Annotated in this window: 108 protein-coding genes (2 of these 108 running past the window's edge); 47 read left to right on the plus strand and 61 right to left on the minus strand. The window is 65.4% G+C overall.

Annotated elements, in window-relative coordinates; translation table 11 throughout:
* On the minus strand, positions 1 to 1,159 hold the 5' portion of the coding sequence (locus EDD25_RS08290; RefSeq protein WP_134172853.1) for a thiolase family protein. The gene continues 26 nt to the left of window position 1, outside the view; only the first 1,159 of its 1,185 coding nucleotides appear in the window; the start codon lies at positions 1,157 to 1,159; its stop codon lies beyond the left edge, outside the window.
* 264 nt (positions 1,160 to 1,423) lie between these two features.
* Between EDD25_RS08290 and EDD25_RS08295 the strand changes: the two genes are divergently transcribed.
* Positions 1,424 to 2,011, plus strand: a complete 588-nt coding sequence (locus EDD25_RS08295; protein ID WP_134172854.1) for a hypothetical protein — start codon at positions 1,424 to 1,426, stop codon at positions 2,009 to 2,011.
* Between the two features lie 56 nt (positions 2,012 to 2,067).
* Here the strand turns inward: EDD25_RS08295 and EDD25_RS17950 are convergent, their stop codons facing one another.
* From EDD25_RS17950 to EDD25_RS08310, 5 genes are all read right to left on the minus strand, one after another.
* On the minus strand, positions 2,068 to 2,331 hold the full coding sequence (locus EDD25_RS17950) for a hypothetical protein (protein WP_241986598.1): 264 nt from the start codon (positions 2,329 to 2,331) through the stop codon (positions 2,068 to 2,070).
* Complete coding sequence (locus EDD25_RS17955) at positions 2,280 to 2,714, minus strand: amidohydrolase family protein (protein WP_243834553.1); 435 nt, start codon at positions 2,712 to 2,714, stop codon at positions 2,280 to 2,282. Before EDD25_RS17955 ends, EDD25_RS17950 begins: the two co-directional genes overlap by 52 nt.
* Before the next feature lie 9 nt (positions 2,715 to 2,723).
* A complete protein-coding gene (locus tag EDD25_RS17960; protein ID WP_198418906.1) occupies positions 2,724 to 3,218 on the minus strand; it encodes an amidohydrolase family protein in 495 nt (164 codons plus the stop codon).
* A gap of 167 nt (positions 3,219 to 3,385) precedes the next feature.
* Entirely contained in the window at positions 3,386 to 4,282 is an 897-nt protein-coding gene (locus EDD25_RS08305) for a DUF2891 family protein (RefSeq protein ID WP_241986596.1), read from the minus strand.
* A gap of 186 nt (positions 4,283 to 4,468) precedes the next feature.
* Positions 4,469 to 4,756 carry a helix-turn-helix transcriptional regulator gene (locus EDD25_RS08310; protein WP_134172855.1) on the minus strand — a complete coding sequence of 96 codons (288 nt, stop codon included), beginning with the start codon at positions 4,754 to 4,756 and terminating at the stop codon, positions 4,469 to 4,471.
* Between the two features lie 109 nt (positions 4,757 to 4,865).
* On the opposite strand from EDD25_RS08310, the gene EDD25_RS08315 reads away from it, so the two are divergent.
* Genes EDD25_RS08315 through EDD25_RS08330 form a run of 4 tightly spaced genes read left to right on the plus strand, consistent with a single transcriptional unit; the run spans position 4,866 to position 9,986 of the window.
* Positions 4,866 to 6,410: a proton-conducting transporter transmembrane domain-containing protein gene (locus EDD25_RS08315; RefSeq protein ID WP_134172856.1), complete on the plus strand. Its 1,545-nt coding sequence runs from the start codon at positions 4,866 to 4,868 to the stop codon at positions 6,408 to 6,410.
* Positions 6,407 to 8,830 (plus strand): DUF2309 domain-containing protein, encoded by a 2,424-nt coding sequence (locus EDD25_RS08320; RefSeq protein ID WP_134172857.1) that lies wholly within the window; start codon positions 6,407 to 6,409, stop codon positions 8,828 to 8,830. The genes EDD25_RS08315 and EDD25_RS08320 overlap by 4 nt, the downstream gene beginning before the upstream one ends.
* Before the next feature lie 2 nt (positions 8,831 to 8,832).
* Positions 8,833 to 9,150 (plus strand): P-II family nitrogen regulator, encoded by a 318-nt coding sequence (locus EDD25_RS08325; RefSeq protein WP_134172858.1) that lies wholly within the window; start codon positions 8,833 to 8,835, stop codon positions 9,148 to 9,150.
* Positions 9,147 to 9,986 carry a DUF6671 family protein gene (locus EDD25_RS08330; RefSeq protein ID WP_134172859.1) on the plus strand — a complete coding sequence of 280 codons (840 nt, stop codon included), beginning with the start codon at positions 9,147 to 9,149 and terminating at the stop codon, positions 9,984 to 9,986. Before EDD25_RS08325 ends, EDD25_RS08330 begins: the two co-directional genes overlap by 4 nt.
* A gap of 103 nt (positions 9,987 to 10,089) precedes the next feature.
* On the opposite strand, the gene EDD25_RS08335 is transcribed toward EDD25_RS08330, so the two are convergent.
* Positions 10,090 to 12,279, minus strand: a complete 2,190-nt coding sequence (locus EDD25_RS08335; RefSeq protein ID WP_134172860.1) for a DEAD/DEAH box helicase — start codon at positions 12,277 to 12,279, stop codon at positions 10,090 to 10,092.
* 259 nt (positions 12,280 to 12,538) lie between these two features.
* Between EDD25_RS08335 and EDD25_RS08340 the strand changes: the two genes are divergently transcribed.
* Together EDD25_RS08340 and EDD25_RS08345 are read left to right on the plus strand one after the other, a co-directional pair.
* Positions 12,539 to 12,997 (plus strand): GNAT family N-acetyltransferase, encoded by a 459-nt coding sequence (locus EDD25_RS08340; RefSeq protein WP_134172861.1) that lies wholly within the window; start codon positions 12,539 to 12,541, stop codon positions 12,995 to 12,997.
* Between the two features lie 92 nt (positions 12,998 to 13,089).
* Positions 13,090 to 14,088, plus strand: a complete 999-nt coding sequence (locus tag EDD25_RS08345; RefSeq protein ID WP_166671245.1) for an alpha/beta hydrolase — start codon at positions 13,090 to 13,092, stop codon at positions 14,086 to 14,088.
* 155 nt (positions 14,089 to 14,243) lie between these two features.
* Here EDD25_RS08345 and EDD25_RS08350 read toward each other — a convergent pair whose 3' ends face one another.
* The 3 genes from EDD25_RS08350 to EDD25_RS08360 form a co-directional block, all read right to left on the minus strand.
* On the minus strand, positions 14,244 to 15,026 hold the full coding sequence (locus tag EDD25_RS08350; RefSeq protein WP_241986594.1) for a LuxR family transcriptional regulator: 783 nt from the start codon (positions 15,024 to 15,026) through the stop codon (positions 14,244 to 14,246).
* A gap of 53 nt (positions 15,027 to 15,079) precedes the next feature.
* The gene (locus tag EDD25_RS08355; RefSeq protein WP_241986592.1) at positions 15,080 to 15,241 is read right to left on the minus strand and encodes a tautomerase family protein; all 162 of its coding nucleotides are present in this window, start codon (positions 15,239 to 15,241) and stop codon (positions 15,080 to 15,082) included.
* Positions 15,242 to 15,627: 386 nt separating this feature from the next.
* Complete coding sequence (locus EDD25_RS08360) at positions 15,628 to 16,002, minus strand: TetR/AcrR family transcriptional regulator C-terminal domain-containing protein (RefSeq protein ID WP_166671246.1); 375 nt, start codon at positions 16,000 to 16,002, stop codon at positions 15,628 to 15,630.
* Between the two features lie 67 nt (positions 16,003 to 16,069).
* On the opposite strand from EDD25_RS08360, the gene EDD25_RS08365 reads away from it, so the two are divergent.
* Positions 16,070 to 16,234, plus strand: a complete 165-nt coding sequence (locus EDD25_RS08365; RefSeq protein WP_134172864.1) for a recombinase family protein — start codon at positions 16,070 to 16,072, stop codon at positions 16,232 to 16,234.
* A gap of 98 nt (positions 16,235 to 16,332) precedes the next feature.
* Here EDD25_RS08365 and EDD25_RS17755 read toward each other — a convergent pair whose 3' ends face one another.
* Positions 16,333 to 16,578 carry a D-arabinono-1,4-lactone oxidase gene (locus tag EDD25_RS17755; protein ID WP_241986591.1) on the minus strand — a complete coding sequence of 82 codons (246 nt, stop codon included), beginning with the start codon at positions 16,576 to 16,578 and terminating at the stop codon, positions 16,333 to 16,335.
* 493 nt (positions 16,579 to 17,071) lie between these two features.
* Entirely contained in the window at positions 17,072 to 17,902 is an 831-nt protein-coding gene (locus EDD25_RS08375) for an IclR family transcriptional regulator (RefSeq protein WP_134175300.1), read from the minus strand.
* A 91-nt stretch (positions 17,903 to 17,993) separates the two neighbouring features.
* Between EDD25_RS08375 and hutH the strand changes: the two genes are divergently transcribed.
* On the plus strand, positions 17,994 to 19,577 hold the full coding sequence (hutH, locus tag EDD25_RS08380) for a histidine ammonia-lyase (RefSeq protein ID WP_134172865.1): 1,584 nt from the start codon (positions 17,994 to 17,996) through the stop codon (positions 19,575 to 19,577).
* A gap of 611 nt (positions 19,578 to 20,188) precedes the next feature.
* On the plus strand, positions 20,189 to 21,448 hold the full coding sequence (locus tag EDD25_RS08385; protein ID WP_134172866.1) for a M23 family metallopeptidase: 1,260 nt from the start codon (positions 20,189 to 20,191) through the stop codon (positions 21,446 to 21,448).
* Here the strand turns inward: EDD25_RS08385 and EDD25_RS08390 are convergent.
* Positions 21,445 to 21,942 carry an NUDIX hydrolase gene (locus EDD25_RS08390; protein ID WP_134172867.1) on the minus strand — a complete coding sequence of 166 codons (498 nt, stop codon included), beginning with the start codon at positions 21,940 to 21,942 and terminating at the stop codon, positions 21,445 to 21,447. The two genes, EDD25_RS08385 and EDD25_RS08390, sit on opposite strands and share 4 nt — an antisense overlap.
* Before the next feature lie 156 nt (positions 21,943 to 22,098).
* Positions 22,099 to 23,565 (minus strand): MocR-like transcription factor YczR, encoded by a 1,467-nt coding sequence (gene yczR, locus EDD25_RS08395; RefSeq protein ID WP_134172868.1) that lies wholly within the window; start codon positions 23,563 to 23,565, stop codon positions 22,099 to 22,101.
* Between the two features lie 63 nt (positions 23,566 to 23,628).
* Between yczR and yczE the strand changes: the two genes are divergently transcribed.
* Positions 23,629 to 24,252, plus strand: a complete 624-nt coding sequence (gene yczE, locus EDD25_RS08400; protein WP_134172869.1) for a membrane protein YczE — start codon at positions 23,629 to 23,631, stop codon at positions 24,250 to 24,252.
* Positions 24,253 to 24,359: 107 nt separating this feature from the next.
* Here the strand turns inward: yczE and EDD25_RS08405 are convergent, their stop codons facing one another.
* On the minus strand, positions 24,360 to 25,514 hold the full coding sequence (locus tag EDD25_RS08405; RefSeq protein ID WP_241986587.1) for a M20/M25/M40 family metallo-hydrolase: 1,155 nt from the start codon (positions 25,512 to 25,514) through the stop codon (positions 24,360 to 24,362).
* Between the two features lie 77 nt (positions 25,515 to 25,591).
* Between EDD25_RS08405 and EDD25_RS08410 the strand changes: the two genes are divergently transcribed.
* From EDD25_RS08410 to EDD25_RS08420, 3 genes are all read left to right on the plus strand, one after another.
* Entirely contained in the window at positions 25,592 to 26,431 is an 840-nt protein-coding gene (locus tag EDD25_RS08410; protein WP_134172871.1) for a CPBP family intramembrane glutamic endopeptidase, read from the plus strand.
* Between the two features lie 154 nt (positions 26,432 to 26,585).
* Positions 26,586 to 27,488 carry a DUF4097 domain-containing protein gene (locus tag EDD25_RS08415; protein ID WP_241986585.1) on the plus strand — a complete coding sequence of 301 codons (903 nt, stop codon included), beginning with the start codon at positions 26,586 to 26,588 and terminating at the stop codon, positions 27,486 to 27,488.
* Positions 27,485 to 28,189: a PadR family transcriptional regulator gene (locus EDD25_RS08420; RefSeq protein WP_134172872.1), complete on the plus strand. Its 705-nt coding sequence runs from the start codon at positions 27,485 to 27,487 to the stop codon at positions 28,187 to 28,189. The genes EDD25_RS08415 and EDD25_RS08420 overlap by 4 nt, the downstream gene beginning before the upstream one ends.
* A gap of 163 nt (positions 28,190 to 28,352) precedes the next feature.
* Here the strand turns inward: EDD25_RS08420 and EDD25_RS08425 are convergent, their stop codons facing one another.
* The gene (locus EDD25_RS08425; protein ID WP_134172873.1) at positions 28,353 to 28,613 is read right to left on the minus strand and encodes a hypothetical protein; all 261 of its coding nucleotides are present in this window, start codon (positions 28,611 to 28,613) and stop codon (positions 28,353 to 28,355) included.
* A gap of 170 nt (positions 28,614 to 28,783) precedes the next feature.
* Between EDD25_RS08425 and EDD25_RS08430 the strand changes: the two genes are divergently transcribed.
* Together EDD25_RS08430 and EDD25_RS08435 are read left to right on the plus strand one after the other, a co-directional pair.
* Complete coding sequence (locus EDD25_RS08430; protein WP_134172874.1) at positions 28,784 to 30,919, plus strand: APC family permease; 2,136 nt, start codon at positions 28,784 to 28,786, stop codon at positions 30,917 to 30,919.
* Between the two features lie 626 nt (positions 30,920 to 31,545).
* A complete protein-coding gene (locus EDD25_RS08435) occupies positions 31,546 to 31,806 on the plus strand; it encodes a DUF3073 domain-containing protein (RefSeq protein ID WP_134172875.1) in 261 nt (86 codons plus the stop codon).
* A 123-nt stretch (positions 31,807 to 31,929) separates the two neighbouring features.
* Here the strand turns inward: EDD25_RS08435 and purM are convergent, their stop codons facing one another.
* Genes purM through EDD25_RS17760 form a run of 3 tightly spaced genes read right to left on the minus strand, consistent with a single transcriptional unit; the run spans position 31,930 to position 35,057 of the window.
* A complete protein-coding gene (gene purM / locus EDD25_RS08440; protein WP_134172876.1) occupies positions 31,930 to 33,033 on the minus strand; it encodes a phosphoribosylformylglycinamidine cyclo-ligase in 1,104 nt (367 codons plus the stop codon).
* Positions 33,030 to 34,619 carry an amidophosphoribosyltransferase gene (gene purF / locus EDD25_RS08445; RefSeq protein WP_134172877.1) on the minus strand — a complete coding sequence of 530 codons (1,590 nt, stop codon included), beginning with the start codon at positions 34,617 to 34,619 and terminating at the stop codon, positions 33,030 to 33,032. The genes purM and purF overlap by 4 nt, the downstream gene beginning before the upstream one ends.
* A 12-nt stretch (positions 34,620 to 34,631) precedes the next feature.
* The gene (locus tag EDD25_RS17760; RefSeq protein WP_175183025.1) at positions 34,632 to 35,057 is read right to left on the minus strand and encodes a hypothetical protein; all 426 of its coding nucleotides are present in this window, start codon (positions 35,055 to 35,057) and stop codon (positions 34,632 to 34,634) included.
* A 30-nt stretch (positions 35,058 to 35,087) separates the two neighbouring features.
* Here EDD25_RS17760 and EDD25_RS08455 point away from each other — a divergent pair, with 30 nt between their 5' ends.
* Positions 35,088 to 36,005: a ribokinase gene (locus EDD25_RS08455; RefSeq protein ID WP_134172878.1), complete on the plus strand. Its 918-nt coding sequence runs from the start codon at positions 35,088 to 35,090 to the stop codon at positions 36,003 to 36,005.
* 140 nt (positions 36,006 to 36,145) lie between these two features.
* Here EDD25_RS08455 and EDD25_RS08460 read toward each other — a convergent pair whose 3' ends face one another.
* The 3 genes from EDD25_RS08460 to EDD25_RS08470 all read right to left on the minus strand — a co-directional run bounded on the left by EDD25_RS08460 (position 36,146) and on the right by EDD25_RS08470 (position 38,967).
* Positions 36,146 to 36,511, minus strand: a complete 366-nt coding sequence (locus EDD25_RS08460) for a sterol carrier family protein (protein ID WP_134172879.1) — start codon at positions 36,509 to 36,511, stop codon at positions 36,146 to 36,148.
* A gap of 162 nt (positions 36,512 to 36,673) precedes the next feature.
* Positions 36,674 to 38,128 carry a phytoene desaturase family protein gene (locus tag EDD25_RS08465; protein ID WP_175183024.1) on the minus strand — a complete coding sequence of 485 codons (1,455 nt, stop codon included), beginning with the start codon at positions 38,126 to 38,128 and terminating at the stop codon, positions 36,674 to 36,676.
* Positions 38,125 to 38,967 carry a UbiA family prenyltransferase gene (locus EDD25_RS08470; RefSeq protein WP_134172880.1) on the minus strand — a complete coding sequence of 281 codons (843 nt, stop codon included), beginning with the start codon at positions 38,965 to 38,967 and terminating at the stop codon, positions 38,125 to 38,127. Before EDD25_RS08470 ends, EDD25_RS08465 begins: the two co-directional genes overlap by 4 nt.
* A 389-nt stretch (positions 38,968 to 39,356) precedes the next feature.
* On the opposite strand from EDD25_RS08470, the gene purD reads away from it, so the two are divergent.
* The gene (gene purD / locus EDD25_RS08475; RefSeq protein ID WP_134172881.1) at positions 39,357 to 40,622 is read left to right on the plus strand and encodes a phosphoribosylamine--glycine ligase; all 1,266 of its coding nucleotides are present in this window, start codon (positions 39,357 to 39,359) and stop codon (positions 40,620 to 40,622) included.
* A 169-nt stretch (positions 40,623 to 40,791) separates the two neighbouring features.
* Here purD and EDD25_RS08480 read toward each other — a convergent pair whose 3' ends face one another.
* Positions 40,792 to 42,309, minus strand: coding sequence for a carboxyl transferase domain-containing protein (locus EDD25_RS08480; protein WP_134172882.1), 1,518 nt, complete (start codon positions 42,307 to 42,309; stop codon positions 40,792 to 40,794).
* A 115-nt stretch (positions 42,310 to 42,424) separates the two neighbouring features.
* Here EDD25_RS08480 and EDD25_RS08485 point away from each other — a divergent pair, with 115 nt between their 5' ends.
* Both EDD25_RS08485 and EDD25_RS08490 read left to right on the plus strand, forming a co-directional pair.
* A complete protein-coding gene (locus EDD25_RS08485) occupies positions 42,425 to 43,375 on the plus strand; it encodes a phosphoribosylaminoimidazolesuccinocarboxamide synthase (RefSeq protein ID WP_241986581.1) in 951 nt (316 codons plus the stop codon).
* 187 nt (positions 43,376 to 43,562) lie between these two features.
* Complete coding sequence (locus EDD25_RS08490; protein WP_134172884.1) at positions 43,563 to 43,940, plus strand: VOC family protein; 378 nt, start codon at positions 43,563 to 43,565, stop codon at positions 43,938 to 43,940.
* 49 nt (positions 43,941 to 43,989) lie between these two features.
* Here EDD25_RS08490 and mmsB read toward each other — a convergent pair whose 3' ends face one another.
* Together mmsB and EDD25_RS08500 are read right to left on the minus strand one after the other, a co-directional pair.
* Positions 43,990 to 44,895 (minus strand): 3-hydroxyisobutyrate dehydrogenase, encoded by a 906-nt coding sequence (mmsB, locus tag EDD25_RS08495; protein WP_134172885.1) that lies wholly within the window; start codon positions 44,893 to 44,895, stop codon positions 43,990 to 43,992.
* A 117-nt stretch (positions 44,896 to 45,012) separates the two neighbouring features.
* On the minus strand, positions 45,013 to 45,717 hold the full coding sequence (locus EDD25_RS08500; protein ID WP_166671247.1) for a TetR/AcrR family transcriptional regulator: 705 nt from the start codon (positions 45,715 to 45,717) through the stop codon (positions 45,013 to 45,015).
* Positions 45,718 to 45,878: 161 nt separating this feature from the next.
* On the opposite strand from EDD25_RS08500, the gene kynA reads away from it, so the two are divergent.
* The 10 genes from kynA (at position 45,879) to EDD25_RS08550 (ending at position 53,117) form a co-directional block, all read left to right on the plus strand.
* Entirely contained in the window at positions 45,879 to 46,733 is an 855-nt protein-coding gene (gene kynA, locus EDD25_RS08505; protein ID WP_134172887.1) for a tryptophan 2,3-dioxygenase, read from the plus strand.
* 25 nt (positions 46,734 to 46,758) lie between these two features.
* The gene (locus EDD25_RS08510) at positions 46,759 to 47,691 is read left to right on the plus strand and encodes an amidohydrolase family protein (protein WP_134172888.1); all 933 of its coding nucleotides are present in this window, start codon (positions 46,759 to 46,761) and stop codon (positions 47,689 to 47,691) included.
* The gene (locus tag EDD25_RS08515; protein ID WP_134172889.1) at positions 47,675 to 48,967 is read left to right on the plus strand and encodes a kynureninase; all 1,293 of its coding nucleotides are present in this window, start codon (positions 47,675 to 47,677) and stop codon (positions 48,965 to 48,967) included. Before EDD25_RS08510 ends, EDD25_RS08515 begins: the two co-directional genes overlap by 17 nt.
* A gap of 55 nt (positions 48,968 to 49,022) precedes the next feature.
* Complete coding sequence (gene purS, locus EDD25_RS08520) at positions 49,023 to 49,280, plus strand: phosphoribosylformylglycinamidine synthase subunit PurS (RefSeq protein ID WP_134172890.1); 258 nt, start codon at positions 49,023 to 49,025, stop codon at positions 49,278 to 49,280.
* Entirely contained in the window at positions 49,280 to 49,978 is a 699-nt protein-coding gene (purQ, locus tag EDD25_RS08525) for a phosphoribosylformylglycinamidine synthase subunit PurQ (RefSeq protein ID WP_134172891.1), read from the plus strand. Before purS ends, purQ begins: the two co-directional genes overlap by 1 nt.
* A 90-nt stretch (positions 49,979 to 50,068) precedes the next feature.
* On the plus strand, positions 50,069 to 50,482 hold the full coding sequence (panD, locus tag EDD25_RS08530) for an aspartate 1-decarboxylase (protein WP_134172892.1): 414 nt from the start codon (positions 50,069 to 50,071) through the stop codon (positions 50,480 to 50,482).
* A 124-nt stretch (positions 50,483 to 50,606) separates the two neighbouring features.
* Positions 50,607 to 51,068: a DUF3817 domain-containing protein gene (locus EDD25_RS08535; RefSeq protein WP_134172893.1), complete on the plus strand. Its 462-nt coding sequence runs from the start codon at positions 50,607 to 50,609 to the stop codon at positions 51,066 to 51,068.
* A gap of 214 nt (positions 51,069 to 51,282) precedes the next feature.
* Positions 51,283 to 51,591: a rhodanese-like domain-containing protein gene (locus EDD25_RS08540; RefSeq protein WP_134172894.1), complete on the plus strand. Its 309-nt coding sequence runs from the start codon at positions 51,283 to 51,285 to the stop codon at positions 51,589 to 51,591.
* A 156-nt stretch (positions 51,592 to 51,747) separates the two neighbouring features.
* Complete coding sequence (locus EDD25_RS08545) at positions 51,748 to 52,356, plus strand: rhodanese-like domain-containing protein (protein ID WP_134172895.1); 609 nt, start codon at positions 51,748 to 51,750, stop codon at positions 52,354 to 52,356.
* Positions 52,353 to 53,117: a sulfite exporter TauE/SafE family protein gene (locus tag EDD25_RS08550; RefSeq protein WP_134172896.1), complete on the plus strand. Its 765-nt coding sequence runs from the start codon at positions 52,353 to 52,355 to the stop codon at positions 53,115 to 53,117. Before EDD25_RS08545 ends, EDD25_RS08550 begins: the two co-directional genes overlap by 4 nt.
* A gap of 64 nt (positions 53,118 to 53,181) precedes the next feature.
* Here EDD25_RS08550 and EDD25_RS08555 read toward each other — a convergent pair whose 3' ends face one another.
* On the minus strand, positions 53,182 to 54,594 hold the full coding sequence (locus tag EDD25_RS08555; protein WP_134172897.1) for an MBL fold metallo-hydrolase: 1,413 nt from the start codon (positions 54,592 to 54,594) through the stop codon (positions 53,182 to 53,184).
* A 342-nt stretch (positions 54,595 to 54,936) separates the two neighbouring features.
* Positions 54,937 to 55,866, minus strand: coding sequence for an aldo/keto reductase (locus EDD25_RS08560; protein ID WP_134172898.1), 930 nt, complete (start codon positions 55,864 to 55,866; stop codon positions 54,937 to 54,939).
* Positions 55,867 to 56,194: 328 nt separating this feature from the next.
* Here EDD25_RS08560 and EDD25_RS08565 point away from each other — a divergent pair, with 328 nt between their 5' ends.
* Positions 56,195 to 57,784, plus strand: a complete 1,590-nt coding sequence (locus EDD25_RS08565; RefSeq protein ID WP_134172899.1) for an AMP-binding protein — start codon at positions 56,195 to 56,197, stop codon at positions 57,782 to 57,784.
* A gap of 57 nt (positions 57,785 to 57,841) precedes the next feature.
* The gene (gene purL, locus EDD25_RS08570) at positions 57,842 to 60,148 is read left to right on the plus strand and encodes a phosphoribosylformylglycinamidine synthase subunit PurL (protein WP_134172900.1); all 2,307 of its coding nucleotides are present in this window, start codon (positions 57,842 to 57,844) and stop codon (positions 60,146 to 60,148) included.
* Positions 60,149 to 60,185: 37 nt separating this feature from the next.
* Here the strand turns inward: purL and EDD25_RS08575 are convergent, their stop codons facing one another.
* From EDD25_RS08575 to EDD25_RS08590, 4 genes are read right to left on the minus strand one after another with little or no spacing between them, the layout of a single operon-like run.
* Positions 60,186 to 61,127 carry an endonuclease/exonuclease/phosphatase family protein gene (locus EDD25_RS08575; protein ID WP_134172901.1) on the minus strand — a complete coding sequence of 314 codons (942 nt, stop codon included), beginning with the start codon at positions 61,125 to 61,127 and terminating at the stop codon, positions 60,186 to 60,188.
* Between the two features lie 51 nt (positions 61,128 to 61,178).
* Complete coding sequence (locus EDD25_RS08580) at positions 61,179 to 62,102, minus strand: SDR family NAD(P)-dependent oxidoreductase (RefSeq protein WP_134172902.1); 924 nt, start codon at positions 62,100 to 62,102, stop codon at positions 61,179 to 61,181.
* Complete coding sequence (locus EDD25_RS08585) at positions 62,099 to 62,440, minus strand: chorismate mutase (RefSeq protein ID WP_134172903.1); 342 nt, start codon at positions 62,438 to 62,440, stop codon at positions 62,099 to 62,101. Before EDD25_RS08585 ends, EDD25_RS08580 begins: the two co-directional genes overlap by 4 nt.
* A 58-nt stretch (positions 62,441 to 62,498) precedes the next feature.
* Positions 62,499 to 63,461 carry a DMT family transporter gene (locus tag EDD25_RS08590; RefSeq protein ID WP_241986578.1) on the minus strand — a complete coding sequence of 321 codons (963 nt, stop codon included), beginning with the start codon at positions 63,459 to 63,461 and terminating at the stop codon, positions 62,499 to 62,501.
* Positions 63,462 to 63,508: 47 nt separating this feature from the next.
* Between EDD25_RS08590 and EDD25_RS08595 the strand changes: the two genes are divergently transcribed.
* Positions 63,509 to 64,069: a GNAT family N-acetyltransferase gene (locus tag EDD25_RS08595; protein WP_134172904.1), complete on the plus strand. Its 561-nt coding sequence runs from the start codon at positions 63,509 to 63,511 to the stop codon at positions 64,067 to 64,069.
* 51 nt (positions 64,070 to 64,120) lie between these two features.
* On the opposite strand, the gene EDD25_RS08600 is transcribed toward EDD25_RS08595, so the two are convergent.
* The 6 genes from EDD25_RS08600 to EDD25_RS08625 all read right to left on the minus strand — a co-directional run bounded on the left by EDD25_RS08600 (position 64,121) and on the right by EDD25_RS08625 (position 69,391).
* Positions 64,121 to 64,777, minus strand: coding sequence for a GNAT family N-acetyltransferase (locus EDD25_RS08600; protein WP_134172905.1), 657 nt, complete (start codon positions 64,775 to 64,777; stop codon positions 64,121 to 64,123).
* A gap of 85 nt (positions 64,778 to 64,862) precedes the next feature.
* Complete coding sequence (locus EDD25_RS08605; protein ID WP_134172906.1) at positions 64,863 to 66,149, minus strand: adenylosuccinate synthase; 1,287 nt, start codon at positions 66,147 to 66,149, stop codon at positions 64,863 to 64,865.
* 2 nt (positions 66,150 to 66,151) lie between these two features.
* On the minus strand, positions 66,152 to 66,655 hold the full coding sequence (locus EDD25_RS08610; RefSeq protein WP_422386807.1) for a DUF3151 domain-containing protein: 504 nt from the start codon (positions 66,653 to 66,655) through the stop codon (positions 66,152 to 66,154).
* A 180-nt stretch (positions 66,656 to 66,835) separates the two neighbouring features.
* Complete coding sequence (locus tag EDD25_RS08615; RefSeq protein WP_134172908.1) at positions 66,836 to 67,978, minus strand: baeRF2 domain-containing protein; 1,143 nt, start codon at positions 67,976 to 67,978, stop codon at positions 66,836 to 66,838.
* A gap of 118 nt (positions 67,979 to 68,096) precedes the next feature.
* Entirely contained in the window at positions 68,097 to 68,471 is a 375-nt protein-coding gene (locus tag EDD25_RS08620) for a hypothetical protein (protein ID WP_134172909.1), read from the minus strand.
* 287 nt (positions 68,472 to 68,758) lie between these two features.
* Entirely contained in the window at positions 68,759 to 69,391 is a 633-nt protein-coding gene (locus EDD25_RS08625; RefSeq protein ID WP_134172910.1) for an RNA methyltransferase, read from the minus strand.
* A gap of 69 nt (positions 69,392 to 69,460) precedes the next feature.
* Here EDD25_RS08625 and EDD25_RS08630 point away from each other — a divergent pair, with 69 nt between their 5' ends.
* From EDD25_RS08630 to EDD25_RS08645, 4 genes are all read left to right on the plus strand, one after another.
* Positions 69,461 to 70,726: an Nramp family divalent metal transporter gene (locus EDD25_RS08630; protein ID WP_134172911.1), complete on the plus strand. Its 1,266-nt coding sequence runs from the start codon at positions 69,461 to 69,463 to the stop codon at positions 70,724 to 70,726.
* A gap of 25 nt (positions 70,727 to 70,751) precedes the next feature.
* On the plus strand, positions 70,752 to 71,414 hold the full coding sequence (locus EDD25_RS08635) for a metal-dependent transcriptional regulator (RefSeq protein WP_134172912.1): 663 nt from the start codon (positions 70,752 to 70,754) through the stop codon (positions 71,412 to 71,414).
* A 30-nt stretch (positions 71,415 to 71,444) separates the two neighbouring features.
* Entirely contained in the window at positions 71,445 to 72,245 is an 801-nt protein-coding gene (locus tag EDD25_RS08640) for an HAD-IIA family hydrolase (protein WP_134172913.1), read from the plus strand.
* Between the two features lie 74 nt (positions 72,246 to 72,319).
* Positions 72,320 to 72,973: an IMPACT family protein gene (locus EDD25_RS08645; RefSeq protein WP_134172914.1), complete on the plus strand. Its 654-nt coding sequence runs from the start codon at positions 72,320 to 72,322 to the stop codon at positions 72,971 to 72,973.
* A 649-nt stretch (positions 72,974 to 73,622) separates the two neighbouring features.
* On the opposite strand, the gene EDD25_RS08650 is transcribed toward EDD25_RS08645, so the two are convergent.
* From EDD25_RS08650 to EDD25_RS08675, 6 genes are all read right to left on the minus strand, one after another.
* Complete coding sequence (locus EDD25_RS08650; protein WP_134172915.1) at positions 73,623 to 75,089, minus strand: IS1182 family transposase; 1,467 nt, start codon at positions 75,087 to 75,089, stop codon at positions 73,623 to 73,625.
* Between the two features lie 424 nt (positions 75,090 to 75,513).
* Complete coding sequence (locus EDD25_RS08655; RefSeq protein ID WP_134172916.1) at positions 75,514 to 76,917, minus strand: NAD-dependent succinate-semialdehyde dehydrogenase; 1,404 nt, start codon at positions 76,915 to 76,917, stop codon at positions 75,514 to 75,516.
* A gap of 53 nt (positions 76,918 to 76,970) precedes the next feature.
* Positions 76,971 to 78,227 (minus strand): M20 family metallo-hydrolase, encoded by a 1,257-nt coding sequence (locus tag EDD25_RS08660; RefSeq protein ID WP_134172917.1) that lies wholly within the window; start codon positions 78,225 to 78,227, stop codon positions 76,971 to 76,973.
* A gap of 18 nt (positions 78,228 to 78,245) precedes the next feature.
* Positions 78,246 to 79,841 carry an amidohydrolase gene (locus tag EDD25_RS08665; protein WP_134172918.1) on the minus strand — a complete coding sequence of 532 codons (1,596 nt, stop codon included), beginning with the start codon at positions 79,839 to 79,841 and terminating at the stop codon, positions 78,246 to 78,248.
* A gap of 68 nt (positions 79,842 to 79,909) precedes the next feature.
* On the minus strand, positions 79,910 to 81,547 hold the full coding sequence (locus EDD25_RS08670; protein WP_134172919.1) for a thiamine pyrophosphate-dependent enzyme: 1,638 nt from the start codon (positions 81,545 to 81,547) through the stop codon (positions 79,910 to 79,912).
* 34 nt (positions 81,548 to 81,581) lie between these two features.
* On the minus strand, positions 81,582 to 82,913 hold the full coding sequence (locus tag EDD25_RS08675) for an MFS transporter (RefSeq protein WP_134172920.1): 1,332 nt from the start codon (positions 82,911 to 82,913) through the stop codon (positions 81,582 to 81,584).
* 167 nt (positions 82,914 to 83,080) lie between these two features.
* Here EDD25_RS08675 and EDD25_RS08680 point away from each other — a divergent pair, with 167 nt between their 5' ends.
* Positions 83,081 to 84,265 (plus strand): PucR family transcriptional regulator, encoded by a 1,185-nt coding sequence (locus EDD25_RS08680; protein ID WP_134172921.1) that lies wholly within the window; start codon positions 83,081 to 83,083, stop codon positions 84,263 to 84,265.
* A gap of 248 nt (positions 84,266 to 84,513) precedes the next feature.
* On the opposite strand, the gene EDD25_RS08685 is transcribed toward EDD25_RS08680, so the two are convergent.
* From EDD25_RS08685 to EDD25_RS17965, 5 genes are all read right to left on the minus strand, one after another.
* Positions 84,514 to 85,128 (minus strand): RraA family protein, encoded by a 615-nt coding sequence (locus tag EDD25_RS08685; protein WP_134172922.1) that lies wholly within the window; start codon positions 85,126 to 85,128, stop codon positions 84,514 to 84,516.
* 39 nt (positions 85,129 to 85,167) lie between these two features.
* Positions 85,168 to 86,547: a TRAP transporter large permease gene (locus tag EDD25_RS08690; protein ID WP_134172923.1), complete on the minus strand. Its 1,380-nt coding sequence runs from the start codon at positions 86,545 to 86,547 to the stop codon at positions 85,168 to 85,170.
* Between the two features lie 12 nt (positions 86,548 to 86,559).
* Positions 86,560 to 87,114: a TRAP transporter small permease subunit gene (locus EDD25_RS08695; RefSeq protein ID WP_134172924.1), complete on the minus strand. Its 555-nt coding sequence runs from the start codon at positions 87,112 to 87,114 to the stop codon at positions 86,560 to 86,562.
* A gap of 39 nt (positions 87,115 to 87,153) precedes the next feature.
* Positions 87,154 to 88,266 carry a C4-dicarboxylate TRAP transporter substrate-binding protein gene (locus EDD25_RS08700; protein ID WP_134172925.1) on the minus strand — a complete coding sequence of 371 codons (1,113 nt, stop codon included), beginning with the start codon at positions 88,264 to 88,266 and terminating at the stop codon, positions 87,154 to 87,156.
* Between the two features lie 691 nt (positions 88,267 to 88,957).
* Positions 88,958 to 89,137 (minus strand): hypothetical protein, encoded by a 180-nt coding sequence (locus EDD25_RS17965; RefSeq protein ID WP_241986547.1) that lies wholly within the window; start codon positions 89,135 to 89,137, stop codon positions 88,958 to 88,960.
* A gap of 52 nt (positions 89,138 to 89,189) precedes the next feature.
* On the opposite strand from EDD25_RS17965, the gene EDD25_RS18365 reads away from it, so the two are divergent.
* Both EDD25_RS18365 and EDD25_RS08710 read left to right on the plus strand, forming a co-directional pair.
* On the plus strand, positions 89,190 to 89,420 hold the full coding sequence (locus tag EDD25_RS18365; protein WP_424948538.1) for a thiamine pyrophosphate-binding protein: 231 nt from the start codon (positions 89,190 to 89,192) through the stop codon (positions 89,418 to 89,420).
* A gap of 28 nt (positions 89,421 to 89,448) precedes the next feature.
* Complete coding sequence (locus EDD25_RS08710; RefSeq protein ID WP_134172926.1) at positions 89,449 to 91,134, plus strand: thiamine pyrophosphate-binding protein; 1,686 nt, start codon at positions 89,449 to 89,451, stop codon at positions 91,132 to 91,134.
* 759 nt (positions 91,135 to 91,893) lie between these two features.
* Here the strand turns inward: EDD25_RS08710 and EDD25_RS08715 are convergent.
* The 4 genes from EDD25_RS08715 to EDD25_RS18190 all read right to left on the minus strand — a co-directional run bounded on the left by EDD25_RS08715 (position 91,894) and on the right by EDD25_RS18190 (position 95,576).
* On the minus strand, positions 91,894 to 92,907 hold the full coding sequence (locus tag EDD25_RS08715) for a TerC family protein (RefSeq protein ID WP_134172927.1): 1,014 nt from the start codon (positions 92,905 to 92,907) through the stop codon (positions 91,894 to 91,896).
* 383 nt (positions 92,908 to 93,290) lie between these two features.
* Positions 93,291 to 94,733 carry a hypothetical protein gene (locus EDD25_RS18185; RefSeq protein ID WP_134172928.1) on the minus strand — a complete coding sequence of 481 codons (1,443 nt, stop codon included), beginning with the start codon at positions 94,731 to 94,733 and terminating at the stop codon, positions 93,291 to 93,293.
* Positions 94,733 to 95,281: an orotate phosphoribosyltransferase gene (gene pyrE, locus EDD25_RS08725; RefSeq protein ID WP_134172929.1), complete on the minus strand. Its 549-nt coding sequence runs from the start codon at positions 95,279 to 95,281 to the stop codon at positions 94,733 to 94,735. The genes EDD25_RS18185 and pyrE overlap by 1 nt, the downstream gene beginning before the upstream one ends.
* 172 nt (positions 95,282 to 95,453) lie before the next feature.
* Positions 95,454 to 95,576, minus strand: a complete 123-nt coding sequence (locus EDD25_RS18190; RefSeq protein WP_277871698.1) for a hypothetical protein — start codon at positions 95,574 to 95,576, stop codon at positions 95,454 to 95,456.
* Between the two features lie 134 nt (positions 95,577 to 95,710).
* Between EDD25_RS18190 and EDD25_RS08730 the strand changes: the two genes are divergently transcribed.
* Positions 95,711 to 96,634, plus strand: coding sequence for a LysR family transcriptional regulator (locus EDD25_RS08730; protein ID WP_134172930.1), 924 nt, complete (start codon positions 95,711 to 95,713; stop codon positions 96,632 to 96,634).
* 292 nt (positions 96,635 to 96,926) lie between these two features.
* Here EDD25_RS08730 and EDD25_RS08735 read toward each other — a convergent pair whose 3' ends face one another.
* From EDD25_RS08735 to EDD25_RS08775, 9 genes are all read right to left on the minus strand, one after another.
* Entirely contained in the window at positions 96,927 to 98,444 is a 1,518-nt protein-coding gene (locus tag EDD25_RS08735) for a CoA-acylating methylmalonate-semialdehyde dehydrogenase (RefSeq protein ID WP_134172931.1), read from the minus strand.
* 30 nt (positions 98,445 to 98,474) lie between these two features.
* A complete protein-coding gene (locus tag EDD25_RS08740; protein ID WP_175183018.1) occupies positions 98,475 to 99,812 on the minus strand; it encodes an aspartate aminotransferase family protein in 1,338 nt (445 codons plus the stop codon).
* 126 nt (positions 99,813 to 99,938) lie between these two features.
* Positions 99,939 to 101,090 (minus strand): ABC transporter substrate-binding protein, encoded by a 1,152-nt coding sequence (locus EDD25_RS08745; RefSeq protein WP_134172932.1) that lies wholly within the window; start codon positions 101,088 to 101,090, stop codon positions 99,939 to 99,941.
* Positions 101,091 to 101,177: 87 nt separating this feature from the next.
* Positions 101,178 to 101,945: an ABC transporter permease gene (locus EDD25_RS08750; protein ID WP_134172933.1), complete on the minus strand. Its 768-nt coding sequence runs from the start codon at positions 101,943 to 101,945 to the stop codon at positions 101,178 to 101,180.
* The gene (locus EDD25_RS08755) at positions 101,942 to 102,802 is read right to left on the minus strand and encodes an ABC transporter ATP-binding protein (RefSeq protein WP_134172934.1); all 861 of its coding nucleotides are present in this window, start codon (positions 102,800 to 102,802) and stop codon (positions 101,942 to 101,944) included. Before EDD25_RS08755 ends, EDD25_RS08750 begins: the two co-directional genes overlap by 4 nt.
* Positions 102,799 to 103,710, minus strand: a complete 912-nt coding sequence (locus tag EDD25_RS08760) for an ABC transporter permease (protein ID WP_134172935.1) — start codon at positions 103,708 to 103,710, stop codon at positions 102,799 to 102,801. Before EDD25_RS08760 ends, EDD25_RS08755 begins: the two co-directional genes overlap by 4 nt.
* A gap of 25 nt (positions 103,711 to 103,735) precedes the next feature.
* Entirely contained in the window at positions 103,736 to 104,752 is a 1,017-nt protein-coding gene (locus EDD25_RS08765) for a TIGR03842 family LLM class F420-dependent oxidoreductase (RefSeq protein ID WP_134172936.1), read from the minus strand.
* Positions 104,753 to 104,806: 54 nt separating this feature from the next.
* Positions 104,807 to 106,225: a dihydropyrimidinase gene (gene hydA / locus EDD25_RS08770; RefSeq protein ID WP_134172937.1), complete on the minus strand. Its 1,419-nt coding sequence runs from the start codon at positions 106,223 to 106,225 to the stop codon at positions 104,807 to 104,809.
* 93 nt (positions 106,226 to 106,318) lie between these two features.
* Positions 106,319 to 107,182 carry a nitrilase-related carbon-nitrogen hydrolase gene (locus EDD25_RS08775; RefSeq protein ID WP_134172938.1) on the minus strand — a complete coding sequence of 288 codons (864 nt, stop codon included), beginning with the start codon at positions 107,180 to 107,182 and terminating at the stop codon, positions 106,319 to 106,321.
* A 215-nt stretch (positions 107,183 to 107,397) separates the two neighbouring features.
* On the opposite strand from EDD25_RS08775, the gene EDD25_RS08780 reads away from it, so the two are divergent.
* From EDD25_RS08780 to EDD25_RS08810, 6 genes are all read left to right on the plus strand, one after another.
* A complete protein-coding gene (locus EDD25_RS08780) occupies positions 107,398 to 108,756 on the plus strand; it encodes an aminotransferase class I/II-fold pyridoxal phosphate-dependent enzyme (RefSeq protein WP_175183017.1) in 1,359 nt (452 codons plus the stop codon).
* 206 nt (positions 108,757 to 108,962) lie between these two features.
* Positions 108,963 to 109,973, plus strand: coding sequence for a putative F420-0 ABC transporter substrate-binding protein (locus tag EDD25_RS08785; RefSeq protein WP_241986542.1), 1,011 nt, complete (start codon positions 108,963 to 108,965; stop codon positions 109,971 to 109,973).
* Positions 109,974 to 110,012: 39 nt separating this feature from the next.
* Complete coding sequence (locus EDD25_RS08790) at positions 110,013 to 111,032, plus strand: putative F420-0 ABC transporter permease subunit (protein WP_134172940.1); 1,020 nt, start codon at positions 110,013 to 110,015, stop codon at positions 111,030 to 111,032.
* Positions 111,023 to 111,868 carry an ABC transporter ATP-binding protein gene (locus tag EDD25_RS08795; RefSeq protein ID WP_134172941.1) on the plus strand — a complete coding sequence of 282 codons (846 nt, stop codon included), beginning with the start codon at positions 111,023 to 111,025 and terminating at the stop codon, positions 111,866 to 111,868. Before EDD25_RS08790 ends, EDD25_RS08795 begins: the two co-directional genes overlap by 10 nt.
* Entirely contained in the window at positions 111,865 to 112,860 is a 996-nt protein-coding gene (gene cofD / locus EDD25_RS08800; RefSeq protein WP_134172942.1) for a 2-phospho-L-lactate transferase, read from the plus strand. Before EDD25_RS08795 ends, cofD begins: the two co-directional genes overlap by 4 nt.
* Before the next feature lie 494 nt (positions 112,861 to 113,354).
* Positions 113,355 to 113,669, plus strand: partial view of a hypothetical protein gene (locus tag EDD25_RS08810; RefSeq protein WP_134172943.1) — the 5' portion only. Its footprint extends 228 nt past the window's final position; the window shows 315 of its 543 coding nt (coding positions 1-315); its start codon is at positions 113,355 to 113,357; its stop codon lies beyond the right edge, outside the window.

The following is a 113,669-nucleotide window of genomic DNA, read 5'->3' on the forward strand; positions in this document are numbered from 1 at the left end:
AGCCCTGGCCGACGCCCACACACATCGTGGCGAGGCCGTGCTGGGCATTTTCACGTTCCATGCGGCCGAGCAGGGTCACAACAAGTCGTGCTCCGCTCGAACCCAGGGGGTGGCCGAGGGCGATCGCTCCGCCATCGCGGTTGACGATCGACTGGTCAAGGCCCAGACGGCGGATGCTGGCCAGCGACTGGGTGGCGAAGGCCTCGTTGAGCTCGATGGCGCCAAGGTCGGCAATGCCCAGCCCGCTGCGATCCAGCACCTTGCGGGTGGCGGCGACCGGTCCAAGGCCCATGATTTCGGGGGCGAGGCCCACGCTCGCGCCGAAGACGATGCGGGCGCGCGGTACGAGGCCGTAGCGTTTGACGGCCTCGCCACTCGCCACAACCACCGCGGAGGCTCCGTCGTTGAGCGAGCTCGCGTTGCCGGCGGTGACCACTGATCCGCCCGAGACGATGGGCCGCAGCTTCGCGAGCCCCTCCAGCGTCGTGTCCCGTCGCGGTCCCTCATCGACAAGCACCACGCCGGCCTTCGTCGGAACGCCGACGATTTCGTCGACGAAGTGCCCGGCATCGATCGCGGCGGCGGCGCGCTGCTGGCTCTGCAGGGCGAAGGCATCCGCTTCGTCGCGGGTGATGCCGTCGAGGCGGGCCACCTCTTCGGCGGTTTCGCTCATGGAAAAGGTGGCCTTGTCGCGGGCCGCGAGGCGCGGGTTGACGAAGCGCCACCCGATGGACGTGTCGAACTGCGGCCCCGGCTTGGCCCAGGGGCGTTCCGGTTTGCCCTGCACCCAGGGTGCACGAGTCATGGATTCGACGCCACCGGCGACGATGAGGTCGGCATCTCCGGACCGAATGGCCTGGGCGGCCATCGTGATCGCGGAGAGGCCAGAGGCGCACAGTCGGTTCACGGTGATTCCGGGGATCTCGTCGGGCAGGCCCGCGAGAAGGGCGGCCATGCGCGCCACATTTCGGTTGTCTTCACCGGCCTGCGTGGCGGCACCGAAGATGATGTCGTCGATCCGCGCCGGGTCGATGCCCGCGCGGCGCACCGCTTCGGCGACAACGATCGCGGCGAGATCGTCGGGGCGAACACTGGAAAGCACTCCGCCGTAGCGACCGACGGGCGTGCGTGCTCCTCCAACGAGGTAGGCCTCTGCCATGGTTTCTCCTGACGACGGTGTCTGCGTGGATGCTGCGGTGAACGCGATGAATTAGTAACCGACCGTTCGGAAAGTAATTCTGGCAGATAGATGGCCGCGCGGCAACCTGTTTCTGCTGCAAGCACCATAGTTGGCGAGCCATTGACAGTCTCATGCTCTAGGACATAATCGGAGTAGCTGAACACCTTTCTGCCGAATGGAGTGTCGGATGTCTCTCCCTGTGGTGCTGCCAGCGCCAGCATCCACTACTGAAAGAGGACTGCCGTGAACACTGCCACCGAGTCGCTGACCGGGGTGATCGGAATAGACGGGCACGACGGAACGGGCAAGACCACGATCGCTCGCGCTGCCGCCCACGCGCTGAACGCCTCTTACCAACGGCCGTTCGGCGGCGAACGCGGGTCACTTCTGGCCAGGGCCGCTGATGCCGGCGACAGCGACGGGGTACTGCGAATCGGGGAAGCTGCGATAGCGGCGGCGATTTCGCGTGCCGGTCCGGTGCGTCCCCTTGTGGTGGAGCGCTCGTGGCTGACCGTGGGTTCGCTGGTGTCTGACGAGGAATTCTATGAACGCTGGCAGCTGTGGATACCGACAATCCTGTGTTGGGCCGACCTGCCAACGACCCTCGAACGCCTGGGCATGTGCGCAGAACCGACGGAATCCATGGAGCGGCACCGGCACTACGTTGACCGCTACCGCTGCATGGCCGAGGACCGCGGCTGCGTCATCGTCGACACCTCCAACGCGACCGACGACGAGGCGATCGCTGAGGTGGTGCGCGCTGCTCGACGCCTGCTCCGCTGGGCATCAGTCCCGTCGATGCAGTCCGGACGCGCCGGAGACATCCAATAACCGACACCGGGGGCTCTGACCAAAGATTTCGGGTGAGAGCTTTGCGAAAGAACGTCTCAGCCAGCAGCCTGGACCGGGAACTGGTTTCGGCCGTCTTTGCAGATGCGCTCGATCATGCGGGGAAGATCGTTGAGTTGGCCGACCGAGTTCAACGTTCCGTTCAGAACGACGTCGGCGACGGACGTCGGCGCGAGGCGTCCCACCGATCCCACAGGAGTGATGAGCTCACCGGCGATCGACGTGGTCGCGGCCAGCACCTGCTTGAGGCTCATGCCAACGCCGGCCAGCAGGGTGAGTTCCTGCAGGTTCTCGCCGTGCACGCCGACACCGGAATCGGTGCCCATGGCGCTACGGCCCCCGCGCTCACGGCCCGCGCAATGGATTCCCGGTGAACGCCGATGACCCGATGCGCCTTGTCGATGACGGCCGGTGAGAGGCCGCTGTTTCCGGTGGCCGCCTTACGAATCACGCCCTGGGGCGCCGCGAGAGTCGGTACGAGGTCCGCGTTCTTCTCGAGAAACAGGTCAATCGCTTCGTCGTCGAGGTAGATGCCGTGCTCGATTGTACGCACGCCCATTCGCAGCGCGTTCGTGATTCCGGCCGTGCCCTGAGCGTGCGCCATGACGTACTTCCCCTGGGCCTGGGCCTGGGCCTGGGCCTGGGTGAATTGTGAGTGTCCCGGGTCGTCAGTCGGCGACAACACTCCGCCGGTTTAACTGATCTTGATCTGGTCGGCCCTGGACCGCAGCATCCGTCTGGTTGCCTTGCGCACCTCGCCGACCCCGTCGGCGATGCCGCTCGGTCGACCGGGGTGCGAGCTCATGGTTGGGGAGACGACCCCGGATGGGTGCCAGAAGTCGGTATGGCCACCGGTCTGCGACATGATGCTGATGGCCAGACGCAAACGTGGGCCCTTGATCAGCCCGGAGTCGACGGCGACCTTGGTATCCAGATCAGCGCCTCCGGCATCACGCGCCGAGGTGATTCCGGCACGCAAGGTGGCCTCAAGGTTACGAACCGACTTATGGAGCTGCAGGGAAAACGGCTCGGTGAACGCCTGAAGTGAGCCCAGGTTCGACGTGGTCGCGTGAATGTGCAGGTCGATCATTCCGGGCAGAACCGTCTGGCCCGTGCAATCCACGACCGTCGCGCTCGCGAATTTCGCCGGCGCACCGACGTTCGGGCCCACGTTCGGGCCCACGGCCACGATCAGGTCGTCAGTGAAGACAACATCGGTCGACTGCGGCAGAAAGCGCCCGCCATCAAAGACGTGGGCATTCGTGAAAACCGTTCAGGGTGCAGACATAATCACTTTTCGTTGGGTGGCGACGCAACGTGTGCGGCCGCGAGACGGTTGGTGGCAACGAGGGCGTCTCAGGCAAAGGTTGCCAGCCAGTGCGACGACATGAAATCGGGTGCAACGGCGGCGGCGAGACCGGCGCGCAACAGCGGCTCGAGTGCCGTTCGCAGCGTGGACGCGCCTTCTGAACGGATGCCTGCATCCCAGCCCCCTGCGCCCTCAAGCGCTGCGAGAATGCGCGCGATCTGCCCTGCGCGTGACAGGTTCAGGCCGTGCAGGTGCACGAAATAACCGTCGCTCTCGTCGGTCACCCGAACAGGTTTGAGGATGCGCGAGTCGGCGGCCAGACCGGGCAGGAACGCGGTGAACCAGTCGGCGAACTCGTGCGGACCGAGGACGCGGCGCACGGGCCACTCGGCGGTAGCCGTCCATGCCACCACGAGGTCGGCGACCACGTCGACGAGGGGGTCAAGGGCGTGGCCCCACGCGCGAATCCGGGCATCCGTTGACTCGGCGCACACAGTCGCGAGCCGCAGCAGCCAGGCCCAGCCGTACGGCCGCTCCCAGCTGGGGTTTGAGCGCAGATACTCGGCTTCGACCAGCAGCTTCTCTGGCATGAGGGTGGCGGCGAGCGCGGCGCGGATTGCGGCATCACGGTCGGCGGACACGCCGTGCTCGAGCAGCGTGACCCCGAGATAGTGCATGTGCACGCAGGAATGCCAGTCGAAGGATGTGAAGAAGGCGAGGTGAATCTCGTGCGGAAGAGGCCGGTCCTCGGCGCTCCGGGTGGTGTGATGCGCCGAGTGCGGGAACGGGCGGGCCAGGTTGTCGAGCACGATGTCGGCATAGCGCGGCGCCATGGCGGCCAACTGGGCAACCGCATCGAACGCCACCCACGGCGCACGTGTGGCGGCTGCCGCACTCGGCAGAGCGTGATGCCCCGGCGCCTTCGCCTTCGGCCTGTCGGTCATGGTCCCCGATCCTGATCTGCCTTCGCTCGTTGCGTGCCTTGCGGCTTAAAACACAATCGGGACGGGAAGCATCCGCTGGCCCCATCGCACGACGCAGGGCAAAGAAGGGGCGCCGAGTCAGAAGCGGCAACGGCCGGCGCCGTTCGCAGATCCTCACGCGACCGCTTCGATCACGCGGCAGCGCGATCAGCTCTGCGGCGTGCGGGGTGAGAAAGCGGTCAGGAGTTCACCGATGCGGTGGTCGCTGTCGAGGGGGTGCCGCAGGGGCATGGCGGTGTTCAGGAGATAGCTGTTGCGGCGGCCCTCGCGCACGCGCTCAAGGTATCCGGCCTCTTCTAGTTCGGTGACAATGCGTTGCGCGGCGCGCTCCGTGACCCCCACCATTTCCGCGATATCGCGCAGTCGAGTGTTCGGGTTCTTGGACACGCAGAGCAGAACGTGGGCGTGATTGGTCAGAAATGTCCAGTGCGCCATGCACCGATCCTACTAGTGATGGCAGGAAGTATCTCCAAACGCTTCTCCTGAATTACATTACGTGCTATCGTTTTCTTGTTTTCGTTGACAGGTTATTAAGGAGTCCCCAATGGTCGAAACGGCGCTAGTGGCGTGCATACTGACAGCCCTGCTGCTGGCGATAATCAGCGGAGCCGTGGTGGGGCGTTGGTCGGCGGATGGGGCGGCCCGATGGGCCGCCTCCCTCGCACTCATCGGGTGGGTTGCGTCGATCTGGCTCATTCTTCTCCGCCTGACAGCGCCCGCTGCTCCGACCGGAGACGTGCTGATGGTGTGGCCAGGTGCGCTGATCGTGGACGGGTTGTCGCTCCTGATGCTGGTCTTTGTGTTGGGATTGAGCGCGCTGATCCAGTTCTTCGCCGTGCGTTACCTTCGCGGGGATACCCGACAGGTGTGGTTTGTCGTCACCGTCAATCTTGTGACGGCGTTCACCGCTCTGATGGTGTGCACCACCACGGTCCTTGGCTTCGCGATCGCCTGGGTGGCGGCAGGTGCAAGTCTGATCGCGTTGCTGGCCACCTATCCGCACCTGTCTCAGGCCCGTGATGGGGTGCGCCGAACCGCCGTGCGATTTCTGATCGGCGATCTTCCTTTCGTCGTGGCCGTGACGGCGCTCATGGTTGCGGCCGGCGGGGACGTGCCCCTCACCGATCTTGGTGAAAGGCTGGCCGAGTTACCGGCTTCTCTTGCCACGGTGGTTGCAATCCTGTTGGTGATACCGGCGCTCGCACGATCCAGTCAGGTGCCGTTCCACGGTTGGCTGCCGGCGACGCTGGCCGCCCCAACCCCGGTGTCCGCGCTGATGCACGCCGGGGTTGTCAACGCTGGCGCGATCCTGATACTGCGCTTCTCGCCCGCGATCGGCGAATCCGTTGCGGCGATGACAGTACTTTTCTCCGCGGGGGCACTGACATTGGGGTATGCGTCTGCGGTTCGGTTGATCAAACCGGATGTGAAGGGTCGCCTCGTTTTCTCCACCATGGCGCAGATGGGCTTCATGATGCTCGCTTGCGGCATGGGAGCATTCGCTGCCGCTGTGTTCCATCTCATCGCCCACGGACTCTTCAAATCCGCCCTGTTCCTCGGTGCTGGATCCGGTGTGGAAAGAGAGGCCACCCAGCGGTCGTGGCCGACCCGTCTGGTCACCCGCTGGCCCCAGGCAGCTGCATCCCTCGCGCTGGCAGTGGTTGTACCGATCGGGTCGATTGTCGCGGCCCGCTTTCTCCTCGGTATCGAGCTGTCGCCTGCGAGTCAGGCACTCCAACTGTTCGTCGTCTTCACCGCCGCAGTGGCTCTCGGAACCACGCTCTGGACGCACTTTTCGGCCAGCACGGCTCTCGTCGGGAGCAGCGCAATCATCGGGTTGACCTTCGGATACACCGCTCTCATCAACGCATTCGATACTGCCCTGAAATTCGCACCGGTACCTGCTGCGGTAAACGCGTGGTGGCTGCTCGTCCCGGGTGCCGCACTTTTCGCACTCCCGCTGCTGCGGCGGTTCCCGTCAGGCAACCGTGTCAGCCACCGTCTCTATGCCCTCACCCTCGCCGCCGGGACCCCGATCGCGGGTCCGCAGCGGCAACCGAATGCTGTTCCTGAAGGAGCCTTGTCATGAACCTCGAGATTAGGGCGGCAGTGGCCCGCGCCACCCGCACAGTCATCCCGCAATGGCCGCTGTCGTCGTTCATCGCGGTCAACCCATTGGGCGCGCACGAATTCGAAGATTTCGACCGGGTCGCGACCACTCGACCACGGAAGGCGTTCCTGGCCGACTATGAAACCGGGCGAATCACCGACCGTGATCTGACGACGGCGGTCCTGCAGCGTGTCCCCGAATTGACCGGCGCGGGAAACGTTGCCCTCGGCAACCGAGTGTGGACGGCGGCCGAACTTGTGGCGGCTGAACTGGTTCACGCCGACCATCATGGGATGGCGCCCTCGACGACAACTGAGCCTGACATCGTGGATGAGCTCGTGTCGAAATGGATTGCCGCCTACCTCGACCCGCACCCACTGTGGGAGATGCCAAACCGCCATCAGGGTCTGTGGGCGGCATGGACGGCCATGGGCTGCTACGACCCCCACCTCTCTGGAACGGCACAACGACGGCTCCGCGACCTGCCACACACCGCCGACGAGGGGCTCGCACACGCGCTCACGATGCTGGGGGTACACGGAAGCCAGACTGAGGCGGTTCTTCAGCGGGAAGCGCAACGACTGCCCGGATGGCTTGCACACATCAAGTGGCGGAGCGACCACGTCGGGGATATCGACGTGACCTCGTATCTGGCCATCCGCACCACTCTGAGGTGGGCGCTCGGCCTGCCCGCACCAGATGAGACAGCCACTCACCTGCCTGAATCGGCCACCGTGTGGGAGCGAGCCGCGTCGATCATCTCGATACTGTCGGAGTCTCCCGCATCGCCCGACACGCTCGCCCATGTGGCCCGCATTCTGGGTCTGCATCCCCCGCAGTTTCACGCATTCACGTGGCAGAACGCCTATGAAGATCACTATCGGCGGCAGCTCCTGGCCTCGCTATCCACAACAGCCAGCGGTCCCGCCGATCCAAGGTCACAGGTGGTGATGTGCATCGATGTGCGGTCGGAGGGTATGCGCCGCCACCTCGAAGCCGATCCCTCAATCGAGACCTACGGTTTTGCCGGATTCTTCGGAGTGCCGATCCGCTTTGCCCGTTACCAGGCCAGGGGCAGCATCGACGCCGTTCCCGCACTCCTTGCTGCTCGCCATATGGTGACCGAGGCCACGACCGACCTGCATCTCGCTCGGCGTCGTACGAGTGCGCTTCGGCTTCGGGATGCTTTCGCTGCCGGAGTGCATGCCGGTGAGACGGTCCCGGCGGCACCCTTTGCGCTGGCCGAGACGCTCGGCTGGTTCCTCGGGGCAGGCACTTTGCTTCGTACACTCTGGCCCAGCAGCACCCACACCGTGAAACGGCTCCGCCGACACACAACACCCACCATCTCCACACACGTGACCATCGCGGATGCCTTCACCCTCGACGAGCGGGTCGCTTTTGCCGAGACGGGCATTCGCATGATGGGCCTGGATCGCTTCGCCCCGCTCATCATTCTGGCCGGCCACGGGTCGACCAGCACCAACAATCTGTACCAGTCCGCGCTGGACTGCGGAGCCTGCGGTGGAAACCCGGGAGCCGCCAATGCCAGAGCTGCGGCCGCGATCTTCAACGACCCCGACGTACGCCGCCTTCTTGCTCACCGGGGACTCTCGATCCCGGACACAAGCTTCTTCGTGGCAGCAGAACACAACACCATGTCCGATCGCATCGACATATTTGATCACCATCTGATTCCCCGGAGCCACACGGTTGCCGTCAGCGATTTCCTGCACGCCCAAACAACGGCTTCCAATCTGCTCGTGGCCGAGCGATCAACACAACTTCCCGGCGCGACAGGACACTCCACCGCACGTGTGCGCCAACGCGCGCACGACTGGGCGGAGGTGTATCCGGAGCTCGGTCTCGCCGGCAATTCGGCCATGATCATCGGTCCCCGCGAGATGACGCGGGGAGTCGATCTCAAGCGACGCGTCTTCTTGCACTCCTACCGACCGGAATGTGACCTCGACGGTTCGGCACTGGAAACGATCATGACAGCTCCCTTGGTTGTCGCCCAATGGATCAATCACCAGTACTACTTCTCCACCGTCGACCAGAACCGCTGGGGGGCCGGCACGAAGACCCTCCACAACGCGATCGGAACGATCGGCGTGCTTTCCGGTCACACGGGCGACCTCCAGTCCGGCCTGCCGCTTCAGTCGGTGGCCATCGGCACCACGGGCCTGCACGAACTTATGCGGCTGAGCGTACTCATTCAGGCACCCCTTGACCGAATCGGCACCATCATCTCGCGCAACCAGGTTCTTCGGCACCTTTTCGACAACAACTGGATCACCCTTACCGCGCGCAACGACCAGAACAGCCCGTGGCGCCGGTACAGCACCTACGGGTGGTTCCCTGAGCCGCACCTCGACCCAACCACTCAAGGAGAGTAACCATGGAATCACTCACAAAAATGACGCGCATCGAGATCGTGATCCCGGGTCGCGACGCAGCGCCGGTAAGGGAACTCATCACCTCTGCCGGAGCCACCGGCTACACGGCGGTCTCCGGTGTCTCTGGGCTCGGGCACCACGGAGCCCACTCGGGCGTTTTGCTGTTCAACGAGTACGACATGCTCACCATGCTCATCACGGTGCTGCCACCGGAAAAAGCACCGGCGCTCATCGACGCCGTCCGCCACCTCCTCGAGGGTGGCCACGGAGTCATGTTTGTCGCGGAAACCTATGTCAGCAGACCCGAGTACTTCGTATGAGCACCCTCCCATACGCGGGCGCAAGGGTTGCGTTCGCCACCATGCACGGCAAAGAGCAACTCGCCCAGGGCCCGTTTTACGACACTCTGGGCGCCGGTGTGGTCGCACCCACGGGCCTGGATACTGATCAGTTCGGCACTTTCTCCGGAGAGATTGTCCGCACCCTCAGCCCTCGAGCCGCCGCGCAGGTGAAAGCACGGCTCGGCATGCACCTGGCCGACACCCCGTACGGACTCGCCTCGGAGGGCAGCTTCAGCTCCGGCCTCGGATTTCTGGTCGAACACCACGAGGTGCTGCTCTTCATTGACGAGATTCGCGGGCTCGAACTGGTCGAAGCCACCATCGCCACTTCCCCGCTGCCGCCCGCGAGACCGATAGCAACCGTCGATGCCGCACTCACATATGCAACGGCAATCGGATATCCCGCACAGGGCCTGATTCTTCGCGGCGGCGCGGCAGGCGAGATCATCCACAAGAACCTCAACTCGCTCGAGGCTCTACGAAGCGCAATGAGCCAGCTGCTCCTCCACACACCTGGCCGCCCCATCGTCATCTCGCCCGACTACCGAGCACATCGCTGCGCCTCTCGAGCTGCGGTCATCATCACACTCGCCGAGAACATGGCCAGGCGGCTTGCCACCCCCTGCGCACGCTGTCACACACCGGGTTTCGGACAGGTCGGCATCGAACGCGGTTTGCCCTGCTCTGACTGCGGCGAGCCCACCCGCGTCATCGCCGCCGATATCTTCGGCTGCGGAAACTGCCCTCACACCCTTCGCACCGCCCGTGCGAGCCGGGTCGCCGCACCTCAGTGGTGCGACTCCTGCAACCCGTAATCGGTCGGCGCTCGGCGCCAACGGAAACCCACAGCATCCACTTTTAAACCGAAGAAGGGGCACCCACCAGACGGTGGATGCCCCTTCTCAGGTGAAGCAGATGCTAGATGCTGGCGAGCTCACGCACAGCCTGGTCGCCGGGGCCGGCAGACGTGTAGCTGGCGTCGATCTCTGCACGGTCGAGCAGCTCGTCCATGCGACGCTTGCGCTGCTTGGGGATGAGCGTCACGACGGTTCCCGTTTTGCCCGCACGGCCGGTGCGGCCGGAACGGTGGAGGTAGGTCTTGTACTCGTCGGGAGCATCGGCCTGGATGACCAGGTCGATGTCGTCAACGTGGATTCCGCGAGCCGCGACATCCGTTGCAACCAGAACGTTGACACGTCCGCTGGTGAGCATCTGGAGGTTGCGGGTACGACGAGCCTGGTTGAGGTCACCGTGAAGGCTCGTGGCCTTCACGCCGACGTCTTCAAGCTGGTCGGCGAGCTGCTCGGCATACGCACGGGTGCGGCTGAAGATGAGCGTCTTGCCGTCGCGGTTGACGAGCTCTTGGATGATGCGGCTCTTGTCGCGGTGCTCGATGACGAGCACGCGGTGGTCGATCGTGGAGGAAGCCTGGTCTTCACCGGCGACTTCGTGCACGGCCGGGTTGGTCAGGAATTCCTTGACCAGCGAGGCAACGCCCTTGTCGAGGGTTGCGGAGAAGAGCAGCTTCTGGCCGCCGGCCTTGGTCGCGCGGAGGATTCGCTGGACGGGCTCGAGGAACCCGAGGTCGCACATGTAGTCGGCCTCGTCAAGAACGGTGATGACAACCTCGGAGAGGTCGAGGCGACCCTGCTCCATGAGGTCCTCGATACGACCGGCGGTGCCCACGATGATGTCCACGCCGCGCTGGAGGGCGCTGACCTGACGGTACTGGGGAACGCCTCCATAGATCTGGGTGGTGAAGAGTCCGACGCTGCGGGCGATGGGCTGCACGGTGCGGTCAATCTGCAGCGCGAGCTCGCGGGTGGGGGCCAGGATGAGCGCGCGCGGCTTGCGGGCGTGCTTGCGGTCCTTGGCTCCGTTGTTCTCCATGAGCTTCTCCACGAGGGGAGCAGCGAAGGCGATGGTCTTGCCGGATCCGGTCTTGCCACGGCCGAGAACGTCTCGCCCGGAGAGGACGTCGGGAATGGTTGCGGCCTGGATGGGGAACGGCGCCGGAGCGCCGAGGGTAGCGAGCTCGCGAACGATGTTCTCGCCGAGGCCCAGGTCGCCGAACGTTACGCCGACAACATCGGATGCCGTCGTGGCGGTGGCTTCGAGACGCTCAAGTACCACGTCGTCGCCGCCGGCGAAGCTGGGCTTCACGCCGTTGTCGGAGCGCTTCGGGTAGAACGTGCTGTCGCCACCCTCGCCGCGGGCCGGACGGTCGTTGCGGTCAAAGTTGCGGGGAGCGCGCTCGGCGCGGTCGCCGGTGGACGGACGCTCGCTGCGAGCAGGACGGTCATTGTTGTAGGCCGGGCGGTCCGTGCGAGGAGCGCGGTCGCCATAGGACGGACGCTCGCTGCGAGCAGGGCGCTCGCTGTTGCGGTCGTTGTTGTACGACGGGCGGTCGTTGCCGTACGACGGGCGGTCCGTACGAGGAGCGCGGTCGCCATAGGACGGACGCTCGCTGCGAGCAGGACGCTCGCTGTTGCGGTCGTTGTTGTACGACGGGCGGTCCGTACGAGGAGCGCGGTCGCCATAGGACGGACGCTCGCTGCGAGCAGGACGCTCGCTGTTGCGGTCGTTGTTGTACGACGGGCGGTCGTTGCCGTACGAGGGACGGTCGTTGCCGTACGAGGGACGGTCGCCACGGGGAGCGCGGTCGTTGTACGACGGGCGGTCTCCGCCGCGAGCAGGACGCTCGCTGTTGCGGTCGTTGTTGTACGACGGGCGGTCGTTGCCGTACGAGGGACGGTCGCCACGGGGAGCGCGGTCGTTGTACGACGGGCGGTCTCCGCCGCGAGCAGGACGCTCGCTGTTGCGGTCGTTGTTGTAGGCAGGACGCTCTGAGCGCTGGCCGGTGGCCGGGCGGTCGTTGCGTGCACCATAAGAGGGACGGTCGCCGTAGCTGCCGCGATCGCTCGCCGGACGCTCGGCTGCACGGGATGCGCGCTCATCGGCGTTCCAGCGCTGCTTCTTGGGCGCGCCCTCGTCAGCCTTGAATCCGCGGTGTCCGGGGCTTTTGCTGCCCTGGTTGTTTGATCCGCCACGGTTGGGGCCGCTCTTGGCGGCGTATTTCGGATCGTAATTGTTCTTGCTCTGGGGCATAGAAATGTTCCTGGGTTGTGTTCAGTACATGGCAGAACAACGTCGCACATGCGACGTAACTGAGAACCCGGGCAGTCTATGGCCGGGGCCGTTCACATACAGTGATTTTTCACCAGCGGATTACTGGGAAACCGGCCCAACTTGACTTACAAACCCATCCACGCACAGCGCAGTGTCAAGAGCCGACCTACCTACGTTACCTGATGGGCACGCAAATGTCACGCTAAGATGCGAGTCCATTCTGATCTACCCTGATCTCATGCCCGCCCTCATCGCCATCGAGCCGCCCCGCCAGAGTGACGTGGAGGCCTTGCTTCGGCTCAGTTCCGAGTTCACCCTCGCCCTCTATCCGGCCGAGAACAACTACCTGCTCGGCCTCGCCGAGCTTGAGCGCGCCGGGGTCTGCGTCTATGTGGCCCGCGCCGAAGACGGTACCGCCCTCGGCATCGCCGCGACCGTCCCCCTCGAAGCCGACACTCTTGAGCTCAAGCGCATGTTCGTGCATCCGGCCGCGCGTGGTCTGGGTCTGGCCAGCCAACTGCTTGGCCGCATCGAAGCGGATGCCGCCAGCCGCGGTATCCGCGAACTGCGGCTCGAAACGGGGTCGCGTCATGACGCGGCGCTCTCCTTCTACCGGCGTCTCGGCTACGCCCGGATCGCCGCGTTCGGACCCTATGTTGGCGACGAGCTCAGCGTGTGCTTCGCCAAGGCGTTGTAGGCGTCCTCCCCCCGAAGCCGTCCCGGCAGATGCGAAGCAAAACGTTCTATCCTCAGAGCTGCCCCAATTCCCCTCTTCTGCTCGGAGCACTCGTGACCACCGGCCGCCGCCCTTCTCTATCCGGTTTGCGCCACATCCGTCCCCTCAGCGTTGTGGTCGCAGCGGTGCTCGCCGTGGGGGCAACGGCCGTGCTCGTGGGCCTGGACAGTGGCGAGCGGCACCCGGGCACGAGCGAGGCCACCGAACCCGTGATCGGGATTCGCACGTTTGACGTTCCGCGGGGTATCACGGTGACCGAGGACGTCGTCTACGACGTCGAGCCGAACGGAACGCCGCTCACACTCGACGTGTGCACTCCCCCAACGAATGCTCTACCGACCGGTTCTCCCAATCTCAGGCCTGCCGTGGTGTCGATTCACGGTGGCAGCTGGACCCGAGGTGACAAGTCCAGCGACGACTGGCGCGTCGTATGCGAATGGCTCGCGTCGGAGGGATTCGTCGCGTATTCACTCGACTACCGGCTGACCCCGGCGGCCCCCTTCCCCGCCGCCATCGACGACATCTCCCATGCCGTGGAGTGGATCCGCGACACCGACAACGCCGCACGTTTCGGCATCGATCCGGCGCGCATCGGCGCCTTCGGCGGTTCGGCGGGCGGCAACCTCGCCGCCCTTCTCGGCACGCAGGGTGAGGGCTCGCTCACCATGGGATCGCGTGTGGCCGCGGTGGCGGAGCTCTCCGGCCCCAGCGACCTGCGTGGGGCGTCTATGACAGATGATGGCGCGTCAGAGCGGCTGCAGAAGCTCGCGAAACGCTACCTCGACTGCACCAACCTCGACGACTGCCCCCGTACGACACCAGCGTCCCCCGTGGCGCAGCTCGACGCGAGCGATCCGCCGATGTTTATCGGAAATTCCGAGAAGGAATTCGTGCCGCTCAAGCAGGCCACCCGGTTCGCCGACGAGCTCGAACGCCTCGGGATCCCGTACGAACTCGTCTCCCGCCCGGGTTCCGTGCACTCGATCGGGTTCCTCGACGCCGATATGCGCACGCGCGTGGCCGCGTTCCTGCACGCCAGCATGGGTTTCTAGCTCCTCTACCCGCTCACGCAGCGGGCAGGCAGCCGCGCCAGCATCGGCTACTCGATCTCCCCCCGCAACGCGAGGACGCGGACATGCAACCGGGGCTTTGTCCTTTTTGGTCGAGCGGGCGCGTGGGCGCGTGGGCGGGGTCCATGAACGCGTCTTTAGAGCAGCCCAGCCTGGATGGCGTACGACGCGGCACCCGTGCGGGAGGTCTGGCCGAGCTTGGTAAGGATGTTGGCGACGTGTCGGTGCACCGTGTGCTCGCTGAGAACGAGCGACACCGCGATCTCTGGGTTGCTCAATCCTTGGGATACCAACCGCAACACCTCGCGCTCCCTGGCGGAGAGTCCACCAACGGCTGGCTCGCCAGCAGCTTTGGCGAGCCGCCGCGCATGCGCTAAATCATCACTCGCCGACAGACCGGACAAAACCTCCGTTGCGAGCGCGAGATGACGCTGGGCGGCGACTTTGTCACCCGTCGCGAGAAGCGCCTCCGCGAGGAAAAGCCGCGTGTGCGCTTCGTCAAATCGCAGCCCCGCGGCGTTGAACAGTCGCACCGCCTCGTTCAGCAAGGGAACTGCAGCGGCTGGTGGTGCCAGAAGAGCGTCAGCGGCGGATGCGGAGGCCATCAGCGAATCGGTGCGCGTTAACGCTGCTGTTAGACGGAGCTCGTCCGCGAGCAGTTGCGCTTGCTCTACCTCGCCTGCGGCCCGCGCGACGACTACCGCGAGGTAAAGCACGTCTGCGCGAAGAACGCGGCTATTCTGCGGCAGCCAATCCAACAGGCCCCGGATAGCCGTCCAGGCGCTCGCATAGTCGCCGCTGGCCAGGTGTATCCGAGCGCGCCCGGCGATCGCCGATGGGTGGAACTCAGCCTGTGCGAAGAGAAACTCCGCCTCATCGAACCGACCTTGGCGGCGGCGTAACTCTCCCAGCTGCACCACCGCCTCAAGCCGGGAGGTACGGTGTGACCCCGAGAGCCGCTCGAGCGCTCCGGTCAGTTCGCGCTCAGCCTCGCGCCACGACCCGCGCGCCACGTGACAGCACGCATGTTCTCGCCCTCGATTCCCACCAAGGCGTCGGTGAGGTTCCGAATGATTTCCTGTTTCTGGTCGTCGCTGAAGACATTTTCAATGACCTTGACCTGAATAAACGGCATTGTGATCTCCTTGTGTAGGGGCTCCACGCGTTGCGGAGCGGCTACAACAGCTCTCGGCTCCGCAGCAGATCCGCGCCTCGGCAGGACAGGCCATCTCTGCCTCGCGGGTCGCTGGCCCGATCGGGTTACAGTCATAAGATCCTCTGCGTTTGTTCTGATCCACGACAACGGCGTGAAGGCCTGTGGCGCAGAAAAGTATCAATTGACTGCACTCGGTCACCATCCGCTTCGTGGTGGTCGTTCTAGAGACGCCCCGCGTTGTCGGTGAGAGTCAGGGTGCGAGCCAGATCAACTTCGCAGGCGCCTCCGGGGAATGCCGCGCGAGACAACAGCACGGCGTCGAGGGTCGCGCTCCAGAATGTCCGCACCTCGCGCGCGACCTCAGGCTACGTCGACCAGCCGTTCCGCGCGGTTCGATCGCGAATGAATCGCTCTGACCCCGCGAATAGCAGATCGAGATTGCGCTCAACGGAATCGCTCGCATCGTGAGAATCTCCGGCGACACCCAGCGCGGAGACGGCCTTGGGAAGCGAGGGCATGAGCAATGCAGTACGGGCGAGCAGCGCCCGGAACGCCGTTACGGTCTTCGCGCGCGACGCAGCAGTACGCAGCCTTGCGGTATCGCGCAGGAGCAGAGCAAACGCCGCGTCGATGAAAAGGGCATCTTTCGACCCGAAATGATGAGTGATCTGGTTCGGATAGACCCCGGCAGCGGCAGCGGCAGCGGCCACGGCCACGGCCACGGCCACGGCCACGCTCACATCATGACGAGAAGATCGGATAAATAGCTCCGAGGCTGCATCGCGGATTCGCGCGGATCCGGAACTGATGGTCGATTTCGCGCAAGGGCTTCGCGACCGCGGCGCGCGCCTTCGCGTATTGAACCTCGGCGGTGGAGACGTCGACGCATCGACCCCGATGGGGTCGATGCTGTTCATAATCATGGCTGCACCGGCGCAGATGGAACACGACATCAAGCAGGTGGATCGTTGACTTCATCAGCAAGCGCCGTGATGCGCACGTCGGGCGACAGTACATTTAGTTCGGGGCGGACTGGCCTGCCCCGTTGGGAGCCGCTTGTTGGGTCTTCCTCACGGGGCCCCGAGAGTTCTCTCGAGGAAAGAGTTCCAGAACTTCCCTTCCTGGTCGTAGTGTCTCCGCACGTCTTTGAAATCGGTGAGGCGGGGGAACCGCTGGCCGATGACGTCAGCGCCGTAATGGAAGAGTCTGCCCCAGTGCTGCCGCGGCGCGAACGGTGCCAGTGCCTCCTCGATCACGGGCAGCAGGGCCGCCACTTGCGCGGGGTGCTTGGCCCAGGTGAACCCGATACACAACACGTCCCGTTCGTAGGCCGGGCTGAGCCACAATGAATCGGCCGCTGCTGTGCGGATCTCGGCGATCAGCAGGTGCGGGGAAATCTGCGCCCCCTAGCGTTCCTAGCGCCTCCAACGCCTGCACGCCGTGTTCACGGCTGACGTAGTACTCGCTCTGCAGCTCATCACCGCCGTTGGAGGGCTGCCGGTCCAGTCGGAAGTGCGGCATCCGTTCCGACCAACAGTCGCTGGGTCCAGGATCGCTTCGGCGCTGTAGGTGAGGTTTCCCGCCCGATTCAAGTGTGTGGTCGACACGACGATCCTCTCGATGGACTGAACACTCGCTGGACAAGCGAGGCCGGCACTGACACCAGCTGTCGGTCAAGCGTATGGCGCGTCGGAGCGCCTCGGGTGCGCTCCCGCCCTTCCCCGCCCCTTAAATCGGTGGCCGCTACGGTAAGCGGCGTAGCGGCCAGCGAAACCGGGCGCGACGGCTCCGTGGGGGCGGCGCGGGCCGTTAGGCGACGCGACCGCGGATGCGGCGGGAGAGCTCGGTCGCGGTACCGGCGAGCTGCGCGGCGAGCGCGGGCCACTCCGCCTCGGCAACGTCGTTCCGGGAGAATGTCACGGCAATGGCGGCCGCCGGCCAACCCGCATGGTCACGCACAACCACGGCAACGGAGGCGATCCCCGGCGTGATCTCGCCGTCCTCCTGGGCAAATCCCCGCGTTCGCACCTGATCGAGCAGCCGACGCAGCTCGCCTGCCGTGCGGGGACCCTGCCCGTCTCTGGTCGAAAACGCCGCAGCATTCGGAAACAACGCGCGCAACTGCGCGGCCGGGAGCGCCGCGAGCATCGCCCGGCCACTCGCGGTCAGGTGACTCGGCAGACGCACGCCCACGTCCGACACGAGCGAGGGGCGTCGTGGCGCGCGCTCCTCCACCAGATAGATCACGTCGCGCCCGTGCAGCACCACGAGGTGCGCACTCTCCCCCAGGCGGTCCACGAGCTGCGCAACCAGCGGTCGTCCCAGGCGCGAGAGCGGTTGCTGCCGGGAGAACCCGCTGCTGAGCTCGAACGCGGCAACCCCGAGCCCGTATCGTCGCTCCTCGGGCAGGTGCACGACGAAGCCGCGCTCCGCCAGCACGGCGAGCAGCTGGTACACCGTGGAGCGGGGCAGGTTGAGTGCGGTGGCAATGGCGCTGGCCGCGACCGGTCCCCGCAGCGTGGCGAGGTGCGAGAGGATGCGCAGCGCACTGTCGGCCGCCGGAACCTTGGGGTGAGCGGGCGAGCGGATGCCTCGCGCGTCGGACGCCGGAACCGTCGGGCGTGCGGCGCTCGCCTCCATGTCGACTCCCGCCGTGAACATGTCCGGTATCCCGGACTGTTCCGACAGTAGCAGCACCCGCGACACCGCAAAAGGGTGTGGAATCGTAAGCATGACCCACGCCCCCGCCTCCGTTAAAGTCCCCTCCTCCATACCCCCGGCATCCGTTCTTGTCGGCGCCGGAGCGGTGTCGTTTGAGGGTGTCGTGGCGGTCGCGAGGCACGGATCGCTGATCCACCTCGACCCGGCGGCGCTTGAGGGTGTGGCCGCCACGCGGCTCATCATCGACAACCTCGCGAGCGACGCGAACCCGCACTACGGCATTTCCACGGGTTTCGGCGCCCTGGCCACGACGTTTATCACCTCAGACCGCCGCGCCCAACTACAGGCGAGCCTCGTGCGTTCGCATGCCGCGGGAAGCGGCCCGGAGGTGGAGCGCGAGGTCGTGCGTGCCCTCATGTTGTTGCGCCTCTCGACCCTCATGACCGGCCGCACGGGCGTGAAGCCCCAGACCATTGAGGTCTACGCGGCCCTGCTCAACGCCGGCATCACGCCCGTCGTGCGCGAGTATGGCTCGCTCGGCTGCTCCGGCGACCTCGCACCCCTCGCCCACTGTGCCCTCGCGGTCATGGGCGAGGGCGCAGTTCGCGACGCGGCCGGCACGCCCATGAGTGCCGGGGTGGCTCTTGCCGCCGCCGGCATCACACCGGTCGTGCTCGCCGAGAAGGAGGGCCTCGCCCTCATCAACGGCACCGATGGCATGCTCGGCATGCTCGTACTCGCCCTCGACGACCTCTCCATGCTGATGCAGACCGCCGACATTGCCGCCGCCATGAGCATCGAGGCGCTCCTCGGAACGGATGCGACCTTCGCCGCCGACCTGCACGCCCTGCGGCCCCAACTCGGCCAGGCCGTGAGCGCCACGAACCTGCGCGCGCTGCTCGCTGGTTCCCCGCTGCTCGCAAGCCACTCCGGTCCAGAGGACCCCACCGTGCAAGACGCCTATTCCCTGCGCTGCGCACCCCAGGTGCACGGTGCAGCCCGCGACACCGCCGACCACGCGGCCCGAGTGGCCGAACGAGAGCTCGCGAGCGCCGTCGACAACCCCGTCGTCACGCTCGACGGCCGTATCGAATCCAACGGCAACTTTCACGGTGCCCCCGTGGCCTACGTGCTCGACTTTCTCGCGATTGCCTCGGCCGACGTGGCGAGCATGAGCGAACGCCGCACCGACCGCCACCTCGACGCCAACCGCAACAAGGGACTGCCGCCGTTTCTCGCGCACGAGGTGGGTGTTGACTCGGGGCTCATGATCGCGCAGTACACGTCCGCCGGAATCGTCTCGGAGCTCAAGCGCCTCGCCGCCCCGGCGTCGGTCGATTCCATCCCCTCCTCCGCCATGCAGGAGGACCACGTGTCCATGGGCTGGCACGCCGCCCGCAAGCTGCGCCGCTCTCTCGACGGCCTCGGCCGCGTCCTCGCGATCGAGATCATGACCGCCGCCCGCTCGCTCGACCTGCGCGCCCCGCTGCAGCCCGGTGCCGCGACGGATGCCGTACGCCTGGCCGTGCGCACCGTGGCCGACGGCCCCGGCCACGATCGCTTTCTATCGCCGGAGATCGAGGGTGTTGTCGCACTCGTTCAGACCGGTGCGGTGCGGGATGCCGCCACGGCGATCGTGGGCGATCTGGGGTAGACACAGGCGTGTTCCTGACGTCCTTGTAGCTCACGGAGCGGCGTGGCATACTGGCGCCGCGTCGACGTCAAAGTTCACTGGTGGCCTGTTGCGGGTCATGTGCTGCGCGTGGAATCGGCGTCCAAGGGTGACCTAGTGAAATGACCTCAAAGTTGAGATTTCGCCGAATTCCTGTTGCTGAGGCCCGCTCCCGGTGCCTGGCCGTTGCGACCGCATCGGCCCTCACTCTCGCCCTTGTTGTGTTCGCTGCCCCCCAGGGTACGCTCGCGACCGAGGGGGATGAGCCCGCCTCGCCCCCCGGCACCTCGCCGAGCACCCCGACTCCGGCGACTTCAGCCCCTCACACCCCCGTACCGAGTGAACTCGGTTCCCCGCCGAGCCTCGGTCCATCCGAGCCCGTCGCGAGCCTGAACACGAGCTCGGCGCCTCCTCCCTCGGAACCCACCGGAGCGCCGCAACCCACGCCGGCCCCCACCACTGAACCGGCAGCAGTACCGGAAGCAGAGCCGGCAGCGGCACCGGCACCGGCAGCGGAGCCCGTCGCATCGCCCGCAAGCACGCCGACACCAGTTTCAACGCCCCCGACCACTGCGGATCCGGTCCCGCCGAGCATGCCGACCCCCGCCCCTGAACCGGGAGCACAGCCGTCCACCGCCCCGGCCCCGGCAACACAACCCCCACCCACACAGCCCCCGGCGGCGCAAGCCCCAGCGGCGCAGCCCCCGGCCATCCCCGAGGGTGACGGCATCCCCGTTTTTCGGCTCAGCACACCCACCGCGGCCGCGCAGCAAACCGCCGCCGCACGGGTTGCCGCACGGGTTGCCGCTCAATCGGCGCGTGCCGCCTCCGCGGAACGCGCGGCCGCCCAGCGGGCCGTTGCGCGAGCATCCGCCCAGGGCGCCGTGACGTCTGCCCTCACCGCCAGGGATACCGCCGCAAGGAGCCTCGCCTCGGCACAAGCGACCCTGGCCGCTCTCACAAGCCGCGCCGATAATCTGCAGGCACTTGCCGATTCGGCCGCTACCAAGGCCGCCCATTCTCGGCGACTACTCACGGGCCTCGTGCTCGAACTCGGCCGGCAACGGGCGGGAACGGCATCGGTCGATGCCCTGCTCACCTCGGGCGACAACCTGCTCTCCGCGCTGGGGTCCATTGACCGTTTGTCCCAGCTCACCGGCAGTATCGATGCCGTTCGGGAACGCTCCGAGAACGACGCCGCCCACAAGCAATCCTTCCTCGACCAGATGATCACCGCTCGCGACGCGGCCGCGCTCGTTCCCATCGCCGCCCGCCAGGCGGACCTCGACGCGGCCCAAATCGCCCTTGATGCCGCCACAGCAGCTCTCGCCGAACTCGACGTCGCCGCTGCGAGCCCGGCCCGGTCCAACACCACGGTCATCGAAGCATGGTCAGCCCCGGCGTTGCTCTCTGTCCTGGACACCGGCCAGCTCAGCACCCAAAGGTGGGCCCTCCCCACCGTCGGCGGCATCACCGACGTCTTCGGCCCCCGACCGACGCGCCCGCTGCCCACCGTGGGCGACTTTCATCGCGGCACCGACATCGGCGCAGCGTGTGGCGCCACCGTGCACGCTGCGACCTCTGGGGTCGTCTCGTCCGTCGGCCCGCTCGGCACCTACGGCAACTGGATCGTCATCGATCACGGCGCGGGACTTCAGACCGGTTACGCCCACCTCGCCACCGGTGAATTGCTCGTCTCCGTGGGCGACAGCGTGGCCGCCGGCGAGGTCATCGCCGACGTGGGCCGAACGGGTGCCGCCACGGGGTGCCACCTGCACGTTGAGGTGCGCGTCGACGGCCTGCGCGTTGATCCGCAGCCGTTCCTCGCCGCGCGCGGCGTGAGACTGGGCTAGACGAGCTCGGGAAGATCCACCGGCAGACGCTGGGTGAAGAGTGCCGGGCCAAACGATTCCGCGGCCGAGCGGATGCGTCGAGTGAAGCTGTCGTTCATGGGCGGAAGCTCAGCGAGGGGCCACCAGGCCGCCTCGAGGTTCTCCCCATCGGCCGGGGCGGGGTCGCCGTTGAGCCAGTTGCAGGCGAAGACCAGGTCAAGATATTGGGCTTCGTCCCCGTTGGAGTAGGTGATCGCGTCAAGCACATGCGCCCACACCAGGCGCACCGCCTTGACCACAACGTCGGCCTCTTCGAGCACTTCGCGCACGGCGGCGTCGGCCGGTTCCTCGCCGGGATCAATGATCCCGGTCACCGGCGACCACTCCCCCGTGTCGGCGCGACGCACCAGCAGCACGTCATCGCCGCGCAGTACGACGGCAGTGACGCCGGTCAACCACAGCGGTGCATGGCCAATTTGCTCTCGCAGGTCGAGAACGAAGTCGGGAGTAGTCATTCTTCGAGCCTAACCACCACACCCGAGAGTGGGCCGAATTCCTCAGAACTGGGGCGGATCCGCCCGTCGGGCGCCGTGTTCGTTGTTGGATCTGCTCATTGCGGGTGTGGCCGATCTGGCCACAGCTCCATTGAGCGTCCTCACGGATGGGCGAGGCTAAACGACCTCAGCGAGGGAGCCGCTTCCGCTGGAGGAGATCGGATGCCGCGCCAGCGACGCCCAGGCCAGCGCGAGTGCGTCCACGGCGCGGTCGGTGTCGTCGACGGAGTGCATGAACGGGATGCGCATGAATCGCTCAAAGGCCCCGTCGATACCGAAGATCGGGCCGGCCGGCACGATCAGCCCGTGGTTACGGGCGGCGAGTGCCAGCTGCGAACTCACCGGGCTGCCAAGATTCACCCACGCCGTGATGCCACCGTCAACATGCGGTATATGCCAGTCAGGGAATGTTTCGGCGAGGCGGCTCTCGAGGTGATCCCGGCCCGCACGAAGCTGTTCGGCGCGGACGGACAGGATGCCCGGCATGTCAGCGAGCAGGCGGGAGACAATGAGCTGCTCGAGAAGGGGTGTGCCGAGATCGCTTGCGCTCCGTGCCGACACGAGCTTGCGGATGAGCGCGGGCTCGGCCCGTATCCAGCCGATGCGGATCCCGCCCCACACGGACTTGCCGACGGACCCGATGCTCACGACCGCGCCCTGGTCCCTGGCATCGACGCAGGCCGCAAACGGCGCGAACTCACCCGCCCTGTCGATGCTGAGTTCCGCGATTGTCTCGTCGGCAATGAGGACTGTGCCGCTACGAGCGGCCGCCGCGATCACCCGTTCTCGCTGAAGCACCGGCATGCTCTCGCCGGTGGGATTGTGGAAGTCGGGCATGAGGTAACCGAGCGCGGGACTGCTGCGCTGCAGGGTCTGCAGAAGCGCGATCTCGTCCCAGCCGCGGGCGGGGGCATCCGCTGCCGGGCCCCCGGCAGAGACGTTCACGCCCACGAGTCGCGCTCCGGCGGACCGAAGGGCCTCGGCGGCGTGCGGGTAGGTGGGGTTTTCGATCAGGGCTCGGTCTCCGCGGCTCAGGAGTACCCGGCTGAGCAGGGAGATGGCGTGCTGGGCACCGATGGTGACCATGATCTGCTCGGGGGTGGTGGGTACACCCCGCGCGGCGTAGCGGTCGGCGATGGCGGCGCGCAGCTCGGGCAGTCCCACCGGGTCGAAACCCGAGTCACCGAGGTGCCGGGGCAGTTCCGCGGCCGCGTGCCGGGCGGCATCCGCCAGGCCGGGCAGGGCAGGCATCGTTGCCTTGCTGAAGTCGAGGACGCCGTCGCTTGCGGCCGGCGTGACACCGGGGATTGCGGAAGGCAGCCGGGTCACGCTGCCGGAGCCACGCACGCTGTGCAGGTAACCGGCCTCGCGGAGCTGCCGGTAGGCGGCCGCCACCGTGGTGCGACTCACGGCCAGGCGTGTGCTCAGGTCCCGTTCGGCGGGCAGGCGGCTGTCAGTGGCAATGCGCCCGTCAAGCGTGAGCAGGCGGATGCGTTCGCTCAGCGACACGTAGGCGCTCGCCCCTCCCCGCCACTGTCCAAGCAACGTTTCGAGGGTTCGCGCACTGATCTGGTTCTCCACCATAAGGCCACTATACGAAGATTGGACTCTTGATAACAGGGCGGTTATGCAATTGGATTGACTTTCATGACCCGGAGATTGACCCAGCTGTTTATTGGCCTGTTCCTGTACGGAATCGGCATTGCGTTGATCGTGCGCGGCGCAATTGGCGTGGCCCCCTGGGACGTGTTGACCCAGGGCGTCGACGCCCACACCCACCTCGGTTTCGGGACCATCACCATTCTGATCAGTGCGGTGGTGCTCGTGCTCTGGATCCCCATTCGGCAGAAGCCCGGCGTCGGCACGCTCTTCAACGCCGTACTCGTGGGGCCGTCCGCCGACGTGGGACTACTGCTCATCCCCGAAGGTCTCGATCTCTGGGTGCGGGTGCTGCTCTTCGCTGCCGGCCTGCTGCTCGTTGCCGTGGCGACCGGCCTGTACATTGGCGCGCACTTCGGTCCCGGCCCGCGTGATGGCTTGATGACCGGCCTGCACCAGCGCACGGGCTGGCGAATCTGGGTCGTGCGTACCGGCATCGAGGTGACCGTGCTCGGGATCGGCTGGGTGCTCGGCGGTGACGTGGGAGTGGGAACCGTGCTGTTCGCGGTGCTCATCGGCCCGCTGTGCCAGGTCACGATTCCCCTCTTCGCGATCAAGCGGCCCACGCCGGGCCCGTCGCCCGTTGTCGAGCCGACCGTGAGTGTCCGCTAGCCGTTGCCCGGCGAACGGCGGTTAGCCGGGTCGGAGGCTGCGCCCGGCGTGGATCAGCATCGTGTCGCGCACCCTGCGGCTCGTCGTGTGCGCCTCCGCGCGGTCGGTCAGCGGCAGAAGTCTGCGATTGTGCCCTCGAGTATGTCGGCGAGGTCGACAACGGATGCCGCATCCACCCATTCCGTGTCGGCATGCAGTCCGTCACCGGTCGCGCCGAAGACCACACAGGGAATGCCGGCCTCGAGCACGAGGCCCGCGTCGGTCCAGAACGGTTCGCCGCGGGTGGCGGGCTCCCGCCCGAGCGTTCGAGTCGCGTTCTGGGTCAGCGCCCGCAGAATCGGACATTCCACCTCCGCCTCGAAGGCACCGCGCGCCACGAGGCGGGTGAGGTCGAAGCGAAACCCACTCACCCGGCCGGCGAGGTCGGTGAAGAGCTCACGCAGCTCGGCCTCCACGTCATTCGGGGACTCGCCGGGCAGCATCCGTCGCTCGAGGGTGAGCACACAGCTCGCCGCCACCGTTGCGGCGTCATCGCCGCCGCTGATCATCGACACGCGCACGGCGCCATAGCCGAGCGTGGGGTGGGCCGGGCCGGATTCCAGCCGCTCGCGCAGCGCATCCAGCGCCTGCAGCGCGAGACCGGCGTGCGCAATCGCGTCCACCCCGAGACCGGGCTGTGAGCCGTGCGCGGCGAGGCCGGTGAGCGTCAGTTCGAACCAGGCGAACCCGCGGTGAGCCGTCGTGAGCTCGAGGCCGCTCGGTTCCACGATGATGGCGGCATCCGCTCGATAGGTGCGCAGCACCTCCTCGGTGCCGAGACTGCCGAACTCCTCGTCGGCCACGAGCGTCACCACGATGTCGCCCGCGAGCGGCAGCACGGACGCCCGTGCCGCCGCCACGAGAATCCCCGCCAGCCCGCTCTTCGTATCGATGGCGCCGCGGCCGAACACCCGGCCGTCAACGAGTTCCCCGCCGAACGGGTCGCCGTCGTAGGTGGCCACACCGACCGTGTCGAGGTGCGCGTTGAGCATGATCGAGCGCCCGCCGCCGGTTCCGCGCTTCACACCCACCACGGAGGGCCTCCCGAGAGTGTGCTCGAGCACGCTCACCGCGAAGCCACGGCTCAGCAGCCAGTCGGCGCACCACAGCGCGAGCTCGCCCTCACCGGCCGCGCCCGGCACGAGATCGGGATTAACCGAATCGATTCGTACGAGCTGCTGCAGAAGAGCGATGGGGTCGAGGTCACTCGGTGAAGTGGGCACGCTCCAACCTATCGCCCGCGACGCCCGCGAAACACGACATTTGTTCCGCGGGCGCCAGACGCTGGATAGGCTGAGGCATGGGTAGAGCGAGGACCGACTCCAGCACCACGACGGGTGAACGAACGCGGCCTCGCGCGGCCTGGGGGCTGATTCCGGCGACCCTGGTGAGCGCATCGGCTGCCCTGCTCTTTGGCCTGCGGATGCCCGTTCCCGGCTACCTCGTTCTGGCGGCGGCCCTCACGCTCGCCTTCGTGCTCAACCGGGCGCTGTTTCGCGACCTGCTGCTGATCGCGGTGGGCCTCGTCATCATCAGCACGATCTCCGTCGAGGCGAACATCGACTACCCGAACATTGCCCTGATGGGTACGGTTCTTTCCCTCTCCGTGCTCGTGCCGTACCTGCTCTCACGCTACGCCTACCGCGACCATGCCATTCGTTTTCCCATTCGCACCGGTCAACGCTGGACCGCGCTGGAACGCGCCTACCTGCCGCTCGTGCTGCTGCTCGGCTACCTGGTTCTGCCGCGGTACTTCATCAGCTCCGGCGCCTACCTCAATTGGCCGGCGGTGAGCGTTCCCGACGAGATCGCCCGGCTGTTCGTGGGCGTGGGATTCGTGGGAATCTGGGACGAGCTCTTCTTCATCTGCACGGTCTTTGCCCTGTTGCGGCGCCATTTTCCCGACTGGCAGGCGAACCTGCTGCAGGCCGTGATCTTCAGCTCCTTTCTCTGGGAGCTCGGCTACCAGAGCTGGGGACCACTGCTCACCTTCCCTTTCGCGCTGCTGCAGGGGTACACCTTCGCCCGCACCCGGTCGCTCACCTATGTGGTGTGCGTACACCTGCTCTTCGATGCCGTGGTGTTCCTGGTGCTCGTGCACGCGCATCATCCGCAGTGGCTCGCCATCTTCTGGTACTGACGCTCTTCGGTCGGGGCTCGGCCCGGTGCCGCAACGCTCAACTGGGCGTTTCCCGGGACCGAGCGTATTCTCTTGCGCGCTCTCAAGACGCGATATATCGTGTTCTTCACCCAGACGCGATATAACGCGATGTGCCGATAGAAAGGACCCTCCGGTGTCTCTGGAAAAATGGCTGGTCTTCCCCGGACAGACCAAGATCATCGACATAGATTTGGTACGCAGACTCAAACTGGGCATGATCGGCGGCACGGTCGACGTGATCGGCCATGACGAGCCCGGCGCGCGCATCGAAGTGCACAGCGTGAGCGGCAAGGGCCTCAAGATCTCCATGAACGGCGACGCTCTGGAGATCGACCATGTGCAGCTGCGCTGGGACAACTTCATCGACGTCTTTGGGTCGTTCCGAGGCACGTCCCGGGCCGAAGCCAGCATTCTCGTGCCCCGCGATGTGGCGATGACCTTCGGCGTGGTCTCCGCCGAAGCCCTCGTCTCCGGGCTGCACAACGATGCCAGGCTCAGTACGGTCTCCGGCAGCCTCGTCGTGGACGCCGGCCAGGGCCACCTCGAGATCAATGCGGTCAGCGCCGAGGTCTCCGTGCGCAATCACGAGGGCACGGTCAACGCGCACACCGTGACGGGCGAGTTCACGGCCAGCGGACGCATCCGTCGCTTCGGCCTCGACGGGGTCACGAGCAACGTGTTCCTCGACCTCGAGGGCACCCCCGACGAGATCACCACCAACACGGTGAGCGGCAACCTCACCGTACGCCTGGCCGCCGACGTCGCCGCCCGGTATCGGCTCAACACCATCTCCGGCACCCTCCAGCTCGACGACCAGACCGTTCGCGGAACGTTTGGCAAGCCCTACGAATCCTCAAACGGCGCGCTCAACGGCGCGTGGGTCGAGCTGCGCGCGAACTCGGTCTCCGGCGACATCTCCGTCGTGCGGCGGGACACCACGGCCGACCCGGATGCCGACCGACCGACCGCACGGACCGCGCAGACCGCCCCACCGACAGCTACGTCCCCGACGGATTCCGGCGAGGCCGCATCATGACCCCCGTGTTCGCCCATGGCAGCCTGCGGTTGTACCTGCTGAGCCTGCTGGACGAGCGACCGCGCCATGGCTACGAGCTGATCCAGGCGCTCAGGGAGCGCTTCGGGGGCACGTACAGCCCGAGCGCCGGCACGATCTACCCGCGCCTGGCCAAGCTCGAGGAGGAGGGACTCGTGACCAAGGCGGCCGATGGCCGCAAGACGGTATACGAAATCACCCCGGCCGGCCGCGCCGAGCTCGCCGCCCGGGAAGGCGAACTCGGCGCAATCGAAGACGAGGTCACCGATTCGGTGCGCCGCCTCGCCACCGAGGTGCGCTCCGGCGTGAACGCGGCCATGCGGTCGCTGCGCGCCGACCTGGCCTCGGCCGCCCGCCAGGCCCGCACGGAGTTCACCGGAAACGGTGCCGCGAGAGCCGAGTCGGAAACCACCGAAGCGCACACCGAACCGTCGGAAGCCAGGCCGCACTCCGACGCGGCCTCACCCGACAACGCTGGCAGCAGCACGACCGCTCGCGCGGACTCGAACCGAGCCCTGCACGAGGCCGAAATGGTGCTCAACGAGTTTCGACAGCAGCTGCGTGCCGATCTGCGCACACAGGCCTACCGCTCCCGCGTGCCCGCCGACACCGTTTCCGACCTGCGCCGGCAACTCGCCGATGTGCGCGCGAGCATCCTGGCGTCCCTGGACAAATCGCTCTGAACCCGCATACGTTTGCCGCTGGCCACACGGGAACACCGCCACGCGTCGCGGATGCAGGCACGCGGGGACGCCCACCCCGGGCACGGCACTCGTCGGAGCCCGTGGCCCTTGTTCAATCGAGTGCCGGTGACCCTACTGCGTGCCAGGCGCGGCATCCGCTCGTTCAGGACTCAGGCGGCGCGCTGCGCTCGCGGATCTCTTCGGGTGTGGGATGGAAGATCTGGGTGCGTGTTCCGGAACGGTCGACCTCGTGCAAGGACATCAGCGCTCCGCAGATGGGGCAGAGGGAGCGGGCTTTGCGGGCCGCGACCTCTGCCTCGACGATGACCGGGTAGGGACCCAGGGGTGGCGGGCCGATCAGGGGCAGCAGTTTGCGGTTGACCCAGGAGGCCCAGCCGCCGCGCCCCGAAGCCGTTCGTCCCATACTGGTTAGGATACTCACCAAATAGGCAGCTCGCACCGGCCCGCGCAACCGACGATGAATGACCCGGACCTGCTCAAACGCCTCGAACCCGCCGGCGTCGTGGCCAGGCAGCGCAGCGCCGTGGCAGGAACGCAAACCCGCGCTATTTGACACGGCCCCGCTTAGGAGTAATGTCATCCATCGTGACACCCGAGGCGAACGCCGCCGTACCAGAGAACCGATCGCCCAAGCGGTGGATCATCGGTGATCCGCTTCCCACCGAGCATTTGGAAGGGCAGCTCCTTCCCAAGCATCTGGCCCTGCCCATCTTCGCGAGCGACCCGCTCTCGAGCGTGGCCTACGCGCCGCAAGAACTGCTCATGATCCTCACCCTCGGCGGGCTCGCCTTTTTGGGCTTCGCCCCCTGGGTTGCCGCGGTCGTTGCCATCCTGCTCGTGGTTGTCGTCGCCTCGTACCGCCAACTGATCAAGGCCTACCCCTCCGGCGGCGGGGACTACGAAGTGGCCCATCGAAACCTGGGCGAAAAAGCGGGCCTGATCGTGGCATCCGCCCTGCTCGTGGACTACGTGATGACCGTGGTCGTGTCAGTTGCCAGCGGCGTGGACAACATCATCTCCGCCCTACCAGCGCTCAACCCGTTCCGCGTCGAGATGGCTGTCTTTTTCATCATTCTGCTCGCCGCGGTGAACCTGCGCGGCGTGCGCGAGTCCAGCAAGACCTTCGCGATCCCGACCTACCTCTTCGTGGCCAGCGTGCTCTTCATGATCATCGTGGGCCTCGTGCGCATGGTGCTCGGCGACGCTCCGGTGGCCGAGTCCGCCGGCTTCGATGTGCAGGGTGAGAACCTGGCTCAGGCCGCCTTCATCCTCCTGCTGCTTCGATCCTTTGCCAGCGGATGCAGCGCCCTCACCGGCGTGGAAGCCATCGCCAACGGCGTGCCCGCGTTCAAACGACCCAAGGTGAAGAACGCGCAGACCACGCTGACCCTCATGGGCGGCATAGCTATCGTGCTCTTCATCGGCCTCACCACCCTCGCCCTCGTGTCGAAGGTGCACTATTCCGAGAACCCGTGCGATCTGATCGGCTGGGCCGAGTGCGCGACCGCGCCGCAGCGCAGCCTGATCGCCCAGGTTGCCGCGGCGACGTTCGGCAACTACTCGATCATGTTCTTCGTGCTGCAGGCCGCCACGGCAGCCGTTTTGCTCCTCGCGGCCAACACGGCGTTCAATGGATTCCCGCTACTCGGCTCCGTGCTCGCCCGCGACTCGTATGCGCCGAAGTCACTGAGCACCCGCGGCGACCGCCTGATCTACTCGAACGGCGTGGTGCTGCTGGCACTGGCCGCGTGCGTGATCATGGTCGTCTACCGGGCCAACCTGACCCTGCTCATTCAGCTGTACATTATCGGCGTCTTCGTCTCGTTCACCCTCGGACAAACGGGCATGGTGAAGCATTGGCTGAACCTGCTCAAAACCAATCCGCCTCACCGGGCCTCCATCATCTGGAGCCTCTCAATCAACGGCTTCGGCGCAGCGCTCACCGGCGTTGTGCTCGTCGTGGTAACCATCACCAAGTTCACCCACGGCGCCTGGCTGGTCTTCGTACTCATGCCGGTGCTGTTTGCCCTCATGATCGGCGTCAACCGCTACTACCGTGACGTGGCCAAGGAGATCGAGGTTGACCCGATCACGACCTTCGGGTCGAGCGGCGACCACGCCATTGTGCTCGTGGGCAAGATGCAGAAGCCCGTGCTCAAGGCGCTCGACTACGCCATCGCGGCCCGTCACGAATCCCTCGAGGCCGTGCACGTGTCCATCGACGACGCCGAAACCAAGATCCTCAAGCGAGCGTGGGTCACCCAGAACATTCAGGTTCCGCTGCGCATTGTGGCCTCGCCGTATCGGGACATCAGCTGGCCGCTCATCACCTACATTCGCGGCCGTCGCGAGGACCACGGCTCCGAGGTCATCACCGTGTACACCCCCATCTACATCGTGGGCCACTGGTGGGAGAGCCTGCTGCACAACCACAAGGCCCGCCGCCTGCGTCAGAAGCTCATGATGGTGCACGGGGTGACGATCGCGCTTGTGCCGTGGCTGCTCGACTCTTCCGAGCTCATCTATGGGCGCCGTTCCCGGCCCATCCCCGGCCAGGAGCGCCGCGGAGAGCCCGTTCGTTCCACGCCGGTGCCCCGCAAACCGCTCAGCCCGGCCGCCGGCGACTCCGGCACGCGGTCGACTCCGGTCGTCCCTGGAGTGTCCACGGTATCGCGCCCGTCGGACTCCCGCCGGCGCAAGCGCAAGTAGCAATGCGGGTCGGCAAGGGATGCCCCGGCAGCGCTTGCCCCGCCGCGGCCGCTTCGTCCTGCAGGGCGAAGCGGCGTGGGCGCCCTGCAGATCGAAATGTTCCGAGTCCACCCAGCCGATCGGTCGCCGTGCGGCCCCGATGAGTTCGCTCGTGACCGTGACCAGGCTCACGACGGAGAGACCGACGCGTTCCTCGTAGCCTCGCTGGTACTCCGAAACGATCTCCCGCGCCGGCCGGGACCGGTCCACGGTATCGAAACTGAGACCGACATCACGAAGTCCGGGAAGATCATTCACCCGATGCGCGTCGCCGAGCCGCGGCGATGCGGCCAGGCGCCGCCGACATCCGGTTCGCGGTCGAAGAAGATAAAATCCCGGCCAGCGCACAAATTCATGATTCGCAAGCAGTAGGTCACCGGGAGGCTGGCCTGTCCGGCGCCGATTATGACGTCAGACGCGTTTGAGCCACGTGCCGTCACACTTTAGCGTTGCGTGTACGCGTTCACTGCGCGGCCGCAGCCGATACCAGCGGTCATGCTAAACTGGCATTTAGTTTTCACACATTTTGTTCGGCAACTCCCGAGTGACTCCGGCTCACTCGGCCTGGCATCGTAAGGGGGTCACGCATGGGGCGCGGCCGTCAAAAAGCAAAGCACACCAAGGTCGCTCGGGAGCTGAAGTATTTCAGCCCCGACACGAACTACAACGCGCTCGAACGCGAGCTAACCGGGCATCCGGATGACCCGCGTCTCGATGAGGACCTGGCCAAGTGGCCGGAGTACGACCGGGACAAGGCCGATAGGGCCGCGGCCGGAGCATCAGGCGTTGATGACGACGATCAGTACGTCGATCACTACGCGACCGAAGACGAGCAGCGACGCGCGTAGTCTTCCGCCTCAAAAACTCTCGGCAAGCTCGCTTGCCGAGAGTTTTCGTTAACCCCCGTGCTGAAACCAGCTGGGCTGACCGGCCCCCTGACGTGGTGCTGCTTCAGGAGATCCGGCCGACAACTAGCTCGCGAATGACCCGACGAGGCGCACGGCGCCGCCGTTGACGCCCTTGGCGCCCTGCTCGAAACCGGTGATGTCGTGCGGCGCCGTCGAGACGCGCCCGGTCACCCAGGCGGGAATGCCGCTGGCCGCCAGACGAGCGATAACGGAGGATGCGGAGCCGGCGTCGACAACGGCGAACATACCGACGCCGAGGTTCCAGGTGCCCTCCGAGCTTTCCAGGGACGACCCGGCCATGTCACTCAACACCCGGAACACCGGGGCGGGCGACCAGGTGGCGCGATCGACTTCGACCCAGGAACCGACGGGGAGCACGCGCGCGAGGTTGGCCGCGATCCCGCCACCGGTGACGTGGCTCAGCGAGTGCACGACGCCGGCGAGGGCGGGGTCGCCCAGAACATCGAGCAGCGGACCGGTGTAGAGGCGGGTCGGCTCGAGCAGCACTTCACCGACGACGCCGCCGAGTTCGGCGGATGTGTCGGTGTAGCCGATGCCACGTTCGGCCAGGATGTGACGCACGAGCGAGTAGCCGTTGGAGTGCAGGCCGGAGGAGGCCATGGCGATGACGATGTCACCGGACACCACCTTGGCGGCGCCGAGCACCTGGTCGGCCTCGACCACCCCGGTGGCCGCGCCGGCCACGTCGTAGTCGTCAACGCCGAGCAGCCCGGGGTGCTCGGCAGTCTCGCCGCCGACGAGGGCGGTACCGGTCTCGGCGCAGGCCCGGGCGATGCCGGCCACGATCGAGGCGATACGCTCGGGAACGACCTTGCCGCAGGCGATGTAGTCGGTCATGAAGAGTGGACGCGCGCCGACGACGACGATGTCGTCAACGACCATGCCCACGAGGTCCTGACCGATGGTGTCGTGCTTGTCGATGGCCTGGGCGATGGCGACCTTCGTGCCAACACCGTCCGTCGACGTGGCCAGAAGCGGCTGGCGAAACGTGGTCAGGAACGACACGTCGTAAAGTCCGGCGAATCCGCCGACTCCGCCCCAGACCTCCGGACCGTGCGTCTTGGACACGGCGGATTTCATCAGCTCAACGGCGAGGTCACCCGCCGCGGTGTCGACTCCGGCTGCTGCATAGGACGCATTTGTCATTCTTGTCTTCCTGGATCGCCGAACGGAACCTGTCCGAGGGCCGCGAGGGCATCCTCACGCTGAATGGTCGGTGCAAGCACGGCCTCCAGCTCGGAGTCGGGGCCCGGATCGCATCCGTTGCTCGCCGGCTGTCGCTCGAGCAAGTTCTTGCCGAGGTGCTCTGAATCGGGTAGGGCAATGGGGTAAATTCCGGTGAAGCACGCCGTGCAGAGGCGCTCGCGCGGCTGCTCGGTGGACTCGATCATGCCGTCTTCCGACAGGTAGCCGAGAGAGTCGGCGCCGATCGACTGGCGCACCTCGTCAATCTCAAGGCCGGTCGCCACGAGTTCGGCGCGGGAGGCGAAATCGATGCCGTAGAAGCACGGCCAGGTGATGGGCGGGCTCGAGATGCGCACGTGCACCTCTGCCGCGCCGGCTTCCCGCAGCATGCTCACGAGGGCGCGCTGGGTGTTGCCGCGCACGATCGAGTCATCAACGACGATCAGGCGTTGGCCCTTGATGACGTTCTTGAGTGGGTTGAGCTTCAGCCGGATGCCCCGCTGCCGGATGGTCTGCGACGGCGCGATGAAGGTGCGCCCCACGTACGAGTTCTTGACGAGACCCTGCCCGAACGGGATGCCAGACGCCTGCGCGTACCCGATCGCGGCGGGCGTGCCCGACTCGGGTGTCGGGATGACGAGGTCAGCCTCAACGGGATGCTCGGCGGCGAGCTTGCGGCCCATCTCCACCCGGGCCTCATGCACGCCGCGGCCGGCGATGGTGGTGTCGGGACGCGCGAGATACACGTACTCAAAGACGCACCCCTTGGGGTCTGCCGTCGCGAAACGCTGCGTGCGCAATCCGTTCTCATCGATCGTGATGAGCTCACCCGGCTCGACCTCGCGCACGAAGCTTGCACCAACAATATCGAGGGCGGCCGTTTCGGAGGCGACAACCCAGCCACGCTCAAGGCGGCCGAGCACGAGCGGACGCACACCCTGCGGGTCGCGGGCGGCGTACAGCGTGGTTTCGTCCATGAACACGAGGCAATACGCGCCGCGCAGTCGCGGCAGCACCTCGAGGGCCGTGGACTCGAGCGTGTGGTCGAGGTCGCCGGTGAGCAGTGCGGTGATCACGGCCGTGTCGGTCGTGTTGCCGCGGGCCAGTTCGCCGTTAACCTTCGGGTAGCGCTCGCGTACGAGCTCAAGCAGCTCAGCGGTGTTGGTGAGGTTTCCGTTGTGGCCGAGCGCCACCGTTCCGGTCGCGGTTCGACCGAGGGTGGGCTGGGCGTTCTGCCAGCTGCTCGACCCCGTCGTGGAGTACCGGGTGTGCCCGACCGCAATGTGTCCGAGCAGCGTGCCGAGCGAGGCCTCGTTGAAGACCTGCGAGACGAGACCCATGTCTTTGTAGATGAGGATCTTGCTGCCGTCGCTCGTGGCAATTCCAGCGGATTCCTGACCGCGGTGCTGGAGCGCGTACAGCCCGAAGTAGCTGAGCTTGGCCACCTCTTCGCCGGGTGCCCACACGCCGAAGACGCCACAGGCATCCTGCGGCCCCTTCTCATTGGGAAGAAGATCGTGATTTAGCAGTCCATCGCCACCGGCCAAGGTGCAGCCCCTTTACTCTGATTTCTCATTGAATTGTTGGGTGTCGGTTGACTCAACTGGCGCAGGAAACGCGCGTGAATCATCTGCGCCCAGTCTATCCGCGACCACCGTGTGGGCGCGGCGACCGATTGTGCGGTCAAGGATGAGGGCCACGATGCTACCGAGGAGAACGCCCCCCGCGAGGCAGGCGAGCAGCAGAAAACCGAAGACCTGAGTCTTGTTGAAGTCCGCGTTGTCGGGAAAGGCGGTGGTGAGCACGAGCGCCAGCACAATTCCGACGCCCGCGCCAAGAACCATGAAGTTCTTGTAGCGCGGCGAGCGACGCACCACCAGGGTGTCCTCACCGTTGACGGACTCGGCCAGTGCGGCGGTGTCATCGTCGTGGGTCGAGCGTGTGGGCTGCTGTTCGGGCTGTTCGGGCTGTTCGGAAGAACTCACCCAATCATTCTGCCATGCGAGACTGAGGCAGTGAACAGAATTGCGGTACTCGGCAGCGCCAACATGGACCTCGTCGTGCGGCAGAGCCGACTCCCCCGACCCGGCGAGACCATCTTCGGCTCCGGTTTCGACACCGTGCCGGGCGGAAAGGGCCTCAACCAGGCCGTCGCCGCGGCCCGTTTGGGCGGTGCCGTCGATTTTCTCGGGGCGCTGGGAGCGGATGCCTATGGCACGCAACTGCGCGCACTTCTCGCGACCGAAGGCATCCGATCCACCGGGGTGCGCGAGTCGAGCGAGTCCACCGGAACCGCACACATTTCGGTCGTGGACTCGGGTGAGAACTCGATCGTCGTCGTGTCGGGCGCCAATGCGACCGTGACCGACCTCGACGATACCCAGCGCACGACGATTGCCGACGCGGCCTTTCTCGTGATGCAGTGCGAACTACCGGTTGCCGTGCTCGTGCAGGCGATTGCGGTGGCCAGGGAGGCGGGCGTCTTCACCGTGCTGACCCCGGCACCCGTGATGCCATTGCCGGACGGTTTTCTCTCCTCGGTGGACCTCGTGGTGCCCAACCAGATCGAGGCCGAGGAACTCACGGGCGAATCGGACCCGGTGCGCGCGGCCGAAAGCCTCAGCGCGAACAAGACCTGGGCGATCGTGACGCTCGGCGCGGAGGGTTCGGTGATCGCCTACAACGGGGAGGTGCTCGGCCTCGCGCCTGCCCGTCCGGTGCAGGCCGTCGACACGACAGCCGCGGGCGACACCTTCGTGGGCGCGCTCGTGGCTCGGCTGGCCCTGAAGGTCGGCGGCTCCGTTCCGGTGAGCGAAGACGACATGGTCGAGGCGCTGCGCTGGGCCACGGTCGCCTCCTCGGTGGCGGTCACCCGTGTGGGCGCCACCACCTCCATGCCGAGTCTCGCCGAGGTCGCCGCGATCCTGGCCTGAACGGTGCGCCCGGGCCGCGTCTGAGTCACGGCACTTGTTCGTGCCGTCGGCACTCGTTGGAACACGTGCCACCGGCTCCAACGAGTGCCAGGCCCGCGGGCGGCACGGGGAGCGCCACGACCTGTGACCCGGCGACGTTCTCAGAGCGGAAGAACGGGAACGTGGCCGGTGAGGTCGGCGCGCGCACCGGAGGCGTGGATGCGGCCGGTGGCGATGCCGTCGGTCCACGTGAGGCCGCCGGTGGCGAGGTCGAGCCAGGTGGCGACATCCGTTTCAATCACGTTGGGCGGCGTGCCACGGGTGTGGCGCGGCCCGGCCACGCACTGCACGGCGCCGAAGGGCGGCACGCGCACCTCGAGGGTGTTGCCCTCTGCCTGCTCGGCGAGCAGCTGCAGGGTGTACCGCACGGCCTGGGCGCGGATGTCCCGGCTCGCGTCGGCCCCCGCGGCGAGCGCCGCGCGCACGGCCACCCGGCCGGCGCCGTCGTCTATTCGTGCTCGTGCCATACGTCTAGTCTGCGGGATCAGCTCGCGGGCGTGTATTCGACCACGGTCGACGGCGGGCGGGAAACGTTGGCCGGCCGGAGGGATCGCGGCCGTGCAGTCACCTTCGGCCCGAGCCACATCTATATCGGCGCGACCGGGGATGGTGCACCGCCGGGGGCGGAATCAGCCGCGCAGGGTCCGAAGCAGCTTGGCGCTGGAGGTCATTGCCCCGCCGAGCACCGCCGGAATTCCGCCACCGGGGTGCACCGATGCCCCGACGCGCCAGAGCCACCGGCGTCGAGGGTCCCGGTAGGCGGGCACGTGGAACGGGCCGCTCTGCCAGAGCGGGCGGGTCGCGCCGTAGAGCGCCCCACCCGTCGCCCCCCAGCCCCCGAAGTACTCGGGATCGAGAATCTCGTAGTCGCCGAGCAGCTGGGTGATCGGCTGATCGAGTCCCATGACTTCGCTGATGCGCCCGACCTCCCGTCGCACGAAGGTGTCGTCGAGGCCGTACCGGCGGCCGTCGGCGGGCGCGGTCAGCAGCAACGCGACGGTGGCCTTCTCGTTGGGGTAGACCTCGCCCGGACGGTAATAGTTCACGAAGGCCATGGTCTGCTCGGGTGGGAGCCCCGCCGCGAGGCTGCGATGCAGGGCGGCCGGGTCGTCCGGCATCACCACGGAGTGCGTCGCCGTGGTTTTCGGCAGAAGCTGGTCGAGCACGCCGTAGATGGCCACGCCCGAGCAGGTGAGACCTCGCGCCCGCGACGACCCACCGCCCAGGAGCCCAGCGAGCACCCCCGGGTCGAGAGCGCTCACCACCACGTCGGCCCGGTACTCGGCCGCAACCGTGCGCACCCGCGACCGCTCCACCGACACGACGCTCTCGCCAGTGTGCACCCTCGCACCGGCTTGCAGGGCGAGCCGGTGGAGGGCGAGTGGCAGCTCATAGACCCCACCCTCGGGCACCCAGACGCCGTCCCTGGCCATCACCGCTGGCATGCTCGCGTAGAGCGAAAGGCTCCGGGTGGGCGGCACCCCCGCGTTCAGTGTGTGGATGGCGATCACCTCGCGCAATCCCTCGGGCATCCAGGTCAGGGCGTCGAGGAAGCGCTTGGTCGTCAGTCGGGTGCCGTACAGGCGTGCGAGGACGCCCGCTGCGGGAAACGCCGTCGGATCGAGCGGGTCGGCGGTCAGCAGCGAGGTGATCTCGGGTCCGAGGCCGCCGTGCTCACGATCGAAGCGCTCCCACGCCGCCCGCCAGGGGTGCCCCTCCTCCACCGGCAAGGTGACCGTCTGCCCGCCGTAGAAGTAGCGCCCCACCTCGGGCAGACGCCGCAGCTGCAGCCGGCCCACCGACGAGTCGCCCCCGGCATCGCCCGCACCGCTCGGCGCACCCCTTGCGCCAAGTGCGTCGTAGCGGCGCAGTAGTTCATCCCACACTGCCGGGAACGTGACGAGGGAGGGGCCGGTGTCGATTCGCTGGCCGCCGACCTCGAGCCGCCGGCTCTTGCCGCCGACCCAGTCGCTGCCTTCGAGTACCGTGACATCGTGCCCGGCCCTGGCCAGCAGCGCGGCAGCCGTGAGCCCGCCGATTCCGGCCCCGAGCACGACGATCCGCCGGGGTGTCATTGCGGTCATGAATAGACTCCCAGCAGTAACGCAGCCACGATCTGCACGCCGGCAACAGAACCGGCCGCATAGGGGAACGCAATCGAATACCGGTAGAGACGGCGGGCGCCGTTCGGGGTCGGATCCCGGCGCAGGCGCAGCAGCAGCCAGCCGGCGATCAGGGCGTTCACCACGGCGACCGGGATGTTGACGAACGCGAAGCAGACGGTTGACACCGACCACCAGACGGCGCTCCACAGCGCGGACCCGCGCGGCCCCAGGCGCACCGCCGTGGTGACGATGCCGGCCGCCCTGTCCTCGTCGATGTCCTGCACGGCATCGAAGGTGTGCTTGGCCACGCTCCAGGCCATCAGCCCGATCGCGGCACCCCAGACCGGGGACTCCCCGAAGGCGAGAGGAACGAACACGAGGGGGAACGCGTAGGCCGCGTTGCTCAGCGCGTCCAGGAACGACCTCGCCTTGAAGCGCAGCGGCGGCGCCGAGTACTGCACGAAGATGACGATGTAGGCGAGGATCCAGGCAAGTGCGTCCAGCGGCAGTGCGAAGAGGAAGTAGGCGACGAAGGGCACATTCGTCAGCACGACCGCGGCGAGGATGCGCCGGGACTCGGAGTCGGCGATCCGGGCGCCCTCGAGGCCGCCCTTCCGCGAATTCAACGCGTCGGTCTCCTGGTCGAAGATGTCATTGACGCCGTAGATCAGGAGATTGAACGGCAGCGTCGCCCACAGCAACAGGGGAACGACGTCCCACCGCCACAGATCGCCCGTGAGCCACATGGCGATCGCCGTCGTGCCGATCGTATTCACCCACAACACCGGTCGCGATATCAGAATCAGTCGAAGGAGCACCGTTCCAGAGTAGTGGTAGCGGGCAACCGGCCCCGCGTTGAATCATAAGAAACCTTCGCGTAGCCCTCTGTACGTTCCCGCAGTTGACAACCTCCGCTTCGGAGTGGGTTCTGACTTTTGAGACGGATCTGGCGTACGCCCGTTTCTATGGATCTGACGATGACGCAGCGGCAGGCTGCGACGTAGAAAAAGTACTCGCGTATCGCACGCGCTGACAGTTCGGGCACGTCCCGGATCCTGGATGAGCTGGTCGAGTTGACGCGGTGGAGAAGCTCACCGCGCTGCGCCAACGACGCCGTGATAGACGAAGTTCCAATCGTGTGTCAGCCCTTGACGATGAATTTCGGTGCACGCTCCGGGTGAGCAGAGGCATCCGGTAGCCTGAAATTGTGAAAATTCTTGTTCTCGGATCCGGTGCCCGCGAGCACGCCATCATTACCGCGCTGCGTCGCGAGGAGCCCGCGCACTTCATCGAGGCGGCGCCGGGCAATGCCGGTATCGCCGCGGACGTCGCCGTCGTGCCGCTCGACCCGAACGACCCGGTCGCTGTCGCCGACTATGCGACGCTCAATGACGTGCAACTCGTCGTGATCGGGCCGGAGGCACCGCTCGTGGCGGGCGTCGCCGACGCGCTGCGCACCCGCGGAATCGCCGTTTTCGGACCCGACAAGGCCGCCGCGGCCCTCGAAGGCAGCAAAACCTTCGCCAAGCGCATCATGGACGACGCCGGCGTGCCCACCGGGCGTGCTGTGCGCGCCGGAAACCTCGCGGAGGTCGAGTCCGCTCTCACGGAGTTCGGCGCCCCCTACGTGGTGAAGGCCGACGGCCTCGCCGCCGGCAAGGGCGTGCTCGTGACCGAGGACCTCGCCGCCGCCCTCGCCCACGCCACATTCTGGCTCGAGCACGGCAGCATCCTCATCGAGGAATTTCTCGACGGCCAGGAGATCTCCCTGTTCCTGCTGAGCGACGGCCACAACGTGCTGCCGCTCTCCCCCGCCCAGGACTACAAGCGCCTCGGCAACAACGATGCCGGCCCGAACACCGGCGGCATGGGTGCCTACTCGCCGCTGCCGTGGCTCGATGCCCAGTTCGGCAACGAGCGTCTCTTCGTGCAGGAGATCATCGACACCGTGGCCCTGCCCACCGTGCGGCAGCTCGCCCAGGAAGACACCCCATTCATCGGGCTGCTCTACTGCGGACTCATCCTCACCAAGCAGGGCATTCGCGTGATTGAATTCAACGCGCGCTTCGGCGACCCGGAGACCCAGGTGGTGCTGCCGCGCCTCATCACCCCGCTCTCCGAACTCTTGTTTGCCGCGTCCACAGGCGCGCTCGACGACCGCGCCTGGCCCGAATTCTCGACCGACGTTGCCGTAACCGTGGTGCTCGCGAGCGAGAACTACCCGGAGACCCCGCTCACGGGCCGCGAGATCACGGGCCTCGATGCGGCGCTCCAGGTACCCGACGTCACCATCGCGCACGCCGCGACCGCCAACCGGGATGACACGCTCGTCTCCACCGGCGGCCGTGTGCTGAGCGTGGTCGCCGTGGGAGCCTCGTTCGCCGAGGCCCGCGAACGCGCCTACGAAGCCCTCGGCCACGTGTCGCTTGAGGGCGCCCAGTTCCGCACGGACATCGCCGCGCGCGTCGCCTGACCCACGGCATCCGTTTGCCCGGCCTCGCAACGGCCGCCAGCGTCGCTACTTCAGGAGATTCACTGCCCGGCGCCCCACCCGCCCGCACAAACACGCGGCAGAGCGGATGCCCGCGGCCGAATCTCCTGAACTAGCAACCACACCCGAGCCATAACGGCTCCACCGAGTGTCAGGTGAGGCGACCCATACCCCGATACCTGGCCACGCGTTTCGGAAGCAGGGCGTCCACCGGGGTAGCCCGGAGCGTGGACAGCTCGTATTCGATGGCCGCCGCCATCCGCTGGCAGAATGCCTTGCCCTCGCTGGCGGCGTCTGGACGTTCATCGACGATGTGGTCGACGACTCCGTTGGCGTAGAGCGAGGACACGTTCACACCCTGCGCCTCTGACATTTGCGGCGCGAACTCGATGCTGCGATGCACGATGGCACTCGCCCCCTCGGGTGGCAGCGGCGACAGCCATGCGTGCTGCGCGGCAATGGTGCGGTCGGCCGGCAGCAGGGCGAGCGCCCCGCCGCCCGCGCCCTGCCCGAGCAGCACGGACACGGTGGGTGAGCGCACACCAATGAGCTCCAGCAACGACCGGGCGATCTCCCCGGCCATGCCGCCCTCCTCGGCCTCCTTCGACAGCGCGGCGCCCGCGGTGTCGATCACGGTCAGCAGCGGCAGGCCGAGTTCTTCGGCCAACCGCATGCCGCGACGGGCCTCCCGCAGCGATGCCGGGCCCATCTTGGTGTCCTGGGACGGTCGCGGGCGACTGTGGCCGAGCACGATGCAGCCCTGGTCCCCAAACCTGGCCATCGCGAGCATGAGCGCCGGGTCGTTTTCGCCCTGTCCGGTTCCGTTGAGCGGCAGCACGTCGTGGGCGCCCCACGCGAGCAGCTGCCGCAGGTCTGGTCTGCGCGGGTTACGCGAAATCTGAATGGATGCCCACGCCGCGTCCGACCCGGGCCGTACCTCGAGCGAGGCCGGCGCCACGACCGGGGCCACAGGCGACGACAGCAGCACCGTCAGCACCCGATCGAGAATCTCGGGCAGCTGCTCGGGCGGCACGACCGCGTCAATGATGCCCTTGTCAAAGAGGTTCTCGGCAACCTGCACGCCGGGCGGGAACGGCTTTCCGTAGAGCGCCTCGTAGACGCGCGGGCCGAGAAACCCGAGCAGCGCGCCCGGTTCGGCCACGGTGATGTGGCCGAGCGAACCCCACGACGCCATGACGCCGCCGGTCGTGGGATGCCGCAGGTACACCAGGTACGGCAGCCCGGCCTGGCGGTGGGCGAGCACCGCCGCGGTGATCTTCACCATGGAGAGGAACGCGAGCGTTCCCTCCTGCATGCGGGTGCCCCCGGAGGCCGGTCCCGCCAACAGCGGCAGCCCCGCGCGGGTGGCTCGTTCGATGGCGGCCACAATGCGATCAGCGGCGGACAGGCCGATGGAACCGGCCAGGAATGAGAACTCGCTCACGACAACGGCCACGCGGCGGCCGCGGATGAGGCCTTCCCCCGTGAGCACGGATTCGTCGACTCCGGTCTTCTCCCGCGCACGCTGCAGGTCGCTCGCGTACGCATCATTCGGGTCGGGGTCGATGACGGGCTGATCCCAGCTCGCGAACGTCCCCTCATCGAGTACGACCGCGATGAGTTCGGTCGCGGTCAGGTGGGGTTTCTTCGCTGAGGCGGTGTCGGTCACGTTAGATACCTTTCGGGGAATCACTGAGCGATCTCACCCTACAAGCCGGGGACGAAGAGCCCGCAGCTCTGGTGCGACTGCCCTATGGCCCGGGCGAGTAGGACAGAATATAGAGGTGACCGAATCCGACCAGCCCACAGCATCCGTCGCCCTCGACCTGCCAGGATGGCGACATGCCTACTCGGGCAAGGTGCGCGACCTCTACATTCCGCAGGCTTCGACAACGGATGCCGCAGCCGATCTCACGACCGCTTCCCGCGTGCTCGTGGTCGCGAGCGATCGGGTAAGTGCGTTCGACCACGTACTGGAGCCCGGCATCCCCGGCAAGGGCGAGCTGCTGACCACCCTGAGCCTGTGGTGGTTCGACCGGCTGAACCCGGTTCCCAATCACCTCGTGGCCGACCACGAACTCGTGGACGACACCGTGCGCGAGCTGACTCCGGCCGCCGTTGCCGGCCGCGCGATGCTCTGCACCACGCTCGACATGTTCCCGGTGGAGTGCGTCGTGCGCGGCTACCTCACCGGTTCGGGCTGGAAGGAATACCAGGCCAGCCAGTCGGTGTGCGGCATCGCCCTGCCGGCCGGGCTCACGAACGGCGACCGACTCCCGGAGCCCATTTACACTCCCGCCTGGAAAGCACCGATGGGCGAGCACGACGAGAACATCTCATTCGCGCGCACCGTCGAGCTCGTCGGCGAGGGCGTGGCTGCCGAGCTGCGCGACCTGTCGCTCGCCCTGTTCGCCACGGCGTCGACGATCGCCGAAACCGCCGGCGTTATTCTCGCTGACACCAAGTTCGAGTTCGGAGCGAACCGCGTGACGGGCGTCACGACCCTCGCCGACGAGGTGCTCACGAGTGATTCGAGCCGCTACTGGGACGAAGAGGCCTGGCGCACGGGCACCACCCCCGAGGCGCGCATGGCGAGCTTTGACAAGCAGATCGTTCGAGACTGGCTCGCCGCTCACTGGGACGGCGTGGGCACCCCACCCGTGCTCCCCGCCGAAATTGTGGAGCAGACCGCCGCCCGGTACCGCGAGCTGCTCGAGCGCCTCACCCGCGCCTGAGGCCAGCGCCGCGCCAGTTTTCGGTGGCCGCTACGCCGGATACGACAGCGCCCACCGATTTGTGTAGCGGTCGCGGCCAATTTCGGTAGCGGGGGCCAATTTCGGTAGCGGCGGTCATCGTGGTGCCTCTGGTGACATTTGGCGCAACGGAAACCACCGCGAAACACGGCTTGGGTAGTCTCTTCCCATGAGAATCAAAATGTGCAGCGTGCACGTCAAAGACCCTGCCGACGCGTTCGACTTTTACACGAAGATCCTCGGATTCGACGAACTCATGAAGGCGCCGGAGGCGGAGTTGTACATCGTGCGGTCGTCCGAAGAACCCGACGGTGTTGGCCTGATTCTCGAGCCCACCGACACCAGGGTGGCCAAGGCCTACCAGGAGGGCATCGCCCGCCTGGGCCTCCCCGCGATCGTCTTCGGCACCCCGGACGTGCAGGCGGAGCGCGATCGACTGGTGGCGCTCGGCGTGAACTTCGTGGTTGAACCCAGCACGGACGCCTACGGCACAACGGCCGATTTCGATGACACGTGCGGCAACCTCATTCGGCTGAGCCAGGACTAGGCGCCGCGCGCCGGACCAGGTGCTCCGGCGCGCGGCGAATAGGCGGCGGTTACGCGCCGGGGGCGGGGACGGTGCCGTTCACGAGGTCCACGATCTTCGAGCAGTCTTTGCCACCCTCACCGACGTCGATCAGGCGCTGGAAGAGCTGCTGCACGTGCTCGCCGATCTCGAGTGGTGTGTCGGTGGCCTTCGCAGCCGCGATTGCGAGCCCGACATCTTTGTTCGCGAGTTCCGCAGTGAACGTGGGCGCGAAGTCATTGTTGGCCGCCGAGGTGGGCACCGGACCCGCCACCGGATACCAGGTGCGCAGCGCCCAGCTGTCGCCGGAGGAGACGGAGGCAATGTCCCAGAACACCTGCTTGTCGAGGCCGAGCCGGTCGGCGAGGGTGGCGCCCTCGGCGACTCCCGCGAGGTTGATGAAAAGCATGAGATTGTTGCAGATCTTGGCGGCCTGACCGGTGGTGGCGCCTCCGGTGGGAATGATGTTGGCACTCATCGCCTCGATGAACACGCTGGCATCGGCGACAGCGCCGGATTCGCCGCCGATCATGAAAGTGAGGGTCGCGGCCTGCGCACCGGTCATACCGCCGGAGACCGGTGCGTCGACGAAACGGAATCCGGCCGCTGCGGCGGCGTCGTGCAGGGCCTGCGCCGATTCAATATCGATGGTGGAAGAGTCAACGAGCAGAGTGCCCGATGCAGCGGAGGCAAGAATCCCCTCGTCGCCGAGATAGACGGCCCGCGCGTGCTCGCCCTTGGGCAGCATCGTGAACACCACGTCGGCACCCGCCACAGCCTCCGCAATGCTCGCCGTGCTCGTGACACCCGCAGCCACAGCGGCGTCGAGGGCCGCGGAGCTCAGGTCGAATCCGCGCACGGTGTGCCCGGACTTCACGAGGTTTGCCGTCATCGGGCCGCCCATGTTGCCCAGACCGATCCATCCGATTACCGCCATGATTCAAGCTCCTTTGCTGAGTCGGACCGACCGGCCCTGTGCCAACAATCACACTCCCCGGCCAGGCAAACAAGTCACCCGCGCGACGGCCGCGAACCGATCCGGCGGTACGGCTCCTCAGGCTACGGGGCCGTGGCCGGCGCGGCCGGCGCGTTTCGCGCGACGCGTGAGGCCGTGCAGGGTCGCGCGGAACTGCTTGGCGTTGAGCGGACGGCCGGCGAGCTTGGGCCTGGCAGAACCCGCCACCCGCAGCCCGTCGAGCACGATCGACAGCTGCCGACGCCACTGGCCGGCATAGCCGTCGCCGAGGCTGCCGAGCGAGCCCACCATCGTCACGAGCACGGCAATGTCCACGGCATCGACGTCGGGACGCAGGTCGCCGTCTTTCTTGGCCTGGGCGACGCGGCCGGCGATGAAACTGTCGAACGGGGCCGCCGGCCGGTTCGCGGGATCGATGAGCGCCATCCGCTTCAGAATGGGCGGCAGGGCCGGGTCGGCCACGAGCCACTCGGCGACGCGTTCGGTGTAGACGACCACGCCGTCCCAGGCCGTCGGCGCCGCCTCGATCTCACCGCGCACGGAGGCGAGCTCGGCGAGTGCCAGCTCATACAGGGCCCGCACAAGGTCATCACGGGTGGGAAAATTTCGGTAGAGCGTTGCCACGCCCACGTCGGCGCGGCGGGCGATTTCTTCGAGGGAGGCATCGACGCCGTCGGTCGCGAACAGTGCCCGGGCCTCGGTGACCAGACGTTCCCGGTTCTGCCGCGCGTCGCGGCGCCGGGGTTGCGAACCCTCCTGCGGGGCTCGAGTCGACGATGTCATGAAGACGATTCTAAGTCCCTCTTCTCCGGATTCACGGAGGGAAACCTCCGTGCGCGCTGTGGAACGGTGTCGGTGTTGCATCCGTGCCATCAAGACCGGAGAATTCAGGGAAGGAACCTGGCATCGCGGTCACACCTCGCCGGTTCAGAAATGGAACACTCATGCCCGTCGAGCACAACACCAGGGACTTTGACCCCGAGATCGTCACGGATTTTCGCGAGCGAATGAGCTATGGCGCCTACCTGGACCTGCCCACACTGCTCACGGCACAGAAGCCGGTGAGCGTTCCGGAGCACCACGACGAGCTTCTGTTCATCATTCAGCACCAGACGACCGAGTTGTGGCTCAAGCTCATGCTGCACGAGCTGCGCGCCGCCACGGAGTCGCTGCGCCTGGACGACCTCGCCCCGGCACTCAAACGCATCGCCAGGGTCAAGCACATTCAACGCACCCTCACGGAGCAGTGGTCGGTGCTCGCGACCCTCACTCCCACCGAATACGCCGAATTCCGCGGGTTTCTCGGCAACTCGTCCGGTTTTCAGTCGTACCAATATCGCGCCGTCGAGTTCGCCCTCGGAAACAAGAACAAGCGGATGCTCAGCGTGTTCGAGAGCGATCCCGCCGCCCTCGAACTCCTCACGGAGGTATTCGAGGCCCCGAGCATCTATGACGAGTTTCTGCGCTACCTGGCCCGTAACGGCTTCGACATCTCCCCGGACGTACTCAACCGGGATGTGACCGAGGCCTGGGTGCTTCATCCCGAGCTCGTGACCACGTTCCGCCGGATCTACGAGAACGCGAGCGAACATTGGAGCGCCTACGAGGCCTGCGAAGAACTCGTCGACCTCGAGGACAACTTTCAGTTGTGGCGGTTTCGGCATCTCAAGACCGTGCAGCGCATCATTGGGATGAAGCCAGGCACGGGCGGGTCGAGTGGCGCCGCTTTTCTGCAGAAGGCGCTTGAGCTCACGTTCTTCCCCGAGCTATTCGCCGTGCGCACCGAGATTGGTCGCTGACCGTGACGGTCGCCCCCGGCGCCCGATGACGGTCCTCCCCCCGTTCCTTGACGCCCATGTGCACCTCGCGCTGATCGACCCCGCACCGCTGCTCTCCCATGGCATCGCCCGGGTGCTCGATCTCGGTGGGTACGGGGGCGGAGCCACCGGGCCGTCTGCCCCCGCACCCGAACTCCCCGACACGGCGCTGGCCGGGCAGTTCCTCACCGCACCGGGCGGGTACCCCGCACGAACGGTGTGGGCGCCGGCCGGGAGCGTCTGCGAGGTCACCACCGTGACCGACGCGGCAGCGGCGGTCGACGTGCAGGAGGCGGGCGGGGCATCCGTCATCAAAGTCACCCTGAACTCGGTGGCCGGTGCGGTACTCGCCAGCGAGATTCTTGACGCGATCGTGGCCCGCGCGCACCGGCTCGGACTGCCCGTCGTCGCCCACGCCGAGGGTACCGGGGAGGCGGAGCGTGCCTTTGTGGCCGGTGTGGACATGCTCGCGCACACGCCGTTCAGCGAACGGATTGACGATGAACTCGTGGCCGCCATGGCCGGGCGCATGACGTGGATCAGCACCCTCGACATTCACGGGCACGGACACCGCACCGCCAGCTTCGACCTGGCGAGTGACAATCTGGCTCGCTTTCATGACGCGGGCGGGCGGATGCTCTACGGCACCGATCTGGGCAACGGCCCGCTGCCGGTGGGGCTCAACCGGCAGGAGATCGAGGCGCTCCTTCGCGCCGGCCTGTCACCCGACGACGTGATCGGCGCCCTGACGAACGACGCGGGGCTGCGCTGGCCCACCGGCGCCACCGAGCGGGTTACCGTTATTGCGGGCGAGCGCCCGAGCGACCCGGCCGATTTCGCTGCCTGGTTGTGTACCGCCCGCGCGGTGAATCGCTCGTCGCACCACTCGGAAGCACACGACGCCGACGACCAGAAGGACCCGCATGACCTCGCAGTATGACCCGACATCCGGCATCGATCCACATCTCACGTTCGCGCGCCGCATGGACCGCATCGACGGGCTCGCGCACTACCGACCGCGCTTCATCGGAACGGATGCCCTCCCGGACGACGCCAACCCGCTGGCCTATCTCGATGGCAATTCCCTCGGCCGGCCCACGAAGGCCAGCGCCGAACGCATTGCCGAGTTCATCACGCACGCGTGGGGAGAGCGACTCATTCGCGGCTGGGATGAATCATGGATGGAGCTGCCGCTGCGCATCGGCGACGACCTCGGCCGCTCCGGGATCGGCGCGGCACCCGGCCAGACCTTCGTGGGCGACTCGACGACGGTGCTGCTGTACAAGCTCGCGCGCGCCGCGGTCGATTCCCGCCCCGGGCGCACGGAAATCGTGCTCGACTCCGACAACTTCCCCACCGACCGGTACGTGCTCGAGGGCATCGCCGCCGAGCGCGGGCTGAGCCTGCGCTGGATCGTGTCCTCGACCGAGGGCGGCGTCACGCCCGAGCAGGTCCGCGACGCCGTGGGTCCGCGCACCGCCCTCGTGGTGCTGAGCCACGTGGCCTACCGCTCCGGGTACATCGCCGACATGCGCTCGATCACCACGATCGCGCACGAGCACGATGCCCTCGTTATGTGGGATCTCTCTCATTCCACCGGCTCCATTCCGGTGGAACTCGACCTCTGCGACGTCGACCTCGCCGTGGGTTGCTCGTACAAGTACCTCAACGGCGGCCCGGGGTCTCCCGCCTTCGGCTACGTGCGCGCCGACCTTCAGGACGTACTCGTGCAGCCGATCCAGGGCTGGATGGGCACCAACGACGTCTTTGCGATGGGACCAGAGTACGTGCCGGCCACGGGCATCCGTCGTTTCATGAGCGGCACGCCGGCCATTGTGGCCATGCTCGCCATGCAGGACACGATCGGCATGATCGAGGAGGCCGGCATCGAACAGGTGCGCGCCAAGTCGGTGGCGCTCACCGAATTCACGATCACCCTGGTGGACGAATGGCTCGCCCCCATGGGCGTCACCGTGGCTTCGCCGCGCGAAAGTTCGCACCGCGGCGGTCACGTCACGATCAACCACCCGGCCATGCGGCAGGTCACCACGACCCTCTGGGCACACGACGTCATCCCGGATTTCCGCAGCCCGAGCGGCCTCCGCATCGGCCTGTCGCCACTCAGCACGAGCTTCGTCGAGACCTACGATGGTCTTGCCGCGATTCGCGACGTGCTGCGGGGCGTGCTGCTCGGCCAGAGCGGGCTGACGACGTAGGCGCGTCGGCCTGTAGAATTGTTCCATCCACCCTCGAATCAATGCGGAGTGCGCTGTGCCCACAATTGTTGTAGAAGTTATGCCCAAGGCCGAGCTGCTTGACCCCCAGGGCAAGGCCGTCGCCGGCGCCCTCGGTCGCCTCGGTCAGACCCAGTTTTCCGACGTGCGCGTCGGCAAACGTTTTGAGATCACGATTGACGGCCCAGCGGATGCCGCGGCCCTCGCGGCCGTCGCCGAGCTCGCAGACACCGTGCTCTCCAACTCCGTGATCGAGGATGTCGTCGGCATCCACGTCGTCGAACCGGCCAACTAGTGCGCATCGGCGTCGTCACGTTCCCCGGTTCGCTCGACGATCGTGACGCACAGCGCGCGATTCGCCTCGCCGGCGCGGAGCCCGTTGCCCTGTGGCACGGCGACCACGACCTGCACGGCGTCGACGCGCTCGTTCTTCCCGGTGGCTTCAGCTACGGGGACTACCTGCGCTGCGGCGCCATCGCGAGCCTGTCGCCGATCATGACCGAGGTCATCGAAGCCGCGGGCAAGGGCATGCCGGTTCTCGGCATCTGCAACGGCTTCCAGATGCTCGCCGAGGCGCACCTGCTCGACGGCGGCCTCATTCGCAACGAGGGCGGTCGGTTCATCTGCCGTGACCAGCTGTTGCGCGTTGAGAACACGGCGACCGACTGGACCGGAGGCTTCCAGACCGGCCAGGAGATCACGATTCCGCTCAAGAACGGTGAGGGCGCATTCATCGCGTCGGCCGAGACGCTGGAGCGCCTCGAAGGTGACGGCCAGGTGGCGTTCCGCTACCTCGGCGTCAACCCGAACGGCTCGCTCAACGATATTGCCGGCGTCACGAACGCCCGCGGCAACGTCGTGGGCCTCATGCCGCACCCCGAGCACGCGGTCGAGGCCGGTTTCGGCCCCGACACCACCGATGCCATGCGCAGCGGCGTTGACGGGCTCACCTTCTTCACCTCCGTGATCGAACGGGCGCTCGTCAACGCCTAACCGGCTCAGCGCCCAGCCCGCGCTGAAACCCGGCCCGCTCTCGTCGATGCTTTCGACAGATTGGGCTTTCGACAGATTGGCCGCATTACCGTGCTCCGAACGATGTTCACCGCCAAGATCCACCGCGCCACCGTCACCCATGCCGACGTGAACTATGTCGGCTCGGTGACGATCGACCGTGACCTGCTCACGGCTGCCGACGTGCTACCGGGAGAAAAGGTGGCCATCGTCGACGTGACGAACGGCGCCCGGCTCGAGACCTACGTGATCGAGGGCGAGCCGGGCAGCGGGGTGCTCGGCATCAACGGTGCCGCGGCGCACCTCATCGTTCCCGGTGACGTGGTCATCGTGATCGCTTACGGACTGATGGGCGACGCCGAGGCGCGCGCCCACGAGCCGCGAGTCGTACACGTTGACGCCGACAACCGCGTCGTAATGGTGGGCAGCAGCCCGGCGGTGGCTGTGACCGCGGGCCTCGACGCGCCGCCCTTCGCCCGCGCCTGACCCGCGCAGACGAACACTCGTCACAGCCCCGCGGAACAAGTTCGCCGCCGGGGCGCTCCCTCAGGCGAACCTGCCACCATGAGGTGTCCACCGCACCACGCCTCATTCCAGGAGTGTCATTTTCGTGTCTCCCCGCATACTTTTTCGTTCGGTCGCCATCGCCGAAGCCATCACCTGGGCACTCCTCATCACCGGGATGCTCCTGAAGTACGTGCTCAACGTCGGCGACGCGGGAGTGCGGGTCGGCGGATTCGTGCACGGACTCGTCTTCATCGCATTCGGCATGACGGCGGTGCTCCTGGCCGTGAACCAGCACTGGGGCCCGCGACTCGCCGCGCTCGCGGTCGTCACCGCCATCATTCCCTTCGGCACCATCCCCCTGGACCGCGGGCTCGAAAAGCGCGGCCTCCTCGACGGCGACTGGCGCAGTACCCGCACCGACGACCCGCGGGATCAGACCCGGGTGAGCGCCCTGCTGCGCTGGATGCTCGCGCGTCCCGCGCTGTTTACGACCGTGCTCGTGCTCGGCCTCGTTGCCATCATGACCACGCTGCTCGCGGTGGGGCCTCCCGGCGGCGCGAGCTGAGGCAGCCGCTCCTGGCCCCACATTGATACCCGATTGTCCTTCAGGGAAGGGCGTTGTTGATCGACAGGGTGATCGCCGCCGCACGCCCGTCCTACCGGTCTCCCCCGTTGCCACAGAGCCAGCGTGCGTGCTCCTCGGATTTGCGCAAATATACCCCCGAGGGTAACGTTTTTCCATAGCGCGAACGACGCAGCCGAAGACTCTTCTTTAGGAGATGACCGTGGACATCACGCCGCAACAGCTCGCCGAGCAGCTCAAGCACGACGCAAGCCTCCAGCTTGTGGATGTCCGCGAAAGCGCCGAAATCAGCGAAGGACGAATTCCCGGCGCGGAGCACATTCCTCTGGGCGAACTCAGCGCACGGTCCGGCGAACTCGACCAATCCCGGCCGGTCGTCGTCGTGTGCCGCAGCGGGCGGCGCAGCGCCGTTGGCGCGGACCACCTCGCGGCTACGGGCTTCACCGCGTACACAATGACCGGCGGCATGCTCGACTGGGCGGCCGGCGGTTTGCCCGTCGCCTGACACCCCACAAACGGCCCGGCCGGCGCATGTCTCATGCGTCGCCGGGAATCCACCTGCCCGGATGACACAGTCACCGGGCAATCCCAGGGTTTGTCGGCGGTGCCCCACACCAGTGGGTGCGCCGCTCGTCAGGCCCGAATTGTAACGAAGGACAACATGACCAGTTCACAAAGCACCACTGCGGCTCACTCGACTCCCCAGAGCATCGATGCATCCACCCTCAAGGCCTGGGGCGACAACCATGATGACCTGATGGTGATTGACGTGCGCAGCGGGGCGGAGTTTGATGCGACGCACATCACCGGCTCGTACCACGTGCCGCTGCCCCTGCTCAGCGAGCATGCCGAGCAGTTCGCCGCCAAGATGGGTACTCGCGTGGTCCTGGTCTGCCAGTCCGGCAACCGGGCCGAGCAGGCACGCAAGCACCTGGACTCTGTAGGCCTTGCCAATGCGAGCGTGCTGACCGGTGGGGTTCCCGCCTATGTTGCCGCCGGAGGTCGCGTCGTTAAGGGCAAGAGCACCTGGGCACTCGAGCGCCAGGTGCGCATGACTGCGGGATCCCTGGTGTTTGCCAGCGTGTTGGCCGGAGTGTTCCTCTCCCCCCTGTTCCTCGTGGTGGCCGGCGTGGTCGGTGCCGGACTGACGTTTTCGGCGGCGACGAACAGTTGCGCCATGGGAGCGATGCTCTCCGTAATGCCGTGGAACCGTTCCGCGAATGAGCCCACCGCGCGTCAGGCTTTGGAGAACCTGGGCATTCGGCAGTGATCCTGACCGCGGCTGCGTTCGGGCTCATCGTTGGCGGACTACTGGGCCTGGTCGGTGGCGGGGGATCCATCCTCGCCGTCCCCGCATTGGTCTATGGGGTAGGACTGCCACTTGCCGTGGCGATCCCGACGTCGCTGGTGGTTGTCGGTGCGTCGTCCGCCGTCGCGGTGCTCCCCCGGCTGCGCGGAGGAGTGAACTGGCGCCTGGCACTGATCGTTGGCGCCTCAGGAACGGTGACCGCCTTCCTGGGGGCCGCGGTGAACCGCCTTCTGGACCCCCGGGTGCTGCTCCTGGCCTTCGCCGCGATCATGGTCTTCGCGGGCGTCAGGATGCTGTTGCCGTCCACGTCGACCGGCGGGGCCTGTGCGCTGCCGGGGGGCGGCGTGAATTGGCGGACCTGCCTGCCCAAGGCGATCGCTACCGGCGCCGTTGTGGGGTTCCTCACCGGACTTCTCGGCGTGGGCGGCGGGTTCCTCCTGGTCCCCGCACTCACCCTCGTCCTGGGCCTGCCCATGGCCGTGACGGTGGGGACCTCCCTGGTCATCATTGTCATCAACTCAGTCGCGGGGTTCACGGCCCATCTGGGAGACCTACAGATCGATTGGGCCGTGACGGCAGCCTTCGCCGGTACGGCCATGATTGCGTCGCTCGCCGCAGGCCGGCTCGGACGGAAGATCCCGGACCAGATCCTCAAACGCGGCTTCGCAATCCTGGTCCTGGTCATAGCCGTCTATGTGGCCCTGCAGGCGCTACTGCCCTGAGGGCGTTAGGGCACAAAGAAGGCGACGGAGGAATGATTCCTCCGTCGCCTTCTTTGATCCCGGGCTACTTGTCGGCGGAGACCGTCTCCCGCGACTGCTGCCAGGCGGCCCAGCCGAGGTAGCTTCCGTCGAGTTCGACGACGTCGTAGCCGGCGCGGCGCAGGGCGCTGGCGGCGACGGAGTTACGGACTCCGCTCTGGCAGTAGCTGACGATCGTGCCGTTGGCGGGGAGCTGGTCCAGGTGCCACATGACTCGACCGCCACTGAGCTGCTGGGAGCCGGGGATGTGTCCGGCGGAGTGCTCGGTGCGGTTGCGGACATCCAGAACCAGGGCGGCGTCGATGGTGTCGAGATCGCTCGGCTGAATCAGCTTGGGGATGCTGGTGGGCAGTCCGTCAAAGCTGGTAACGAAACCGGCGATCTTGTCGATGCCGACGCGCACGAGGTGGTCCCACATTTCCTGCGCGGCTGCCTGATTCGGAGCGAGCAGCACGAGCGGGTTCGTGTCGGTTTCCGGGTTCACGACCCAGGCGCCAAAGCTCGCCGTGGACTTTCCGGCGGGGATGTTCACGGAGCGGGTGACGGTGCCCTCGTGGACCTGTGCGTTGTTGCGGGTGTCGACGAAGGTCACCGTGTCTGCGTCCAGATCCCGCGCAACGTCGGCGAGGTCCAGCTCGACGAGCGGGGCGCGCTCGCCCATGACGGCCGGGCCATCACGGTTTTCTCTCTTCATCCGGCCGAAGTAGGCGTGCGCGTCCGGCTGGCCGTCGAGGAGCTCGTTGATGAAGCCCTCCTCGTCGTCGGCGGCGAGGTACGGGCCCCACCATGAGTAGAGCCGTTCGTAGCCAACCGTGCTGGACGGGAGCGCGCCGAGGGCTTTGCCGCAGGCGCTGCCCGCTCCGTGACCGGGGTGCACCTGCACATGGTCCGGCAGCGTCAGAAACTTGTCGCGCAGGCTGGAGAAGAGCTGCCTGGCACCCACGAAGCGAGTATCGATGCCGCCGGCTGCCTCGTCGAGCAGGTCAGGCCGACCCAGGTCCCCGGAAAAGACGAAGTCGCCGGAGAGCAGGTAGCCGGGAGTATTGGCGAAGGCGCCGTCGGTGATGAGGAAGGAGAGATGCTCGGGGGTGTGGCCCGGCGTGTGGAGAGCCTTGACCGTGATGTTGCCGAGGGTGACCACATCGCCGTTGTTCAGGCGCTCGGCATCAAAGCCGTACTGCCAGTCGGTTCCACCCTCCCCGGAGACGTAGAGGGTGGCGCCGGTCGCGCCGGCCAGCTCACGGGTTCCGGAGAGGAAATCTGCGTGAATGTGGGTTTCGGCGACGGCCACGATCTTCATGCCGTTGGCGGCGGCCAGCGATTCGTAGACAGCGATGTCACGGCGGGGATCGACGACGATCGCCTCGCCCTTGCTCTGACAGCCGATGAAGTAGCTGGCCTGGGCGAGGTCCTGGTCGTAAATGCGCTCGAGTAGCATGGATCTCCTTCGTAATTCGGTGGTGGAAGCATTCGGGAGGGGAACCCCCCGCTCTTTTACCTACAACCCACAATACCCCCCTAGGTATACGAAGACGAATCGCTCCGCTAACGAACAGCCGTCGACCCGCCCAGTCGAGTGCCGCGAACCTCATGGCTCAGTGCACCTGGTTGGGGGCCTCGGCGAGACCAAGCAAGCCACCGAGGCCGGCGATTCTCACCGGTCGCGGGCAGGCCGAGCAGCACCTGGACGTTGACGGTGAACTCACCCTGGTCCTCGCCCTGAACGGGCCTCTCCCGGCCCGCCGGCGGCGACATGCCTACCCGGCGGGCCGGGTACTCCCTAGGGGAGCACGTGGCCCGCTGACGTGAACAGGCGGTACCACTCAGGTCGGGTGAGCGGCACGTCGGCGCCGGCCGCGGCATCCGTCATGTGGGAGATATTCGTGGTGCCGAGCACGACCTGGATGTTCGCGGGGTGCCGGGTGATCCACGCGACGGCGATGGCCGCGGGAGTCACCTCGTACTTCACGGCGAGTTCGTCGATGACGTCGTTGAGGGCCGAGTACGTCTCGCGATCGCCGAGGAAGATTCCGTCGAAGAACCCCCTCTGGAACGGCGACCACGCCTGCAGGGTGATGCCGTTGAGGCGGGCATGGTCAATAATGCCGTTGCCACGGTCCACGGACTGCTCGAGGCCGGCCATGTTCGCCGACATGCCCGCAGTGATCATCGGCGCGTGCGTGAGGCTGAGCTGCACCTGGTTCACAATGAGGGGCTGGCGCACCGAGCTCTTGAGCAGCTCGATCTGGCCCGGCGTGTGGTTGGAGACTCCGAAGTTGCGCACCTTTCCGGCGCTCTGCAGTTCGTCGAAGGCCGCAGCCACCTCGTCGGGCTCCACGAGAGTGTCGGGGCGGTGCAGCAGCAACAGGTCAAGATAATCGGTCTGTAGGGCCGCCAGGGACTCGTCGACGGAGCGCAGAATGTGCTCGGTGGAGAAATCCCAGAATCCGGAGCGGATGCCGACCTTCGACTGGATCGTGACGGCCGCACGCTCCGCGGCGGAGAAGGTCACAGCGTCGCCGAAGCGCTTCTCGCATTCGTGCGGCTCTGCGCCGTAGATGTCGGCGTGGTCGAAGAAGTTGATGCCGGCGTCCCGGGCGCCGCCCACGAGCGAGCGAATGTCGGCATCGGTCATCGAGGAGATCCTCATCAAGCCCAGGAGGATGCTGGACGTTTCGAGGTTGGTGTTCGGCAGGGTCTGCGATTTCATGGTTCTACTGTGACGCAGTTCCCCCGAACGCCCAAAGACCCGAGCGCTGGCGTGTGGCTCCCGGCAGACACGGTTCAGGGCCGGGTGCCGGATCATCGGATCGACACGTTGTTTCCTCTGGGCCCGGGAGAGGCGGCCCGAGAACAGGCGGCGCGGGGCAACCAACCAGGGATACCGCCCGCATCTCGACCGCCCCGAACTCAATTCCTGAAACACCACGGGCAAACCCTCAGCCGGCGGACTCAGCTGCACGGTAGCCTGTGCCATACCGATTCCGGGCCCAGCGTCGGATATTCGGCCTGAATCACCTGATCAAAGGAGATTATTCGTGTTCACGAGCCCCTACGCCCCCGTTGTCATCCCCGATGAGAGCATCTATGACTACCTGTTCAGCGACCTCACCGAGGCCGAACTCGACCAGATCGCCATCGTCGATGGGGCCACCGGCGCGCCAACGAGCTATCGAACCCTGGTCAGCCAGATCAATCGCGTGGCGGCGGCTCTCGCCGAGCGCGGCGTCGCCGCCGGCACGGTCGTGGGGCTGCTCTGTCCAAACATTCCGGCGTTCGCGAGCGTCTTTCACGGCATCCTGCGCTCGGGCGCCACGGTCACCACCGTCAATTCGCTGTACACCCCCGGCGAGATCCAGCGGCAGCTCGAGGACTCGGGAGCGACCTGGCTCATGACGGTCAGCCCCCTGCTTGCGGGCGCGCGCGCGGCGGCCCATGCCGCCGGCATTGCCGATGACCGCGTCGTCGTGCTCGATGGTGCGCCGGGGCATCCCTCACTCGCCGACCTCCTGGCAACGGATGCCGCGGTGCCCGATGTGTCCATCGACTCCGCCACGCATGTGGCCGTGTTGCCCTTCTCGTCGGGAACCACCGGCCGGGCCAAGGGCGTCATGCTCAGCCACCGCAACCTGGTCGCCAACGTGCAGCAGGCCCGCGGCCTGGTCGGGGTCGTGCCGGAAGACCGCGTGCTGGCGCTGCTGCCGTTCTTCCACATCTACGGCATGACGGTGCTGCTCAACCTCGCGTTCAAGCAGCGGGCGGCCCTGGTGACCATGGCCAAATTCGACCTGACCGAGTTCCTGCGCATCATCCAGGATGAACGGTGCAGCTACGTGTTCATCGCCCCGCCGATTGCGGTGGCCCTGGCGAAGCATCCGCTCGTTGATAGCTACGACCTGTCGAGCGTGCACACGATCCTTTCCGGCGCGGCCCCGCTCAGCGGCGCGCTGGCTGAGGCGGTGGCGACCCGGCTGGGCTGCCGGATACTGCAGGGCTACGGCATGACCGAGGCGAGCCCGGTCAGTCATCTGATACCGATCGACGCACCCGAAATTTCCCGGGACTCGGTCGGCGTCACCATTCCCAACATGGACTGCATGCTCGTGTCGCTGGAGACGGGCGAGGAGATCCCGCTGCCGAGCGAGGGCGTGAGCGGCCCGGGCGAGCTTCTCGTGCGCGGCCCGAACGTGATGCTCGGCTACCTCGGCAATGACCAGGCGACCCACGAAACGATCGATGCCGACGGTTTTCTGCACACCGGCGATGTCGCGACGGTGAACGCGCAGGGTGTGGTGCGGATCGTGGACCGCAGCAAGGAGCTGATCAAGTACAAGGGGTATCAGATCGCACCGGCCGAGCTCGAGGCCCTGCTGCTGAGCCATGTGCACGTCGCGGATGTCGCGGTGATCGGGGTGCAGGACGCCGATGGGCAGGAGATTCCGAAGGCCTTCATCGTGGCCGTTTCGGTGGATGCCGTCGCGGCCGAGGTGCTCATGGAGTGGGTCGCCGAACGCGTCGCCCCGCACAAGAAGGTTCGGGTCGTGGAGTTCATCGACGTGATTCCGAAGTCCGCCTCCGGCAAAATCCTGCGCAAGGACCTGCGAGCACGGGAAGTCGCGGGAGCCTAGCGGGGCGACGGATAGACTGAGGAGGTCAAGCATCCGCTATATCTGGGAGAACGCCACGTGACCGCTGTTTCCAACACCCACTCCGGCGGCGTCGCAGACACCGTCGCGAACGCTGCAGCAACGCCCGAGAAGGAGCAGCCGTACGGCGCGCTCGGACTCAAGGCCGACGAGTACGCGAAGATCCGCGAAATTCTGGGCCGCCGCCCCACCTCGGGCGAGCTCGCCATGTACTCGGTGATGTGGAGCGAACACTGTTCCTACAAGAGCTCCAAGATGTACCTGCGTCAGTTCGGCGACAAGGTGTCCCCCGAAATGACCAAGAACCTCATGGTGGGCATGGGCGAAAACGCCGGCGTGCTCGATGTGGGCGAGGGGTGGGCCGTCACGTTCAAGATCGAATCGCACAACCATCCCTCCTACATTGAGCCGTTCCAGGGCGCCGCAACCGGTGTTGGCGGAATCGTGCGCGACATCATCTCGATGGGCGCCCGCCCGGTGGCCGTGATGGACGCCCTGCGCTTCGGCTCCATTGCCGACCCCGACACGGCGCGCGTTGTGCACGGCGTCGTCTCCGGCATCTCGTTCTACGGCAACTGCCTCGGCCTGCCCAACATCGGCGGCGAGACCTACTTCGACGCCGTGTACCAGGGCAACCCGCTAGTCAACGCGCTCTCCGTCGGCGTGCTGCGCCACGAAGACCTGCACCTGGCCAATGCGCGCGGCGCCGGCAACAAGGTGGTTCTCTTCGGGGCCCGCACCGGCGGCGACGGCATTGGCGGGGCATCCATTCTCGCCTCCGACACGTTTTCTGCAGGCGGACCGACCAAGCGCCCCGCCGTGCAGGTGGGCGACCCGTTCGCCGAGAAGGTGCTCATTGAGTGCTGCCTCGAGCTGTTCCAGGACAAGCTCGTCGAGGGCATTCAGGACCTCGGGGCCGCCGGAATTAGTTGCGCCACGAGCGAGCTCGCCTCCAACGGAGACGGTGGCATGTTCATCGAACTCGACAAGGTGCTGCTGCGCGACCCCACGCTCACTGCCGAAGAGATCCTCATGTCGGAGAGCCAGGAACGCATGATGGCCATCGTGACGCCAGAGAAGCTTGAGGGCTTCCTCGCCGTCACGAAGAAGTGGGACGTTGAGACCAGCGTGCTCGGCGAGGTGACCGACACCGGCCGCCTCATCATCAACTGGCACGGCGAGGAGATCGTCAACGTTCTTCCCCGAACCGTGGCCGTCGATGGCCCCGTCTACGAGCGCCCCCTCACCTACCCCACCTGGATCGACGCGCTGCAGGCCGATTCCGCGAGCGCGCTGCCCCGCGCCCTCGACGCCGAGACCCTGCGCACGCAGTTCCTCGACCTGCTGGGCTCGCCCAACCTCGCCGACCCGAGCTGGATCACCGACCAGTATGACCATTACGTGGGCGGCAACACGGCCCTCGCCTTCCCCGACGACGGCGGCATGATTCGCGTCGACGAGGAGAGCGGCCTCGGCTTCGCCATCGCCACCGATGCGAACGGTCGTTACTGCCAGCTCGACCCCTACCGTGGCGCGCAGCTCGCCCTCGCTGAGGCCTACCGCAACGTGGCCGCGACCGGTGCTGTGCCGGCAGGCGTGAGCGACTGCCTCAACTTCGGTTCCCCCGAGAACCCGGAGGTCATGTGGCAGTTCCGTGAAGCCGTTACGGCTTTGGCCGACGGATGCCTTGAGCTCGGCATCCCTGTCACCGGCGGTAACGTGTCGTTCTACAACCAGACCGGCGATCAGCCAATTCACCCCACCCCGGTCGTCGCCGTGCTCGGCGTGATCGATGACGTGGGACGCCGTACCCCGAGCGGCTGGCAGGACGACGGACACAACATCTACCTGCTCGGCACCACTGCCGAGGAACTCGACGGCTCGGCGTGGTCGGGCGTGGTGCACAACCACCTCGGCGGCCGCCCGCCGGCCGTTGACCTGAAGCGCGAAGTGGCCCTTGCCGGACTGCTGCACGCCGCATCAAAGGAAGCCCTCATCGACAGCGCGCACGACCTGAGCGAGGGCGGGCTGGCCCAGGCCCTCGCCGAGGCCGTGATGCGTTTCGGCGTTGGCGCTCGCGTGTGGCTGGGCGATATTTGCGAGCGCGACGGCGTCGACGCATCCGTTGCCCTGTTCTCGGAGTCGGCCGGTCGCGTGATCGTGTCGGTTCCGCGCGAAGACGACGTGAAGTTCCTCGGCCTGTGTAAGGGTCGCGAGTACCCGGTGTTGCGCATCGGCGTCACGGATGCCGAACTGGGCGCGCTGGAGATTCAGGATCACTTCTCGGTGTCTAGCGACGACCTGCAGGCGCGCCACAGCTCCACGCTGCCCGCCGCGTTCGCCTAACCGGCGCCGCCCTGCAGCCGTCCGGCTGTGGGGCGCGCTACACTGCGAACTCGACCCAGAGCGGGTAGTGGTCGGAGATGCGCCAGGAGAGCTTGCCCCGGTCCAACCCCGGGTACACGTGCACCGGAAAGTCGAACGACCCGCCCCGCCCGGTATACGTGAGGCCACGGAGCAGGGACTGCACCGGGTTGGTGTTCGTCGTGAACCAGGCAATCTGGTCATAGAAATGCGCGGACTTGTCATCGTCGAAGATGGTGCGCGGCAGGTCGTTGAGCTCGGGCGGCGGGAACAGCCCGGTCTCGATGAACGCGTCGTAGAGCGGGTTGCCGTGCCGGTCGATGTTGAAGTCACCGAGCACGAGCAGATTGGTGTTCCAATCGTTCTTGCGGTCGGCCCAGGCACGCATCCACCGGGCAAACGCCTGGATCTCCGGGATTCGATCGCTCACACTCCCCCAGAGGATGTGCACGGTCGTGAGGATGAACTCCACCCCGCCCCGGGTGAAACTCGCCGCATAGGGCGAGCGTGCAAATTGCACGGTCGCCCTGACTCGCACCGCGGCGGGCAACACCACCTCGCCGACCAGACCGGAGGGCTGCACCCGAGTGGTGTCGTACAGAAACGTGAGTCGTTCCCCGTTGCCCGCGTCCCCCTCGGTGACGTCGGAGGTGAGCACGCGCCAGTTCGCGCCGAGCCGGTCCATCAGAAAGCGGAGCGCTGCCACGTTGCGGCGAACCTCCTGCACGGCCACAACGTCGAAACGCGTCACGATCTCCGCGATGCTGGCCACGGCGCGCCAGTCCCGCTGCGGTGTGGTCGTTGCAGATGCGGACCAGGTGGGCGCGACGCCCGAAAAGGCCCGTAGATTCCAACTGCCGATGAGCAGGTTGCCTGGCCGTTTTGCCGGAACGACAGCGTCGACGGCGGCACCCAGGCGCGTGAGTTCCGTGGCCACATCTGCCGGCGTTTCGACCACCATACAGACCATAAAAGCACAGTTGGGCCGACCGGTCCAGTCCCTGCAGGCGGCTTAGAGCACGGGTTCCTCGATGAGCGTCTCGGCCCGTTCCCACAGTTTTGCAGCCACGCCACGATCACGCGACGTGCGGGTGGCCGCCTGAAGCGTGGGTGCACCGCGGGTGAGGAAACGCGGGCCGAAGTAGTCGCCGCCGTGGGCATCCGGGTCGATCGCCGCCCGCACGATGGGCCACGCGCCGTGTTGTTTACCCTGCGCGCCCACCAGCCGTTGCAGCCCGTCGATGACGCGTTTGACGGGTGTGATCTCGTTGATTCCCGGCACGGTGGGGGTCAGGCCGGAGATGGAATAACCGGGATGCGCCACGAGCGACTGCACGGCGCCGGCACCCGCCGCGCGCAACCGACGGTCAAGCTCGAAACCGAACACCTGCATGGCAATCTTCGACTGGGCGTAGGCCTTCCAACCGTTGTACGTGGTGGCGAGCTGCAGGTCCTCAAGGGAGGAATCCATCAGCCGAGAGATCATCGACCCCAGCGACACGACTCTGCTGCCCGGCGTTCGTCGCAGGGCGGGCAGGGCGCCGGCGGTGAGCGCGAAGTGACCGAGAAAGTTGGTGGCGAGAATGAGCTCGTGGCCGTCGAGGCTCACCAGCCGGTCGGCCGAGGGGTGCACGATGCCGGCGTTGAGGATGAGCCCGTCCACGCGCGGAAGGGCACGCAGCCTCTCCGCGGCGGTACGCACGGACTCCAGGTCGGCCACGTCGAGCACCATCGTCGAAACGGATGCCCCGGGCACGCGCGAGCGAATGGCCGTCATCGCCGTCTGCGCTCGCGCTTCATTGCGGCAGGCGAGCACCACGTGGGCGCCCGTGCTCGCGAGCTGCTCGCTCGTGAAGTAGCCGAGGCCCGCGTTGGCGCCGGTGACCACGAATGTCTTGCCCACCTGGGTGGGCAGCACGCGCGGGTTCCAGCTCATGGGGTGGCGGGAGCGGCGGAGCCGCCGGCGAGCCGCACATGGTGGTGGATGACCTCGGCGATCACGAAGTTGAGGAACTTCTCCGCGAAGGCGGGGTCGAGGTGTGCCTCGACGGCCAGGTTACGCAGCCGGTCGATCTGTTCCAGTTCGCGCCCGGGGTCGGCGGGCGGCAGCCCGTGAACGGCCTTGAGCCGACCCACCTGCTGGGTGAATTTGAAGCGCTCCGCGAGCAGATGAATAAGCGCGGCGTCGATGTTGTCGATGCTCTCGCGAATGCTGTGCAACTGGTCAATCGCGTCTTGTCCCGCGTCAGCGGGTATTTCCTCGTTAACGGCCATGCTTTGACGATAATGCATAGGTGTTGATCGGCTTTGCCCCGGCGCCTGCGGCGAACGGTCACGGCAAGGGGGCGAGCACCGCCGGATCCGGGCGGCGCACGGGCAGACCGAGGCGCAGCCGCTTCTGGGTCAGCAGGATGCCGAAGAGCACGAGCACGGCTCCGGCCGGTTGGTGCCAGGAGAACGTTTCGGAAAGCACGACCACGCCGAGCAGCACGCCCACCACCGGCGTGACGTAGGTGACCATGGAGGTGGTCGTGGGGCCCCAGGCGCGCAGCACGTTAATGTGCCAGATGTAGGCGAGGCCGGTGCCGAGCGCCCCGAGGGTGAGCAGACTCAGCACGATCGGCCAGCTGAGCTGCACGGGGTGCCAGGCGAGCACCGGCGTCAGCAGCAGCATGAGCGCGCCCGCCAGACCAATGTTCAAGAAGGCGAACGTGCTGCCGACGATGGGGCGCCCGCTGAGAAACCTGCGGGTATAGCCGAACGTGAAGCCGTAACACACGGCCGCGCCGAGGCACGCAAGCTGGCCCCACAGATCGCCCGTGAGTGCGTCGTATTGCCATGGTCCGATGATCACGACCACGCCGAGAATTCCAATGATCACGCCAACCACCTGCCCGCGAACGAGGCTTTCCACCCGGAAGGCGAAGGAGGCCATGAGCGCCGTCATGATCGGCGTCACCGCGTTGTAGATGCTCGCGAGGCTCGACGAGACGTACTGCTCGGCCCACGCGAACAGCAGGTGCGGCACGAGGCATCCGGTGATGGCGATCACCAGAAAGTGCAGCCACACCACCGGCTCACGCGGCAGCACCGGGCCGCCGTTCACCCGCGGGCGCCGGATGAGCAGTATCACGCCCAGGGTCAGGCCGCCGAGGACGAGCCGCGACCAGGCCACCTGCCCGAAGGAGACGCCGTCGAGGGCTACCTTCATGAATAGGAAACTGGCCCCCCAAACGACACCCATGCCCAGGAATTGCAGGCCGACGATGGTCTTGCTGGAGGAGGTGTGGCTCACGTCACGAGACTATCGTGCGCCTCGAACACCGGGGTTAGCATCGATGGATGCCCGACTTCGTTCAGCTGTCCGCCACCGTGACCCTCCGAACGCTCAGGGAGGGAGATGCCGCTGCGCTGCTGCACGCCTACGTTCGCAATCGCGAGCACCTCGCGCCGTGGGAGCCGGCCCGGCTCGAATCCTTCTTCACCGTGGAAGCCCAGACGACAATGCTGGCCTTTCAGCTTGAGGAACTCGCCACCGGGGTCGGCCTTCCCCTGGCGCTCTGGGAGTGCGATCGTGTCGTGGGCCGCGTCACTCTGTCGCGAATTGTGCGCGGTCCGTTGCAGAGCGCCAGCGTCGGGTATTTCATCGATGGGGAACACACCGGCAGTGGCCTCGCATCCGCCGCCCTGGCGCATACTCTCGAACAGGCGCAGGGCACTCTCGGCCTGCACCGCATCGAAGCCAGCACCCTGCTGCACAACGCGGGCTCTCAGCGCGTGTTGCGCCGCGTCGGGTTCACGCAGATCGGGATGGCCCCCGAATACCTCAAGATCGCCGGCGAGTGGCGCGACCACCTGCTCTTCCAAAGAATCCTGGGCGAGCGGATGCCTGTACCGCGATAGGCGCCGAGCGTTCGTTGCGCCCGGCGCGAGGAACGGCTGCCCGGATCGGCTCTAACGCGCGGGGTCGTCGCGCCGGACGCTTCGGTAGGTGATCGAGCGCGAGGGATAGGCGCCCACTCGGGCCTGGAGCCTCGCACGCACGTCGGGCCACTCGTTGACCAGGATCGAGTACATGGCAGTGTCCCGCCAGCTGCCATCCGCGCGCACTCGGTTGCGGCGGAGCACACCCTCGAAGGTGGCGCCAATGCCCTCGATGGCTTCTCGTGAGCGCGTATTGATTGAGTCGGCCTGGATTGTGATGCGCCCGAAGTCGTTGCGGAAGGCTTCGGTGAGCAGAAGAAGCTTGCACTCGGTGTTCACGGCGGTTCCCCAGACCCGTGGGTCATACGCGGTCCAGCCGAGCTGGGCGCTCTCGTTGACGAGGTCAAGGTCGCCGAGCGTCGTGGTGCCCACGAGGTCGCCGTCGTTGATTCCGCCGAGTAATCGCACCACGTAGGGCAGGCTCTCCCACTGAAAGTAGTCCCGCGCCCAGGTGATGAAAGCATCGGCATTCGTGCGGAGGGCGGCAAGGCCGCCGCCGTAGCCGGACTCGAACACGGCGCGGTGCGCAATGGCGCGGTGGAGTTCGGGGAGCGCGGCGCTGCTGAGCGGTTGCAGCTGAACGAAGCAACCCCGGAGGGTGGTAAAAGGCGGGCGTACAGCGGTCACGACACCAGTGTGCCAGCTGCCGGGGCAAAGCGATGGCCCCCATCCCGACTCCGAAGAGGGATGTGGGCCCGTCGTTGAACGCGACCTAGTCGATCAGGTCGTGACGCACCACAATCGCTTCGCGGTCGGGGCCAACGCCGATGGCGGAAATGCGCGCACCGCTGATGGACTCGAGTGTGAGCACGTAGTCCTGAGCGGCCTGCGGGAGGTCGTCGAAGTTGCGCACTCCGGTGATGTCTTCGGTCCAGCCCTGGAACTGCTCGTAAATGGGCGTCGCGTGGTGGAAGTCGGACTGCGAGACGGGCACCTCGTCGACGCGTACGCCGTCAACCAAGTAGGCAACGCAGACCGGGATGGTGTCCAGTCCGGTGAGCACATCGAGCTTGGTGAGCACGAAGTCGGTGACACCGTTGATGCGGGCCGTGTAGCGCGCGATGGGGGCGTCGTACCAGCCGGTGCGACGCGGGCGACCCGTGGTCGTGCCGAATTCGAAGCCCTTGGAGCGCAGGAACTCACCGGAGTCGTCAAAAAGCTCCGTCGGGAACGGGCCGGCGCCGACGCGGGTCGTGTAGGCCTTGACCACGGCGATGACGCGGTCGATGCGGTTGGGCGCGACACCGGAACCGGTAACGGCACCACCGGACGTGGCGTTCGACGACGTGACGAAGGGGTATGTTCCGTGGTCGACGTCGAGCATTGTGGCCTGGCCACCCTCGAACAGCACCGTCTTACCGGCGTCGAGCGCCTGGTGCAGCAGCAGCGCGGTATCGGCGACCATGGGACGCAGGCGCTCGGCATAGCTGAGCAGCTCCTCCACGATTTCCTCAACGTCGATCGCGCGACGATTGTAGACCTTCACGAGCAGGTGGTTCTTCTGGCTGAGGGCGCCCTCGATCTTCTGACGCAGAATGTTCTCGTCAAACAGGTCCTGTACCCGGATACCCACGCGGTTGATCTTGTCGGCATACGCCGGACCGATCCCACGGCCGGTCGTGCCGATCTGCCGCTTGCCGAGGAAACGCTCGGTGACCTTGTCGAGTGTGCGGTGGAACTGCGTGATGAGGTGGGCGTTGGCGCTCACCTTGAGACGGGAGACATCGACGCCCCGCTCGCTGAGAGCGTCGAGTTCTTCGAAGAGCACCTCAATGTCGACGACAACACCGTTGGCGATGACCGGGGTGACGCCGGGGCTCAGGATCCCGGAGGGCAACAGGTGCAGCGCGTACTTCTCGTCGCCGACCACGACGGTGTGTCCCGCATTGTTACCGCCGTTGAATTTGACGACATAGTCGACGCGGCTGCCGAGCAGATCTGTGGCCTTGCCTTTACCCTCGTCGCCCCACTGGGCGCCGATCAAAACGATCGCTGGCATATCTAGTTCTCTCCTCGGATAACAAAAGCTTCTGTTGGCGGCGCCGGATCGGACCCGGGATTGACGTCGGGCGCCCCCGCAGCTGCCAGCGCGGCATCGATGCTCTCGATGGCGGTGGGGTCAGCATCCATGAGAAAGGCCGTCAGCCGAGTGACCTCGTCGTTCTCCCCGATCTCCGCAGCCGCCAGGCGCAGGGCGAAGAGCGCGCGCAGCACCCCACGGTTGGGTTCGTGGCTCCACGGGATCGGACCGTGTCCCTTCCAACCGGCTCGGCGCAGGGCGTCGAGGCCGCGGTGGTAGCCCACGCGGGCGAAAGCGTAGGACTCAAGCACGTGCCCCGCGGCGTGCGCCGCGTCAGCGAGCTCGGCCCAGGCCAGGGAGGAGGTCGGATGCGCCCATGCCACGGCGGCAATATCTGCCGTTGGGGTTCGATCGAGCAAGGCGAGCACCTCCGCTTCCACAGGAAGAAGGGTCGCGGGCTGGTCGAGCAAGTTTTCGCCGGTCACACTAGATACTATCGCGGCGCGGTTGACGGCCGCGTGACGAGGGTCGGCGGGATGGATATCGCGCGCGCCGAGGATTCGGTCTTGCTGATCCGGGCACGGGGGCTTCTGCGGCCTGCACGCCCTGACAGACTCATTCGCGACCTCAAGCCGGTCACCGCATGGCGGCCGGCCCGAGCAGGATCAATCGGTCGCACTCGACACGGTTGGCCAGCGCAGCAGCGCCGCGGCGCTCGATCTTTTGGGCAGCTCGTCCGGCGACACGACGACAACACGGGCGTCGGTCAGTATCGCCGCGCGCAGCAGGGCGTCGACCGCCGGCACCGGGCCGAGAGACGTGGCACCCAGCGTGTCGTCCGTCGGCGCGGCCACCCACGGTTCGCGGTCGAGGGCGATGAGTTCGTCGACCGGCATGGCGTCGGGCGCCACCACGAGAACGTCGACCTGGGCGTGCTGCAACGACCGTAGGACACCCCAAAAATCGGTCTCGGCGAGGCCGTCTTCCCGGCCGGCTCCCGCGGCGATCCGTTCGAGCGCACCATATTCGTCATGCGCGAGAATCGACGCGATGTGCCGCTCGAGTTCTTGCTGCAACACCTCGTTCGTAGCCCCGCTGGACCGGGTGTTGGCCGGCAGCTCGGTGAGGATCTCCCGCGTCGCCGGCGCGATCTGGTCGACGAGCAGCTGGCGAGCACGAACGTCCCCGGTCAGCACGATGAGTTCGGCGCCACTGTCCCGCACGATGGCATCGAGAGCGGATGCGACGAGGGCTTCATTGCGCTTCCAGATCTCTTCGGTGTGGTGCTGGTAGCGACCGTTGGCGAGAAAATTGTCCTCACCGTGCACCTTGGTGATGAACTCGGTCTCTCCGGCAACGGATTGCTCGGCGATCGCTGTCGCTCGACTCAGGCGGGCCAGTCGGATTTCGCCGCCGTCACGACCGACCTCCGCCACCACGTACGTGACATCCCGCGGTCGCTGGATCAGCAGCGGGGCCAGCTGGGGTACAGCGCCGTGCCCCACAATGAGTTCGGCCAGCGGCTCCCCCGGCAGCAGTTCGCTGAGCTCGACCACGCCCTCCCTGGCTACGATGAGGCGGCTGACCGGACCGCCGATACCGTGCGGCTGCTCGAGGATCGCCTCGATCGCGGCCACGTTTTCGACCGGGGCGCCCGCCTGGGAGAGAGCCTCGGCCACCGTGCGTTGCCGGAGCGTCGAGGTACGCCGCGGATCGCTCGCGTCCTGACTCACGTCGGCGTACACCGTCGACGTTTCGCCGGGTCGGCGGTACAGGTCCGCCATCCCCTCATTTCCAAAATCAGCCATTGCCAGTCCCTTCCGCTGTCGCCAGTAGTGAGAACCTAGGCCGGAGTGGCCACATTGACAACCCCTTCGGGGCGCAGCTCACACCCCCGTGGCGGGGTTGCGGGGCTCCAGGAAATTCCTAGGAGGGCGTGCGCTGCTGGGCCGCGATGCACCATCCGCCGCCATCTTCGTCGAACACATACGTGGTCGACACGAAGTACTCGTGCAGGTGCTCGCCGCGGCGCACCACGACCCGGGACACGACGATTCCGGCGTGCTCGCCCAGGCGAACCACTGCCGGCTTGTGCACCTGGTAGTCATCGCACGCCGCGAGGTCCAGGATCGCTCCGGTGAGGTCGTCGCGGCCGATGATGGCGCCGGGCAGGATCAACAGGCCATCTGGCGTCATTGAACGCTGAAAATATTCAGCGCCCTGACCGGCCACAAGGGCCTGCCACCCCTCGTGTTCTTCATGCAGCAGTCGGGCGGGCAGATCATCAGTGATCGAAGTCATGTCCACACGGTAGCCCCTGCGGCGAGCCGATGGGGCAGAACTTTTGCTGCGGCCCGTCCCGAGTATCGATTGCGGAACGCGACTGACCACGTGCTGTTTGATCATGCTTCCCCCGTTGTGGACGGATTGCCGTTGGGAAACGAGTGAAGCTAGCCTGCACACGTTGCGGGCGAGCCCTTGAACTGGACCGAAGCCTGGTGAAACACGAGGGCAGAACGCTGTCAGATAGGGCGCGGGTGACTGATCGACCCCGTTCAGGGCCAGGTGCCCGACGTGCCGCTCACGCTTCAGAAGTGGTGCTGCAGTACCCAATTGTGCATCGTGACGGCGGCAGCTGCCGAGGCGTTGAGCGACCGGGTGGAGCCGAACTGGCTGATCTCCACGATGGCGTCGGCCGAGGCGACCGCGGCCTCCGAGAGGCCGGGGCCCTCCTGTCCGAACAACAGCACGCAACGCTCCGGGAACCGGTATGTCTCGATAATGACCGAGCCGGGAACATTGTCGACAGCGATGATCGGCAGGCTCTCGCCGCTCGCCCACTCAACGAATGTGGCCACGTCGGGATGGTGCATCACATGCTGGTAGCGGTCGGTCACCATGGCCCCGCGCTTGTTCCAGCGTTTGCGTCCGATGATGTGCACGGTGTCCGCGGCGAATGCGTTGGCGCTGCGCACGATCGAGCCGATGTTCATGTCGTGCTGCCAGTTCTCAATGGCGACGTGAAACGGATGCCGGTGCTCGTCGAGGTCGGCGACAATCGCTTCCATGAGCCAGTAGCGGTAACGGTCGATCACGTTACGGGTGTCGCCGCGCTCCAGGAGTTCCGCGTCGTAACGCGATTCGGAGGGCCACTCCCCCTGCCACGGTCCGACTCCGTAGGTCGAGAGCTCGTTCGTGGGGTTTTCTGCTGGCGTACTCACTGCTTCACTTTATCGCACACCGCGTTCGAGCGATTTTCGGTTACCCGAAATATTCGCTATGGTTTCGGTATGACGAACACCGAGGCGCCGCGACGCGACCGGGCAATGACGCCCACGACCGTGGCCTCGTCACGCCTGCTCTGGCTGCTCGGCCCGGCGCTCGTGGCCGGGGTTGCGTACCTCGATCCCGGCAACGTGGCCAGCAACATGACCGCCGGTGCCCGCTACGGCTACCTGCTCGTGTGGGTGGTGGTGGCCGGTAATGTCATGGCCTGGCTCATCCAGTACCTCTCCGCGAAGCTCGGCATCGTCACCGGCCAGAGCCTGCCCGAAATTCTCGGCCTGCGCATGAAAAGACCGCTCGCGCGCCGGCTCTACTGGATCCAGGCGGAACTGGTGGCGATGGCCACCGACCTCGCCGAGATCATCGGCGGCGCCGTGGCCCTCTACCTGCTCTTCGGTCTTCCCCTCATCGTGGGCGGCATCATCACCGGAACCATCTCCATGGTCGTGCTCGTGGTGCACACCCGACGCGGCCCCAAGGTCTTCGAACGCGTCATCGTGGCCCTCATGCTCATTATCACCGTGGGATTCACGGTGGGTGTCTTTCTTTCCCCGCCCGATGCCGGCCAGGTGCTGGGCGGCCTCGTCCCGCGTTTCGAAGGCTCCAACTCGGTACTCCTGGCCGCCTCCATCCTCGGTGCGACGATCATGCCGCACGCTATTTACGCGCACTCCTCCCTGGCCCGTGACCGCTTCCCCGAGTGGCAGGGCACCACGGCCACTCGCCGTCTGCTGTGGGCGACGAAGTGGGACGTGACGATCGCCATGGTGATTGCCGGCACCGTCAATCTCGCGATCCTGCTGCTCGCGGCATCCGCCCTGCAAGGCGTTGAGGGCACCGACACCCTGCAGGGTGCCTACGCGGCCATCGAGACCTCGCTGGGCGCCGCCGTCGCCACGGCCTTCGCGATCGGGCTGCTCGCCTCCGGCCTCGCCTCCACGTCGGTCGGCGCGTATGCGGGGTCAGAGATCATGGCCGGCCTGCTGCACGTGCGGATTCCACTGCTGCTGCGCCGTCTCATCACCCTCATCCCGGCCCTGTTCATTCTGGGCGTGGGGTTCGATCCCACCGAGGCCCTCGTGCTCAGCCAGGTCGTGCTGTCGTTCGGTATCCCCTTCGCGCTCATTCCGCTCGTGTGGCTCACCGCCCAACGCGGCCTTCTCGGCACCTTTGCGAACCGGTGGTTCACCACCGTGGCCGGGGCGCTGTGCTCCCTGGCCCTCGTGGCACTCAACGTGGTGCTGCTCGTTCTCGTTTTCACCGGGGCCTGAGCCGAACGAGTACCCTGAGACAGTCATGAAGCACACCACGCCGGCCTCCGAGGATTACCTCAAAACCATCTACGCTCACACCGAATGGCAGAGCGAACCGATCACCCCGAAGGCGCTCGCCACTCGGCTGGGCGTGGCGCCGTCATCCGTCACCGAAATGGTGAAGAAGCTCGCCTCGGCCGGGCTCATCACCCACGTCCCTTACGGCCCGCTGACGCTGACGGATGCCGGCGTGTTGCGTGCCACTGCCGTCGTGCGTCGCCATCGCGTGATTGAAACCTGGCTCGTGCGTGAGATGGGCTACGCCTGGGACCAGGTGCACGAGGAGGCCGAGGTACTCGAGCATTCAATCTCCGACCGCCTGCTCGAAGCGATCAACGCGCGCCTCGGCTACCCGGTACGGGACCCGCACGGCGACCCCATTCCGCTCGCCGACGGTTCCTCGCCGCGCCAGGAGGCCATCCTGCTCGCCGAAGCCGCCGCCGGGCACTCGGGAACCATTCTGCGAGTCAGCGACAGGGACCCGGCCGTGCTGCGGGAGCTGGCCGCTGACGGTATCGGCCCCGGCGTCGGCGTCACCGTGCTCGAGCCGCTGATCCTGCGATTCTCCGACGGCCGCACACGGCGCGTAACACCGTTGGCGGGCGACGCAATCTGGGTCACCCAGGATGCCGAGCTGCCCCGCTAGGCTGAAAGCCCCGAATGACAGGAGCGCCGCATGGCTCGCCGTGAAGAGATCGAATGCTGGCTCACCGACATGGACGGTGTTCTCGTGCATGAAAATGCTGCCCTGCCGGGCGCTGCCGCACTGCTGCAGCAATGGACGGACACCGGCACGCCCTTCCTCGTTCTGACCAACAACTCCATTTACACGCCCCGCGACCTGAGTGCGCGGCTGCGAGCATCCGGTCTCAACGTGCCGGAGGACCGTATCTGGACCTCGGCCCTCGCCACCGCGGACTTTCTGCAGGCGCAGGTTTCCGGCGGCACCGCCTTCGTCATTGGCGAGATGGGTCTCACCACGGCGCTGCACGAGGCCGGTTTCACGATGACCGAGACCAACCCCGACTTCGTTGTGGTGGGTGAGACGCGCAACTACTCGTTCGAGGCCATCACGAAAGCCATTCGCCTGATTCTCGGTGGGGCGCGTTTCATCGCCACCAACCCGGATGCCACGGGCCCGAGCGCCGACGGCCCCATGCCGGCGACGGGTGCGATCGCCGCGCTCATCACCAAGGCCACCGGGCGAGAGCCGTATATCGTGGGCAAGCCCAACCCCATGATGTTCCGCTCCGCCATGAACAAGATCGGCGCTCACTCGGAGAACACGGCCATGATCGGTGACCGTATGGACACCGATATTGTGGCCGGCATCGAGGCCGGGCTGCACACGATCCTCGTCATGACGGGCATCAGCGACGAGGCCGAGATCTCCCGCTACCCGTTCCGCCCGAGCGAAATTCTTGCGGGCGTGCACGAGCTACTCTCCACCGAGCTCATCGAGTCCGACGAGATCTAGCCGTTCGATCGCTACCAGCAACGGGATGCCCCCGCCGGTGCGTTGGTCGCAGGCGGATGCGCGAGACTGGGAGCATGCCCGATCTCACTGTGCACGGCGGCGTCGGCAGCCGAGTTGACGCCGAGATCGAAGTGAAACGATCGCGTTTTCTCTGCCGCCTGGTCAGGGCCGAGACGGAGGATGCCGCGCGCGGGGCGATCGACGACGCACGCAAGGAACACTGGAGTGCTCGCCACCACTGTTCGGCATTCGTGCTCGGGCCGAGCGGCACTCCCGATCAGGTACGTCGTTCGAATGACGACGGTGAACCGTCCGGAACCGCGGGTCGGCCCATGCTCGAGGCACTGGCCGGCCGCGGATTCGTCGATTGTGTGGCCGTCGTCACCCGCTACTTCGGTGGCACACTGCTCGGTGCGGGCGGCCTCGCACGCGCCTACTCGGACGCCGTTCTGACCACGATCGACGCGGCCCAGTCCCGTGGGCTCGTCGTGGAGCGCGAACGCCGCGAACTGTTCACGCTCGCACTGTCCCACGCGGATGCCGGACGCATCGAGGCCGAACTGCGCCAGCGCGGAGTACTCATCCTGGGAACGGACTATGGGCGTGACGCAGTGCTCCGGATTGCCGATGATGATGCCGCGCGGCTCGCCGCGATTGTCGCCCAGGTCACGGCCGGAGGGGCCGCGCTGGAGGCTCTCGGCCACGAATGGGTTGACGTCGAACCGTAATCGTCGGACCCTGGGTTCAAGTGCCGAATAACGTCTTCTTGAAATGGTCTGATCAAGGTTTCTTGTCGCAGCGGGCGGGTAAGATTTGATGCATTCACCGTTTATTCGGCGACGACCGTCTCTGCGGTCGCTCGCAGAGACGGTGCACGAGCCTGTTCGACTGACTTCGGGCACCCTCGAGTGCCCATGGTTGTTGCATTCTCACGGGCTCCCGGGGCTAGGTTTCGGACCCGTAATCACGCAGCGCGCTCGGCCGACGTTGGAGTGACGACGCGCCTGAGTGGTCCAGCGGAATCAGCAGGGCTGCCGCCGTCCTCATGCTCTATTCGCTGATCATCCGGTCTGGCACGGGCGGGTCGTCAACTGGTCGACAGGGCCGTCAGGAGCGCTCGCTCGACATGATCGGAGCGGTCGGTTCTTCGGACACGGTCGCCTTCCCGGGAAATCTCCCAAGTGAGAGTGTCTGCCAGGGTCACGTGCAGTGTGCGAGTGGTGAGCACGGCGTCTCGTACTTTGTTGCTGTCGTTGACCTTGACGTTGAAGCCGTGCTTGGCGGTGCGGGCTAGGACGCTGCTGATTTAGGGGTTGTGGGGAGGCCTGGCGAGTCGTGAGAGCGATTTTTGGCCTGTGTATTTCATGGTGACGCCTGTCATTTCTCGTTTTTGTGGTGGTGTTGATCTTCGCGTGCGGGGCGGTTGCGGTCTCTGATGGCCGTCTGCGGCCGGCGGCCGTGGGTGGCCGTCTTCCGGGGTGTTATCCTATGGCCCTGAGCCCGGACACGGTGCTCCCGGCGGATGGCATCATGCTCACGGAGCAGCATTTTCTTGCCGCTCTTCGCCGTCGTGCACTGCTTCATGAGGGGGCAGGTGGCGCAGGAACTACCAAAACTTGCGCGCCCCGCAGCACTGAGTGGGCGGGTCTGACCCGCTGGGCAGGTGACCGTGTTCGTGGTCTCGTCGATAGTGAAATCATCGACGGTGAAGCCGCCGGGAATCGCCCGTCCCAGCGGCGGTGGTTTGATGATCGCGGTGTGACCGGCGGCGGTGATCGCGGCGAGAAGCTCACCACTGCCATAAGCAGAATCGCCCAGAACATCGACGTTCTGGGCGCCGATGCTCGTGTCTTTGGTGACTAGTTCCATGCCGCGGGCCGCGTCGCTGTTGGCCAAACCAGCCGCCTTGGTCAGGATCGCCGCGGTCACCAGGCCCGTGTCCGGTTCGATGATGATGTGGCTTTTGAAGCCGTCGACTTTCTTCTGGCGGCTCTTGTGCGCGTGACGGGCATCAGGATCAACGGTGGAAATGACCCGGTCCGGGGCGACCCGCCGTGCAATTTTCCACCGCCCCTCCGTTTCATGCGACCCGTCCGCCGGCTCAACGTCCTGCCCGGCGACCAACGCGAGCAGGGCGACGGTTTCCTGCTGCGCGTCGGTGAGAACCGTCGGGTCAATGCCGGCCAGCAAGGACAGGGCATCGGTGACGAGCGCGGACACGAGGTCGTCGCGAGCGGCTCGGTCATCCCACGCGATATCCGGTTTCCCTGGCTTCGCGTAATCGTGACCGGTCAACGCGGACACGAGCACATCCGCGCCGGGAATCTCCCGGCCCACCCGGCGGATCTGCGCAACGAGCTGTGTGACGGTGTCCTGACGCGCGACAGCGTCCTCCAAAATTGTGGAGTCCAACGCACGTCGCTTCCGACCCGATAACGCCCCGGACTGCTCGATAACCTCGGTCACTGCCTCAAAAATACGGTGGGGGCGCGTGCTGTTCGCGAGGCGGCGGCGCCAATACGTGAGGACCGTCGGATGAAACGACGCGTCCGTCAACGCGAACCCGCAGGCCGCTTTCCACCGCAAGTCGAACGTGACAGCCTCGGCCGTTTCCCGATCCGAGAGGCTATGCAACGTCTGCAACACCATCACCGACGCGATCACATCAACTGGAGTGGACGGGCGCCCCCGACCGGACGGAAACAAATCCTCGAACGCGTCATCGGGGAACAACTCGTGCCGATGATCGGCGAGGAACTTGAACACGGAACCCGCTGGAAGCATATGCCCCGCCATCGACTCGACATCCAAAAGCTGACGTTGACCATCATCACGACCCTGCATGAATCAAGTCTTAATCATCGGCCCGCAAACCCGAGCAGGCGCGCCTTAATACCCCAGATTAATCAGCAGCGTCCTAGGAAACAGCGGGCTGAAAGTCTCCTAGATCACATGCGGTACCTGGCTCGGGCATCCCGAAAACGAACACCTGCGCCCTGACCGGCGACGGCATTGAATCGCGCTTTTCTGCACGAAGGTCCACAACCGGCTCCTCGTCCCGCTCTGCACGGCCGACCGACCGCGCGCCCCTGCCGAACTACGTCAGGCCCTTCGCACACTCGACACTCGCGTCGATGCCTATATCGACCGGGCGCGCCTTCTGGGGAAGGCCGCCCGAAACTCAAGACAAACGTCAAAGTTCTCACCCCCAAGGATCGCTAGGTCCGGTGCCTCAAGAGCCGCCTGCCTGCGACTGCTCTCCCCGCCGTCAGTCGATCGAAAGCGTCGTGGGCGGGAGCGGAGGAGCGATGCGTATCAGCTTGGTATTCACGAATTCTTCCATGCCGTACTTACCCAGTTCTCGGCCGATTCCGGATCGCTTTACGCCACCAAACGGCAACTCCGCGGAAGTGCCCGGGGCCGCGTTCACGACTACCATTCCGACCTGGAGACGGTCAGCCATCCGCTCTGCAGCGACCAGATCTGTGGATTGGATTGCTGCGCCGAGCCCATACGCCGACGCATTTGCCAACTCAACGGCTTCGTCTTCGTCTTCGACCCTGTGCACAACGGCGACTGGACCGAAAAGCTCTTCCGTATACGCCCGCATTTCCGGCGTCACCCCGGTGAGGATAGTGGGCTGGTACCAGGCACCAGGTAGATCCAGCCTGGCGCCACCAACAACCACAGTGGCGCCCTTGCTGATGGCATCATCGACCTGTTCAGAGAGACCATCCACCGCTGCCACCGACGACATTGGACCCATAAAAGTCTCAGGATGGCGGGGGTCACCCACCCGGATGGCAGAAACCGCGGTAGTGAACTGCGCGAGGAAGTCCCCGTAGACGGCCTCGGTCACTATGAACCGTTTGGCCGCATTGCACGCCTGCCCGGCGTTGCCGAAGCGACCAAGCACAGCCTGCTCGACCGCATGCGCGACATTGGCCGACTCCAGCACCACGAACGCGTCGGATCCCCCCAACTCGAGAACAACCTTCTTGAGGTTGCGTCCGGCTATTTCCGCCACTACAGCACCCGCGCGCTCGGATCCGGTCAGAGAGACACCCTGAATGCGGCGGTCGGCGATAATGAGGGCGGCCTGTTCATTGGTGGTGAAAATATTCACATAGGCTCCGTGAGGTGCGCCCGCATCCCGGAAGATCTGTTCAATGGCCAGAGCAGACTCTGGGCATTGGGGTGCATGCTTCAGGAGGATCGTGTTGCCATTCATGAGGTTGGGCGCGGCGAAACGAGCGACCTGGTAGTACGGATAGTTCCACGGCATGATTCCGAAGATTGGGCCGAGGCCCTCCTTCCTGACCACAGCGGTTCCGCCGCCGACGACGTTCAGGGCCTCGTCCTGCAGGAATCCAGGGCCGTTGTCCGCGTAGTAGTTGTAGATCGAGATCACGAGGTCGACCTCAAGTTCAGCCTGCGAGATCGGCTTGCCCATTTCGCGCGTAATTGTGGCGGCGAGAGTGTCACGTCGTGCTGCGTAGAGCTCGGCGACCCGCCGCAGCAGGCTCACCCGATCAGCAATGGCGGAATATCGCCAGTTCTCGAATGCTGCGGCTGCAGCGATCAATGCAGCTTCGACCTCAACAGTCGTCGCGGTGGGGTATTCCTGGACTGACTCCCCGGTTGCCGGGTTGGATACGGCGTAAAAGGTCACAATGCCCTCCTAATCTGATTCGTACTTTGATTGGGGTGTCTCTGGCCGCTCGGTCAGGGGTGAACGAGTTCTCCCATCACTAGCCGTCGTGCGAGGTCGGTGAGCAGATCGACCCCGGCGAGCATGTCGGCGTCCGAGGTGAACTCGCGCTCGTTGTGCGAGATCCCGTCGGCGCTCGGCACAAAGAGCATGATAGTCGGCACGATGTCCTTCATGTTTGTCGAGTCGTGACCGGCGCGGGTGCGAACGGTACCGTAAGGCAGACCCAGTTTCTCGGCGCTGGCCGCTGCCAGCAGCAATCCCGCGGCGTCGTATTCTTTCGCCGCCCAGATGTGCTCGGCACCTCGTTCAAATCTCACTGTGGCCCACTGTTCAATGTCGGTGACTCGACGGTGCAGTTCAGCATCGGCAGCGGCCAGCACGGTGGGGTCTGTGCTGCGAACGTCGACCAACAAATTGACGCGACTGGCTACGACGACCGGCGAGTTCGGGAACACGGTGAACTCTCCGCAGGAGGTGATGACCATGTGCTCGTCCGTCGTGAACTGGTTGGCGATTTCTCGCGCCGCCACCACCAGCGCGGAAGCGCCCAGCAGGGCGTCGGAGCGATCAGCAATCTCGGTGGCTCCCGTGTGAGCCTGCTCGCCGTGCACCACGAACTCGTACTTGTTGGCACCCCAGGTTGATTCAACTAGACCGATACTGAGACCGTCATCCTCTAACGAGCGTCCCTGCTCGATGTGGATTTCGAGGTACGCGGCAACCTCAAGATTGAAGTTCCCGATCGTGCCGATCGACTCAAGCGCCTCCAGAACCGTTACCCCCTGAGAGTCCGTCGTGGCCAATACCTGCTCGGCGGGCAATTTTCCGGTGAAGACCGAGCTGCCCATCATGGAGGGCTTGAACCGGCAGCCCTCCTCGTTGAACCAGTTAATGATGACGATGTTATAAAGGGGAATCCCTCCCTCGAGAGCGAAAGCCTCCCGCAACCGCATGGCGGCGTGGGCACCCGCCAGCACACCGTAGGCTCCGTCAAAGCGGCCGCCGAGCGGTTGCGAATCCAGATGCGATCCTATGGCAATGTAGGGCGCGCCGGGAACGAATTCCACGAGCGTGAACTGGTTTCCGACTTGGTCGTACCGCACCTCAAAACCGTGGCCTTCGACTAGTCCGCGGAACCAGTTTCGAGTCTGGCCATCGGCCGCCGTGGCGGCCTGTCGATCGACTCCGCTCCCTGCCGTGGCTCCGAAAGAGCTCATTGAACGAAAATCTGCCAGAAATGCTTGTTGCTGCTCCGTGCTCGTGCTCATGGACGTGCTCCGATCGGGTTAGTTGGTGGTGGTGCGCGAGTCGAAGCTGAAATGGCCATCAACAGCGGTCGCAATGACGTCGAGCGTGCCGATGTCGGCAGAGGTCAGTGGGGAGCCGGACAGGACTACAAAATCGGCGAGCTTTCCGCGCACAAGGGTTCCCCGGCTGTCGATCGTGCCGGTGGCGATGGCGGCCCACTCGGTGTAGCTCCGGAGTGCCTCTTCAGGGGTCATTCCCTCGTGGGGCCCGCCGAGCACCAGACCGTTCTCCGTTTTTCGATCTACGGAAGACTGCAGGGCTCGGCGCACGTTGTTGTCGGCGACCGGCAGGTCAGAACTACCGGCAACAATGACACCGGCATCGACGAGTGTCCGGCCTCGGTACAGCCAGCCCTCACGTTCGACTCCGACGAGTTCCGCGAACTGGTCACCCAGCGGGCCGATGAACCCGGCCTGGGGGGTTACGGCGATTCCCGCCTGGGCTATGAGGGCGACCTGATCCGGGCGCGAGATGCCGAAGTGCTCAATGCGGTTCGGCAGCGCGTTGCGACCGAATCGGTCCTGGCAGTCGATGATGATTTCGGCGGCAAGGTCGATAGCCGCGTCTCCAATGGCATGCAACGCAATCGGCCAGCCCGCCCGGTAGACGTCCGTTACGCGTTCTCGGTAGGTCTGCGGGTCGTCCAGCAAATAGCCACTGTTGTGCGGGTGCCCGCAATAGTCTTCCGTGACTGCGGCGGTCGCACCCAGAAGAGACCCGTCCATGAATACCTTGACCGGCCCAAGCGATAGCCAGTCGTTACCGAAACCTGCACCGATACCAAGATCGATTCCTCGTCCGCGGCCAGTGTCGTGCATGTCGGTTGCGTGCCCACTGAGCGGGTGCAAAGCGTCGAGGGTCGGCATCAGCTGGGCTCGGGCATGGAGCCGTTTGTCACGGTGTGCCTGCTGGTAGGCCTGAACCTCGATGGGACTGTGGCCGATCCAGCCTGCGGCGATTCCAGCCTCGGTGAAACTCGTGATGCCTTGTTCTGCATATCGACTGGTTGCATCGTCGAGCGCCTGCACGATCTGTGCAACCGAGTAGGGCAACAACAGGTTCTGGATCAGGGCCTGAGCAGATTCCTCGATCACCCCGGTCGGGTACCCGTCGACGTCGCGGAGCACGGCCCCGCCGTCCGGATCCGAAAAGCCAGGTTCGAAGACGCCGGCGAGCCGCAACGTGGCGGAGTTGGTGATTGAGAGATGCCCGGACACATGGCGCAGATACAACGGTCGGTCACCGGTCAGTTCGTCGAGCCGCCGGATATCCGGAAACTGACCCTCGTGATGCTTGTGGTTGAAGCCGGTTCCTTTGACCCAAGCCCCTAGCTCAACGCCTGGCTCGCTGGCGAGCCGCCGAGTTTCAGTCTCAAGAAGCTCGTAGAGGCTGTTCAGACCACGAGCTTCTTGCATGTCGACGGCGGACAAACCGAGACCCCACCACGTGGTGTGACAGTGTGCATCGATGAATCCAGGGACGATGGTCGCCCCTGGGAAGTCTTCAATTTCGGCTGCCGTGCACCCCTCAATTTGCTCATCGAAGCCGACGACACGGCCATTGAGGATACCCATCCTGTGGGCGGTGGGGCGCCGCTTGTCCAAGGTCAGGATGGTTGCTCCCTGAACGATCCTGTCGAGAATCAAGGACGTGCCGCCGTTATCGTGTTGGTTGCTGAGGGGGGCATTGTTTCGGGATCGGTGCGCAAGTGCAGCAGTGCCGGAACACCACTGGACAGTGCGCGGAGGAGCGCGGATTCGAAGTCTTCGGTGCGTTCCACGAGCTCACCGTGTCCGCCAAAGGATCTCATCCAGGCGGCGAAATCGGGATTCGTCATTGACGTTCCCGAGGCACGACCCGGATAGTGCGCTCGCTGGTGTTGCACAATCGTTCCGTAAATTCCGTTGTCCACGACGACCACGAGCGGAGTGCTGCCCCGGGCAAACGCAACAGAGATTTCTTGTGCATTCATGAAGAAATCACCGTCACCGCAGATCGCGACGGCCTGCCGGTCAGGAAAGATCAGGGAGGCGGCAATGGCCGAGGGCACGGCCAGCCCCATGGCCCCATTGCGTGGGGCAACTAGGGAATGTGCCTGCATGTGGGAAAGGTATCGGTGGCCCCAGATTGTGGCGTTTCCGGCACCGTAGGTGAGTACGCGTTCACGGGGCAGCACGCGTTCCAGGGCCTCGAAGGCCACTCCCAGGTCAACGCCGAGGCCACCGTCTGGTTGCGGCGTTGCGAAGCGTTGCTGGTCTCGGTGCAGCGCCGTCATCCAATCGTCCGTGCGGTTACCACGGGCGGATTCGGGTGTTGGCAGTTTGGCGACGAAGGCGCCTGGGGTGCTGAGCACATGCTGGTCGATGCGGCCAGAGTGCATGGTGGCGGAAGGATCGGGAAGAACCAACAGTGTTGGCTGCGCAAATCCGCGAGTGTACCCGTCACTGAGCACGTCAGACCGGCCGCAACCGAGAAACAGAAGAAGGTCCGCCTCGTCGAGCCGAGCGGCGAGCGTATCCGCACGGCCGTAGCCCAACCAGCCCGCGTAGGCGGCGGAGTGCGGCACAACGTCGTAGGCCCGCCAGTCTGTTGCCACGGGGATTGCCACACTCGCCGCCCACTCCATCAAGGTTTGGCCGGTCGCTTCATCCCAGCCGTCCCCGCCGGCGACGATGAGTGGGCGTTGTGCTGTTGCCAGCTTCTCTGCGATCATCGCGATCTCCGTCGTGGATGGCGTGGCGCTGGCGACCGGACGGACCAGGGCGCGGGCCACCCCGACCTGCTGAACCAAAACATCTTCGGGCAGTCCGATAACAACCGGACCGGGACGGCCAGACGCGGCCAGGTGCATCGCCTCGGCTACCATTTCACCGGCACGGTTGGAATCATCGAGCACCATGACGCGTTTGGCGGTACTTCCGAACCACCCGGCCAGGCTGAACTCCTGGAAGGCATCGCGTTCGCGGTCCGACACGGGAATCAGGCCAACGAACAGCACAAGCGCCGTTGCATCCTGCCAAGCCGTGTGCACGGCAATCATCGCGTTCGCCGCGCCTGGTCCACGGGTCACCATCACCACTCCAGGTGTCCCGGTGAGCCGCCCCTCGGCCAATGCCATGAACCCGGCACCACCCTCGTGGCGGCATACCACGGTCTCAATGGGCGAATCGTGCAGACCGTCGAGGACATCGAGGTAGCTCTCGCCGGGTACCGCGTAGACGCGGCGCACGCAGTGGGCTTCGAGTTGGGCGACGATGAGGTGACCAGCCGATTGTGACATGAGAGAAACTTTCCGGTAGTACAGCTGAAGGTGGTTAGTGCTTGAAACCGGGCAAGTCGACGCTCATGCGCGGGGCAATGTGGCCTGCGACGGCGGTGAACAGTGACAGGAAGACCAAAATGGCTGCCGCAGGCCACCACTGATTGCCAGCGGAGGCGACCAGGGCCGTAGCGAGCAACGGAACGAATCCACTGACCATCCCTGCGGTGTTTTGGGCAAACCCAACACCGGTGTACCGCGTGCGTGCCGGGAACAGGCCGGTGAGCACCGTGCCGGACGCCGCGTAGGGGAATGAGAGCGCGGCGACCGCAAGGGTCATACCGATGACGACCAGTACCGGGATTCCACTGACGATCAGCAGGAAAGCTGGAACCGCAACAATGGCAGATACGATGCCGCCGAAGAAGATGACTCGGCTGGCGCCGAACCGTTCCCCGAGGCGGCCTCCGACGATCAGCACCGGTATCTCAACGACCGCAGCGATCATGCCGCCGAGCAACATCAGTCGAGCGCTATACCCCAACGTGGTGACGCCGTACCAAACGACGAACGCCGTCACCAGGTAGAACCCACCTACGCCGAGCATGCCTGCAGCCATGCCAACAATGATCTGCTTCCAATGGTTCACGAGGGTGGTCCGAATGGGTGCCTTCTCCGTCTCGCCCTTTTCTACGAGCTCGGTGAAAACCGGGGACTCTTCAAGACGGCTGCGGATGTAGAGCGCGAGCAGAAGCATCGGAAAGGCCGCCAGGAACGGGATTCGCCAGCCGAAGGAGGAGAAGTTTTCCTGTGAGAACAAGTACGTCATGAGGAAGAACCCTCCCGACGAGAGGATCGTTCCGATCGGCGAGCCGATCTGCGGGATTGCGGCATAGCGCGCCCGGCGGTGGAGGGGTGCGTTCTCAACGACAAGTGTCATGGCACCAGACCATTCACCACCGACGAAGAGGCCCTGCAATACGCGGAGCAGAACGAGCAGGATTGGTGCGGCCACGCCGATGGCGGCATACGTGGGTAGCAGCCCGATCAGGCCTGTAATAATCCCGATACCGGCGATGGTGATCATCAGTGTCTTACGGCGGCCAATTTTATCGCCCATCGCCCCGAAGAACATTCCGCCGAGCGGACGAGCGACGAGCCCGACTCCGAAGGTGGCGAAGGCAGCCAAAGCTGAAGCCGTGGCATTCTCGCTGTAGAAATACTGGACGTTGAAAACCAGCGCGGCAGCCGCGCTGAAGAGAAAGAAGTCGTACCATTCCATGGCGGTGCCGATGAGGGCCCCGACCGCAACTTTCGTGGCTTCCTTGTCTGTGATCTGCCGGGTCGCACCAGCCTCAACATTTGTCACTTCGCTTGCTATCGTCATCAGCGTCTCCGTGGTGAAGGGCGAAGCCCACCGCGATTCAGGTTGAAAACCACGGCGGCCTCTGTAGGGGAATTCATAGAAGTCTCTCAGTGGATTGCCGTTGTGCGATCAACGAAATGAAACGAGTCGACGCATCAGCTAAGTGCAAATGCACATAAGATGACGCAATGAACACCCTTGCCGGCCCACAAAATGTTGAATCAGCCAAGGAAGGGGCCAACCGGTGGAGCGCGCTACTGGCCAAGTTGTCCGTCGATGACCTGACCGACCACTTCCTCAACCGTGTTCTTCGCGTTCCGGGGTATGACATCCTTCCGCTTCCCAGCAGCGAGATCCGCCGCACCGGAGCAGCCTCCTTCGCCGCTTTAATTCGAGGACTGCACCAGGGAAACGAGGGCAGCAGCGGGAGGGCAGAACGATTGGCCATCGCCACCCACGTTGGTGTCTCGCGTGCACGCGCCGGGATTCCAATCGAGTCCTTGATGACCGCGATCCGCCTGGACTTCTCGATCCTGTGGGGTGAGCTGACTTCTATCGCCGATGACGCTGATGCAGGACTTCTGGTACGCCACACCGATCGAGTGTGGGACATGGTGGATTCCTATGCCAGTCAAACTCAAACGACCTATATGGCCGAACGGGAGCGCATGCACAACGAAGAATCCTCGGTACGGCAAGGGTATGTGGCGGCGCTCTTCGGGGAGATGCGCCCCCCCGCCGAGATGCTCAGCCATATCGCTGACGAACTGAGGATCGCAGAGACTGCACCGCTCTGCGTTGCGCTGGCGATCGGGAAAGAAATGGCGGGATTACGTGTCGTCGTTGCTTCGGCGGCTCAGCGCGATGCGGAGATCTTCACCCATCACCTCGGTGACGGACTCGTGGCATTCTGGCCGTGCGACGAGCGACCCGGGTCAGCCGTTCAGGAGGCGGCGTCACAAATCAGCAATCTTCGTCTCGGGCTATTAAAAGCCGTGCAGGGCATCGCGGACCTCCCCGACGCCGCGCGCCTCGCCCGTGAGCTTGCCCATTTATTGACTCCTGAGGACAGTGAGGCGCTCACGATGCCCGTCGCCTGGGCGCGCATCGCCCGGCTACGGCTTGCTGCATCGGGATCGCCTATCACGGCTGATGTCGATGCTGCGCTGGCCCGCTGTGGCGTTGGAGAAAGAGCCCGACTGATCGAGGGGGTACGTGTGTACCTCTCGTCGGGAAGCATCGCCGCTTCTGCGGAGGCCTTGTTCTGTCATCGAAACACCCTGATGAATCGCCTCCGCCGGTTTGCTGATGTCACCGGGGTCGATGTCACAGTGCCACAACAGGCTGCCAGGCTCGTGGTCGCTTGGGCGTAGTTTTGGGTCAGCACCAACGGCGCCAGTCATCGGGCGTGACGCCGGGGGTAGGCGCCGTTGCCGTGCGAGGTCTCCGTCGTACGAGGCGTGCTGGGCGGTGGCATCGAATTCGGCGTCGGGCGTGTAGGTGGCAACTAGAGCACTGCGGCCACGATCAGGCTGGCAGCGAAGCCGAGCACAATTTCGTACATGATGTCGCCGAGCCGGGATACGAGTTCTCGCGGCGATGAAGAGTCCCAGGGAAAGTTCTAGCCGCCTATGTAGAGCAGCTCGGCGAGCGGAGTGCCTGCACGCATGCGGGCGAGCAGATCGGGCTCGACTGCATCATTTTCGAGAGCCGCGTCGATGACTGCCTCAAGTGTCTCATCGGTCGCGACGAGTACGCCGTTTCGGTCACCGAGCACCCAGTCGCCCGGGTTCACGGTGACGCCACCGACCTGCACTGGAACATCGAAGGTCGAGTTGCCGGTACCGCGTCGCTTGGTGGTCATACTAGTGCTACCGCGAGCGAAGACCGGGAGGCCTACGCGCTCAAGGTCGTCTAGATCGGTGACGAGGCCGTTCACCAACACGCCGGCGAGACCGACCGTCTGAATCGCGGCGATCGTCACCGCGCCAATGCAGGCGTGGATCGCGTCGTCGCCGAGGTCAACGACGAGCACCTCTCCGGGTTGCGCTCGCATAATTGCGACGTTGACTCCTGCGGCATCGGAGTCGGGAACGCTCACGGTGCGTGCGCGGCCGACCACCCGCATAGTGGGTGCGATCGCCTTGATCGACGGGTTGCAGAACCCCTCATCGATGAAGTGCCCCAGTGTTGGGAACTCGACGTGTTCGAGTTTCGATTGCAGCGTTTCATCCATGAGGGACTCCTTCGTCAATGCGGGTGGTTGGTATCGGCGTTAACCGACTGCAGATGAGAGATCCGGCAGCCAAGTGACGATACTCGGAAATGCGAACAGGATCGCGATGATGCCAACGTCGGCGATATAGAAGGGGATCACTCCCTTGAATACCTCGTGCACGCCGAGGCCCTTCGTCGTGCCGGCCGTGACGAACACATTCATCCCAATCGGAGGGGTAATCATGCCGAGCTCAATGAGCTTCACGACCAGAATGCCAAGCCAGATGCCGTTGAAGCCAAGATCCATGATCGGCTGGTAGACAAGCGGAACCGTGATGACGAGCAGCGAAATGGAGTCGAGGAACATACCGGCGGGTATGAGGATCAGCAGCAGCAGGATCACCGTGAGCTCCGGTGCAATATCGAGGCTCACCACGAACTTCGAGATCGCGGTGGGCACACCCGATGCGACCAGAAAGTACGAAAAGATACCAGCTCCAACAAGGATCATAAAGATCATCGAGTTTAGCGAAACAGTGTCCCACACCGAACTTGACAGGTTCTTAAGCATCACACGCGGCTTCTTGATGTGCTGGCTAATAAGCAGCAACATCGCCACAACGGCGCCGACTGCGGCCGATTCGCTGGGGGTGAAGATGCCGGTGTAAATACCGCCCATCACGGTGAGGAAGATGAGGGCGATAGCGATCAGTGCGCGAGTTACCGAAGCCGCACTGATCTTCACTGGATCCATCTGCTCGATCTGGTGGTCTTTGCCAGCGGCCTTAGCCTTTTCGGCGAGCTGGCGCCCCTGGGAGCCGTCTACGAGCGCAGGCTTGCGCCATGGGAGAAACAGCGCAAAGCTCGTGAGCATAATGGCGGAGAGCACACCCGGGATGATGCCGGCGATCAGTAGGCTTCCAACTGACTCACCCGTGACCGCCCCATAGAGCACCAGGATGACGCTCGGCGGAATGAGAACAGCGAGCGAACCCGATACGGCGACCGCCGCACCCGCGAAGCCGCGATTGTAACCGTGGCGCACCATCTCGCTAATCGCTAACTTACCGATTGTGCTGACGCTCGCCATGCTCGAGCCTGAGACCGCGCCGAAGCCGGCCGAGGCGAAGATCGTGGCGATTGCAAGTCCGCCGGGCAGGCGCTTTAAAACCTTGGCCGCTAACGCGAACAATTGCTCGGCTATACCGCTGTGCAGCGTGAACATGCCCATCAATATGAATAGCGGTACGACCACGAGACCGGAGCGACCGACGGCGGTATAGCTGGTTCCCGCAATAACACTGCCGACGATGTCTCCGCCAGACATTAGGGCGAGACCCACGACGCCGGTCACTGCGAGTGAGAAGGCGACGGGGATGCCCGAGAGCAGCAATATCAGAAGTACGACGAGTGCGACAAGAAGGGGAATAGTTTCCATATTGTTCGTTCCTTAGTAGAGATCCGTCGAGGCGTTGACGGGTGCGACCTCTTTGGCGAAGGCATTGCGCACGTTGTCGCTGAGACGCAGCACTGCCTCAAAGAAGTAGGCAGCGAACCCGAGTGCGATCGCTACGCGACCGGGCCAGACAGGAATCTGCACAAGACCGAATCGGAACTCGTTCTGCTCGATCGACTCGAGTGCTCGCCCGGTGGTCACCCAGACCATCCAGGCGAGCGTCACGAGCACGAGGAGCATACAGACGGAGCTGATCATCGCTGCTAGGCGCGGAGGGAGCTTCTCAAGAACGATAGTCACGCGAACGTGAGCGTTACGGTATTCTGCAAATGCGAGACCGAGGAACACGCTCGTTACCATGAGTACTTCGCCGACCTCCGTTACGCCGGGGATCGGGGCGCCGGTGAAGTAGCGGCTCGCGACATCGGCGACGGTGGCGACCATCATGAACGCGATCGCCGCAGCTGCGACGAACGCGAACACGATTGAGACCCCGTGGATCGCGCGCCGCAGCGCATGCTTCTTCGGTGGCGAGACTTGAGTTGTCATGTGTGACTACCTAGTTCGATTGGTTGGATGATCCGCGACTTAGCGAGCTGCGCAGCGCTGAAGTGCAGGCTCGTAGGTGCTTTCGGCTTCGTACTTCTTGACCTCAGCGGTGTACTCGTCATAGAAGGCGCTCGGGTCACCGGTTGAACCAGAGTTCTCTACGTTGCTCTCCCACGCGGTCTTGATCGCCGGACTGACCTGTTCAGACCAATCGTCGGCTTCGTTCTGGTCGAGTGTGGTGATAGTGCCACCGGCGTCGAGTAGCTTGGTGCAAGCAGCGTCCTCATGCTGCACGAGCACCTCCAAGTACATATCGAGGTAATCTTCGCTGGCAGTATTCATGGCTTCCTGCACATCGGCAGGCAGACCGTCCCACAGTTTTTTATTGATGATCACGGCCGACACGGCGTAGTTCCCAGCGCGCAGATCCATGAAGTTCGGGGCGATCTCCTGGTAATCGCGGTCGGTGAGGATGTCGAGAGAACCGCCCGAGACGCCGTCGATGACGCCGCGTTGTAGCGCTTCGTAGACTTCGCTATGCGAGATGGCGACGGGGGTGATGCCGACCTGCTGGAAAGCCTCAGCTGAGAAGCCGATCTGGCGAACTTTGCGGCCCTTGAGGCCACTGAGGTCCTTCGCAGGCTCCGTGAGTGCGACGGTGTTCGGCGGAACCGGTGCCCACATGAGCACGTGAACGCCCTGCTTGTCCCACTCTGCGCGGAATGCCTCGTTGGTCTCGTATAGTTCGGCGAACGCCTTGCCCTGGGCCTCGGCGCTAGACGTGATGAAGGGCACGCCCGAAATGTTGGTGAGGGGAAGCTCTCCCGGGTAGTAGGCATCGGCGACGTAGCCCATTTCAGCGCGGCCATCGCCGACACCCTTTAGGATTTCGGCGCCAGGAAGTAGAGCCTCTTGGTACATGTACTCGACATCGACGCGGCCGTCGGTAGCCTCGTTCACTTTTTCGATCCACTTGAGTGTGGCCTCCGGCTCCGCGGCTCCCGGAGGTTGGTAGGAAGCTAGTTTCAGCGAGAAGCTTTCCTCGCCGGAGTCGCCTCCGCTATTTGATCCTCCGCCACCGGCGGAGCAGCTGGTCAGGGCAAGTGCGGCGATGGCGAACACCGCAATCGACATGGAATGCTTCTTCATCATTGATCTAGCCTTCTGCTTTGGCTGCGCCGACCTTGGCTGCAGGTGGTTCCAGAGCAATGCGAAACCGCAAGCCCTTGCCTCTTAACTATTCAGAAGGCAGCAGAGATGGGCAATAAGATGGTGCACACGGTTTGGTGGTGCGCGATGGGCATATGCACACTGTCCTGGAGGGACCAGACGGTAGAACGGGGGCTATCACAGCCAGGCCGCTCACGACTTGTGCGGCGTGAGCGGGCATATGGAGATCGAGTCCGGTCAGCTCCGTGAACCCGCGAAGCCGCTTCGGCGCGATGTTGCGGTGAGCGTAAATCTGTTTTGCTGCTGAGGTCATAGCCTCTGCGGGGAGGCTCTGCCGACCCGCGCCTGTCCGAGCTGCGCTGCGCTGCGCTGCACCTTTGGGGAGGTGGTCGGATCTACAATCTCATCGACCATGTGCGTCAACACTTCTTTAACGGCGGAGTGAAGTTCCGCTCCGTCGACGGCGTCGCTTGTATACACCGGGATTCCCGTCACGCGCGTCAAGAATTCATCAGCGACTTCAGGGGATCGCGTCTGTGAATCGTTCGATATGTAGGGCCCAAGCCGCTTCGACACCGGAAGGGATAGCCGGATGCACATGCACATGCACATGCACATGCACATGCACATGCACAGCCTAAGCGTTCAAATCGGGGGCGCAGGCACCTCGGAGTCAAAGCTGAACGGTGGCAGGATGAGAAGCAACGCCGTAGAGTACGGCGGTTTCACGAGAAGATACATTCGCAGATGCCATAAAGGACATCTCATCGTCGGGCAGCTCGCCGCAGCAGGAATTGAGCGGGTTTACAGCGTTCCAGGAGAGGGCTTTCTGGACGTGCTCGATGGGCTTCATGGCTGGGACCCTCAGAACGTCGGGGACCAACACGAGCGGTGGAGCCGGGTTCATGGCGCTCCCCGAAGCAAGACTCACTGGTCAGCCCGGAGGCGTTATGGTCACGCGCGGTCCCTGCTCGGCGAACGCGGCTATTGCAGTGCACACTGCGCATCAGGACCAGACCTCGCTTCTGCTAATGATCGGCCTCGTTGCCGTTGCCGACCGGAGCCGCGAGTCATTTCAAGAATTCGACCCACACGCGTGGTTCGGCTCGGCGGCCAAGAAGGACGTCGATAGCTGAAGCTACTACAACTGGAAGGAGAGCAAACATGAATGCTGCCACCGAGTACCCGACGGGTGAAACAACTGCCGAGAGCACTGAGGCGCGTGACAATCTAGGGTACGCAATTCTTCATCTCATCGCTGGGTATGGCGTGCGAACGATCTTCGGGATCCCGGGAACGCACAACCTTGAGTTCTATCGGCATCTCGATCGCTTGGGTATTCACGCGGTCACTGCTCGTCACGAGCAGGGCGCGGGGTATGCGGCAGATGCGTGGGGAAAGCGCTCCCGCCTTCCGGGAGTCGTCATCGCTACCTCAGGCCCGGGCCTTCTGAACGTACTTTCGGCGGCCGGTACTGCCTATTGCGAGTCGCGTCCGATGATCGTGCTGGCTCCGGGTGCACCGCTCGGTAGTGAAAAAGCCGAGCTCGGCAATCTCCACGAGACTAAAGATCAGATTCAGGCAGCTGGTGGCGTCTTCGATGTAGCGCATCGTGTCACGAGCGCGAAAGAAGCCCTCGACGCGGTGCATGATGCGTTCGCACGGTTCAGCCTCACGCGCCCGCGCCCCATCTACATCGAGGTTCCACTCAACCTACTGGAGGCGAAGGTCGACGCCTCGTTTGCTATGGAAGCACCTCGGGAGATTACTCCCGTGCCAATGCCAGCGGCCGAGCAGCTGAGCGAGGTTGCTGATCTTCTAGCCCGCGCCAAGCGCCCACTCATCATCGCGGGTGGCGGTTCGATCGATGCCGGCGAGCAGCTTCAGTCAGTCGCTGAGCGGCTCAGCTCGCCGGTCTTCAGTACCCTCAACGGAAAAGGCGTGCTGCCAGAGAGCCACCCGCTGAGTCTCGGTGCAGAACTTCGCCTCGAAGCCTCGCTCGATTATGTGCGCGATGCCGATGTGCTCCTGGTCCTCGGCTCCAAGCTCGGAGTCGCAGAGCGCCGTGGCCGAGGTATCGAGGCGAACGGGAAGGTGATTCGCGTTGATATTCTTGACAGCCAGCGCGATCGGAATTTGCGGTCGGACTACGCACTTATTGGTGACACTCCGGCGATCCTTGCGGCGATCGACTGTGAGCTCAAACAGCGTGAGATTCAATCTGAGCCGCAGAATAGCGATGCGATGCGCAAGCGATTCGCAGCGGAAGCAGCCGAGTTTGATCCGATCTCCGATGCGCTTTCCGCGCGCATCGTGAGCGCGCTGCCGCACGGCGTGATGGTCAGCGGCGACTCGTCGCAGATCTTCTTTAACGGTGTTGGCAGCCGTCTGCAGCTCGAAGAGCCGTGCGCATTCATGTACATGGCGACGTACTGCACACTCGGCTACGCACTTCCGGCTGCGATTGGTGCGAAAATCGCAGATCCTCGTCGCCCCTCGGTCGCGATCGTCGGCGATGGCGCGCTCATGTTCTCCGTTCAAGAGCTGCAAACCGCAACCGAGCAGGGGCTCGATATCACGGTGATTTGCGTCGACAACGGCGGATATGGTGAAATTCGACAGAATGAGATCGACCGCAAAATCGTGCCCGTCGCCGTCAACCTGTCGCAGCCGAATTGGCCGCTGGTCGCAGAAGCGTTCGGGGGCAAAGGTTTCGCGGTGAAGTCCGAGGATCAGCTCGAGCAGACTATCCGCGACGCGATCGCCGCACCTGGTGTGACCCTCGTGCACGTTCCGGTAAACCTCTTCGGCGCCGCCCAGCCGTTAGCGGTATCCAACAGTCGGAAGTAGAAACCGGCCGCAAGATACCGCCTCGGCGACGACTCGAAATGGGCGTCGCCGAGGCGCGGTTAGGGCAACTTCAGCTAGGCAGCGGGCGCGCCGGCCCACGGAACAGGTAGGTGACTGTGCGAATCGAGGGCTGCTGCAACATGCAGCATACGCATAGCCCGTATCGAAGCCGCCGCGCGAGGACACGCCGTAGAGGGGGCGGAGCCGATTGCGGCGGCCACGACGGCGCCGCACAGGAGCAGTTCGGTCGAGTGGCGATTTCCGAATCCGCCGTTTGCAGCAGCGGCCTTGAAGGAATGGGGGCGCCTGGCCAAAGAGCGGGGTTTGGCCAAGGAAGGTCCGGTGGGCACCGGGCCCCACATCAGGATTTGATGGACGGTCGTTTATTCAGCGTTTACCGCGACCTCGAGTTCGGCTGGTCCTCGCCCGTAAGCGTTGCATAGGGTAAAAATTGGGCAAGCAGACGAGGCCTTGATGCACGCACGTATATTCAACGTTTATTGCGTCGAGACAGACCTAAGCGAGTCGAGGTGTTGCAATAACATGGGAAACGATATCGCAAGGAACTCCTGGTCAGACAGGGATTAGTCGAGGTTTTCGGCGTGTAGGTCGACAGGTCAAAAAGGGCGCGTCGCAACCCGGTTGCCGGGCGACCGTCGGGCTGCTCGACGTGGTCTTCGCCTCGCTGTTCGCGTGGCTGCTGCTCGGCGAGCAGCTCACATCCCTGCAGTTCCTCGGCGGGCTGCGTGACGGAGCTGGTTAGGCGTCTTTCAAAACCTCGTCTTGCGTGGCGTCCGCGGACGGGGTCGCGGGCTTGCCGCGCGTCTTGAGCAAGCTGGCGACCGTGGCCACGGCGACCGTGGCACCGATGAAGAGCAGCGAGAACCAGATCGGAATCTCCGGAGCCCACCCGACGCCCTCTCCGCCATTGATGAACGGGAGCTCGTTGATGTACAGGGCGTGGAAGACCAGTTTGATGCCGATGAACCCGAGGATGACGGCGAGGCCCTGGGCGAGGTAGACGAGGCGCGCCAGCAGGCCGCCGATCAGGAAGTACAGCTGACGCAGGCCCATCAGGGCGAAGACGTTAGCGGTGAAGACGATGTACGCCTCGCTCGTGAGGCCGTAAATTGCGGGAATCGAGTCGACGGCGAAGACCAGGTCGACGAAGCCGATGGCCACGATCGCGAGCAGCATCGGGGTGAGGAACCGTTTGCCGTTCAGCTTCACGGACAACTTGTCGTCGTGGTACTCCTCGGTGATGGGGAAAATGCGCCGCATGAACTTGATCACTCGCCCGTTGGCAGGATCGCTCTCCTCCGAATTGAACGCCTGTCGATAGGCCAGCAGGAGCAGCAGCGCGCCGAAGACGTAGAAGATCCAGGAGAAGTTCTCAATGAGGGTGGCGCCGACCGCGATGAAGATGCCGCGCAAGACGATCGCGATAATGATGCCGATCATCAGCACCTTCTGCTGGTATTCCTTCGGCACGGCAAAACCGCCCATCAGGATGAGAAACACGAAGAGGTTGTCAATCGACAGGGCTTTCTCCGTGAGGTATCCGGCGAAGTACTCACCGCCGAAGGTCCAGCCCGACACCAGGCCGATGCCGATGCCGAAGAGCAGCGCGAGGCTGATGTAAAACACTGACCAGCGGGCGGACTCAGCCACGGTAGGCACGTGCGGCTTGCGCACATGGGCGAAAAATTCGTATACGAAAAAGGCTATCGTGACGGCAATGGTGATGAGCCAGACGAGGGGGGTCGCATTCACAGGGGAACTCCACGGGGTCTACGGGGTCTACGGACTGGTTGACCAAAGTCTCATCCACCCTCATCGACAACAGCCGAAGAGGGCCAGCGGTCCGGAACGCGTCGATGCATTCGTGTTGACGAAGTCGCTGCTCGTGAATTACTCCCTTTGCAGCACTTAGAGTACCACCTCAATCTGATCCAGCGAGGAAAAGCAGAGGCTCACAGCCAGCTGGCAGGACATCAACTGGCTGCACATACTGCGGCTATCAGAATATATGTGCAGCGACGTCGCCGCCTGAAAAAGTACGGCCAGATCGACTGAGGGCAACAAGCGAGAACGCCTACCCCGGTCACCGGGGAGGCGTTCTCTGCGCTGGCTGGGCTGCGGATACCGCGTCGCGGCTACGCGGCCGGGCCCGGCCCGGCCACGCTTGCGGTCAGGGGTTTCCCTCCGGAGCGGCTGACGAAGCAGTAGTAGTTTCGTGCCGAGTCGGCCCACTGCTCTTCGGTGACCGGGTAGCTGCCCTGAACCTGAAGGTCGGGGTAGGCGCCGGCGGCCGCGAGGTCGAGCGCGCCGGGCGCGGTGCACAGGAGGTTCATCTGCGCGGCCAGGGCGGCTTCGCCGGGGAACGCTGCGTTGACGTCGCCGCCGAACGAGCCGCGATACACCAGCTGCGCGCCATGCGGAGCGGCACAATCGGAGACCGTGAACGTCTCCTCCCACGGCGACACGTACGGCTCAAGGCACTCGCCTCCGAACAGGGTGTTCCAGGCGTGTACTCCGGCCGGCTGCGCGGCCGTCACCTCGGGCGATGGCGTCGGGGTCGGGGTCGGGGTGGCCGACGGCGTGGGGGTCGCCGTGGGCGTCGCGAGGGCAACGGGGCCGCCTCCGCTCCCGAGCCTCTGACCCAATAGGAACAGGCCCACGAGGATGATGATGGCGACGATCACGGCGCCCACCCAGATCACCGTGCGGGTGGCGGTGCGAGCCGGGTCGCTCGATGCAGAGTGCCGGCTCGGAACGACGGGCTCTTCGGCATCGTCGGCAATCGGATCGGGCAACACGGTGGCCGCCGGGTCGCTGTGCTCCAGCGACTCCCCGGCCCGTGCGTCCGGCACGGACGCCTCACGGTCGTCGTTCCCCGCGCCAGAGAGAGCGGATGCGGGTGCCCCCTCCGCGCCGAGCGGGGCCGGTAATGCCGCGCCAAGCGGGGCCGGTAGTGCCGCGCCAAGTTCGAATTCTTGCGGGGTTTTCTGCGACTCGGGAGTCGTCCACCAGGGTTCGGGCTCGAGGTCCGCCTCCGTGCGGCGTGGGCTCTGCGGCACGACGGGTTCGATGGTCGGCGGCGCTTCAGGCACGTCGAGCACCGCAGGCACGTCAGGCACCGTGGGCACGTCGGCCGCGTGAGCGGCTGGCGAAACCTGGGACTCGTGAGCCACATCGGGCGCCGCAGGGGCTATCGGTGCAACAGGCACTTCGGGGGTGACGGGCAGGTCAGGCGCCATAGGCTCACGGGCACCGGGGTCGTGGGGAATTTCTGTGCGAGCGGACTCAGCCGACGCCGCGGAGACAGACGGAAGGTGGGGTAATTCGGGCTCCGGCAAAACGGGAACGGTGGATACATCGGACGCAGCCGGCTCCCGCTCATTCTGATCAACCCCGGGCAGGGACTCGGCGTAGGGCGCCTCAGTGGGCTCCGACGCGGCAGGCTCGGGCGCGACCAGCGCCTCGTCGTCGGCAGGTGACGAGGCGGGCATAGAGTGCGTCCCCGGCTCGTTCTGTCGTTCGCCGAACTGCGATGCCAACCAGTCGATGCCGTGATCGGACTCGTCGTCCTTGGGCACTAGTTCAGACCCAGGTCCTCAAGGGAGATGGCCGCGTAGTAGGGGTAGCCGGCGGCCTCAATGATCTCGCGCGCCCCCGTGTTGCGATCGACAACCACGGCGACGCCGGCGATGATCGCGCCCACCTTGAGCAACGCCTCAACAGCCGCGAGCGGCGATCCGCCGGTGGTCGAGGTGTCTTCCAGCACGATGACACGTTTGCCGGCGAGGTCCGGTCCTTCGACCTGACGACCACGGCCGTGGTCTTTCGGCTCCTTGCGCACGACGAAGGCGTCGTAGCTTTCGCCTCGGGCCGCACCCTGGTGCAGAACGGCAGCGGCAACGGGGTCGGCGCCCATGGTCATGCCGCCGACGGCGGAGACGTCGGGAATGTCCTTGATGAGGTCGAGCATCACCTGGCCGATGAGCGGTGCCACGCGATGATCGAGGCTCACGCGGCGCAGGTCGACGTAGTACGTCGCCGTCTTGCCGCTCGTGAGAACGAATTCTCCGTGAAAAACGGCCTCGGCCGAGATGAAATCGATGAGTTTCTGCCGCGTATCCTTCACAGAAACAACTTTAGGGCATCGAGCCACGCGGCCGGCGCTCGCAGCCGGTTGCCCGGCCAGGAGAACTGCGGCCGAGCACGCCCCAGGTCGCGTCAAGACGCGGCAGAACGGATGCCCACAGTCAGATGTGCTGAACCAGCAACACACAGGACGGGCGCGGCCCGCGGGCGGACTAGAAGATGCGAACGAGTGCGCGCTCGGGAACGCGACCGTAGCCGTCGCGGGCAACGGTACCGACGAGGGTAACGATCGAGGCGATGGAGATGGCAGCAAGAAGAACGAGAAGAGCGAACATGGTTATACCTTTCGACAAGAGGTGGCGGGTCAAAGTACGGAGGCGCCATTGCTCGTGATCGACGTTCCTAGTTCACCACTGAAAATCATGCAGCACAACCGCATTATTTGGCTGATACTGTGTAGCTTTGCTACATGGACGTACAGCGACTCGAACTTCTCAGGGAACTCGCCGAACGGCGCACCGTGACCGCGGTGGCGCGGGCAACACATCGCACCCCCTCCGCGGTCTCCCAACAGCTCAAGGTGCTCGAACGAGAGGCCGGCCTGCCGCTCACCGAGCGCAGCGGCCGCGGCCTCGTGCTCACCTCGGCCGGACGCGCCCTCGCGCGGAGCGCGAGCGACGTGGCCGTGGCTCTCGCGCGGGCGAATGCCCTCTGGGACGAGTTCCGCAACCTGGCCACCGGCGAGGTGAGCGTCGTCACGTTTCCGACCGCCGGGCAGATGCTGCTCCCCGGCGCCATTGCCGACCTCGCCGCCACGCCGGGACTCGTCGTCACGTGCACCGACCTCGATCCGGAGCTGAGCGACTTTCCCGCCCTCACCGCCGAATTCGACATCGTGCTCGCGCACACCATGCGCGGCCAGCCCTCCTGGGGTGGGCGAGGACTCACCGTGGTGCCGCTCATGACCGAACCGCTCGACGTGGGGCTGCCGGTGGGGCACCGGCTGGCCGGGCGGGCATCCGTGTCCGCCGGTGATGTGGCGAGCGAACCGTGGATCGGTGTACCAGGGGGCTACCCCTTCGAGCGCATTCTGCATGAGATCGAGCAGCAGTCCGGCGAACGGCTCACGGTGACGCAGCGCTTCGCGGACCTGCGGCTGATCGAGTCCTTCATCACCGCGGGGCTCGGCATCGCCCTGCTGCCCCGCTACACGTCGGCTGGGGACCAGCCCGGCCGGCTCGTGCTCAAGCCACTGCGCGGAGTGGATGCCGAACGGCAGATCGTGGCGCTCATGCGCCCCGATCGCGCCGAGCGCCTCGCCGTGCGCACTGTCGTGGACGTCCTGCGCGAGCAGGCCGCGCAGGTACAGTCGCAGCACGCCCACAGGCAGTAGCTTCCTCACCGGACCGGAGTGCATGGCGCGCCAGGAACGAACCTTCGCAGGGGCACTGTTACGGTCATCCGCCCACGATAATGACAGAAGGCGTGCGACCACGATCGAGCCGGGCCGCCGCCGAAGACCGCGCGGCCTGCGGCCCCGCCCTGCCCTGCCCTGCCCTGCCCTGCCCTGCCCAACGGATGGGCACATGATGAGCACTCCCACGAGGCCGACGCTCGAACGCCAGGCACGAGCGGGGCGGCTCACCTCTGGTGAGCCGCCCCGCTGCTACCGGACAGGCGGATGCCTACTCGTTCTGCGGGAACCCGAGGTTGATGCCTCCGTGGCTCGGGTCGAGCCACCGACTCGTCACGGCCTTCTCGCGGGTGAAGAAGTTGACCCCGGCGGGACCGTACGCCTTCGCGTCGCCGAACAGGGAGTTCTTCCAGCCGCCGAAGGAGTGGTACGCCACCGGAACGGGGATCGGTACGTTGATGCCGACCATGCCCACCTGCACCTCGTTCTGGAACCGGCGGGCGGCCCCACCGTCGTTGGTGAAGATCGCCGTGCCGTTGCCGTACGGGCTCGCATTGATGAGATCGAGGCCCTCGGTGTACGTGGCCACGCGCACGATGGAGAGCACCGGGCCGAAGATCTCATCGATGTAAACGGCCGAGTCGACACTGACGTTGTCGAACAGGGTCGGCCCCAGCCAGAAACCGTCGGCGGCGCCGTCGACCTCGATGCCGCGACCGTCAACGACGACCGTGGCCCCGTCGGCCGTGGCCACGTCGATGTAGCTCGCGACCTTGTCGCGGTGCACCTTCGTGATGAGCGGACCCATGTCGCAGCCGCGGGTGCCGTCGCCGACCTTCAGTCCCTTCATCCGCTCGGTGATCTTATTGATGAGTTCATCGGCGACGGGTTCGACCGCGACGATCACGCTGATGGCCATGCACCGCTCGCCAGCAGATCCGAATCCGGCGTTGACCGCGGCATCCGCTGTGAGGTCGAGGTCGGCGTCGGGCAGCACGAGCATGTGGTTCTTGGCCCCGCCGAGGGCCTGCACCCGCTTGCCGGCCTTCGCCGCGGTTTCGTAGATGTAGCGGGCGATGGGGGTCGAACCGACGAACGAGATCGCCTGCACGTCGGGGTTGACGAGCAGGGCGTCAACGGCTTCCTTGTCGCCGTGCACGACGTTGAACACGCCGGCCGGGAGTCCGGCCTCCGTGAACAGCTCGGCGAGCCAGTTGGCGGCCGAGGGGTCCTTCTCGCTCGGCTTGAGCACGACGGTGTTCCCGGCCGCAATCGCGATCGGGAAGTACCACAGCGGCACCATGGCCGGAAAGTTGAACGGGCTGATGATGCCGACAACACCGAGCGGCTGGCGCAGGGTGTAGACGTCGACGCCGGTCGAGACGTTCTCCGAGTAGTCACCCTTGGAGAGGTGCGGCATACCGAGCGCGAATTCGACGACCTCGAGCCCACGGATGATCTCCCCGAGGGCGTCGGCGGTCACCTTGCCGTGTTCAGCGGTGAGGATGTCGGCCAGGTCGCCCTTGCGTGCGTTGAGCAGCTCGCGAAAGTTGTACATGATGCTTTGGCGCCTGGCCTGGCTGGTATCGCGCCACAACGGGAACGCCGCCTGGGCGACCGCGACAGCAGCGTCGAGGTCGGCCGCGGTGGCCAGGGCGAGGTTCTTGGTGACCAGGCCAGTGGCGGGGTTGTACACCGGGGATGTGCGGGTGGAGCTGCCAGCGAAGGGCGCGCCATCGACCCAGTGGGCGAGGAGCGGTACTGCGGTGGTGACGACGGTGTCAGTCATGTGGATAGAACCTTTCTATTATTCCGTTGGTCAGGAGAGCAGGTCGAGGCTCAGCACCTCGTCGTAGATGGCAACGGCCTCGGCCACTTCGTCATCGGTCACGACACACGGCGGAACGACGTGAATGCGGTTCTCGATGAGGAACGGCAGAAGGCCCCGGGCCAGCAGCTCGGATTTGATGCGTGCCATCACAGCGGCGCCGACGGGCTCTCGGGTATCACGGTCGGCCACAAGTTCGAGGGCCCAGAACACGCCATCGCCGCGAACCTCTCCAATGATCCGGTGCGCCGCCTGCAACGCGGTCAGCGCCGGCGCCAGCACGTCGCGGCCGATGCGCGCCGCGTTCTCCACAATGCCCTCGTCCTCCATCGCATCGAGCGCCCCCACGATTGAGGCCATGGCCAGCGGATGCCCGCTGTACGTGAGTCCGCCGGGGAACACCGTCTCATCGAAGTCGGCGGCGATCGGATCGGAGATGATCACGCCGCCGGTGGGCACGTAGCCGGAGTTGACGCCCTTGGCGAAGGTGATCAGGTCGGGGACAACGTCGTAGGCCTCGAACGCGAACCACCGGCCCGTGCGGCCGAAGCCGCACATGACCTCGTCGAAGATGAGCATGATGCCGTACTTGTCGCACAGTGCGCGCACACCGGCGAGGTAGCCCGTCGGCGGCAGCATGATGCCGGCCGTACCCGGCACGGACTCGAGCATTATGGCGGCGACCGAAGCGGGGCCCTCGCTCTGGATCACCCGCTCGAGGTGGTGCAGCGCGCGAGCGCACTCCTCCTGTTCGGTCGTGGCCCAGAACTCGCTGCGGTAGAGAAAGGGCCCGAAGAAGTGCACGTGCCCGCGAGCGTACTCATTGGGGATGCGACGCCAGTCTCCGGTCGCGACGATGGCCGAACCGGTGTTGCCGTGGTAGGACTTGTACAGCGAGAGCACCTTGTCGCGGCCGGTGTGCAGGCGGGCCATTCTGATGGCGTTCTCATTCGCATCCGCTCCCCCGTTGGTGAAGAAGACCTTGTTGAACCCCTCGGGGGCACGGTCGGTAATGCGCTTGGCCGCTTCGCCACGGGCCAGGTTGGCTGTGGCGGGAGAAATCGTCGTCAGAGTTTGAGCCTGTTCGGTGATCGCCCGAATAACGGCCGGATGCTGGTGGCCGATATTCACATTCACCAGCTGACTCGAGAAATCGAGATAGCTGCGCCCATCGAAATCCCACACCCGACAGCCGAGGCCGCCGGCGATCACGAGCGGCTTCAGCGCCGCTTGTGCCGACCAGGAATGGAAGACGTGCGCGCGATCGAGTTCAGTGGTGCGCTCGGTCAGCCCGACCTGCGCGGTGCCGGATGCGGTGGTGTCGTTCACAAATATCGCTTCTTTCGGTTGAGATGTACTGGTTGCGAGCAAAGGTGGGGGAAGAATTTGTGGGGGTGGCCGGGCAGCGGATACCGCCGCCCGGCCCGTCAAACGGTGCAGGCCAATCGGTGTGGGCTAGTTGCCGCCCTTGTTCAAGGTGACGTCGATCGGGGTCCAGTCGGTCCCCATCACGTCGACCCCGTCGGCGGTCAGCTCGTCGAGCGCCTGCTGCACGTACGTGTTCGAGAACGCGGTCGCCGGGGGGTCTGCCGTGATGATGGTGGCGCCGGTTTCGTTCTTCGTGTTCATGGCGATGTCGACCGTGTTCGCCCAGGCTGCTTCGTCGATCAGGCCGACGCCGTTGGTCGACGGGAAGATCAGCTTGCTGACTTCGTTGGTCATCCACAGCTGGTGGCTCGCGCCGAGGGAAGACCCGGCGGCAGTGACGATGCCGGCAGCTTCCTCGGCGTTGTTCGCGGCGTAGATCCAGCCGCGGATCGAGGCCTTGATGAACTTCACGGTGTTGTCGGCGTAGTCCGAGTCGCTGGAGAGCTTGTCGGTGTTGGCCCAAATTGCATCCTGAAGCATCGCGGTGCCCTCGTCATTCCAGTCGATGACGTTGAGGTCTTCAGGCTGGTAAAGGTTGCCGGTGGCGGGGTTTTCGGTCTCGAGCACCTGCGCGTACTCGTTGTACGTCATCGCCTGCGCCGCATCGATGTCGCCGGAGAGGAACGCGTTCATGTCGAAGGCCTGCTGGATCAGCGAGAGATCGTCAACGCCAACGCCGGCCTGCTGCATGCCGGCGAAAAGCTCCCATTCGTTGCCGAAGCCCCAGCTGCCCACGTTCTTGCCCTTGAGGTCGGCGGCTGTGGTGATGTTCTTGTCCTTGAACGAAATCTGCGTGGTGGCGCTGCGCTCGAAGATCTGCGCGACGTCGGTGATGTTGGCACCCTGTTCGATCGAGCCGAGCACCTTGGGCACCCAGGAGATGGCGTAGTCGACGTCGCCGGCCGCGAGCACGTCTTGCGGAACGATGTCCGGGCCACCTTCTTCGATGGTGACGTCGAGGCCCTCGTCCTCGTAGTACCCCTGGTCGACGGCCGCGTAGTAGCCGGCGAACTGCGCCTGGGCCACCCACTGCAGTTGCAGGGTGATCGGGGTGAGGCCCCCTGAGGCGCCGTCGGTCCCGTTGTCCGTCGAGTCAGCGGAGCTGCATCCGCTGAGAACGAGCACGCCGAGTGCAGCCATTGTTCCGAAAGTGCCGAGCCGTGTAGTGCTGAGTTTCATGATTCATCGCCTTCTCTAGTGCTGGTGTACAGAAAGGAAGTAGTGCGGTGCTGTGATGCTGCCCGTCGGCTGCTGCCGACGGGACGTCTATCCGGGGCGGCGGTTGACCAGCTTCTCGACGCCGACCGCTGCCGAGAAGAACACCAGGCCGAGAATGATCGAACCGAGCACGTATGCCCAGGCCAGGCCATAGTTGCTGCTCGCGGCGGCCGAGGTGATGGACTTACCGAGACCGCCGACCGGGCCGCCGAAGTACTCGGCGATGAGTGCCGAGATCACCGCGAGCGACGATGCGATCCGCAGCCCCGTGAACACAAACGGAAGCGCGGTGGGCAGGGTAACCACCCGGGTCGCCTGCCAGCTGGAGACGGCATAGGAGCGCATGAGGTCCCGGTGCACCGGGCGTACCTGGCGCAGGCCCTTGAGCGTGTTGAAATACACTGGGACGAACACGGCGAGCGCCGCGACGAGCTGACGTGCCGTCTCGGCTCCGGCCCCGAACATTGTGTACAGCACCGGGGCAAGCGCGACGATGGGCACAACCGACAGGGCGCCGACCACGGGAACGGCCATCTGGTCGAACACGCGGGCCAGGGCGGACACGATCGCCAGTAGGATGCCGAGGGCGGCACCGGTGAGCAGGCCGACGAGGGCGTTTCGGCCGGTGACCGACATGCCGTTCAGAACGTTCTGCAGGTTGGAGGCGAATTCCGCACCGATCGTGAACGGCGCCGGCATAATGAACGCCTCGATCGCGAACCCGGTGACGAGGGCCTGCCAGAGCAGGATCACCCCCGTGCCGAAGACGAGAGGCGCGAGCACCATCTGCACCACGCGCGGCTGGGTGTCTCTCATCGGGTTTCGACCCCGCGGGTACCCTGCGGGGTGCTCGGGGTCTCGTCGCCGTAAAGCAGGTCACGAACCTGGCTGAGTGCACGAAAGAAGCCCTCGTCTTCGCGCAAGTCTTCGCCGCGCCCGCTCATATCGCCGAGACCAACGTTGACGACCTCGCGGATACGTCCGGGGCGCGGTGACATGACCACCACCCGGTCGGAGAGGAAGACGGCCTCGGGAATGGAGTGCGTCACGAACACGACCGCGGCCTTGGTCTCGGCGCAGATGCGCACCAGCTCGCTCTGCATCCGCTCGCGGGTCATCTCGTCGAGGGCGCCGAAGGGTTCGTCCATGAGCAGCAGACTCGGGCTTTCGGCCAGGGAACGGGCGATCGCGACGCGTTGTTGCATACCGCCGGAGAGCTGATCGGGGTAGTTGCCGGAGAAATCACCCAGGCTGACCAACTCGATGAGTTCTGCCGCCCTGGCGCGCCGCGCGGCCCTGCCCACGCCGTGCAGTTCGAGCGGCAACTCGATATTGCCCGCGACCGTGCGCCACGGCAACAGCCCGGCCTGCTGAAACGCGATGCCGTAGTCCTGGTCGATGCGGGCCTGCCTCGCCGGCTTGCCGAAGACCTCGATACTCCCGCTTGTGGGCGTGTCGAGGTCAGCGATGAGGCGCAGCAGGGTGCTCTTGCCACAGCCGCTCGGCCCGATCAATGACACGAATTCGCCGGGAGCGACCGTGAGGCTCACGTTGTCGAGCGCGGTGACGCCGTCACCCTTGCGCGCGGCAAAGACCCGGCTCACCCCCACAACCTCAACGGCTGGCGCTGGTGTGTTCACGTCTGGAGTATTAATTGGTGCGGTGGTACTCATGCTGGAGACTCTCCTCTGCGAAAACGACGAAGAAACAGTCCGATCAGGCCGACAAAACCGGCGGCGACCAGCCCGACAAGGATCGACCCGAATATGGGGGCCCATGGTTTACCAGGGTCGCCGCCGGACGAACCGGCGTACTCCACGATCAGGCGGCCGATGCCGCCGCGAAGCCCGATGGAGACCTCGGCGACGACGCTTCCGATGACGGCGCTCACCGCGGCAAGCCGCAGGGCGGGCAGCAGGTACCCGACGCTCGCCGGCAGGCGCAGCCGCCACAGTGTCTTCCACCAGCCGACCGAGTAGCAGTGCATGAGGTCGACGTGGTTGGCATCCGGCGCTTCGAGACCGCGCAGCGCACCAATCGACACCGGGAAGAAGGCGAGGTAGCTTGCGATCAACGCCACCGACATCCAGCTCTCCCACGAGAAGTCACCAAAGTTGATCTGCGCGCCCCACCGCCGCACGAGGGGTGCGATCGCGATGAGCGGCACCGTCTGGCTCAGGATAATCCAGGGCAGAATCGCCGATTCGACCAGGCGAAAACGCTGCATCAACAGCGCGAGGACCATACCAACGGTGACGCCGACGAGCCAGCCAACGGACGCGATGCCCAGGGTGAACAGGGACGCCGATGCGACGGCTTGCCACAAAGGCACCGCGACCGTGGCCCCCGTCTCCGGTTCGAACAGGCGAGCGAGCATCACCCAGAGGTGTGGCATCGCGAGGTCGCTCGTGCGCGGCAGCACGGTGAGGGTGCCGATGACGACACCATCGGCCGGGCCCAGGAACTTGTACAGCTCCCAGCCCAGGGCGAGGGCGAGAACGCCCAGCACCCCGAAGACAGCTCCTCCCCATTGCGCGGGCGGCCCGAACCGCGCTCGGTGCGCGGGCGACAATTGAGTCATGCGGGGCTCCCTTCGTGACTCGCTGTTAGCTGGTGGCCACGATGTGGTCGGCCATGGCCGGGATGATCGTGTCGCCGTAGACCCGCAGTGTTTCCTCCTTGTTGTCATGCTGCAGGTAGCCGGCGAATTGGTCGACGCCGAGCGCCTTGAGCGCCTGAAGTTTCTCGATGTGATCCGCCGCCGAGCCCATCAGGCAGAAGCGGTCCACGATCTCATCGGGCACGAACGCGGCATGCTCGTTGCCGGCCTGGCCGTGCTGGTTGTAGTCGTACCCTTCCCGGCCCGCAATGTAGTCGGTGAGCGCCTTCGGCACATTCGAATCGGTACCGTACTTGGAGACGATGTCTGCCACGTGGTTGCCGACCATTCCACCGAACCAGCGACACTGGTTGCGCATGTGCTCCCAGTCGTCTCCGATGTACATGGGCGCTGCGACGCAGAACTTCACCGAGGCGGGGTCACGTCCGGCGTTGGAGGCGGCGGTACGCACGGTGTTGATCATCCACTCGGCCACGTCGAGGTCGGCCATTTGCAGGATGAACCCGTCGCCGACCTCACCGGCGAGTTTGAGTGCGAGCGGTCCGTAGGCGGCGACCCACACCTCGAGGCTTGACCCCTTGCTCCAGGGGAATTGCAGGGTCGCGCCGTTGTGTTCGACGGACCGCGAGTTGGCCAGTTCACGGATCACGTGTATCGATTCCCGCAGCGTCTTGAGGGTCGTCGGCGCCCCATTGGTGGTGCGCACGGCCGAATCACCGCGGCCAATGCCACAGACGGTGCGGTTACCGTACATCTCATTGAGGGTTGCGTAGGTCGAAGCCGTGACCGTCCAATCCCGGGTCGCCGGGTTGGTGACCATCGGTCCGAGAATGATCTTGCTGGTTTCGGCGAGGATGCGGCTGTAGATCACATAGGGCTCCTGCCAGAGCAGGTGTGAGTCGAAGGTCCATACGTGGCTGAAGCCGTGGGCCTCGGCCAGTTTGGCCAGCTGCACCGTTCGTGCGGACGGTGGGTTCGTCTGTAGTACTGCTCCAAAATCCATGGTCGTACTCTTTCCTGGTGGTCGCTAAAGGGTGAGGGGCTTTGGATCAGATGTTTAGATCAGATACTGGCTGAGGCCCCGCTTGATATAACGGCCGTCACCCTGGGTTCCCAGATACTCGTTCCCGTCGATCACGACCTTGCCGCGGGAGATGACGGTGTCGACGTGGCCGTCGATTTCGTAGCCCTCCCAGGCGGAATAGTCCATGTTCATGTGGTGGGTCTTCTCGACCCCGATTGAGGTGTGCCCGTTCGGGTCGTAGATCACAACGTCGCCGTCGGCGCCCGGCTGGATGACGCCCTTGGTGCCGTACATGCCGAACATGCGCGCCGGCGTGGTCGAGCACACCTCGACCCAGCGTTCGAGCGAGATCTTCCCATCCACGACACCCTGGTAGAGCAGGTCCATGCGGTGCTCGACCGAGCCGATGCCGTTCGGGATCTTGGAGAAGTCGGTCAGGCCCATGTCCTTCTGGCCCTTCATACAGAACGGGCAGTGGTCGGTGGAGACCATCTGAATGTCGTTCGTGCGCAGGCTCTGCCACATGTGGTGCTGATGGCCCTCCGCCTTGGCGCGCAGCGGGGTAGAACACACCCACTTGGCGCCCTCGAAGCCGGGCGCGCCGAGGTTGTCCTCAAGAGAGAGATAGAGGTACTGCGGGCAGGTTTCACCAAACACGTTCTGGCCGTTGTCCCTGGCCGTGGCGATTTGGGCCACGGCCTGCTTGGCCGAGACGTGCACGATGTAGAGCGGCGCACCGGTGAGGTTGGCGAGCATGATCGCCCGGTGCGTGGCCTCTTCCTCGGCCTGCCAGGGCCGGGTGAGGCCGTGGTAGAGCGGGCTCGTGTTGCCGGCGGCGATGGCCTGCTGCACGAGCAGGTCAATCACGCTGCCGTTTTCGGCGTGCATCATGATCATGCTGCCGTTGGTGGCGGCCCGCTGCATGGCCTTCACGATCTGGCCGTCATCGGAGAGGAACACACCCTTGTAGGCCATGAACAGCTTGAAACTCGAGACCCCTTCGTTCACGAGTTCGTCCATCGCGGTCAGCGAATCGTCCTGCACGTCGGAGAGAATCTGGTGAAAGCCGTAGTCAATGGCGCACTGACCGGATGCCTTCGTCTGCCACGCCGCATAGCGTTCGAGCACGTTTTCGCCCGCGTACTGCACCACGAAGTCCACAATGCTCGTGGTTCCGCCCCAGGCGGCAGCCCGGGTACCGGTTTCGAAGGTGTCGCTGGCGTGGGTGCCACCAAACGGCATTTCCATGTGGGTGTGGGCGTCGATGCCGCCGGGGATGACGTACTTGCCGCGCGCGTCAATGACCCGGTCGACGTTGGTTTCCACATTGAAACCGAGCAGGGTGGATCCGGGCGCAAGTACCGCGCTGATGGTTTCCCCGTCGATGAGTACGTCGGCGAGTCCTCGACCCGTGGCGTTGACCACGGTGCCGTTCTTAATCAAAGTCTTCATGTGCATCCGTTCTCAAGGGTTCGACAGGGCGAGCGGTCGAGGCTGTCTGCTCGACCGCACGACCCGCGAACGTGGACGATCAGGTGGCGGTGATCAGGGTGCGACGAGGGAATCGTAGGAGTCGGGGCGACGGTCCCGGTAGAACTGCCAGGAGTTGCGTACCTCGCGGATCACTGCGAGGTCGAGGTCACGCACGAGGATCTCTTCGGTGCCCGTGGACGCAACATCACCGACGTAGTTGCCCTTGGGATCAACGAAGTAGGAGCTGCCGTAGAAGGTCACGGCCTCGTCTCCGAATTCTGCTTCCTCGTTGCCGATGCGGTTGTTGGCCCCGACGTAGTACTGGTTTGCGACGGCGGCGGCGGGCTGCTCAAGCTCCCACAGTCGGTTGGACAGGCCGGGCTTGGTCGCCGACGGGTTGAACACGATTTCGGCACCGTTGAGTCCCAGTGCACGCCAGCCCTCGGGAAAATGACGGTCGTAGCAGATGTAGACGCCGATCTTGCCGTACTTCGTCTCGAAGACCGGGTAATCGGTGTTGCCCGGACGGAAGTAGAACTTCTCCCAGAACTGCGGCAGGTGGGGGATGTGGTGCTTGCGGTACTTGCCGAGATAGGTACCGTCCGCGTCGATCACCGCCGCCGTGTTGTACAGCACGCCCGGCTGGTCCTCTTCGTACATGGGCAAGACAATCACCATGTTGAATTCGGCTGCGAGTTTCTGAAACCGCTCAACAATGGGACCGGGCACCGGGTGCGCATACTCGTAATACTTCGAGTCCTGCACGATGCCGAAGTAGGGGCCGTGAAACAGCTCCTGAAAGCAAATTACCTGCACACCGTCTTTGGCCGCAGTTCGCACGAACTCCTCGTGCTTCTGGATCATCGACTCTTCGTCGCCGGTCCAGGTGGCCTGGGTTATGGCCGTTCGAACGATATTTCTCTGGTCAACGCTCATATTTTCGTTCCGCCTGTCGTCTGAGGATCTTGTGCTTCAGGTCTCGAGTTCAGGCGGCTGCGATGGCCGCCTGACTTCTGGCCTGTCGTGATTGGTCCCGCCGGGCAACGTTGTCCGGCTTTGTTATTATTTGACGTAAACATTTCATTTGTGTTTCTCTTAAGTCACACACGCGTTAATCATCCTGTCGCCCGATGAACACTGAGGCAAGAGCAATGCACAACTTTGTCGAAGAAATCGAACACCGTACCCCCGCCGGGATCGCCGCTGCGGTCGGTCGACTGATCGCGGCCGAACGGCTCGCCCCCGGGGATCGACTGCCCACGGTGCGCGACCTCGCGGGCGACCTGGGAGTGAGCCCGGCGACCATCAGCCACGCGTGGAAGGCGCTCTCGTCCGCGGGGCTCATCGTGTCCCGGGGACGCAGCGGAACCTTCGTGCTCGACGCGGCCCCGAAGTGGCTGCCCGCCCGGAGCCAAACCCTGGCCGGACCGCTCGGTTCGGCGCGTCTGGATCTTTCGCGCGGCACGCCGGACCCGCAGTTGCTGCCGGCGCTCGGGCCCGCACTCTCCCGGGTCTCCCAACGCGCCGTCACTCCGAGCTACCAGGATCTCCCCGTGATTCCCGAACTGCTCGACGTGTTGCAGGCGTCCTGGCCCTACCCGGTGCAGGCGATCACCGTCGTCGACGGTGCCCTCGACGCGATCTCCCGGAGCCTGGACCAGATCACCCGGTTCGGTGACCGCGTGATCGTGGAAAATCCGACGTTTCCCCCGTTTTTCGACCTGCTCGACCAGCTCGGGCTCGAGCGGGTTCCGGTTGATATCGACGCCGAGGGGATCGTTCCGGCCAGTCTCGCTGCCGCCCTCCGGCTCGCTCCCACTGCGGTCATCCTGCAACCCCGCGCCCACAACCCCACCGGGGCGTCGATGACCACCACCCGGGCCCGAGATCTGGCTGATTTGCTGGCTGCCAGCCCGTCACAGCCCGTCGTCATCGAGGACGACCATTCCGGCGACATCAGCATCTCCCCCGATGTGAGCCTGGGCCAGTGGCTACCCGACCGGGTGCTGCACGTTCGGAGCTTCTCCAAATCGCACGGCCCCGACCTGCGCATTGCCGCACTCGGCGGCCCGGCGGCTCTCGTCGATCCGATTGTGTCGCGGCGCATGCTCGGGCCCGGGTGGACCAGTCGAATGCTGCAGACGATCCTGCATGACCTGCTCACCAACGGTGACAGCATGGCCCAGGTTAGCGAAGCCCGCCGCATCTACTTCGCCAGGCAGCGCGCCCTCAGAGAGGCGCTGGCCCTGCGCGGCCTCACCCTTGACCAGGCCGACGGCATCAACGCCTGGCTACCCGTCCACGACGAGCGAGATACCATCGTGCGTCTCGCCGCATCCGGAATTCGGGTTGCCGGCGGTTCACCTTTTCTTGCCGCCGAGGGAGGATCGTTCATTCGGGTCACCGCCGGGGCGCTGCCCGACGACGTCGCACCGGTCGCCGAAGCGCTCGCGGCGGCCGCCAACAGCGGGGGGGCGGAGGCGCACTCGCTGAAATCGCGATGGGCATAGCGCTCAGGGCATAGGCTCGACGTAGACCACCGGTTAGCTATGACCGGCTGCGCTGGCCTGGATTTGGGCTGAGGTCCCGCACGCTACCTTTCCGCACCACCACTCTGCGCGACCCTTCGCACAAACAGCCCAGCCGCGTGCACCGCATCGGTTGCGACAACTGCTTGGGCCCGGGTCCGCATTCGGTCGACACCCTTCGAGGACCCGTGAAAATCATCAGCATTCGCCCCCGTTCCCGCCCCCTGGCCGTTGGCCTGCTCGGCGCCACCGCACTGCTCCTGACCGGATGCGCCGCCGGGGGCCAGGCTGCGGCCCCGGCCGAGACCGCCGGGGGCGCCGCCGGTTACCCGGTGTCGCTTCAGAACTGCGGCACCGCCGTCACGGTGGACGCCCAACCGCAACGGGTGGTCACCATCAAGTCCTCGACCACCGAGCTCATGCTCGCCCTCGGTCTCGGCGACCGCATCGTCGGTTCGGCCTTCCTCGACGGCCCGCTGCCGGCGAATCTCATCGAGGAGGGTGCGAACCTCAATGTGATGAGCGACTTCCTCCCCGGGCAGGAAGCCGTTCTCGGCCTCACCCCCGATTTCATCTACGGCGGCTGGGAGTCCAACTTCTCCGCCGATGGCGTGGGTGAGCGTTCGGCCCTCGACGGGCTCGGCATCGGCAGCTACGTGTCGCCGGCGGCGTGCAAGGGCGACGCCATGCCAGACCCGCTCACCTTCGACTCGGTGTTCTCAGAGATCACCGAGGCCGGCGACATTTTCGGCGCGGAACCCGAGGCGGCCACCCTCGTCGGCTCCCTCACGAGCGACCTCGCGGACCTCGAGCCGGTCACGACGGACAAGCGCACCGCGCTCTGGTATTCCAGCGGAACCGACACCCCATATGTTGGTGCCGGCATAGGTTCCCCGGACATGATCATGAAGGCGGCCGGGCTGACAAACATATTCCACGACGTGCAAGACACCTGGACCTCCGTGGGCTGGGAGTCGATCATCGAGGCGAACCCGAACGTGATCGTGCTGGTCGACGCCACCTGGAACACCGCGGCCGACAAGATCGCCAACCTCGAGTCAAGCGCCGCCACCCAGGGACTCGATGCGGTGACCAACAAGCGCTACATCATCCTGCCGTTCGCCTCGACCGAGGCCGGCATTCGCAACGTGGAGGCCGCGGCCTCCACGATCGACCAGCTCGCCGGCCTGAGCAAGTAGCACCGACCGGCGCATGCAAGGCAGTTCGATGGTGGCCGGGTGACACGCCAGGGGTACGCCGCCTGGCTCGTGGCGGCGTTCATCGCCCTGCTCCTCGCCTGCGCCGTGGCCGTCACGATCGGACCAGCCAGCGTGAGTCTCACGCAGGTGCTCGGCATTTTCGCCGAGCGCTTCGGGCTCTCGTTCGGTGACCCGGTTCCCCCGCTGATCGACTCGATTGTCTGGCAACTGCGTTTGCCCCGGGTTCTCACGGCGGCCTTCGTGGGCGCGGGGCTCGCACTCAGCGGGGCGGTGATGCAGAGCGTCACCCGTAACCCGCTCGCCGACCCGTACCTGCTCGGCCTGTCGTCGGGCGCGTCGCTCGGCGCGGTGTGCGTGGTCATTCTTGGAGTGAGTTTCGCCCTTCCGGCCGCCGCCTTTCTCGGCGCCCTCCTCGCCCTCTTCGCCACGCTCAGCATCGCGAGGGTCGGGGGAACGATCACGCCGGCGCGCGCCGTGCTTTCGGGACTGGCCATTGCCCAACTGGCCGCCGCCGCCACATCCTTCGTCATCTTTTGGGCCGCCAAGGGCGACTCCTACCGCGAGATTCTCAACTGGCTGCTCGGTTCCGTGGCGGGCAGTACGTGGCAGAGTGTGGCCATTTCGGGCACCGCGCTGCTCATCGTGGGGATCGGAATCGTGCTCGCGGCGACTCGGCTCGATGCCTTCGCCTTCGGCGACACGTCCGCTGCGAGCCTCGGCATCAACGTGAACGCCACCCGCTGGGCACTACTCGGCTCAGTGGCACTGCTCACCGGCGCCATGGTGGCGGTGAGTGGCTCGATCGGTTTCGTGGGCCTCATCCTCCCGCACCTCGTGCGCGGGCTGAGCGGCCCTGGCCACCGGCGCCTGCTGCCGCTCGTGATCGTGTGCGGCGCCCTGTTCCTCGTGATTGCGGATACGCTCGCCCGCACCGTCTTCGATCCCCGAGAACTCCCCGTGGGCATCATCACCGCGTTCATCGGTGTGCCCGTCTTCATTCTGCTGATCAAGAGAAAGAAGTCGGCCGTATGGGCGTAACGATCAGCGATCTCTCGTTCTCGATCGACGGGACGAGCATTCTGAGCGAGGTCTCGGCATCCGTTGAAACCGGCACGGTCACCGGGTTGCTGGGGCCGAACGGTGCGGGCAAATCCACTCTGCTTCGCCTGGTCGCGGGCATTGAGAAAGCGGATGCCGGCCAGGTCGCCCTCGACGGCGTGGCCATCGGCTCGCTGCCGAGGCGTGAGGTGGCGAGGCGCGTGGCGCTGCTGGAGCAGAACACCTCCCCGAGCGTTGATCTGTCGGTGGCCGAGGTCGTGCTGCTCGGCCGCATTCCGCACCGCACTCGTCTGCTCGGCGGCTTCGGCGGTGACGACGACCGTCAGGTGGCGATGGATGCCCTCGCGGCGGTCGGTGCGAGTGACATCGCCGAGCGCCTCTGGCACACGCTCAGCGGCGGCCAGCAGCAGCGCGTGCAGATCGCCCGGGCACTCGCGCAGCGCCCGGGCCTGCTTCTGCTCGACGAGCCCACCAACCACCTCGACGTGAGCGCCCAGCTCTCGCTGCTCGGGCAGGTTCGGGGCCTCGGTCTCACCGCGATCATGGCGCTGCACGACCTCAACCTTGCGGCCGCTTATTGTGATCGCATCCTGTTGTTGCACGGCGGTCGCCTCGTGGCGGCGGGCACCCCGCGTGAGGTGCTCCGGCCCGAGATCATTGCCGACGTCTACGGCGTCGACTGCTTCATCATGGACCACCCGCGCGGAGGGCATCCCGTGATCGTGTTCTCCGCCCTGGATACCGCTCCGCAGCCTGCCGCCGTGGTCGTCGGCCCGGCTTCGACCAGCACAGACCCGACGAGAGGAACCCCGTGAAGAACGTGACCGTACTGGCCGGAGGTGTCGGCGGCGCCCGCTTCACGCGTGGACTGCTGGCACACCTCGCGCAGGCGCATCCACTTGCCACAGTCACCGTGATCGTGAACACCGGCGACGACATGTGGCTCGACGGGCTGCGCATCTGCCCCGACCTCGACACCGTGATGTACACGCTCGGCGGCGGAATCAACGAGGATCAGGGCTGGGGGCGCCCGGAGGAGACCCGCCGCACCTCGGCCGAGATTGCTGCCTATGGCCGCGGCTGGTCGTGGTTCACTCTCGGCGACCTCGACCTCGCCACGCACATCGTGCGCACCGATCTGCTGCGGGCCGGGTCGACCCTGAGCGAGGCGACCGAGTTTCTTTGCCGTCGCTGGCAGCCGGGCGCGCGCCTGCTGCCGATGAGTGACCAGCCGGTTGAGACGCACGTGCGCCTTGCCGAGAGCGTCGACGAGCACCGCGCCGGGGAACTCATGCACTTCGAGGAATGGTGGGTTCGGTATCGGGCACGTATTCCCGTGACGGAATTCGTGCAGCAGGGGCTCTCCGGCTCCGTGGCCGCTCCCGGCGTGCTCGAGGCGATCGACAGCGCTGACCTGGTGATTCTTCCGCCGTCCAACCCTGTGGTCTCAGTCGGCACCATCCTCGACGTGCCGGGCATTCGCGACGCCCTGCGCACCACGTCGGCGCCGGTCGTTGGCGTGGCGCCGATCATCGGCGGCGGCGCCGTGCGCGGCATGGCCGACGCGTGCCTGCACACCATCGGGGTCGACACCTCGGCCCTCGCCGTGGGCCTGCACTACGGCGCCCGGTCGGCCGGCGGCGTGCTCGATGCCTGGCTCGTTGACGAAACGGATGCCGCCGCACTGCCCCAGCTCGCGGCCGCCGGCATCCGCTCACTCGCCGTGCCCCTGTGGATGCACGACGTCCCCACCACGGCAGCCATGGCCGCCGCCGTGCTCGCGGTCGCGGTCGCCGGCGCAACGTAGCGCCCACCTCACGGCACGTGTTGGCTCCGGCGGCACGTGTTCCAACGAGTGCCAGCCGCTTCAGGAAGTGCCGCGACGACAAACTGTCATTTTCCGTTCACGATTGCACAGATGTTCGTTCACGCCTGCACAACTGGTTCGCAGTTCAGACTGACGCGTTCTGTTCTGCTCAGTTAGCCCGTGGATTGGGCGGTCTGGCTTGCAGTGGAACGGGTGGTTAGCGTTCAGAGTTGAGGTGACCGACGCGGCCCTAGGCACGAGCGGTGGTGAGGTCGGCGAGGGTGCGTTCGCGAATCATGTCACGCTCAAGTTTGGCGAACGCGGCACTGCTTGTCCTCGGGACGAGGCGCCTCCCTACCTATGGCATTTTTCAGTTCGCCAGCCATCGGGGCCAGACGGCCGACGATTCTGTTGGGCAGTGTGCGAAGTCGACCATGCAGTAATCATCGTCGGCGCTTGTATTTAGCTCCAGCGATACAAGAAATGGGGTACAAATGAAAATTCAGAAGATAATTGCGGCGGCGAGTGTAGCTTTGCTGATGTCAGGCCTGGGGGCTAGCGCGGCTTACGCCGACAATTCAGGACACAAACAGGATTCCGACACCGTCGTCATCAGCGGCCAGCAGCTGGGCCCCAAGGATGGTCTCAGATTGGTCACCGAATCGTACGCGATAACCCCCGGGGGCGACCCCGTCGGGGCCAACTACCCGACCACCGCAACAGCAACAGGGGATCCAATGCCCCAGCTCGTCTGGGGGTCGAGCTACGCCTTCTCTAACGAGATCCTTTATACCAGTTACAAGGGATAC

The sequence above is a fragment of the Cryobacterium psychrophilum genome, assembly GCF_004365915.1.
GTDB classification, from domain to species: Bacteria; Actinomycetota; Actinomycetes; order Actinomycetales; family Microbacteriaceae; genus Cryobacterium; species Cryobacterium psychrophilum.

What these genes read in the sequence shown, in the direction of transcription:
- EDD25_RS08305 (WP_241986596.1), bottom strand. Translation starts at nt 4,282, where the DNA reads ATGACCGACAGGCCGAAGGCGAAGGCGCCGGGGCATCACGCTCTGCCG.
- EDD25_RS08425 (WP_134172873.1), bottom strand. Translation starts at nt 28,613, where the DNA reads ATGGGACGAACGGCTTCGGGGCGCGGCGGCTGGGCCTCCTGGGTCAAC.
- EDD25_RS08355 (WP_241986592.1), bottom strand. Translation starts at nt 15,241, where the DNA reads ATGCCGTTTATTCAGGTCAAGGTCATTGAAAATGTCTTCAGCGACGAC.
- EDD25_RS08465 (WP_175183024.1), bottom strand. Translation starts at nt 38,128, where the DNA reads ATGACCGCAATGACACCCCGGCGGATCGTCGTGCTCGGGGCCGGAATC.
- EDD25_RS08325 (WP_134172858.1), top strand. Translation starts at nt 8,833, where the DNA reads ATGGAATCACTCACAAAAATGACGCGCATCGAGATCGTGATCCCGGGT.
- EDD25_RS08580 (WP_134172902.1), bottom strand. Translation starts at nt 62,102, where the DNA reads ATGAGCTGGAACCCGCGCGTGCTGCCCACCCAGGTGGGCAAGACATTC.
- EDD25_RS08320 (WP_134172857.1), top strand. Translation starts at nt 6,407, where the DNA reads ATGAACCTCGAGATTAGGGCGGCAGTGGCCCGCGCCACCCGCACAGTC.
- EDD25_RS08735 (WP_134172931.1), bottom strand. Translation starts at nt 98,444, where the DNA reads ATGACTGACACCGTCGTCACCACCGCAGTACCGCTCCTCGCCCACTGG.
- EDD25_RS08605 (WP_134172906.1), bottom strand. Translation starts at nt 66,149, where the DNA reads ATGCCAGCGATCGTTTTGATCGGCGCCCAGTGGGGCGACGAGGGTAAA.
- yczR (WP_134172868.1), bottom strand. Translation starts at nt 23,565, where the DNA reads ATGGTGGAGAACCAGATCAGTGCGCGAACCCTCGAAACGTTGCTTGGA.
- EDD25_RS08615 (WP_134172908.1), bottom strand. Translation starts at nt 67,978, where the DNA reads ATGGCTGATTTTGGAAATGAGGGGATGGCGGACCTGTACCGCCGACCC.
- EDD25_RS08650 (WP_134172915.1), bottom strand. Translation starts at nt 75,089, where the DNA reads ATGCAGGGTCGTGATGATGGTCAACGTCAGCTTTTGGATGTCGAGTCG.
- EDD25_RS08490 (WP_134172884.1), top strand. Translation starts at nt 43,563, where the DNA reads ATGAGAATCAAAATGTGCAGCGTGCACGTCAAAGACCCTGCCGACGCG.
- EDD25_RS08665 (WP_134172918.1), bottom strand. Translation starts at nt 79,841, where the DNA reads ATGGGTATCCTCAATGGCCGTGTCGTCGGCTTCGATGAGCAAATTGAG.
- EDD25_RS08500 (WP_166671247.1), bottom strand. Translation starts at nt 45,717, where the DNA reads ATGACATCGTCGACTCGAGCCCCGCAGGAGGGTTCGCAACCCCGGCGC.
- EDD25_RS17965 (WP_241986547.1), bottom strand. Translation starts at nt 89,137, where the DNA reads ATGAAGCCCATCGAGCACGTCCAGAAAGCCCTCTCCTGGAACGCTGTA.
- EDD25_RS08745 (WP_134172932.1), bottom strand. Translation starts at nt 101,090, where the DNA reads ATGAAACTCAGCACTACACGGCTCGGCACTTTCGGAACAATGGCTGCA.
- EDD25_RS08780 (WP_175183017.1), top strand. Translation starts at nt 107,398, where the DNA reads ATGCACAACTTTGTCGAAGAAATCGAACACCGTACCCCCGCCGGGATC.
- EDD25_RS08420 (WP_134172872.1), top strand. Translation starts at nt 27,485, where the DNA reads ATGACCCCCGTGTTCGCCCATGGCAGCCTGCGGTTGTACCTGCTGAGC.
- EDD25_RS08695 (WP_134172924.1), bottom strand. Translation starts at nt 87,114, where the DNA reads ATGACAACTCAAGTCTCGCCACCGAAGAAGCATGCGCTGCGGCGCGCG.
- EDD25_RS08620 (WP_134172909.1), bottom strand. Translation starts at nt 68,471, where the DNA reads ATGACTTCGATCACTGATGATCTGCCCGCCCGACTGCTGCATGAAGAA.
- EDD25_RS08760 (WP_134172935.1), bottom strand. Translation starts at nt 103,710, where the DNA reads ATGACTCAATTGTCGCCCGCGCACCGAGCGCGGTTCGGGCCGCCCGCG.
- EDD25_RS08690 (WP_134172923.1), bottom strand. Translation starts at nt 86,547, where the DNA reads ATGGAAACTATTCCCCTTCTTGTCGCACTCGTCGTACTTCTGATATTG.
- EDD25_RS18190 (WP_277871698.1), bottom strand. Translation starts at nt 95,576, where the DNA reads ATGTTCGCTCTTCTCGTTCTTCTTGCTGCCATCTCCATCGCCTCGATC.
- hutH (WP_134172865.1), top strand. Translation starts at nt 17,994, where the DNA reads ATGACCCACGCCCCCGCCTCCGTTAAAGTCCCCTCCTCCATACCCCCG.
- EDD25_RS08630 (WP_134172911.1), top strand. Translation starts at nt 69,461, where the DNA reads ATGACGAACACCGAGGCGCCGCGACGCGACCGGGCAATGACGCCCACG.
- EDD25_RS08700 (WP_134172925.1), bottom strand. Translation starts at nt 88,266, where the DNA reads ATGATGAAGAAGCATTCCATGTCGATTGCGGTGTTCGCCATCGCCGCA.
- EDD25_RS08410 (WP_134172871.1), top strand. Translation starts at nt 25,592, where the DNA reads ATGGGTAGAGCGAGGACCGACTCCAGCACCACGACGGGTGAACGAACG.
- EDD25_RS08510 (WP_134172888.1), top strand. Translation starts at nt 46,759, where the DNA reads ATGACGGTCCTCCCCCCGTTCCTTGACGCCCATGTGCACCTCGCGCTG.
- EDD25_RS08670 (WP_134172919.1), bottom strand. Translation starts at nt 81,547, where the DNA reads ATGTCACAATCGGCTGGTCACCTCATCGTCGCCCAACTCGAAGCCCAC.
- EDD25_RS08515 (WP_134172889.1), top strand. Translation starts at nt 47,675, where the DNA reads ATGACCTCGCAGTATGACCCGACATCCGGCATCGATCCACATCTCACG.
- EDD25_RS08635 (WP_134172912.1), top strand. Translation starts at nt 70,752, where the DNA reads ATGAAGCACACCACGCCGGCCTCCGAGGATTACCTCAAAACCATCTAC.
- EDD25_RS08385 (WP_134172866.1), top strand. Translation starts at nt 20,189, where the DNA reads ATGCCGACCCCCGCCCCTGAACCGGGAGCACAGCCGTCCACCGCCCCG.
- EDD25_RS08540 (WP_134172894.1), top strand. Translation starts at nt 51,283, where the DNA reads ATGACCGTGGACATCACGCCGCAACAGCTCGCCGAGCAGCTCAAGCAC.
- EDD25_RS08575 (WP_134172901.1), bottom strand. Translation starts at nt 61,127, where the DNA reads ATGGTGGTCGAAACGCCGGCAGATGTGGCCACGGAACTCACGCGCCTG.
- EDD25_RS08795 (WP_134172941.1), top strand. Translation starts at nt 111,023, where the DNA reads ATGGGCGTAACGATCAGCGATCTCTCGTTCTCGATCGACGGGACGAGC.
- EDD25_RS08435 (WP_134172875.1), top strand. Translation starts at nt 31,546, where the DNA reads ATGGGGCGCGGCCGTCAAAAAGCAAAGCACACCAAGGTCGCTCGGGAG.
- EDD25_RS08340 (WP_134172861.1), top strand. Translation starts at nt 12,539, where the DNA reads ATGCCCGCCCTCATCGCCATCGAGCCGCCCCGCCAGAGTGACGTGGAG.
- EDD25_RS08365 (WP_134172864.1), top strand. Translation starts at nt 16,070, where the DNA reads ATGGTCGATTTCGCGCAAGGGCTTCGCGACCGCGGCGCGCGCCTTCGC.
- EDD25_RS08675 (WP_134172920.1), bottom strand. Translation starts at nt 82,913, where the DNA reads ATGACGATAGCAAGCGAAGTGACAAATGTTGAGGCTGGTGCGACCCGG.
- mmsB (WP_134172885.1), bottom strand. Translation starts at nt 44,895, where the DNA reads ATGGCGGTAATCGGATGGATCGGTCTGGGCAACATGGGCGGCCCGATG.
- EDD25_RS08560 (WP_134172898.1), bottom strand. Translation starts at nt 55,866, where the DNA reads ATGAAATCGCAGACCCTGCCGAACACCAACCTCGAAACGTCCAGCATC.
- EDD25_RS08330 (WP_134172859.1), top strand. Translation starts at nt 9,147, where the DNA reads ATGAGCACCCTCCCATACGCGGGCGCAAGGGTTGCGTTCGCCACCATG.
- EDD25_RS08545 (WP_134172895.1), top strand. Translation starts at nt 51,748, where the DNA reads ATGACCAGTTCACAAAGCACCACTGCGGCTCACTCGACTCCCCAGAGC.
- EDD25_RS08390 (WP_134172867.1), bottom strand. Translation starts at nt 21,942, where the DNA reads ATGACTACTCCCGACTTCGTTCTCGACCTGCGAGAGCAAATTGGCCAT.
- EDD25_RS08460 (WP_134172879.1), bottom strand. Translation starts at nt 36,511, where the DNA reads ATGGCACGAGCACGAATAGACGACGGCGCCGGCCGGGTGGCCGTGCGC.
- yczE (WP_134172869.1), top strand. Translation starts at nt 23,629, where the DNA reads ATGACCCGGAGATTGACCCAGCTGTTTATTGGCCTGTTCCTGTACGGA.
- purM (WP_134172876.1), bottom strand. Translation starts at nt 33,033, where the DNA reads ATGACAAATGCGTCCTATGCAGCAGCCGGAGTCGACACCGCGGCGGGT.
- EDD25_RS08555 (WP_134172897.1), bottom strand. Translation starts at nt 54,594, where the DNA reads ATGCTACTCGAGCGCATTTACGACCAGGACCTCGCCCAGGCCAGCTAC.
- EDD25_RS08710 (WP_134172926.1), top strand. Translation starts at nt 89,449, where the DNA reads ATGAATGCTGCCACCGAGTACCCGACGGGTGAAACAACTGCCGAGAGC.
- EDD25_RS08640 (WP_134172913.1), top strand. Translation starts at nt 71,445, where the DNA reads ATGGCTCGCCGTGAAGAGATCGAATGCTGGCTCACCGACATGGACGGT.
- EDD25_RS08660 (WP_134172917.1), bottom strand. Translation starts at nt 78,227, where the DNA reads ATGAGCACGAGCACGGAGCAGCAACAAGCATTTCTGGCAGATTTTCGT.
- EDD25_RS08730 (WP_134172930.1), top strand. Translation starts at nt 95,711, where the DNA reads ATGGACGTACAGCGACTCGAACTTCTCAGGGAACTCGCCGAACGGCGC.
- EDD25_RS08585 (WP_134172903.1), bottom strand. Translation starts at nt 62,440, where the DNA reads ATGGCCGTTAACGAGGAAATACCCGCTGACGCGGGACAAGACGCGATT.
- EDD25_RS08680 (WP_134172921.1), top strand. Translation starts at nt 83,081, where the DNA reads ATGAACACCCTTGCCGGCCCACAAAATGTTGAATCAGCCAAGGAAGGG.
- EDD25_RS08755 (WP_134172934.1), bottom strand. Translation starts at nt 102,802, where the DNA reads ATGAGTACCACCGCACCAATTAATACTCCAGACGTGAACACACCAGCG.
- EDD25_RS08375 (WP_134175300.1), bottom strand. Translation starts at nt 17,902, where the DNA reads ATGGAGGCGAGCGCCGCACGCCCGACGGTTCCGGCGTCCGACGCGCGA.
- EDD25_RS08430 (WP_134172874.1), top strand. Translation starts at nt 28,784, where the DNA reads ATGTCATCCATCGTGACACCCGAGGCGAACGCCGCCGTACCAGAGAAC.
- EDD25_RS08310 (WP_134172855.1), bottom strand. Translation starts at nt 4,756, where the DNA reads ATGGCGCACTGGACATTTCTGACCAATCACGCCCACGTTCTGCTCTGC.
- EDD25_RS08595 (WP_134172904.1), top strand. Translation starts at nt 63,509, where the DNA reads ATGCCCGACTTCGTTCAGCTGTCCGCCACCGTGACCCTCCGAACGCTC.
- EDD25_RS08775 (WP_134172938.1), bottom strand. Translation starts at nt 107,182, where the DNA reads ATGAGCGTTGACCAGAGAAATATCGTTCGAACGGCCATAACCCAGGCC.
- hydA (WP_134172937.1), bottom strand. Translation starts at nt 106,225, where the DNA reads ATGAAGACTTTGATTAAGAACGGCACCGTGGTCAACGCCACGGGTCGA.
- EDD25_RS08765 (WP_134172936.1), bottom strand. Translation starts at nt 104,752, where the DNA reads ATGGATTTTGGAGCAGTACTACAGACGAACCCACCGTCCGCACGAACG.
- EDD25_RS08315 (WP_134172856.1), top strand. Translation starts at nt 4,866, where the DNA reads ATGGTCGAAACGGCGCTAGTGGCGTGCATACTGACAGCCCTGCTGCTG.
- kynA (WP_134172887.1), top strand. Translation starts at nt 45,879, where the DNA reads ATGCCCGTCGAGCACAACACCAGGGACTTTGACCCCGAGATCGTCACG.
- EDD25_RS08685 (WP_134172922.1), bottom strand. Translation starts at nt 85,128, where the DNA reads ATGGATGAAACGCTGCAATCGAAACTCGAACACGTCGAGTTCCCAACA.
- EDD25_RS18365 (WP_424948538.1), top strand. Translation starts at nt 89,190, where the DNA reads ATGGCGCTCCCCGAAGCAAGACTCACTGGTCAGCCCGGAGGCGTTATG.
- EDD25_RS08645 (WP_134172914.1), top strand. Translation starts at nt 72,320, where the DNA reads ATGCCCGATCTCACTGTGCACGGCGGCGTCGGCAGCCGAGTTGACGCC.
- EDD25_RS08335 (WP_134172860.1), bottom strand. Translation starts at nt 12,279, where the DNA reads ATGCCCCAGAGCAAGAACAATTACGATCCGAAATACGCCGCCAAGAGC.
- EDD25_RS08750 (WP_134172933.1), bottom strand. Translation starts at nt 101,945, where the DNA reads ATGAGAGACACCCAGCCGCGCGTGGTGCAGATGGTGCTCGCGCCTCTC.